A 112,725-nucleotide genomic window follows, 5' to 3' on the forward strand; every position below is an offset into this window, starting at 1 on the left:
TCGTGGAGTCGCCAGTCGAGGAGTTGAGAGTAGACGCTCGCCGCGTGCAGCACCCGATCGAGCGGCCAGTCCTGATTGCGCTTGATGCTCGTCCTGCGCCACGCGATCGGCACCAGCGGCGACCGCCGCGAGTCGTAATCCGGGCGGAACAAGTCTTCGCTGAGGATGCGGAAGTTCACCAGTTGATGGACGGACTCGTGGTAGATGTTCTCGGCCAGCAGACGAGGCGATCCTTCGGCGGCGACCGTGAGCGGAGGGATATGACGGTCCGCCATGTCGGAGACGAATGCCATCAGCGGGAGATCCGGGAGGCTGCAGGAAGTGAGCAGTGGCTCGGACGACCCATCATCAGCCGGCTCCACCCAGCCGAACGTCGTGATGAAGGTTCGAACGAGTTCGAGTGCCTGAGCACGCATTCCGATGATCTCGAGCGCCGCGCGAAGCGTCTCCAGCCGTCCCGACGTGTCGCCCACGATGCGGTGTCCTCTCAAGCCGACCTTCGCGCAGGTATCTGGGGCAGGCGGATTGAGCCAGTAGAACTCGTGACCATTCACCACCAGAGGGCTGACCGCGAACTCGTCGCTCGAGAACCGCTCGCGCCCGATCAGACGGTTGTGGATTGCAATCGGAAGCAGTCCGGCTGGGGTGGACGCCACGCTCGCCGATCGAAGACCCAACCGGATCGCGGCCTCCCGCGACGACACCACGGGCGCCTGCGCGGTGACGTCGAGCCGTAATTGCAACCCGCTCATCGCAGCGCCTCCGGAAGTCGGGCGCGCGTCCCGGTGTCCGAGTATCGGTAATCGTGCATGGTCTCGAGTTTCTCGATCAGCCGCATGTCTCCAGGCACGAGCTCGTGCACGCGAGCCAGTAGCACCTCAAGCTTCTCGAGCTCATCCATCTCGCCGGGAACCAGCTCGTCGAGGCGTGAGCGCAGGCGCACGAGTTTGGTGTAGCCGGTGAGGAGATTGCTGGAGACCCGAATCGAGCTGGGCACCACTCGCGCGATGCGTTCGAGGCGTTCTTCGGGGCCGATCGAAGGGTCGGGCAGTTGGTCGAGCAGTCTGGTCGAGAGTGCTCTCAACCGTGCGTACACCTCCGGGTACTGGAACTCGAAGGGCGGGATGTAGTCGTCCTTCGCGAAGTGAAAAGTGCGGGTCGATTCGGTCGGTGTCTGCATAGTGCGCTCCGGGTACCTCATCGGGGATGAGAACAGCGTGGCGCTCCCATCCCCGATGGATGCCTCTAGAAGACCTCCGGGATGGTGTGGTCGAGGCGGCGAGTGAAACGGTCCACCTTCGCCACCGCCTCGGGGGACTCCGAGTTGTCGACGATCTCGTTGGGTTCTGTCATGACGTTCCTCCTCGTTCCGATCAAGGCCATCTCGATCGGCGACCCGACCGTAGCACACACATCTAGCGCATGGCATATCAATGCATGCGTTGCATGGCGTTGGATACCCTAGCTGCGAAAAACTAGGATGGAGCAGTGACGCTTCAACTCCACGACCTCACCCTTCGCGGCTTCGCCTCCGACAACTACGCGGGCGTGCACCCCGAGATCCTCGATGCCATCGCCGCGGCCAACAACGGCCACCAGATCGCGTACGGCGAGGACGTTTACACCGCCCGCCTGCACGAGGTCTTCGCCGACCACTTCGGCGAGGGGGTCCAGGTCTTCCCGGTCTTCAACGGCACCGGCGCGAACGTCGTCGGGCTGCAGTCGATGCTTCCCCGCTGGGGCGCTGTGATCTGCGCCAAGACGGCTCACATCAACACCGACGAGGCGGGGGCGCCCGAGAAGGTGGCCGGCATCAAGCTACTCACCGTCGAGACGCCGGACGGCAAGCTCACCCCCGAGCTGATCGACCGCGAGGCGTGGGGGTGGGGCGACGAGCACCGCGCACAGCCGCTGGTCGTCTCGATCACGCAGACCACCGAGCTCGGTACCGCGTACACGGTCGAGGAGATCCGCGCGATCGCCGACCACGCGCACAAGCACGGCATGAAGCTGCACATGGACGGGTCCCGCATCTCGAACGCGGCGGCCACGCTCGGGCTGCCGCTGCGGGCGTTCACCACCGACGCCGGCGTCGACGTGCTCAGCTTCGGCGGCACCAAGAACGGCATGCTCTACGGCGAGGCCGTCGTCGTGCTGAACCCGCAGGCCTCGGAGGGGCTGATCTACCTCCGCAAGCTCAACATGCAGCTCGCGTCCAAGATGCGCTTCATCTCGGCGCAGCTCATCGCGCTGCTGACCGACGACCTGTACCTGCGGTCGGCCGGCCACGCCAACGCGATGGCGACCCGCCTGCGGACCGCGCTCGAGGCGGGCATCGCCGACGGCAGCATCCAGGGCGTCGGCTTCAGCCAGGCGACGCAGGCCAACGGGGTCTTCGCGACCCTGCCGACCGGTGTCGCGGACCGGCTGCGCTCGCACTTCCGGTTCTACGACTGGGATGCGGCCAACAACGAGGTGCGCTGGATGTGCTCGTTCGACACCACCGAAGAGGACATCGACGCGTTCGTCGCCGCCCTCAAGCAGGAACTCGCCGCCGCGTAACCACTGACCCCTCTTTTTGGGGTCGGACCGGGGTACAAAAATGTCCTCCATTCGACCTACGCGATGCGACGTTTTCGTGTAGTCTCAGAGGTGCCCCGGAGGAACCCGAATATCCATCCGGAGTAACCCCGAACGTATGCCGGGCCGTGAGAAGAACCCTAGTCTTCTCGCAGCCCGGCATCGTGGTTTAACGGCGAGCGCTCAGCCGAAGGTCACGGCCCCGAGGTGCAGCTGCCGTGCGGTCTGCTCTGCGTTCCACGAGTGGAACGCGATGATGTCGCCGCCGTGTGGCGCTGTCGTCAACGAGTTGTGGCCCGGGCCCCGCAGGTCGCCGCCGCTGCGCAGCAGGGCCGGCTGATCGACGTGCGCCCACGGGCCGAGCGGGTGCGGCGCCACCGCGACGCCGACCGCGTAGCCGGGTCCGGTCCACGCGCCGCCGGAGTACGTCAGCCAGAAGCGGCCGTCGCGGGCCACGACCGCAGGACCCTCGAGCGTGTGCCAGTCGAAGCGGCGGCCGTGGATGTCGCGGTCGCGCTCGTAGAGCTGCCAGTCGGCGTTCGGCGCGAGAGCGGGGACGACGGGACCGGCGAGCGCCGTCATGCCCGCGTCGAGCGGGGCGACGGCGAGGTGCGTGCCCGGCCGCTCATGGTCGAGCACGTCGCGCGCGAAGAAGAGGTAGCGGCTCCCGTCCACGTCCTGAAAGGGATGTGCGTCGATCGCGAACACCTCGTCGGGCGTCAGGTCGACCCCGACGTCCTCGAACGGACCGGTCGGAGCGTCGCTGCACGCGACCCGGATGTGGTGGCCCTCGATGCCCCTGCCGACCGAGTAGTACATCCAGTAGGTGCCGCCGGCCTCCGCGACCTCGGGCGCCCAGTAGTCCTCGCCGAACGCGGCCGGCAGCCGCCCGAGGACTGGCCCTGCGCTCTCCCAGCGCTCCATATCGCGCGAGACCAGCGCTTCGAAGACGCGGTCGCCGTCGCTCCGGGGGTGGGTGCCGTAGGCGACGTACCCGCCGTCGGCCAGCCGGAGGACGAAGGGGTCGGCGAAGTAGCCGTCCCAGACGGGACCCCAGTGCCGGGTCACGCGCACGGCCGGGGTCATGGGGAGAGCTCCGGCAGGCCGTTGTGCCACGCCACCGGGACCGCGTGCATGCCGCGATAGGCGAACGCCTCGTCCCAGGAGTGGAACAGCATCCAGTCCTTCCCCTGGACGGTGATGAGCTCTTCGCCGCCCGGGCCGAGGTAGCGGCCGCCGGATGCCTCCGTCGAGATCAGGGGCTTCTTCGCCTTCGTGTACGGGCCGAGCAGGCTCTTCGCCGTGGCGGCGCCGGTGGCGTACGAGGAGTTGCTGTAGTCGTTGGCCGAGTAGAGGAGCACGTACTCGTCGTCGTGCCGCACGATGACCGGCGCTTCGACGAGGTGTCCTTCCCACGATTCGGTCTGCTTGATCAGCCGAGTGGGCTCGCCGCTCAGCGATGCTCCATCGGCCGAGAGGGGCTGCGCGGAGATCCAGGTGTCGTAGCCGCAGCAGTTGCCGTCGTTCTTCCAGACCAGATAGCGCTGGCCGTCGGCGTCGGCCGTGACGCTCGCGTCGATCGCTCCGCCCTCGTCCACCGGGCAGACCAGCGGCTTGTCGGCCGTCGAGGTGAACGGGCCCTCCGGCTTGTCCGCGAACGCGACGCCGATGCACTGGTAGCGGCTGGCGGCGTCCGACGCGGTGAAGTAGAGCGCGAACCGGCCGTCCGCGAGCTCCGCCGGTCCGGGCGCCCAGGTCTTGCCGGGCAGCGCCCACGACGGGAGTTCGGGCAGCGCGTCCTGGTCGCTGACCTTCCAGCTCTTCATGTCGGTCGTGGTCGCGACCTGTACGTTCGCCGCCGGGGTGTTCGTGGCGTACGCGTACACGCGGTCGCCCACGACCAGCGCTCCGGGATCGGGGAAGTCGCTGTCGATCTGGAACGGTGCGACCGCAGGCGACGACGAGGAGGCTTCGGGCGACGGCCCCGCCGAGCAGCCCACGAGACCGGCGGCGAGGGCAACTGCGGCGCCGGCCGCGAGGGCGGCCCGGCGGACCGTCATCCCTTGACCCCGCTGGTGGCGACGCTCTCCACGATCTGCTTCTGCGCGAAGAAGAACAGGATGAGCACCGGCACGGATGCGATCACGGCGCCCGCCATGACGATGGCGTAGTGCGTCGAGTACGCGCCCTGCAGCTGGGACAGACCGGGCTGCAGCGTCAGATTCTCCGGGCTGAGCAGCACGTAGACCGGCCAGAGGAAGTCGTTCCAGTTGGCGAGGAAGCTCAGCACCGCCAGCGTCGCGAGCGCCGGCCGCGCCAGGGGGATAACGATCTGCAGGAAGATGCGGAAGTCGCCGGCGCCGTCGATACGCGCCGCCTCCTCGATCTCCGCCGGGAGGCCGACGAAGAACTGCCGCAGGAAGAACACGCCGAACGCGCTCGCGGCCCCCGGGATGGTGATCGCCCAGATGGTGTCGAGCCAGCCGAGGTTCTGCACGATGAGGTAGTTCGGGATCAGGAAGATCACCGGCGGGACGAGCAGCGTCGCGACGATCAGCCCGAAGACGATCCGCTTGCCCCAGAACTCCAGTCGGGCCAGCGCGTAGGCGGCCATGGACGCGGTCACCAGGATGATCACCGTCTGCAGCGCCGCCGCGGCGAGGCTGTTCAGGAACCAGCGGAACACCGGCTGCTGGCCGCTCGCCAGGGTGGCGTACGCCTCCATCGAGAACGGGTTCGGCAGCGCGTTGTACGGGTTGCGGATGGCGTCGCCGTCGGTCTTGAACGACGTCAGCAGGATCCACAGCAGCGGCAGGATCACGACCAGCGCGATCACGATCAGCGCCGCATAGAGCACGCTCTTCCGGAGCGCCGCCTGAGTGGTCGGCTTGCGACGCGCCGGGACGGCCCGGCCGGCGGCGTTGTCGGAGCCTGTCGTGCCGGCCCCGGTGGTGCTTGCGTCGTTCTGGGGAGCGGTCGTCGTCATGAGGCGCTCTTCTCTGCCCGCTCCCGCTGGAGGCGGAAGTTGACGATGCTGATGATCGCGAGGAAGACGAAGAGCACGTAGCTCATCGCGGACGCCGCGGCCATGTTGTTCTGCGAGAGGCCCTGGTCGGCGATGTACATGATCGCCGTGCGCGTCTGGTTGCCCGGTCCGCCCTTGGTAAGCAGGAAGGACTGACCGAACATGTTGGCGCTGGCCAGGATGGTGATGGTGACCACGAAGGTCATGACCGGACGGAGCCCGGGCAGCGTCACGCTGAAGAACTGACGCACGGCGCCCGCGCCGTCGAGCGCGGCCGCTTCGTAGAGATCGGCGCTGATGCCCTTGAGCCCGGCGAGGATGATCACGGTGTTGAACCCCATCGTCCACCACACGGTGACGCCGACGAGGCTCACCCACGCCCACGGCACATCCACCGTCCACGGGATGTTGTCGGGCAGGCCGATCATCCCGAGCAGATGGTTCAGGATCCCGGACTGGGTGTCCAGGAGGTACTTCCAGATCACGCCGATGACGGCGACGCCCAGCACGTAGGGCGCGAAGAAGATGCCGCGGAAGAACGAACCCGCACGGATCCTCTGGTTGAGCAGCACGGCGACCAGGAGCGGGATGATCAGCAGGAAGGGGACGCTGCAGACCGTGAAGATGAGGGTGGCCAGCATCGACTGCCAGAAGTCGCCGGAGGTGGCGCTCCCCGGCGTGAAGAGGTCGATGTAGTTCTGGAGGCCGATGAACTTCTGGTTGACCCGGAACGGGCTCCAGTTGGTGAGGCTGATCCACAGGCCGAAGACGGCCGGGGCGAGCACGAACACGACGAACAGCACCAGGAAGGGTGCGAGGAAGAGGTACGCGACGCCGGTGCGACGCGGCGCACCCGGCCGCCGGCCGGTCTTCCGGCCGGAACGGGACGGGCGTGGCGCCCCGGTCTCCCGGGGCGCCACGATCGATGCGGTCTCAGTCACCGTACTTCTCTTTGTTCTGCTTCAGCAGCGTGTTGGCCTTGGCGACCGCGTCGTCCAGCGCCTGCTTCGGCTCCTTCTTGCCGGTCACGGCCTCGTTCACCGCGGTGGTGATGGTGGCCTCCACCGTCGTGATGCCCGCCGCGATCGGCTCGTAGTGGGCGTAGGGCAGCTCGTCGAGGAACGGCTTGAGGTTCGGGTAGTCCTGCACCAGCTTCGGGTCGTTGCGCACCGAGTTCTTGGCGGGGAGTTCACCGGTCTTGGGCCAGTCGGCCGAGTTGTCGTTCATCCACTTGACGAACGTCGCCGCGGCGGCGGTCTTGTTCTTGTCCTGACCCTTGTTGTTCATGAACATCCAGTGGGTGGACGAGGACCACACGGCCTTCTGGTCGCCGATCTGCGGGACGGCCGTGGCCTGCCACTGCAGCTTGTCGAACGCCGTGTTCGTGGTCTGCCAGACGCCGTTCCAGTTGAACGCCGTCTTGCCGGCGATGAGGGCGTTGATGTTGCCGTCCTGCGCCACGTCGGCCGGGCTGTAGCCCTTCTTGATCAGGTCGGTCATCCACGTCAGCGCCTTGACGCCGGCCTCGGAGTTGAAGGTCGCCTTGGTCGCGCCCTTGTCGAACAGGTCGCCGCCGTACTGCCACAGCAGGCTCTCGAACTCGAAGGTTCCGGTGAAGACGTAGCCGTCGACCCACTCACCCTGGACGCCCGCGGCCTTCAGCTTGTCGAGCGCTGCGAGGTACCCCGCCTTGTCGGTCGGGATGGTGTCGACGCCCGCCGACTTCAGCACGTCCTTGTTGACGTACAGACCGAGCGGGGTGACGCTCCACGGCACCGCGTACTGCGCGTTGTTGTACTTGCCCGCGTCGAGTAGGCCCTCCGGGAAGTCGCTCGCCTTGTAGCCGAGGGACTTCACGATGTCGTCCGCCTTGAGCACGAGGCCCTGCGCGGCGTACGTGGCGATGTCGTCGCCGTGGCCGACCGCGACGTCCGGGCCCTTTCCGGCCTTGACGGCGAGCGGCATCTTGCGGGCGATGTCGGCCCACTCCATCGGGACGTCCTTGACGACGATGTTCTTGTGCTCCGAGTTGAACTTGTCGATCAGCTTCGGCACCAGCACGGGGGCGGCGCCGCCCGTCCAGCCGTTCCAGAAGCTGATGTTGACCTTCGGGCCGGTGTAGTCGCCGGAGGCGACCTGGGCTCCCCCGGAACCGGCGCTGCTTCCGCAGGCGGTCAGCGCGAGCCCGAGGCCCGCCGTCACCGCCACGGCGATCGCGCGTGCCGCGAATCGCTTCTTCATGTGATCTCTCCCTTGAGTGAGCCGTTCACGCGGTCGTGATGCTGCTGCCTGTGCGTGATCGGGGGTGCTTGAGCCGTACACTCGGCATGTCTGGCGAATTTACAGCGCTGGATATCCGCTGTCAACCCGGTGCAGACCGGGACGGGCGGTGCGTTGTAGAGTGACCCGACGGACACGGCGTCCGCGGAGGCGAAAGGGGACGGTCTGATGGCGGTCAGGCTCCAGGACGTGGCAGAGCACGCCGGCGTCTCGATGAAGACCGTCTCGAACGTCGTCCGCAACTACCCCCACGTCAGCCCCCAGATGCGCGAGAAGGTGCAGCGGGCGATCGACGAGCTCGGCTACCGGCCGAACATCATGGGACGCCGCCTGGCGACCGGCCGCACGGGCCTTCTCGCACTCGCCTTCGCCGACGTCACGCTGCCGTACTTCGCCGAGCTCGCGCGGGTCGTCGCCGACGAAGCGGAGCGGCGCGGCTACCGCGTCCTGCTCGAGCAGACCGAGGGCACGATCGAGGGCGAGCGGGCCGTCGTGTCGGCCGGGGAGTCGGGCCTGGTGGACGGCATGATCTTCCAGCCGAGCGTCATGAACTCGGCCGAGCTCGCGCAGACCCGCACCGACATCCCGCTCGTCGTCCTCGGCGAGAACGCGGCGCCGCTCACGCTCGACCGCATCATGATCGACAACGTGGAAGCGGCCCGCGTCGCCACGGAGCACCTGATCGCGAACGGGCGCCGCCGCATCGCCTTCGCCGGCCACGAGAGCAGCCGCCCGACGCGCACCTCCAAGCTGCGCATCGCGGGCTACCAGCAGGCGCTGGAGGACGCGGGGCTCACCCCGGACCCGGAGCTGCTGATCCCCAGCGTCTCCGTCTCCGCGGGGAACGCGGTGCGCGCCGTGGGCGCCGCGATCGACCGCGGCCTCCGCTTCGACGGGCTGGTCTGCCGCGACGACCTCGCGGCGATCGGCGCCCTGCGCGCCCTGCAGGAACGCGACTTCCACGTGCCGGAGGACGTCGCGATCACGGGATGGGACAACACTCCGATGACGGCGGTCACCTACCCGTCGCTGACGACGATCGCGCCGGACATGCGCGGGCTCGCGTCGCGCGCGGTGGAGATGCTGCTGGAGCGGGTCTCCGGCTTCGACGGGATGGGACGGCACGAACTCGCCCCGTTCTCCCTCGTCGCCCGCGAGAGCGCGCCCGGCCGGAGCTGAGCAGCGGAAGCGACTTTACAGCGCTGCACGGATCGTGCATGCTAAGGGGATGCTCACCCAGGAACACCCCGTCGGCGCGGCCACCGCGCAGGACGGCCGCTACCCCCGGCCGCAGCTCGTCCGGGCCGGCTGGCTCGACCTGTCCGGTCCCTGGACCTTCGCGTTCGACGACGACGACCGCGGCCGGAGCGAGCACTGGGAGTCGGCCGGCCCGCTGGCGAACGTCATCCAGGTGCCCTTCCCGTTCGAGTCGGAGGCGTCCGGCGTCGGCGACACGGGCTTCCATCCGGTGGTCTGGTACCAGCGCACCGTGCTGCGCGACGAGGTGCCGGCCGGTGAGCGCATCCTCCTGAACCTCGGCGCCGTCGACCACGCCTGCGAGGTGTGGGTGGACGGCCGCTCGGCCGGAACGCACGAGGGCGGCTCGACGCCCTTCTCGCTCGACATCACCGAGCTCGTGGGCGACACCGACTTCTCGATCACCGTGCGCGCGGAGGACGACCCGGCCGACGTCGCCCAGCCGCGCGGCAAGCAGGACTGGCGGCACCATCCGCACTCGATCTGGTATCACCGGACGACCGGCATCTGGCAGCCGGTGTGGATCGAGGCCGCGCCACAGGCCCGCATCGAACAGCTCCACTGGGCGGTCGACGTTCCCGCCGGCGAGGTGACGGCGCAGCTCCGGCTGAGCCGTCCGGCCCCCGCGGGCGCGACCGTGCGCATCTCGGTCGCTCTGGACTCCGATCCTCTCGCCTCGGTCGAGGTCGGCGTCTCGGGCCGCGAGGTCGAGATCCCGTTCCGCATCCACCGGCAGAGCAACGGCCAGGCGTACGAAGAACTCCTCTGGTCCCCCGCGCACCCGACCCTGCTCGACGCGACCGTCGTGCTGCAGGCGCCGGAGGCCATCGCCGACGTGGTGAGCTCCTACTTCGGCCTCCGCTCGGCCGCCGTCGAGGGCGGACGGTTCCTGCTCAACGACCGGCCCTTCTACGTGCGGTCCGTGCTGAACCAGGGCTACTGGCCGGGTTCGCACTCCGCGGCGCCCAGCGCCGACGCCCTGCGCGCCGAAGCGCAGCTCATCCTCGATCTCGGGTTCAACGCGACGCGCCTGCACCAGAAGTACGAGGACCCGCGCTTCCTGTTCTGGGCCGACAAGCTCGGGCTGCTGGTCTGGGGCGAGGCGCCGGCCGCGTACGCGTTCAGCCCGGAGGCCGTGCGTCGGAGCGTGGCCGAATGGTCCGCCATCCTCGACCGCGACCGGTCGCATCCCTCGATCGTCACCTGGGTGCCGCTCAACGAGAGCTGGGGCGTGCAGCACCTCGCGCACGACCCGCGCATGGTGTCGTACGCGAAGGCGCTCGTGCACCTGACGAAGACGGTCGACCCGACCCGTCCAGTGATCTCGAACGACGGCTGGGAGCACGCGGAGTCCGACATCCTGTCGATCCACGACTACGACCACGACGCCGCACGTGTGGCGGAGCGGTACGCGACGCGCGAGGGCATCCTGGAGGCGACGTTCACGCTTCCGGGTCGCCGGCTCATCGTCGACGCGGCCCAGCGCACGGACGCGCCGCTGATGCTGACCGAGTTCGGCGGCATCTCGTACACCGAGTACGGCCCGGAGGATGCCTGGGGGTACTCCACCGCGACGAGCCAGGAGGACCTGGTGGAGCGCCTTCGGGCGTTGGTCGGCGCCGTACGGGCCGCTGCGCCCCTGGCGGGCTACTGCTACACGCAGCTGGCCGACACCGGTCAGGAGACCAACGGCCTGGTGTTCGAAGACCGCCGCCCGAAGGCGCCGATCGAGCAGCTGCGCGCGATCTTCGGCGCGTGAGCCGGCCGGCCGCCCCTCAGCTGGGCGACCAGTAGGAGTACCCGGACGCCCGGCGGAAGCCGAGCGCCGCGTACAGCGCGTGAGCCGGCGCGTTCCCGGCGACGACCTGAAGCCAGAGCGCGATGACCCCGTGCGCGGACGCGGCGTGGGCCAGCGTGCGGGCGAGGTCGCGGGCGAGTCCGCGGCGGCGAGCCTCGGGCCGCGTCGCGACGGCGTAGAGGCCTCCCCACTCCCCCACGACGGCCAGTCGCGCGACGGCGTCCGGTGCCGAGGGGTCGCCGTGTGATGTGTAGAGCGCCGGGCCGCCCGTGAGGATGCGCAGGGCCACCTCCCGGTCGGCGGTGCCGCCGCGGCTGTCCACCGACCACCACGTGCCGAGCCACGCGTCGCTCGGGGAGTCGGCCAACCGCACATCGGCCGCCTCAGCCCAGCCGTCGGCGACCCCGGCGCGATCGGCCACCAGGATGTCGGTGACCGAGTGCTCCCGGTAGCCGCGAGCGGCCAGCACCCCCGGCAGCGGGGCCGGCGACGCGGGGCTTGTCTGGAACACCGCCGGGAGCGAGCGGGCGGCGTACCACCGCTCCGCGTCCGCGACGGCGGCCGCCACATCCTCCACCTCACCCGACGTCAGCACCGAGTTGGCGCGGTTGGTGACACCGGCGGACGCGCGCAGCATCCAGCCCTGCAGTGGCTCGCGTTCGAGGGCCGGCCAGCCGCGGTCGGCGAGACGGTCGAGGGCGGCGGGGTCGGGGAGTTCCACCTGTCGACGGTAGCGGACTCGGCGTACCGTGCGTCCTATGACCGACACCGACACCCGAGGCCCCACCGGCGAGGGGCTGACCGACGCGGAGGTGGCCGGCCTCAGCGCGAAGACGGTCGCCCACGTCGTCCACTACCGCCGGAAGACGTACGTGACGAAGCCGTCGGAGGGCTACGCCCTGCTCAAGCGCGTGCGGACGATCCTCCGCGACGGGACGACGGACCTCGTCCCCCTGGTCCACCGCGACGGGTTCGTCTGGCTGGCCGTCGGCCCCAGCATCCCGATCGCGATCGACGAGATCGAGACCGACCCGGGCCACTCCGAGCAGCACACCCTCAAGCGTCTCGGCCTCGACTGACCTCGGGCCGCCGAAACGAGTGGTCCCGACACGCCGTCATGCGGTCGGGCATGACGGCGAGTCGGGACCGGTCGGTGGGCCGGGTCAGGCTCCGGAGGCGGCGGCCAGCTCGAGTTCGGGCTTGGCCGGTTTCGGCTTCACGGCGGCGGGTTTGACCACGACCGGCTTGGGGGCGGGGCTCTCCGCCGTCGCGGCGGGGGTGAGCGCCGGGAAGGTCGGGATGGGCGCGGTCTCGGCCGGTCCGGCGGTCGTGGCGAACTCCTTCAGCCACGGCAGCAGGTCGGGGCCGAGGTCTTCGCGGGCGACCGCCATCTGCACGATGGCCTTGAGGTAGTCGAGCCGGTCGCCGGTGTCGTAGCGACGCCCACGGAAGATGACGCCGTGCACGCCACCGGTCCATGCCGGCGCGGTCGCGAGGCCCTGCAACGCATCGGTCAGCTGGATCTCGCCGCCCTTGCCCGGCTCCGTCTTCTCCAGGATGTCGAAGATCTCCGGCCGCAGCACGTACCGTCCGATCACGGCGTAGTTCGACGGCGCGTTCTCCCGGCTCGGCTTCTCGACCAGACCGGTGATGCGCACCACGTCGTCGTCGTCCGTCTCGACCACCGCGGCGGCGCCGTAGAGGTGGATGGACTCCGGCGGCACCTCCATCAGCGCGACGACCGTGGTGTTCAGCGCGTGCTGCACCTCCAGCATCCGGGACAGCAGCGGGTCGCGGGCGTCGATGATGTCGTCGCCGAGCAGCACCGCGAACGGCTCGTGCCCGATGTGCATCTTGGCGCGGAGGACGGCGTGGCCGAGCCCCTTCGGGTCGCCCTGCCGCACGTAGTGCATGTCGGCGAGGGAGGTCGAGTAGCTGACCTTGAGGAGCTTGTCCCGGTCGCCCTTCTTCTCCAGCGCGTCCTCCAGCTCCGCGTTGCGGTCGAAGTGGTTCTCGAGCGCGTTCTTGTTGCGGCCGGTCACCAGCAGCACGTCATGGAGACCCGAGGTGACGGCCTCCTCGACGACGTACTGGATGGCCGGCTTGTCGACGACCGGAAGCATCTCCTTCGGCATCGCCTTGGTGGCGGGCAGGAAACGAGTGCCGAGTCCCGCCGCGGGGATCACGGCTTTCGTCACGTAGCTGGTCATGTTCTCCTCCTGGAGTTCGGCGGTCGGCGGATCAGAGAGCGGGCGCGAGCGCGGCGAGGTCGTCCGCGAGCGGAGCGCCCTCGGGGAGCGTGCCCATGGCGTAGACGCTCCAGCCCGCCCGGTTCCACGCGGAGGCGTCGAGGCAGTTGCGGCCGTCGATGACGGAACGGCCGCGCACGATGGCGGCGAGCGCCGTCGGGTCCGCCGTGGTGAACTCGTCCCATTCGGTGAGCACGACCGTCAGGTCGGCGCCGGTGAGCGCCTCCTCCATCGAGTCGGCGTAGCCGAGGGTCGGGAACAGCCGCTGCGCGGTCTCGCGGGCCTGCGGGTCGTAGACCACGACCTGCGCGCCGCGCAGATGCAGGGCGGCCGCGACGTTGAGCGCGGGCGAGTCGCGCACGTCGTCCGTGTGCGGCTTGAACGCGGCGCCGAGGACGCCGATCCGGCGGTTGAGCACCGAGCCGCCGAGCGCCTTCAGCGCCAGGTCGATGACCCGCTGGCGACGGCCCATGTTGATCTCGTCCACCTGCTGGAGCAGGCCGACCGCGCCGTGCGCGCCGAGCTCGTTCGAGCGGTGCATGAGCGCGCGGATGTCCTTCGGGAGGCAGCCGCCGCCGAAGCCGAGGCCGGCGTTGAGGAACTGGCGCCCGATGCGCTTGTCGTGCCCGAGCGCGTCGGCCAGGAGGGACACGTCCGCCCCCGCTGCGTCGCAGACCTCGGCGATCGCGTTGATGAACGAGATCTTGGTCGCGAGGAACGCGTTCGCGCTGACCTTGACGAGCTCGGCGGTCGGCAGGTCGGCGACGAGCACCGGGGATCCCTCGGCGATCGGCTTCTCGTAGATGCGGCGGAGGGTGGCCTCCGCCTGGGCCGACGTGCCGCCGAACACGAGGCGGTCGGGCGACAGCGTGTCCTCGACCGCCTTGCCCTCGCGCAGGAACTCGGGGTTCCAGACGAGCTCGACGCCGATCCCGGCCGGCACTGCATCCGCGACGATCGCGCGGAGTCGGGCGCCGGTGCCGACCGGGACGGTGGACTTGCCGACGATCAGGCCGTCGTGCGTCAGGTTCTCGGCGATCCCCCGGGCCGCCGCCTCCACGTAGGAGAGGTTCGCGGCGAAGGATCCGGACTGCTGCGGGGTGCCGACGCAGATGAAGTGGACGTCGGAGACGGCGACCGCCTCGGCCAGGTCGGTGGTGAACGTCAGCCGGCCGGCGGCGACGTTGCGGCGGATGAGCTCGGGGAGGCCCGGCTCGAAGAAGGGCGCGCGGCCCTCTTTCAGCTCCTCCACCTTGCGGGGGTCGGTGTCGACGCCGACGACGTCGAAGCCGAGCTCGGCCATGGCGGCCGCGTGGGTGGCCCCGAGGTAACCGGTGCCGATGACGCTGATGCGGGGAGCGGGCTGGTCCTTGGTCTTCTTGGGAGCGGTCATGATGATCGTCCTTTCTGTGCGGTCGGAGTTCAGGGAGCGGGGGTGAGGGCGAAGTCGTCCTCCGGGCGGGTGAGGCCCGTGATGAACGCGGAGAGGGAGTCCGCCCGGGAGTCGATGCGCCAGTCGTTGGTGGCGCGGACGCCCTCCACGTAGCTGGTCACCGCCAGGTTGAACCAGGAGAAGCCGATGATGTCGTCGTTCTCGGGCTTCGCGAGGGCTTCGAAGAAGGAGTTGATCCAGGCCGCCTTGTGCCCTTCGGTCTCCGACGCCCCGATCTCGGCCAGCATGATCGGTTTCTTCGTGATCGACCGCAGCTTGTCCAGGCTGGCCTTGAACGTGTAGTCGAAAGTGAAGTTGTTGTCCGCCTTGTACGGCGGGCGCAGGTACCCCGACAGTCCCACCCAGTCGACGTACTCATCGCCCGGGTAGAGCGATTCCAGGAACCCCGGCGCCTTGTGCGTGGCCGGCAGGTTGTTGACGATGTTCGGCGCCCAGACCCACATGACGAGGTTGTTGGCGCCCTCCGCCTGGAAGATGTCGTGCACGTGGCGCCACATGGTCACGTAGTCGCCCACGTTGTTGCCGTTGATGGAGTTGCCCTTGCCGTCGGTCTCCGCCCACGGGTACCAGACGCCGTTCATCTCGTGGTCGAGACGGATGGCGAGAGGAAGGCCGGTCGCCACGATGTCCTTCGCGTACTGGTGGAGGTAGGAGTCGAAGTCACCGCGGATGATGTTGGGCAACGAGTAGGCGGGTGCGTCCACCACGTCGTTCCCGGCGTCGATCGGGCGGGACTCCCAGGTCATCATCGGGAGCTGCCCGTGCTGCCAGGCGCGGGTGACCGCGTTGGCGCGGAAGTTCTCGTCCCAGCCGCTGAAGTAGCCGACCACGTTGGGCGACACCCCGACCTTCGTGCTCGTGGCGTCGAAGGTGGCCCAGTTGAACGGAGCCTGCTCGGTGTACATGCCGAAGTAGCGCTTCGACGGGTTCACGAGGTCGGCGCGGGCCGGCGCCGTGATCGGAGCGGCCCCGGTGCCGGAGCCGGAACCCGAGCCGCCGCCCGAGCCGCCCGAGCCGCCCTTCGTGGTGGTGCCGGCCGCCGAGGCCGACGAACCGGCGCCGCCCTTGGCCTGCGCGGCCGAGAGCTGCGCCTGCACGCTGGCCAGCTTCCCCTCCGTCGCCGCCGCCTTCTGCTGAGCGACGGCGAGCTGCTTGGCGGCCGACGCCTGCGCGGCGAGGGACGCCTGCTCCATCGCGGTGAGCTTGCCCTTCTGCGAGGCGATGGTCTCGGTGGCGCGGTCGAGGTTCTTCTTGAGCTCGACGTTCTGGGCCGCGAACGGGGTGACAGCGACGGCCGCCTGGTCGACGGCCTTCCGCAGCGGCGCCCCGGTCGGCGAGACCCAGACGTAGGCCGAGATGCCGACGAGCACGGCCGTCAGGACGATGGCGGCTGCGGCGGTCGCCTGCGAGCGGGATTTGGATTCGGACCACCAGGCGGCGGTCTTGGAGGGGGCGGTCTGGCTAGACAAGGAAGAGAGCCTCCAGGGTCAGGATCGCGATTCCGATCAGGTACGGGATGGCCGCGTAGGGGTTGAGGCGGCGGCGGTTGGTCTTCGTGGTCTTGGGTGCGGGAGCGGCGACGGCTGCGGCCTTCGCCTCGGCGCGCGTGGCGAGCTGGGTGCGGGTGGCGAGCGCGGTCGCAGTGGTCACGCCGCCGACGGAGTCGGGGAGGACGGGCGACTGGTGCCCGGACGGACCTGTGGCCGTGGCGTGCTGGGCGATCTCCTCTTCGGAGCTGATCTCGCCGGGACCGCCGGCGTAGGCACCGGCGCGGGTGCCCCATCCACTCGCGTGCGCCATCCGGAAGAACCCGATCAGGCGGATCGGCATCAGGAAGAAGGTCGACACGATGATGAAGATCGGCAGGCGGAAGAAGTCGCTCGGCTTCTCGGACAGGTGCCGGATCTGGCGGATCGACATGCTGATCACGGACGACGCGACCATCAGGGCGACGACGGTCAGGATGCCGCCCTCGATCCCGTAGGACTTCAGGAAGCCTTCGTAGAAGTTGTAGCCGCCGCCGGTGATGGACCGGTAGATCCAGCCGCCGATGACACCCGCCAGCATGAACGGCAGGATGATGTCCATCACGAAGAAGAACGCGAGAACCGGGGCGTGGCCGAGCATCCACGGCAGCATCCGGAGCGTGTTGTACTGGCTGCCGCGCGCCCAGCGCAGCTGCTGCTTGAAGAGCTTCTTCACCCTCAGCGGGGCGTCCGTGTAGACGAGGCTCGTGTGCTGGTAGACGGTGCGGTAGCCCTCCTTGAGCGTGAGGTTCGTCAGCGTCCGGTCGTCCGAGACCTCGAGGAAGACGCCGAGGAATTTCTCGGTCATGAACTTGTCCATGACGCGCATCAGGATCGAGCGGCGGAAGGCGATGGTCCGGCCCGGGAGGCAGCCGATCTGGCCGACGACGCTCTGCGCGGGCATCGAGTATAGCGCGCGGGAGTTCTCCAGCCAGTCGGCCCAGCGGGTGATCCAGCTGCGGGTCGGCTCCAGGATGCGCTGCTTCGTGGTGACGCCGCCGACGCGCTCGTCGGCGAAGGGCTTCACGAGTTCCGCGAGGGTGCCCTCGGTCCAGATCGTGTCGGAGTCGACCAGGACGGTGATCTCGCCGGTCGACATCTTCGTTCCGATCATCACGGCGTTGCGCTTGCCCGGGATGGGCGTGTGGACCCAGCGCACCAGGGGCGCGAACTCCTCGCACACCTCGGCGAGCTCGGGGTTGGGGGCGCCGTTGATGACGACGATGATCTCGCCCGGCTTTTGCTCGACCATCCGGCCGAGCACGTCGCGGAACAGGTCGAGCGGCTCGTCCACCACGGGCACGACGACGCTGGTCGTGCCGTGGAACTCGCCGGTGTACGCCCGGTAGCGGCGGGACATCAGGACCTTGACGATCCAGATGACCCAGATCAGGGCGGAGTAGATGGCGAAGAGATAGAACTCGGGATGCCCGCCGAGCATGTGGCGGATCTGCAACAGGAAGATGAACACGGCGGGACCTCTCACAGGTGGGTTGTCGTGGGGGCGGCATCCGCAGCGCTGGGGATCTGGTCGAGTTCGGGTGGAGACAGTTCTACGTGGGGGTACGGGTGACCCGCAAGTGGGGCACATGGCGGACATCACGGCGTGTCGGATCGTCCCCCGGTGGGCCGTGTCCGCAGAGGTGCGGACACGTTCAGGAGAGCGTCCCAGCTGCCGCTTGCGCGCGTTCCTTCACGAGGGAATGGCCGATGGGAGGACAGATCGTCACCTGGGGAGCTCCTGTGACCGCGCGCATCCGCCGCGCCCGGGATGCCTCGATTCTGTACCCCACCCGGGGGTCCGGCCGTACGCCCGCGAATGTTACGAACTTTTACACCGGCGACACATCCCGTTCACACAGCCCGGGCGGGAATACCGCGCCGCCCCATGCGTTTACATGGTTATAGCTCGGCAATGGAGCCGTCATTTTTTCTCACCGATCACGCACCACCGAGGAGACCCCTGTGACCCTGGCCGACACCACGACGCACGGCGCCGACACCTCCGCGCCCCTGCTGCCCGCGCTCGCCGAGCGCTGGAGCCCCCGCGCCTTCGACCCCACCGCCGACGTCGAGGAGACCGCGCTGCGCTCGGCCCTCGAGGCGGCGCGCTGGTCGCCGTCCGCCAACAACTCGCAGCCGTGGCGCTTCATCGTCGCCCGGCGCGGCACCGGCGCCTTCGATACCATCGTGCAGAACCTCGCCGGCTTCAACCAGGTCTGGGCCGGCTCCGCCGCCGTCCTGGTCGTCGCCCTCGCCGAGACGGTCGACGAGGAGGGCCGCGAGCGCCGCTGGGCCACCTACGACCTGGGGCAGGCCGTCGCGCACCTCACCATCCAGGCCCACCACGACGGTCTGCACGCCCACCAGATGGGCGGCTTCGACGGAGCCGCGCTGCGTGAGGCCTTCGAGATCGGCGACCGCTTCGAGCCGGTCTCGATCACCGCGCTCGGCGTGCTCGGCGACGCGGACGCGCTGCCGGAGCCGCTTCGCGAGCGCGAGAGCGCGCCGCGCACTCGGCACGCGCTGGAGCGGATCGTCCGCGTCCACGACTGATCGTCCCGCGAAAAAAGGGGAGGGGTCCGCGACCGAATCGGTCGCGGACCCCTCCCTTTTGCGTATCCCGACGGCGTGTCTCCTGCCGCCTCCTCCGTTTTGGCACGCCGGGCGTGCTGAGCGAAACGGAGGAGTCCCCGGTCGGACACGCCGGGAAACGACAGAAAGGGAGGAGATCCAGGCCGCAGGGCAGCCGGATCTCCTCCCTTTTTGCGAGGTGGATCAGGGACGCACGAGCGTCTTGATCGCGCGCCGCTCATCCATCGCCGCGTACGCCTCGGCGATGTCGGTCAGCGGGACCTCGAGGTCGAACACCTTGCCCGGCTCGATCGCGCCGGACCAGACATCCTGCAGCAGCTCCTCGACGTAATTGCGCACGGGTGCGACACCGCCGTTGACGCCGATGTTGCTCTGGAACAGCGGGCGGACGGGCAGCTCGGGGCCGCCGTTCGGCACGCCCACGTAGCCGACCATGCCGCCCGGACGGGCGGAGCGGATGGCCTGGTCCATGGACTCCTTCGTACCGACGGCCTCCAGGACGCAGTCCGCGCCGATGCCGTCCAGCAGCTCCTTGACCGCGGCCACACCGGCGTCGCCGCGCTCGGCGACGATGTCGGTCGCGCCGAACTCGCGCGCGAGCGCCTGCCGGCTCTCGTGGCGCGACATGGCGATGATGCGGGAGGCGCCGAGGCGGGCGGAGGCGAGGACCGCGCAGAGCCCGACGGCGCCGTCGCCCACGACGACGACCGTGCTGCCCTCGGTGACCCCGGCCGAGACCGCGGCGTGGTGGCCGGTGCCCATCACATCCGACAGGGTCAGCAGGCTCGGGATGAGCTCCGCGCTCGGATACTCCGGCGTCGCGACGAGGGAGCCGTCGGCGTGCGGCACGCGGACGCGCTCGCCCTGACCGCCGTCGGCGAAGCCGCCGATGCGGTCCTTCGACCCCCACCAGCCGCCGTGCAGGCAGGAGGTGCTGACGCCGTTCTTGCAGTTCACGCACGTCATGTCGCAGTCGTAGAACGGCGCGATGACGAAGTCGCCGGGCTTGATGGTGCGGACGTTCTCGCCGACCTCTTCGACGACGCCGACGAACTCGTGGCCGATCCGGTGCGGCTCGTTGGTCGGCGTCACGCCGCGGTAGGGCCACAGGTCGCTGCCGCAGACGCAGGCGGCGACCACGCGGACGACGGCGTCGAGGCCGTCGGCGTTCGGACCGGTGTACAGGGTGGGATCGGGGACTTCTTCGAGGCGCACATCGCGCTCCCCGTGGATGACAGCAGCACGCATGCTCCGAGCCTACGCGCACGAGGGGCGCCGCCCGATCCGGACGGCGCCCCTGTGGATGACGCTCTTCGTGCAGAGGACTACTCGCGCACGGCCTCCACCGTGAGGTGGTCGGCGTCGCGGTCGAGGTCGACCCGCACGAGGTCGCCGTCGCGCACCTCGCCGGCGAGCAGCGCGGTCGCGAGACGGTCCTCGATCTCGCGCTGCATCAGGCGCCGCAGCGGGCGCGCGCCGTAGATCGGGTCGTAGCCGCGCTCGGCGAGCCAGGCCCGCGCGTCCGGCGTCACCGCCAGCTCCAGCCGCCGCTCGGACAGCCGCGCCATCAGCCGGTCGATGCCGAGCTCGACGATCTCGCCCAGCTCCTCCTGGCTCAGCGCCGAGAACACGACGATGTCGTCGAGGCGGTTCACGAACTCCGGCTTGAACGCCTGGCGGACCATCTGCAGCACCGCCTCCTCCTTCTCGGTCTCGTTCAGCGTCGGGTCGACGAGGAACTGGCTGCCGAGGTTCGAGGTGAGGATGAGGATCGCGTTGCGGAAGTCGACCGTTCGGCCCTGGCCGTCGGTCAGGCGACCGTCGTCGAGCACCTGCAGCAGCACGTCGAACACCTCGGGGTGCGCCTTCTCGACCTCGTCGAGGAGGATCACCGAGTACGGCCGACGCCGCACGGCCTCGGTCAGCTGGCCGCCCTGCTCGTAACCGACGTAGCCGGGAGGCGCGCCCACGAGCCGCGAGACGGAGAACTTCTCGCCGTACTCGCTCATGTCGATGCGGACCATGGCCTTCTCGTCGTCGAACAGGAACGCGGCGAGCGCCTTGGCCAGCTCGGTCTTGCCGACGCCGGTCGGGCCGAGGAACAGGAAGGATCCGGTCGGGCGTCCGGGGTCGGAGATGCCGGCCCGGCTGCGGCGGACAGCATCCGCCACCGCCTGCACGGCCTTCTTCTGGCCGATGATCCGGCGGCCCAGCTCGTATTCGAGGTGCAGCAGCTTCTCGGTCTCGCCCTGGGTGAGCCGGTCGACGGGGATGCCCGTCCACGCGGCCACGACCGCGGCGATGTCGTCGGCGGTGACCTGCTCGTTCACCATGCGCGGGTGGTCGTGCTCGGCCGCCTCCGCCTCGGCGAGCTCGCGCTCGATGCCGGGGATGGTCTCGTACTCGATGCGGGACGCCTCCTGGTAGCGGCCGTCGCGCAGCGCGAGGTCGCGCTTCGTCTTGGCCTCCTCCAGCTGCGACCGCAGCTCGCCGACCCGGTTGAGCGACGCCTTCTCGGCGCGCCAGCGGGCCTGCAGCTCCTCGAGCTCGCGCTCCTGCTCGGCCAGCCGCTGGCGCAGCTGCTCCAGTCGCTCCTTGCTGGCGTCGTCCTTCTCCTTCTTGAGCGCGAACTCCTCCAGCTTCATCCGCTCCACCTGACGCTGGAGGGTGTCGATCTCGACCGGGGCCGAGTCGATCTCCATCTTCAGCCGGGACGCGGCCTCGTCGATCAGGTCGATCGCCTTGTCGGGCAGCTGGCGGGCGGTGATGTAGCGGTTCGAGAGGGAGGCTGCGGCGACGAGCGCCGAGTCCTCGATCGTGACGCCGTGGTGCGCCTCGTACCGGCCCTTGAGCCCGCGGAGGATGGCGACGGTGTCCTCGACCGACGGCTCGCCGACGTAGACCTGCTGGAAGCGGCGCTCGAGCGCGGCGTCCTTCTCGATGAACTCGCGGTACTCGTTGAGCGTGGTCGCGCCGATGAGGCGCAGCTCGCCGCGCGCGAGCATGGGCTTCAGCATGTTGGAGGCCGCGACGGACCCCTCGCCGCCGCCGGCGCCCATCAGGATGTGGAGCTCGTCCACGAACGTGATGATCTGACCCTCGGCGTCGTTGATCTCCTTGAGGACGGCCTTCAGCCGCTCCTCGAACTGGCCGCGGTACATCGCGCCCGCGACGAGCGCGGACAGGTCGAGCGCGACCAGCTGCTTCCCCTTGAGCGAGTCGGCAACGTCCCCCGCGACGATGCGCTGGGCGAGGCCTTCGACGACCGCCGTCTTGCCGACGCCGGGCTCGCCGATGAGCACGGGGTTGTTCTTGGTGCGGCGGGTCAGCACCTGGCTGACGCGCCGGATCTCGGCATCCCGCCCGATGACCGGGTCGAGCTTGCCGCTCTTGGCGATCTCCGTGAGGTTCACGCCGTACTGTTCGAGTGCGCTCTTCGCCTCCTCCTGCGTGGAGGGCGCACCCTGCATGTTCGCCATGTGGTTCCTCTCCCATTTCTCTGTGGGCAAACTTGAGTCTACTAAGCTCAACTTTGCAATGCGAGGGATTGTTCCCACATCGGCTCACTTTTTCGGCGGTAGCCTGAGCGCATGGTGGATCCGGCTGACCTGCGCGTCGTCCTGATGGACAGCGCGACGGCGGCGACCCTGGCGCAGGTGCTGCCGCTGCTGCTCCTGACGCTGATGGTGGAGTTCCGGCGGGTGGAGCTGCATCACCGCGGCAACCTCGTCCTGACGCGGGTGCTGCTCGGCCTGTTCTTCGTCGCGTTCGGCGTGGTGGAGACGGCGTTCGTGCTGTCGATCGACGGGACCCTCATCCCGTTCAGCGTCAGCGATCTGCTCGCGGGCCTCGCGATCTTCGGCCTACTCGCCCTTCTCTTCTTCCTCTCATTCCTCGACACCCCGTCGCCGCGGAGACCCGGGCACGAGGACAAGCCGTAGCCCGCGTGCAGAGGCCTAGGCGCGAGTGGCGGGGTCGCGGTCGTCGACGTTCGGCGGCGCGGCGGCGTCGAGGTCGGCGGGGAGCTCGAAGGGGCGGCGCGAGTAGTACTCGCGGGCCTTGCGGTAGAAGAGCAGGATCGGGACGATGCCGACGACGATCAGGCCCAGGCCGAGGACGTTCACAACGATCGCGTCGTCCTGGAAGTTCTGCACGATCCCGAGCACGAACATGACGCCCATGAATATCGCACCGACCGCGGGCCACAGTCCGATGAAGATGAAGTTCCTCACCGATTTGAGGAGCACCTTGCGGTAGGCGACCACCACGGCGACGCCCGCCAGCGTGTAGTAGAAGGCGATCTGGATGCCGATCGACAGGATGGCGTTCGACATGATGTCGCCGACGGTGCTGCCGAGCAGGTTGGCGCCGAGGAACAGCACGATAGAGACCCCGACGACGATCAGTGTCGCGAACGCCGGGGTGCGCCAGCGGCGGTGGATGCTGCCGAAGACCTTCGGGATGGTGTGGTCGCGGCCCATCGCGAACAGCGTGCGCGTGACCTGGATGAGCGTGGTCTCCAGGGTGGCGATGGTGGACAGCGCGACGGCGATCACCAGGATCTTGCCGCCGATGCCCGGCCACACCGCGTCGCCGAGCACGGAGAGCACGTTGGCGCTGTTGTCCTCGATGGTCTTCGCGGGCAGGATGACCATGGTCGCGATCGTGAAGACCTCGAACAGCAGGAAGACGATGATCACGCCGATGATGCCCGCCGACCCGGCGTTCTTGTGGCCGTCCTTGGTCTCCTCGTTCAGGTTGGCCGCCACATCCCAGCCCCAGAAGTAGAAGGCGGCGATCAGCGCGGCCGAGACGAACACGCCCTGGCCGGTGAGGTGCTGGAACCCCAGCCAGTCCCACGAGAACGAGGGGCCTGCGTGCGTCGAGGTGGCGGCGCGCACGATCATGAGCACCGCGAAGACGATCAGGATGCCGACCTCGATCACCGACATGATCCACTGCGCGCGGGCGGTGACGTGCACGCCGAAGAGGACGCACGCGGCCATCACGAGGAACCAGAGGGCGCCCACGCCGGTGATCAGCGGGACGTTGTTCGCCTGTTCCGGGGCGAACAGCGTGACGGTCATCGCGCCCGCCGGGAGAGCTCCGGCGACCATGAAGATCGTGGCGGAGATGACGAGCGCCCAGCCCGACAGGAAGCCGAGGATCGGGTGCAGCGCTCGGGCGACCCACGAGTACGCGGCGCCCGCGTTGACGTCGAGCCGACCTAGGTAGAGGAACGCCCACGCGATCCCGAGCATCGGGATGCCGCACCACAGCAGTGCTGCCGGGGCGCCGAGGGCGGCGGCGCCGACGAGGGTCGCGGTGGTCGCCGCGATCGAGTACGCGGGCGCGCTGCCCGCGACCGCCATGACGATGGAGCCGGCGGCGCTGACGCCGTCCGCCTTCAGTGCGTGGTTCTCCGCTGTCGGGTGCTCGGCGCCGCGCGGGGCGTCCGGCCGGGAACTGGTCTGCGTCATGGCTCTCCCTGGGCTTCGTGGGTCGCGGGTGCGGCGGAGCTCGGGCGCACCTCGGTGTAGCGACAGGGGGACGTTAGCAACATCCGCGGTTGAGGACAAGCGTGTTTCGACGGATTCGGTTGCCTGATTGCTGAAACACTGTCGAAAAACGTTGCGAATCCTCTCATCTGCGACGGAAGAAGTCGCCGGGCCATCGGAAACCCCTGTCCTCCACCCCTCGATCGGGTCGCTTGATCCGATGCCCTTCCGATGCCTAGGGTTGCCCATGCCCGAGGAGCACGAACCCGCGCCCGACGAACCGCCGGCGCGCCGGCGGATCTCCCGTCGTGCGCTCATCGGCGGTGCGATCGGCGTCGTGGCCGTGGCCGCCGTGGGCGGTGGCGGCGCGTTCGTGCTGCCGCGCCTGCTCAAGGGCGCCGAGGACGGCCTGCTGGTCCCCGAGCTGGTCAAGCGGGCCGGCTTCACGGTCGCCCACCGCGGCGGGTCGAGGGACTGGCCGGAGATGTCGCTCGAGGCCTACCGCAACTCCGTCGCCCTCGGCGTGAACGCCCTCGAGATGTCGCTGGCCCGCACGTCGGACGGCGTGTGGTTCGGTCTCCACGACGCCACCCTCGACCGCACCTCCGGCACGTCCGGCTTCGTCGCCGCCGACCACACCTGGAAGGAGGTGCAGCGGTACCGCATCACCGCCGCCGGGACGGATCGCCCCGGCCAGGCGCCGCAGCCGTACCTCCGCTTCGAGGACCTGGTGGCGGCGTACGGCACGACGCACACGATCTTCGTCGACCCGAAAGTCGTGCCGACGGAGCACCTGGGCGAGTTGTTCACGCTGATGGCGAAGGTGGAGAACCCCACCCGCACGTTCGTCGCCAAGGGCTACTGCACCGCACAGGCCTGGCCGGTGGATGCGCGGGCACGCGGCTACCAGACCTGGGGCTACTATTACGGCGCCGAGCTGGCGGCCGACCCCGAGCTGTACGCGAAGACCCAGGCACGCTGGACGTGGCTCGGCCTCGACTACCAGGGCGGCGAGCCGGCCTGGGCGCAGTTCACGGCGAGCGGCAAACCGGTGCTGGCGCACATCGTGCCGACGCGCGCCGCGGCCGACACCGCGCTGCGGCTGGGGGCGAACGGACTGGTGGTGTCGGGGGTGCAGGAGGTGCTGAAGCGGGACTAGCGGCTCACCCCGCCTTGCGCGACGCCGTCACCGTGAACTTCGGGTTGCGTGCGATCTGGCGCGTCGGCCCGACCGCGCGTTCGAGCGCCGGCCGGTAGCCGAGGTGCGAGTTCCAGACGGTCCAGAGCTCGCCGCCCGGGGAGAGGACGCGGCCCGCGTCGGCGAACATCCGGTGCGCGATGCCGGTGTGCACCGCGCCTCCGATGTGGAACGGCGGGTTGAGCACCACGAGGTCGGCCGAGGCGTCGGGTTGAGAGGCGAGGCCATCGTCCCGCACGACGGTCACCCGGCCGGCGACGCCGTTCGCGGCAGCCGTGGCGGACGCGGACGCGACGGCGGCGGCGGACTGATCGGTCGCGATCACACGCAGGTCCGGGCGGGCGACGGCGAGCGCCGAGGCCAGCACGCCGGTGCCGCAGCCGAGGTCGATCGCGGTGCGGGCGTCCGGGACCGCTCGGTCGAGCACGCTCAGCAGGAGCCTCGTCCCGATGTCCACGGCCGTCCCCGCGAAGGCGGCGCCGTGGGCGCACACCCACAGTCCGGTGTCCGGGTCCCGCAGCCGTTCGGGCCAGCGGTCCAGCACGGTGGCGGCGGCGGGATGGGGCTCCCGCGCGGTCAGCACGCGCGCCTTCTGCCGGGCGAGCGACGCCTCCACCGACCCGAACACCTCCGCGAGGACGCCGTTCATCGCGGTGGTCATGTGCTTCAGCATGCCGCCCGCGTAGACGACGACGCCCGCCGGCGCGTGCTCGGCGATCAGTGTCGCGATCTCGGCGAGGGCATCGAGGCTCCGGGGAAGCCGCAGGAGCACGACGCCGGCGCCGCGCACGAGGGACCCGTCCAGGCCGTGGTGCGCGTAGGTGCCCGCGAGGGACAGCGCGGCGGCGTTGGCGTCGAGCGCACGCTCGCCGGTCAGCGGGTCCTGGTGGACGCGGATGTCGCGCGCACCGCGCGACGCGGCCGCCAGCGTCAGTGCGCCGTAGGCGTCGCCGATGACGACCAGTCCGGTCTGCAGGACGGCGTCACCGGCGAGGTCGGCGAGCAGCCGGTCGGCCGCGTCGGAGGCGAACAGGTTCGGCGCCTCCACGTCGGGCCACCGCCGCAGCCGCTCATACTCGAACACGCAGTCCATCCAAGCAGAGCGGCCGCGGGCGGCGCGCGCCGGGTCAGGCCGAGACCAGCTCCTCCTTCTCGGAGAAGTCCATGGTCGGCGGCGTGCGACGGAAACCGCGGGTCAGGACGGCGAGGTAGATGACGCCCAGCAACATCCACGAGAGGCCGACGATGAACGTGGTGAGGGTGAGCGAGGTCCACAGCCAGACGGTCAGCACGAAGCCGATCGCGGGCAGGACGCCGTAGCGGAACCACTCCCCGCCGCTCGGCCGCTCGCGGCCGCCCTTCGGGAAGAGGTGGTGGCGGATGACCGACAGGTTCACCATCGAGAACGCCGCCAGCGCGCCGAACGAGATCATCGTCGCCGCCTGCTCGAGCGTCAGCACGAGGGCGAGCAGCGACACCACCGACACGGCGGCCGCCGCCACCCATGGCGTGCGGAAGCGCGGGTGGAGGGTGGCGAAGATCCGGGGAAGCACACCGTCGCGGCCCATCGAGTAGATGATGCGGGACACGCTCACCTGGGTCGTCATCCCGGACCCGAAGGCGCCGACGACGTAGATCGCGACGAAGAAGGAGGTCAGGAACGTGCCGCCCACCTTCGCCATGAGCTCGACGCCGGCGGAGTCCAGGTTCGCGAAGTCCTTCCACGACGGGTAGACGAGGGCGCCGAGCCACGACACCACGATGAAGATCGCGCCGCCGATCAGCGTCGTCAGCACGATGGCGCGAGGGATGTCGCGCTTCGGGTTCTTCGCCTCCTCCGACAGCGTCGACACCGCATCGAAGCCGAGGAACGACAGCGCGAGGACAGCGGCGCCCGCGAAGATCGGACCGAGGCCGCCGGGGCCCGGCAGGAACGGCTCGATCAGGTTCGGGGTCTCCGACGACGGGTTGGTGACGAGCTCCTTGATGGCCAGCACCGCGAACACGACGACCAGGAGGACCGACAGGGCCACGATCGCGACGTTCAGCTTGTTGACGAGCGTGATGCCCAGGACGTTGAACACGAGCACGAGGAGCAGCGACGCGAGCGCGAACACCCAGCCCGGCACATCCGGGAACTGCGTGTTCAGGTAGATGCCGATCAGCAGGAAGTTGATCATCGGCAGGAACAGGTAGTCGAGCATCAGCGTCCAGCCGGTCAGGAAGCCGATGTGGCCGCCGAACGTCTGCTGCGTGTACGTGTACGCCGATCCGGACACCGGGAACGCGCGCGCCATCGCGCCGTAGCTCAGTGCCGTGAACAGCATCGCGACCAGCGCGACGACGTAGGCGGACGGGAGGTGGTTATCGGTCGTCTGGGTGACGATGCCGTAGGTCGTGAAGACGGTCACCGGCGCGAGGTAGGTGAGACCGAAGAGGATGAGGGCGGTCGGGCCGAGCGCCCTCTTGAGCCGCGGCTGGGTGGGCGGCAGGTCGGTGGTGGTCATGGGGGTGGTGCTGCCTCTCTCTCGAGTGGTGCAGGGGTTGTGTGGGGGTGTATCAGCTCCGTACGGTGGCCGCGCGGCGGATGCCGGCGACCCAGGTTCCGAGCACGCGGACGGATCGCAGGTCGTGCGGGTCCACGTGGCGCGGGTCGGTGTCGAGCCAGACCAGGTCCGGGGACGAACCCGGACGCAGCTCGCCGCGGGCGGTGCGGGCGAAGGCCTGGTAGGCGACGCCGGAGGAGTAGGCCTCCAGCGCGTCGGTGAGCGGGATGCGCTCGGCGGGGGTCCATCCGGCCTCCGGCTCGCGGGCGTCGGTCTGACGCGTGACGGCCGTCGCGACGCCCGGGCGCCAGTCGGCGCTGCTGACCGGCCAGTCGCTCCCGAAGGAGACGCTGGCCGATTCGAGCAGGGTGCGGATGGGGTACTGCAGTCGTTCGCGCGCGGCGCCGAGCCGCGGGATGGTCAGGTCGAGCATCATCGGGTCGAGCTGGGCCCACAGCGGCTCGAAGTTCGCAATGACGCCGAGGCGTTCGAAGCGGGGCAGGTCGACGGGGTCGACGACCTGCACGTGCGCGATCACCGGGCGTCGGTCGCGGGCGCCGTTGACGCTCTGCACCTCCTCGAAGACGTCGAGCGCGGTGCGGGCGGCTGCGTCGCCGATAGCGTGCAGGTGGAGCTGGAAGCCGAGCCTGTCGAAGGTGACGGCCGCGGCGGCGAGCTCGCGGGCGTCCCAGTTGGGGAGTCCGCGGTCGCCGGGGGTGTCCGTGTAGTCGGCGAGCATCGCGGCGGTGTGGTTCTCGATCACGCCGTCGACGAAGACCTTCACGGTTCCGGCGGTGAGCAGCGGGTCTCCCAACTCCTCGACGCGGCGGCGCGACTCCACGAACGCCGGCACCTGATCGCGCCAGGTGAGCGGGTCGGCGCGGAGGGCCAGGTTGACGCGGGTGGAGAGGACGCCGCGGATCGACGCCTCCAGGTACGCCTCGACCTCGGCGGGCTCGACCCAGGCGTCCTGAACCCAGGCGATGCCGAGGTCGGCGTACTCGGCGGTCGCGAGGCGCAGAGCCTCCACGCGCTCCTCGTGCGTCCGCCCGGGCTCGGCGGGGATCAACAGGTCGACCGCTCCCGGCTCCTGGAGAATGCCGAGCGGGGCGCCGTCCTCGCGGCGCGGGATGCGACCCAGAGCGGGCTCGGGCGTGCTCGCGTCGATCCCGGCGCGGCGGAGGGCTTCGGAGTTGCACCAGACCGTGTGGTAGTCCCACGCCCGCAGGACCACGGGGCGGTCCGGCACGGCCTCGTCCAGCCAGCGCGCGTCGAACATCCCCTCGGGGGCGAGGGTGGCGTCGTAGCTGCCGCCGTAGATCCACTCCCGCTCGGGATGCGCGTCCGCCCACTCCTTCACGCACGCGACGATCTCGGCGACCGAGGTGCACGCACGCACCTGCGGGCCGAGCTTCTCGAGACCGCCCTGCACCGGATGCGCGTGACCGTCTCCGAACGCGGGGGCCAGCACGCCGCCCAGCAGGTCGACCGTCTCGTCGGCACGGCCGCGGAGCGCCAGGGCCTGGTCGCCGACGGCGACGACGCGACCGTCCTCGAGCGCTGCGGCGGTGTGCTCGGCGGCGTCGGCGCGGTAGCTCCCGAGGATCGTGCCGTTGGTGAAGACGGTGAGGGTCATGCGGCCTTCCTATCGCTCCATTGTTTCCGATAAATGAACGGCGTTCTTTTATTTCGTCAGATACTAGGGTGTGATCGAGCCGGAGGGGAAGAGCATGGCCGAGATCGATCGCCCGGCGCGTCGGGTGGGGCGCCCGCGGACGACGGTCCTCACCCGCGACCTCATCGCGCATGCGGCCCTGCGGCTGCTGGACGAGTCCGGCGCCGACGGCTTCACCATGGCGCGGCTCGCCCAGGCCCTGCGCGTGCGGCCCAGCGCCCTCTACAACCACGTCGAGGGCAAGGAGGACGTCATCGCGGCGGTGCGCGAGCTCGTCTCCGACCGCATCGACGTCAGCGCGTTCGAGACCGAACCGTGGGATGCGGCGATGCTCGCCTGGGCGCGGTCGTACCGTGTGGCCTTCGCCGCGCATCCCCCGACCATCGCGCTGCTGGCGACCCTGCCGCTCACCGGTGCGTTGCGCACGATGCGCATGTACGACGTGGTCGTCGCGGCGATGGTGCGCGCGGGCTGGCCGGAGGGCGACGTGCTGCCGACGCTGGTCGCGGTCGAGTCGTTCATCCTCGGCTCGGCGCTCGACGCGATCGCGCCCGCCGACATGTTCGACCCCAGCGGAGCCGAGGACGAGGTGCCCGCGTTCGCGTCCGCGTATCGCGCGCGGTCGGCGGCGCTCGGGGAGGCGGCGCCGGCGGATGCGGCGTTCGAGACCGGGCTCGCGGCACTCCTCGACGGGCTGCGCGTGCGGTTCGCCCAGGTGGCGGGCTAGATCCAGCCCTTCCGCTTGAAGATGAGGTAGAGACCGACCCCCAGCAGGAGCATCAGCAGCAGCGCGAACGGGTAGCCGAGCGCCCAATGCAGCTCCGGCATGATGCGGAAGTTCATGCCGTAGATCGTGCCCACCAGCGTCGGCGTGAACAGGATCGCGGCCCATCCCGAGATCTTCTTCACCTCGTCGTTCTGCTGCTGCCCGACGAGCGTGGTGTGCACCGTGAGGGCGTTCTGCAGGATCTGGCGGAAGCCGTCGGCGCGCTCGGTGACCCGGATGACGTGGTCCTCGATATCGCGGAAGGCGTTCCGCAGTTCCTCGTCCTCCTCGTGTACGAGCAGGCCCTCGCGAAGGCCGCGGACCACATCCCGCAGCGGGTCGACGGCGCGCTGGAAGTGCATGACCTCGGTGGACAGCTCGAAGATGCGGCGGGAGACGCCGCGGTCGCCGGAGAACAACTGGTCCTCGATCTCGTCGATGTCGTCCTCGAGCCCGGCGACCACCGGGGAGTACTCGTCGACGATCTCGTCCAGGATGCCGTACAGCGCCGCGATCGGACCGTGCGCGAGCAGGGCGGCGTCGCCCTCCAGCCGGTGCCGGACCTTGGCGAGGTCGGGGGTCTCGAAGTGGCGGACGGTGATCACGAAGTCTTCGCCGAGGAAGAGGTGGACCTCGCCGAACTCGACCTTCTCGGTCTCGTCGACGTAGTCGGCCGGACGCAGCACGACGAACAGCATGGAGCCGTACTTCTCGATCTTGGAGCGCTGATGGCCGGCCAGGGCGTCCTCGACGGCGAGCGGCGGGAGGTCGAACTCCTTGGCCACGGCGCCGAGCTCATCCCTCGTAGGGCGGTAGAGCCCGATCCACGCGAAGCCGCCGCGGTCGCGGACCGTCTCGCTGGTCTCCTCCAGCGACGGCGGCTCGGTGCGGCGCCCATCCACGTACACCGCGTTGTCGACGATCATGCGCATCCTTCCCGCAGCCACCGTACGCTGCAGCGCCGCTGTTTCCCGATTTCGCCGCCGTAGACTGACCGGGATGTCCACCCTGACCTGGCTCGCCGCCGCACTCGTGGCCGTCGGCGCCTACCCGGCGTACCGGTTCGTGCGGCGGTCGTGGCGGTTCCGGGCGACGGCGACCGTGGTCGCTGTCGTCACGGCGCAGGTGCTCGGGCTCGCGGTCGTGCTGCTGGGCGTGGTGCTGCTCCCCCGTCCGGACCTCGTCGGGGTCGGATGGTTCGCTCTCCTGCTCGCCGCGACCGTCGTGCCGCTCGCGCTCGGCGATGCGGTCCAGTCGGCCGGCCGTCGGCCGGCGCGGGTCGCGGTCGCGGTGGTCGCGGGCGCCCTCGCCGCCGGGGTCATCGGTGTCGCCGCGGTGCCCGCGTTCGCGCAGCCGGTGGTCGCCGGCCGCGCCATCCCGGTCACCGAGAAGACCCTGGCCGACGGATACCAGCTGGCGGTCAGCATCCCGCCCACGGCGTCCGGCTTCCAGGCACGCGCGGCCCACCTGTTCGTGCCGCCGGGCTGGCTGCGCGATCCGTCCGGCACGCGCCCGGTGGTCGAGATGATGATGGGCCAGCCGGGGAGCCCCACCCTGGGCGCGACGCTGGATGCGCTGCACAGCCTCGGCGATGACCGTCTCGACCAGGCTCCGTTCGTGCTCGTCGTCGACCAGCTCGGCGCCATCGACGAGAACCCGCCGTGCGCGGACGTGCCCGGCAGTTCGCTGGCCACGTACCTGCAGAAGGACGTGCCCGCCTGGATCGACGCGAACCTCCCGGCGTCGCGCGACCGCGCGGACCGGGTGATCGCCGGGTTCTCGCACGGCGGCGAGTGCGCGGCCTACCTGGGTGCGGAGTTCCCGCAGTCGTGGGGCGCGGTCATCGACATCTCCGGGCCGGACAAGCCGGGCGAGTACCGGCCCACCCTGACCCGCACGAAGTACTTCGGCGGCTCGCAGACCGCGTACGAGGAGACCTGGCCGGCCAACGTGCTCGCGTCGCGCGATTACCCGGAGCCGATGGTCGGCATCTTCGTCGCGGGCGAGCAGGACGCGCACTTCCGGCCGCAGGTGGAGGACACGGCGACCGCGGCCGAGGACGCGGGCTGGACGGTGACGTACTGGGCTGTTCCCGGCGCGGGGCACTCCAGCCCCACGCTGACCAAAGGCCTGGCCACCGGGTACAACCAGCTGATCGGCGCGTGGGTGCAGACCGGCGCGACGAGCGCGGGCGAGCGGTTCCTGTGCACCGCCGACCAGACGCCGCGGTCGTGCGGGCTGACGCAGGCGGCGGCGGTCGGCGGGACGGTCGCGATCGTCGACCTGTCCGCGCTCGCGGTGTTCCTGATGGTCGCGCTGTCGCTGTTCTTCGCGCGCCGCGGCGTTGCGCTGCGCCGCGCGCGGCCGTCGCTCGACGACTGACCGCGGCTCCTCCCTGCGGGCATTCGGCACGAATGCGCGTTATTCGTGCCGAATCGTGCGCATTCGGCACGAATCGTCGGGCGGCTCAGCGGCCGGCATTCGTCACGAATCTGCGATTCGTGCCGAATGTGCGCAATCGGTCACGAATAACGCACATTCGGCACGAATGCTCGTGCGGCTAGGCGGCAGCGACGGCGTCGCGGGACGCGACGAACGCGTCCACGCAGCGCCGGATCTCCTCCTCGGTGTGCGCCGCCGACAGCTGCACGCGGATGCGTGCTCGGCCCTTCGGCACCACCGGATACGAGAACGCGGTGACGTACACGCCCTGCCGCTGCATCTCATCCGCGATCCGGGCCGTGAGCGCCGCGTCTCCGAACATGACCGGCACGATGGGGTGCGCGCCCGGCAGCAGGTCGAAGCCGGCCTCGGTCATCAGCCGGCGGAACAGCTCGGCGTTGGCGACGAGCTGTGCCCGGAGGTGGTCCGACTGCTCCAGCAGGTCGAGCGCGGCGAGCGTCCCGGCGACGATGGACGGCGCGAGCGTGTTCGAGAACAGGTAGGGCCGGGCGCGCTGGCGCAGCAGGTCCACGATCTCGCGGCGGCTCGAGACATAGCCGCCGGAGGCGCCGCCGAGCGCCTTGCCGAAGGTGCCCGTGTAGATGTCCACCCGGTCCGCGACCCCGCAGAACTCGGGCGTCCCGCGGCCGTGCTCGCCGAGGAAGCCCACCGCGTGCGAGTCGTCGACGAAGACCAGCGCGCCGAACTCGTCGGCGAGGTCGCAGATCTCGGCGAGCGGCGCGATGTAGCCGTCCATCGAGAACACGCCGTCGGTCACGATCATCGTGAACCGGGCGCCCGCGTCCTTCGCCGCCTGCAGCTGCGCGCGCAGGTCGTCCATGTCCCGGTTCTTGTACCGGTAGCGCTGTGCCTTCGACAGGCGGATGCCGTCGATGATCGACGCGTGGTTCAGCTCGTCGGAGACGATCGCATCCTCCGCCGAGAACAGCGTCTCGAACACACCGCCGTTCGCGTCGAAGCAGGACGAGAACAGGATGGTCGCCTCCGTGCCGAGGAACCCGGACACCCGCCGCTCGAGCTCGAGGTGCTGCTCCTGCGTGCCGCAGATGAACCGCACCGACGCCATCCCGTAGCCCCAGTCGTCGAGCGCGGTCTTGGCCGCGTCGCGCAGGGCGGGGTGGTCGGCCAGGCCGAGGTAGTTGTTGGCGCAGAAGTTCAGCACCTCCTGCCCGTCGGCCGTGATCAGCGCCGACTGCGGACCGTGGATGCTGCGCTCGCGCTTGGTGAGCCCGGCCTCCTCGATCTCCGCCAGCTGCCCGGCGATGTGCTCCTTGAAGCTCCCGTACATCTCAGACCTCCGTCCAGTCGAGGATGACCTTGCCGCCACCGGCCGAGGCCGCTGCAGCGAACCCCTTCTCCCAGTCGCGCGCCGCGAACCGGTCGGACACGATCGACGCGATCGCGTCGTGCAGCTCGGTCGACGTCTGCAGCATCGCGCCCATCGCGTTCCACGTCTCGAACATCTCGCGGCCGTAGATGCCCTTCAACGTCAGCATGTGCGTGACGACGATCCCCCAGTCGACCGCGATCGGCTTCGCCGGGAGGCCGAGCATGGCGATCCGGCCGCCGTGGTTCATGTTCTCGATCATCGAGGGCAGCGCGGTGGGCGCGCCGCTCATCTCGAAGCCGACGTCGAAGCCCTCGCGCATCCCGAGCGCCTTCTGCGCCTCGTGGATGTCGTGCTTCGAGACGTCCACCGTGAAGTCGGCGCCCATCCCCTTCGCCAGTTCGAGCCGCTGCGCGCTGACGTCGGTGCCGACGATGAAGCGCGCGCCGACGTGGCGGGCGACCGCGATCGCCATGAGACCGATGGGGCCGCATCCGGTGACCAGGACGTCCTCGCCGACGACCGGGAAGGCGAGCGCGGTGTGGACGGCGTTGCCCAGCGGGTCGAAGAGCGCGCCGACCTCGGGCTCGATCGCGCTGTGGTGCACCCAGACGTTGGTCGCGGGGAGCACCAGCTGCTCGGCGAACGCGCCGTCGCGCTGCACGCCGACGCCCTGGGTGCGGATGCACATCTGGCGGCGCCCGGCGCGGCAGTTGCGGCAGGTGCCGCAGACGATGTGACCCTCGCCCGAGACCTTGTCGCCGACGGCGACGTCGCGGACCAGCGGGCCGACCTCGACGACCTCGCCGAAGAACTCGTGGCCGGGGATGAGCGGGGACTTCACGGCCGACGCCGCCCAGTCGTCCCAGCGCTGGATGTGCAGGTCGGTGCCGCAGATGCCGGTGCGCAGGACGCGGATCCGGACATCCTCCGGGCCCATCTCGGGCTCGGGCACGTCGACCAGTTCGAGACCCGGTGCGGCCTCGCTCTTGAACAGGGCTCTCATCGTCGCTTCCTCGTGGGAGTCGGTGTGCTTCATCGCGCGGCCGCCACGTCTTGTGGACGAGGATGCGGCCGACATAGAGCCTACCTGCGCGTCGCTCGCTAGAGTGCGGCTATGAAGCGCGCGCTGATCGTGATCGACCTGCAGAACGAGTACGTCACCGGCAACCTGAAGATCTGCTTCCCGGATCTGATGACGTCCATCCCGAACATCGAGGTGGCCTGGGATGCCGCCGACGATCACGGCGTGCCCGTCGTCGTGGTGCAGCACCTCGAGGACGAGGGTGCGCCGGTGTTCGCCCGCGGCTCGGACGGTGCGGCGCTTCACGCGTCGATCGCCGACCGGACGCCCGCGCACCTAGTCACCAAGGGCAGTGTGTCGGCCTTCCCCGGCACCGACCTGGAGCAGTGGCTGCGTGCGAACGACGTGGACACGCTCACCATCGCGGGCTACATGACGCAGCACTGCTGCGCGGGCACGGCGCGGGATGCGGCCGAGCTGGGCTTCACGGTCGAGTTCCTGTCGGATGCGACGGGGACGCTCGACCTCGTGAACGAGGCCGGCGCGATCTCGGCGGACGCGCTCCACCGCTCGGTCCTCGTGACCATGCAGTCGGAGTTCGCGGCGGTCGCGACCACCGAGGAGTGGACGCTCGCGGCCGAGGCCGGCGACGCGCTCCCGGTGTCGAACCTGTGGGACAGCACCGGTCACTCCCGGCTGCCGGAGAAGCACGCGGAGCTGCACAAGCTGATGCGCGAGGTGCGAGCGGGCATCGACCGCGACATCGCGGCCGAGGAGGCCCACAACCTCGAGAACACCCTCTACGTGGGCCAGGGCGTCTCCTCCCACCTCTGATCCACCACGCGAAGGGCAGGTAGTTGCGCGCCGATACGGCGTGTCGACCGCAACTACCTGCCCTTCGCTTGCGGGGGAAGGCGGGGAGGGGTCAGCGGTCGAGGGGGCGCCAGACCACGAGGGAGGTGCTGCGGCGCGTGCGGGTGCCGGCGCGCAGGGGCACGACCTCGCCCTCGGAGCCGGCCGCGAAGACGCGGCGGCCCGGGCGGTTGAGCAGTTCGTCCGCCAGGGCGCTCTCGAGCTCCCGGACGCGGCCGCGCAGCTCGCCGACCTGGTCCTCCAGCTCGATGATGCGCCGGATGCCCTCGAGGCTGACGCCCTCGGAGCCGAGGCGCGCGATCTCCTGCAGCTTGGCGATGTCGCGCATCGAGTAGCGGCGCGACTTGCCGGCGGTCCGGCTGGGGCTGACGAGTCCGAGCCGGTCGTACTGGCGGAGCGTCTGCGGGTGCATGCCCGCGAGCTCCGCCGCGATCGAGATCACGAAGACCTGGCTGTTCTCGTCCATCGTCAGCTCCGGGCCTTGGCCAGGATGTCGTCGCGCGGGTTCTCCTGCGGGAGCGACGCCGCGAACTCCTCGAGCTTCTCCTTCGCCTCACCGGAGAGGTGCGACGGGACCGCTATCTGGACGACCGCGAGCAGGTCGCCGGTGCCCTTGCTGGTCTCGACGCCACGGCCCTTCACGCGCAGCACGCGGCCGCTCGGGGTGCCGGGGGCGACGCGCAGCTTGACGGGGTCTCCGCCGAGGGTCGGGACCTCGATGGTCGCGCCGAGCGCGGCCTCCGCGAAGGTGACCGGGACGGTGACGCGCAGGTTGAGGCCGTCGCGCTCGAACACCGGGTGCTTGCGCACGGTCACGGTGAGGACGATGTCCCCCGCCTCGCCGCCATCCGGCGACGGCTGGCCCTTGCCGCGCAGCTTGATCTTCTGGCCGTCCGCGACGCCGGCGGGGATCTTGACCTTGATCGGCTTGCCGTCGGACGCCTGCAGGGTGATCGTCTCGCCGCGCGTGGCGGTGACGAAGTCGATGGTGGTGTGGGCGGTCACGTCGCGACCGCGGGTCGGGCCGCCGTAGCCCTGGAAGCCGCCGCTCGTCTGCCCGAACCGGCCGTTGCCGAACAGGCCGCCGAAGACGTCGTCGAACCCGCCGCCGCCCTGCTGGAACGTGTAGCGCTGGTTGCCGCCCTGGCCGAACATCCCGCCGAAGACGTCGTCGAAGCCGCCTCCCGCGCCACCGCCGCCGGGCGCGGTGAACCGGGCGCCCGATCCCATCGCGCGGATCTGGTCGTACTCCTTGCGCTCCTCGGGATCGCTGAGCACCGAGTAGGCCTCGCTGATCTCCTTGAACTTGGCCTCCGCGGCGGCGTCGCCGGGGTTGGAGTCGGGGTGGTACTTGCGGGCGAGCTTGCGGTAGGTCTTCTTGAGGTCCGCTTCGCTGACGTCCTTGGAGACGCCGAGCACCTTGTAGAAGTCCTTGTCGAACCAGTCCTGGCTAGCCACGGGCGCCTCCTCTCAGGTCTTGATGGTGTTCGATCGCGCCGCCGGAGCGGCGGGACTCGATGTCCCGCCGCTCCGTCGTGCGTGTGTGCCGGATCAGGCCGGCACCGAGACGACGACCTTCGCCACCCGCACGGTGGTGGAGCCCAGCCGGTAGCCGGTCTCCACGACCTCGGCGACGGTGTCCGCCGTCACGCCGGGGGTGGGCTGCTGGAAGATCGCCTCGTGGATCTGCGGGTCGAAGGGATCGCCCTTCTCGCCGTAGGGGGTGAGGCCGAGACGCTCGACCGCGGTGCGGAGCTTCGCGGCGATGGTCGAGAACGCGCTGCCCTCGCCCAGGTCGCCGTGCTTCTCCGCGCGCTCGAGGTCGTCGAGCACCGGGATGAGGCCCTTGACGGCATCCCCCACGGCCCGCTCGCGCTCGATCTCGCGGTTCGCCTCGGTGCGCTTGCGGTAGTTCGCGTACTCGGCGGTGACCCGCTGGAGGTCGGCGAGACGTTCGGCCGCGACCTGCTCCGCAGTGGTCTGGCCGGAGAGGATGTCGAGGTCGTCATCGCTCAGGATGCTCTCCTCGCCCTCCCCCTCGGCCGGCCCGACGTCGACGAGCTCCTCGTGAGAGAGGTCGTTCTCGCCGGCGTCGGCCTGCTCACCCTCGGGCTGCCGGACCTTCCCGGTCTCGGGGTCGATCCTCCGCTTGTCCCGGATGATCGGATCCTCGCGTTCCGGCTCCTGCGAGCCGCCGTTCTGGTCCGACATGGTTACTTCTTCTCCTCGTCGTCGACGACCTCGGCGTCGATGACGTCCTCGTCGTCGGAGGACGACTCGCCCTGCGGCGCCTCACCGGCGTCGCCGGCCGGAGCCTCGGAGGCCTGCGCCGACGAGTAGATCGCCTCGCCCAGCTTGCCCTGGCTCGCGTTGAGCTTGTCGAACGCGGCCTTGACCGCGTCGTCGTCGTCGCCCGCGAGAGCGGTCTTGACGCCGTCGACGTCGCCCTGGACCTCGTTCTTGACGTCCTCGGGGAGCTTGTCCTCGTTGTCCTTGATCAGCTTCTCGATCGAGTAGACGAGTTGCTCGGCCTGGTTGCGGGTCTCGGCGGACTCGCGGCGCTTCTTGTCCTCCGCCGCGTGCTCCTCGGCCTCGCGCACCATGCGGTCGATGTCGTCCTTCGGCAGGCTGGACCCGCCGGTGATCGTCATCGACTGCTCCTTACCGGTGCCCTTGTCCTTCGCGGACACGTGCACGATGCCGTTGGCGTCGATGTCGAAGGTGACCTCGATCTGCGGGATGCCGCGGGGGGCCGGGGCGATGCCGGTCAGCTCGAAGGTGCCGAGCGGCTTGTTGTCGCGGGTGAACTCGCGCTCGCCCTGGAAGACCTGGATCGCGACGGACGGCTGGTTGTCGTCGGCCGTGGTGAAGGTCTCGCTGCGCTTGGTCGGGATGGCCGTGTTGCGCTCGATGAGCTTGGTCATGATCCCGCCCTTGGTCTCGATGCCGAGGGACAGCGGGGTGACGTCGATGAGGAGGACGTCCTTGCGCTCACCCTTGAGGACACCGGCCTGCAGGGCGGCGCCGACGGCGACGACCTCGTCCGGGTTCACGCCCTTGTTGGGCTCCTTGCCGCCGGTCTCCTGCTTCACGAGCTCGGACACGGCCGGCATGCGGGTGGAACCGCCCACGAGCACGACGTGCGCGATGTCGGACACCTTGATGCCGGCCTCGCGGATGACGTCCTGGAACGGCTTCTTGGTGCGGTCGAGGAGGTCGCTGGTCATCTGCTCGAACTGGGCGCGGGTCAGCGTCTCGTCGAGGTTGGCCGGGCCGTTCTCGGTGAGCGACAGGTAGGGCAGCTGGATGCTGGTCGACATGCTCGACGACAGCTCCTTCTTGGCCTGCTCCGCCGCCTCCTTCAGACGCTGGAGGGCGATCTTGTCCTTCGAGACGTCGACGCCGGTCGAGTCCTTGAAGCGCTTGATCAGCCACTCGACGATGCGCTGGTCCCAGTCGTCGCCGCCGAGGCGGTTGTCACCGGCGGTCGCACGGACCTGGATGGTCGAGAAGTCGTCGTCCTTGCCCACCTCGAGGAGGGAGACGTCGAAGGTTCCGCCGCCGAGGTCGAAGACGAGGATGAGCTCGTCCTCCTTGCCCTTGTCGAGGCCGTACGCGAGTGCGGCCGCGGTGGGCTCGTTGATGATGCGGAGCACGTTGAGGCCCGCGATCTCGCCGGCCTCCTTGGTGGCCTGACGCTCAGCGTCGTTGAAGTACGCCGGGACGGTGATGACCGCGTCGGTGACGGTGTCGCCGAGGTACTGCTCGGCGTCGCGCTTCAGCTTCTGCAGGATGCGCGCCGAGATCTCCTGGGCGGTGTACTTCTTGCCGTCGATCTCGGTGGTCCAGGTGGTGCCCATGTGGCGCTTGACCGACGAGATCGTGCGGTCGACGTTGGTGACCGCCTGGCGCTTCGCGGTCTCGCCGACGAGGACCTCGCCGTCCTTGGTGAAGGCGACCACCGACGGGGTGGTGCGGAAGCCCTCCGCGTTCGCGATGACCGTGGGCTCGCCGCCCTCGAGGACCGCGACGACGGAGTTGGTCGTTCCGAGGTCGATACCTACTGCACGTGACATGTGTGCTTCTCTCCTTTGTTGCTGGCTTATGGCCGTGAAAGTCTGGGGTCAAGACTTGAGCCTCGACGACTCAAGACTGTCATCCGGGATGGATGCTGTCAAGAGGGTCGGACGCAAACTTGAGTACACTTGACTCAACTTTGAGGAGACGCTCGGTATTCCCCGATCACCCCGCCAGCGTGCCCTCCGCCGCCGCGTTCGCGACGGGGTCGGGCAGGCGGCGCATCCGGAACGCGTTGCCGACGCCGATGAGGCCCGCGAGCACGGGGACGAGCAGCGCCACCTGGAGCGAGATGGGCCGCGCCTCGGTGTTGATGCGGACCACCTCCTCCCGGATCGCCGGCGGCTCGGTGGCCAGCAGCTCGGCCAGCTTCGCGTTCGACATGACCTCCGCGTCCGACTCGAGCGTCGACGAGATCTGCGCTTTGTCGTCCGGGGGCAGCACGGTGCTGGCGTCGGTCTTCGCCTGGAACGTGAAGGCGAGCGTCGCGAGCATGATCGCGCCGGCGAACGCCAGGCCGAACGAGAGCCCGAACGACCCGGCGGCGGAGTTGACCCCCGCGGCCTCACTGACCCGCTCGTCCGAGATGGGCGACAGCGTGTAGTTGTTCAGCTGCGACACGAGCAGGCCGAGGCCCGAACCCGCGATGATCAGCGGGATGGTGAGGTACCAGCCCGACGTGGCGATCGGCACGAGCGGGATGATGACGGCGACCCCGACCACCGTCAGCGAGAATCCCCACAGGATGAGGTTCGCCGGCCGCTGCTTGAGGCGCCGCCCCGCGATCAGCGCGACCGCGAACATGCTGAGCGACAGGGGCGCGATCGAGAGCCCGGAGAAGAGGGCGTTGTACTCGAGCACCATCTGCAGATAGATCGGCAGCGCGATCATCGTGCCGCCCAGCGCGATCTGCTGCAGCAGCTGACCGGACACCCCGGATTGGAAGAGCTTCGACCGGAACAGGCCGGGGTCGAGCAGCGTCGGCTTCCCGCGCCGCGAGCGCGACCGCAGCCAGATGGTCAGCGAGCCCAGCCCGGCGACGCCGACGAGGATGATGAGCAGCACCCGCTCGCCGCCCTCCTGCCAGACGAGGATGCCGGTGACGATGCCGCCCATCCCGATCACCGACAGCAGCGCGCCGACCAGGTCGATGGACCGCTCGCCGGTGTACTTCACGTCCTTGACGAGCCCGATGCCGGACAGGACCACTGCGATGATCGCGGCCTCCAGCAGGAACCCGACCCGCCAGGAGAGGAAGGTGGTGATGAAGCCGCCGAGCAGCGGGCCGACGGCGGCCGCGATCGCCGCCGACGCTCCGACGAGCGCATAGACGCGCTTCTGCTGGGCGCCCTCGAAGTTGCCGTGGATCAGCGACTGCATCGCCGGCAGCAGGAGCGAGGCGCCGATCCCGCCGATGACGGCCCAGAAGATGATGATGGCCGTCAGGTTCTGCGCCAGCGTCATCGCGATCGCTCCGACGGCGTAGCCGAGCAGACCCAGCACATAGGCCAGCTTGCGGCCGATCAGGTCGCCGGTCTTGCCGCCGATCAGGATGAACGCCGCCGACACCAGCGCCTCCAGCGCGATCGCGCTCTGCACGCCGCTGACCGTCGTGTGCAGATCGTGGACCACGGCCGAGATGGACACGTTCATCAACGATGTGTCGACGACGAGGACGAACATCGCCATGGCCAGCAGAATCGCCAGGCGACCGTTGAACTTCACGGGCGCCACCGGCGCGGTCGATGCATCGGCCATGGCGTCCACCTTTCGTCGGCCGTCCCCCTCACGGGTAGGGAAGCACATGGACCGGCGGTTGGGACCTCCCGATTCACACCGCTCGCACAAACGCCGTCGCTAGCGTCGGGAACATGGATCCGGACCCGCACGCCGCCCCGCTGCTGTCGTCGCGCGCCATCGAGGCGCTGCAGAACATCGACCCCGCGACGCTGAGCGAGGTCCAGGCGTTCCGGGACGACTTCGCGCGGTTCATCATGCCGTACAAGTTCGGCATCGACGAGATCTCGACCAAGGTGAGCATCCTGCGGGAGGAGTTCGCCGAGCTGCACGACTACAACCCGATCGAGCACATCTCGAGCCGGCTCAAGTCTCCGGAGAGCATCGAGCAGAAGGTCATCCGCAAGAACTGCGAGCCCAGCTTCGAGGTGATCCGGCAGGAGATCACCGACATCGCCGGTATCCGGATCGTGTGCAGCTTCACCTCCGACGTGTACCGCGTCTTCGACCTGCTGACCGCGCAGGAGGACGTCCGCACGCTGCGGGTGAAGGACTACATCGCGCACCCCAAGCCCAACGGATACAAGAGCCTGCACGTCATCGTCGAGGTGCCCGTCTTCCTCAGCGAGGGCCCGGTGCTGGTGCCGGTCGAGATCCAGCTGCGGACGGTCGCCATGGACTTCTGGGCCAGCCTCGAGCACAAGATCTACTACAAGTACGACGGTGAGGTGCCGGAGGCGCTGCTCCGCGACCTGACCGCGGCGGCGACCACGGCCAGCCAGCTCGACGTGACGATGGAGGACCTGCACCGGCAGGTGCGCGGCGACGACCGCGGGACCGTGTACAGCCTGCCGGCGTCGATCTAGCGCGCGGCGTCCGAGTCGTTCACCTGCCGTTGGCGCGGCGGCCCTACAGTGTCCCCATGGCCACCGATTCCCCCGGTCGCGCGGCGGGCGACGACGCCCTGGTGACGACCGCGAGCCCTCTCTTCGCCGACAGCGACACCGACCGGCGCATCCCCGCCCGCTGGGTGGTGTCGTGGGCCCTGTGGGACTGGGGAGGCGCGGCCTTCAACGCGGTCATCACCACGTTCGTCTTCACCGTCTATCTGACCAGCAGCCTGTTCGTCGACCCGGCGATCGTGTCGGCGAAGAACGCCGAGTCCGGCACCTCCGGACCGGCGCACACCGCGTACGACGCGGCGGTCGCGGTGCTGTCGAGCGGGCTGGCGTGGGGCGTCGGCATCGCGGGGATCATCGTCGCCCTGATCGCCCCCGTGCTGGGCCAGCGGACGGACGGCTCCGGCCGCCGCAAGCTGTGGCTCGGCGTGAACACCGGCGTGGTCGTCGTGGTCACCGCGCTGATGTTCTTCGTCGTGGGCGAGCCGGCGTACTTCCTGCTCGGCGTCGCGCTCGTGGCGATCGGGACGGTGTTCTACGAGATCGCGACCGTCAACTACAACGCGATGCTCGTGCAGGTGTCGACCCCGAAGACGGTGGGACGCGTCAGCGGCTTCGGCTGGGGCGCCGGCTACCTGGGCGGCATCGTTCTGCTGCTCATCGTGTACTTCGGGATGGTGACGGGCGACGGCGGTCTGCTGCACGTCCCGACGGAGGCCGGGCTCAACATCCGCTTCGTCGCGCTGGTCGCCGCGCTCTGGACGCTGGTGTTCTCGCTCCCCGTGCTGTTCGTGGTGCCGGAGATCCCGCCGAACGCGCGGACGCCGCGGGTCGGATTCTTCGCGTCCTACGCCGTGCTCGTGCGCGACATCGGCCGGCTGTGGAAGGAGAGCCGCAACACCGTGCTCTTCCTGATCGCGTCTGCGCTGTTCCGAGACGGGCTGGTGGGCGTGTTCACGTTCGGCGGCATCCTGGCGCAGGGGACGTTCGGGTTCACCGGCGGCCAGGTGATCATCTTCGCGATCGCCGCGAACGTGGTGGCGGGCGTCTCCACGCTGCTATCCGGGCGGCTCGACGACCGGTTCGGGCCGAAGGCGGTCATCGTCACGTCGCTCGTCGGGCTGATCGTCGCGGGGCTCGCCGTGTTCTTCACGCACGATCTGGGGGCCGCGGCGTTCTGGGTCGGCGGACTGGTGCTGTGCCTGTTCGTCGGGCCGGCGCAGTCGGCGAGCCGGACGTTCCTCGCCCGGGTCACGCCTGCCGGTCGCGAGGGCGAGGTGTTCGGGCTGTACGCGACGACCGGCCGCGCGGTGTCGTTCCTCGCGCCGACTCTGTTCGCCCTCTTCGTCGCGGTGGGCGGCGCGCAGTACTGGGGCATCCTGGCGATCGTGCTCGTCCTGGCCATCGGCCTCGCGCTGCTGCTCCCCGTGCGCGCCCCGCGCCGCGCGTCCTGACACTGCATCTACTGGTCCCGACACGCCGTTACGGCGGTGCGCATAACGGCGTGTTGGGACCAGTAGATGGAAATCAGTCGGCGGGCTCGTCGGGCGGGGGGTCGGGGGCGGGGCGGGGCCAGGCGCGGACGAAGCGGTCGAAGAGCTCGGCGAAGGTGCGCGCCTCCTCCGGGGTGAAGGCCGCGAGCGCGGTCTCGACGGCGGAGCGGCGGTGGCTGCGCAGCTCCTCGAGCAGCGCGCGGCCGGCGGTCGTCAGCTGGATGAGCGCGCGGCGGGCATCGGACGGGTCGGGGATGCGTCGCACCAGCCCGCGCTCCACCCCCTCCTGCACGAGGCGGCTCGCACGGGGCTGATCCACACCGATCGCGGCGGCCACCCCGCTGACGGACAGGCTGCGGCCGTCCGCGTCGGCGGACTCCAGCGCCTCGAGCATGCGGACGCGCGCGATGCGCCCGAGCGATCCGTCGCGACCACGGCGGCCGGGACCGGAGCGCGCGGAGTCCCCGAAGGGCATTCCGCCCGGCTGTCCGGCTTCGCCGCCCGGGCCGCCCGCGGCGCCCGGAGCCCAGGGGCCGCCGAACGGGCCGGCCCAGTGCCCGCCGTGGTGACCATGGGAGTGGCCGTGCGGCATTCCCTCGCCCCACGGCGGCCGACGCCGGGACTGGTCGCGCCGCACCGCGAGCAGTGCGTGCTCGATCATCGCGACGATGTCCGCTTCTGGCGGAATCCCCGATTCGTCTTGACGTCCCGTGCTCATGCATGTAACTATACATTTACTTGTAACAGTACATGCAAACGAAAGGAGAGCCCCGATGGCGAACATCGACGACTCCACACAGACGCCGCCCGGATACTGGTTCGGCGTGATCGAAGGCCGGCTGCACCAGCGGATGCGGGACGCACTGGCCGATCAGGGACTGCGCCGCGGAAGCTGGCGCATCCTCCACACCCTGGCCGACGGACCCGCCACGGCCGACGAGCTTGCCGAGCGCCTGCCGCACGGTGACGAGCAGCGCGGGCACGGCCAGGGCCGCCGCGACGGTTACGCCCGCGGCCGCGGCTATGGCTTCCGCTACGGATGGCGGAGCCAGGAGCCGCGCGACGAGCGCGTCCCCGGCGCCGAGGGCCACGAGGGTCAGCACCCGCAGGGCGCGCGCCCCGATCACCGCGACGGCGAGCACCACGAGCACCACGAGCACCACGAGCACCACGAGCACCACGGCGACCATCACCACGGCGAGCACCATGGCGACCACGGCTTCGAGCGCGCCTTCGAGCGCGGCTACGCCCGCGGGTTCGACCGCGGCGTCGGCTTCGGCGCGACGCGGTTCGGCCACCCCGCGGGTCCCTTCCCCGGCGGACGCGGCTACGGCCCCTTCCCCGGCGGGCACGGCTACGGCCCCTGGGCCGCCGACGTCGGCCGTCCAGCGCGTCCGTTCAGCGGCCATCGTCACGGCGGTCCCGGCGACCGCGGCGCCCGCCGCGCGCACCGCATCCACCGCACCCTCGCCGACTTCGTCGAGCGCGGCTGGGTCTGGTTCGACGGCGACCGCGCCACCCTGACCGATGAGGGACGCGCCGCTCACGACCGCGCGATCGAGCGGGTCCAGGAGGTGCGCGCCCAGCTCGCCGACGGCATCTCCGAGAGCGACTACGCGACCGCGATGACCACGCTCGAGGCGATGGCGCGCAACCTCGGGTGGCGCCCGTCGTCCGAGACGTCCGGCGAGGGCGCCGCGCCCGACCCCGCCTAGGATGGACGCATGACGCCACCCCGCGAAGAGGTCGTGCTGCTCGCCGAGGACGGCACGCCGATCGGCACGGCGGACAAGGCGACGGTGCACACGACGGACACGCCGCTGCACCTCGCCTTCTCCTGCCACCTCTTCGACGGGGAGGGCCGCATCCTGGTCACACGTCGCGCCCTCGGCAAGGCGACGTGGCCCGGGGTGTGGACCAATTCCTTCTGCGGACACCCGGGCCCCGGCGAGGCGTTCGAGGACGCCGTGCGCCGGCGTGCGGCCGACGAGCTGGGCGCCGAGATCGACAACCTCACACCGGTCCTGCCCGACTTCCGGTACCGCGCCGTCGACGCGGCCGGGATCGTCGAGTACGAAGTGTGCCCGGTCTACACCGCGACCATCGTCGGGGAGCTCGACCCGTCGCCCGATGAGGTCGCGGAGTGGACGTGGGCCGACCCGCGCACGCTGCTCACCGCGGTGGAGGCGACACCATGGGCGTTCAGCCCCTGGCTGACCCTGCAACTGCCCGCCCTCTATGCGGACGACAGCCTCGAAGCTTCAGGTCAGCTGTGAGCGCTGCTCATATTTTCCACCTGTGTAATTGACTGTGGATAACTCGTCCGCGCGTATGCCCTGAGGTGAATGCAGCGCGACCTGTCAATGCGCCCAGACCCGGTCGACCGAGAGCGTCGGGACGAAGGCGTGCTGCGGGTCGCGCGGGTCCGGCCACTCAGGGAAGTCGAAGACCGCCAGCATGAGCTGGAGCGGATACCGAGGCGGGTCGTCCAGCATCCGCACCACCCGGCCGTCGACGCGGAAGGTCGCCTCCTCGCCGTCCCAGCTCGCCTCGTACGCATGCGGCTCGGTGACGTCGATGAGCAGCGGAAGGCGCTCGAAGTCCTCCGCGAGCGCCGGGTCGCGGAAGCGGTGGAAGCCCATCCCCACGTCGGCCGAGTCGTCGCGCACGTCCCGGCCGAACACCTCCATCACGCAGAGCTCGCCGCTGCGCTCCGGCTCATCCTCGAAGCCGACGAGCCAGAGCGACGCCATCGATCGGGGGCTGAGGTACAGGGAGGCGCGCATCCCGACCGTGCCGTGGTCGATCAGGCAGCCGCGGAACTCCTCCTGCTCCTCGCGGACCCGGAGGCCGTCGCGGTACGGCTGCTGTCCGACCGCCGAGCCGACGGGGCCCGAGAAGTTGCCGGTCTGCATTCCCGAGACCCGCAGCGGCGGGCGGTGGTCGTCGCCGCACCACAGCCCCTGGTCCGGTGGGATGCTCAGCTCCAGGTGCGAGTCGTGGATCAGGTACGTCGCGCGCGTCCCGGCGAGCGAACTCCACGCGGGCAGGTAGTGCGGAAGCCACACCGATCGGTCCAGCGCCGGGTCGTCGAAGTCGTCGAACACGCCGGCCCTCCCCTCATCCGGTGCGGGTGGCGTCGATGTGCTGTTCGAGCCACCAGGTGCGGCCCTCGTCGTCGGAGACCCAACCGTCCCACTCGAACGAGTCCTCGGTGATGTTGGAGAAGTTCCAGCGGATCGGCCGGCCGTCGGTCTGCGTGCCGTCCTGCCGGATCCCGTCGCGCCGGTGCGGGGTGGCGACCAGCGTGCAGAAGTCGCCGCTGGCCGCGCCGAACCAGCTGACGCGCCAGGCGCCGAGGGCGGAGTCGTACACGCGGATGGTGGTGCCGCGGCCCTTCACGCCCTCGGGGTCGGCGTCGTCGCGGATGACGAGGACGTCCTGCACGGCGCGGCCGCCGAGCGTGTACGCGAAGATCCAGTGGTTGACCGACTCGGTCCACACCTGGGTCGTCTCGTCGAACAGCCGCACGTCGGCGCTCCAGCTGCCGACGAGGCGGCCGAAGAGCTGCATCCGCTGCGGATTGTGCTCCATCGGGCCCGAGCTGATCAGGGCCCGTGCGAACGCCGCGTCGGTGGTCTCGCTCATGGTCCCTGCTCTCTACTCAGGCGGTCAGGATGTGGTCAGGACGAGCGTCCCGCCTCGGTGGTGGAGACGTCGGTGCGATGGAAGTTGAGGTACGAACGCGATGCCGTCGGGCCGCGCTGGCCCTGGTAGCGCGAGGAGTACTCCGCCGATCCGTACGGCTTCTCGGCCGCGGAGGACAGGCGGAAGAAGCACATCTGCCCGATCTTCATGCCCGGCCACAGCTTGATCGGGAGCGTCGCGACGTTGCTCAGCTCCAGCGTGACGTGACCCGAGAAGCCCGGGTCGATGAAGCCGGCGGTGGAGTGGGTGAGCAGCCCCAGCCGGCCGAGCGAGCTCTTGCCCTCGAGCCGCGCAGCGACGTCGTCGGGAAGGCTCACGAGCTCGAAGGTCGACCCGAGCACGAACTCACCGGGGTGCAGGATGAACGGCTGGTCCGCATCCACCTCGACGAACCGCGTCAGCTCCGGCTGGTCTTCCGCCGGGTCGATGAACGGGTACTTGTGGTTGTCGAACAGCCGGAAGAAGCGGTCGAGGCGCACGTCGACGCTCGACGGCTGGACCATCTCGGGCTCGAACGGCTCCAGGGCGATGCGCCCCGAGCCCAGCTCGGCCTTGATGTCGCGATCGGAGAGAAGCACGAGGCCAGCCTATCGGGGCGGGTTGCCCGCTGCAGCCGTTCGCGTCCAGTAGCCTCCCGTTCGTGGATCTGCGCCGCTTCCTCACCGCCGTCGCCCTGCCGTTCCGCAGCGCGCTGACCTCCCGTCGCGGCCGATGGTGGCTGTTCGGTGTCGTCACGGTGGCCGGCTGGCTGGCGCTGGCGGGGTGGATGGCGTGGTCCGACGACCCGGGCGACGACGTGGCGCTGTGGACCATGCTGCTGATCTGCGGTGTCGTCGGCCTCGGTCAGGGGCTGGCCCTCCTGCCGCTCGGCACCGATACCCGGACGCGCAAGCGCGGCAAGAAGAAGGAGGCGGACGGGACCTGGCTGCTGCGGTGGTGGCAGGTGCTCCTCCTGGCCGTGGCGCACATCCTGGTCGTCACCGTGCTCGCGCTCACGCTGGTGGAGCCGGTGGGCTACGACGACATCCAGCTGGGCGTCATCTTCATGGTGCTGTTCCTCGGGACGATCGGGTGGCTGCTGGTGCCGCTGGTTCTGTTCGTCGCGATCGTCGTCGTGGCGTTGGTCGTCGGCCTGATCGTCACCGGCGTAGTGCGGATCGTCGTGGCGGCACGGTCACCACGATCGGCTGCACTGTCCCGGGCGCGCGGTGTCGCGTCCGGGATCGCGATGGTCGGCGGCGGCGTCGCGGTCGGCGCGCTGATCGCGGCGATCCCGTTCGTGTCGAGCGGACACGGCGGGAAGGGCGCGGCGGTGGCGGCGGCGGTCGTGCTGCTGCTCCAGGCGGTCGGCGTGCTGCCGTCGCCGGACGCGTGGTGGTATCTGCTGCTCCGCCTCGGCTATCTCGTCGGCATCCTCGCCGTCGTACAGTACCTGACGTTCCGGTTCTGGGGTCCCCGCATCTGGTCGGACGAGCCGGTGACCGCCGACTCCACGTCCTGACTCAGGAGGTGGACGGCCGCCACGGCTCGGCGGCGTGCGACATCCACACCGCGGTGGGTTCGAGCGCGCGGATCAGCCGCTGCCCCTCGGTCTGTGGGTCGTCGAGTTCCGCGCCCCAGACGGCGGAGTCGCCGGCGATGACGACCAGCCCCTCGTCGGTCTCGACGACCACGATCTGCGAGCCACGGGTGTGCCCCGGCGCGGGCATCAGCCGGATGCCGGGCGCGAGGACGACCTCGCCGTCCTCCGGCACGTACTGCAGCTCGACGCCCTCCGGGTCGACCCACTCGCGGATCGTGTAGTCCTCGGCGTGCCGGCCGTCCTCGAGCTCCTGCCGCTGCACGTGGATGGGCGTCCCCGCGAAGAGGTGGTTGCCGCCCGCGTGGTCGAAGTGCAGGTGCGTGTTGACGACCGCGTCGACGCTCGCGGGGTCCAGACCCCACTCGCCGACCGGCTTCAGCCGCGGATCCATGTCCTCGACCATCGAGTGCAGGGCGGTCAGCCCGGTGTCGACGAGGATGCGGCCGCCGGGGTGGTCGATGACGTGGATGTAGACGGGCAGGTCGACGCCGGCGAGGTCGCCGATGTGGACGGGCGTGACGGTGATGCTCATGGTGTCCTCTCGTGCAGCGGACGTACGGTCAGGGTCTGCTCCGCCCGGCCCACGGCTCCCTGCTCGTCGAGCAGCGCCGTGCTCGTGAGCCCTTGCCCGGCCGGTCCGAAGACGACCGTGGTGTCGAGCCCGACCCAGGACCCGGCGGGGCGGCGGAACAGGTGGATGGTCAGGTCGAGGTTCGGGAACATCCACTCCTGCGGCGAACGGCGGACCGCGACGCCGTTGGCCGTGTCCACGAGGGCGATGTAGGCGGCGTCGGGACTCGTCGGCTCGCCGGCCACCAGTTCCCGTTCGGTCCGCAGCCAGGCGGTCGCGCGTCCCGCACGCGGCGGCTCCTCGGCCCTCATCTCGAGCGAGGCGACGTAGCCGCCGGGCCAGGTGTCCGTCATGGCCCAGCGGTGATCGGGGCCGGGCAGCGTCGGGGCGTCCTCGGCCCCGCCGGCCACCGCGCTCGTGTCGCCGGTCATCGTGTACCAGGCGCGGGCGAGCACGGTCCGCCTGCCGCGGATGGTTACCGTCGCCTCGATCAACTCGATGGTCCGGCCCGGCCGGATGGTCTCGACGTGCACGTCGCAGACGTCCGCGTCGAGGAAGCCGAGGATGTCGAAGCTGATCCGGGAGAGCACCAGGTCGGTGGGCTCGTCGCGGGCCGCGCGGTACCGGTCGATCGCGTGCACGATCAGGCCGCCGAGCGGGCTGAAGTGGATCTCCGACTCCTTCCACGCGCCGCCGGCGTCGGCCGTCGGACGGTAACGGTGGTCGTCGATCCGCTCGAAGTAGGAGGACATCAGCCTCACCCTACTTGTTGCCCGCGGGGTCCATCCGTGCGAGATCGAGGTTCAGCTGCAGGACGTTCACGGTGGGCTCGCCGAGGTAGCCGAGGTCACGCTGCTGGACATGCCGGTCCACCAGCTGCCGCACCTCCTCCGCGCTGATCCCGCGGGCCTTGGCCACGGCATCCACCTGGAGCAGTGCGTAGGCGGGCGAGATGTGCGGGTCGAGGCCGGAGCCGGACGCGGTCAGCGCGTCGGCGGGGATGCTGCTGCCGCTGACGCCGTCCGTCTTCTCGATCAGCGCCTTCCGCTCCTTGACCGCTTTCAGCAGGTCGGGGTTGTTCGGGCCGAGGTTGCTGCCGCTGGACGCCCCGCCGTCGTAGCCGTCGCCGGCCGCCGAGGGCCGCGACTGGAACCACTGCGGCAGCGGGTTGCCCTTCTTGTCGGTGAAGGACTGGCCGATCAGGGCCGATCCGACCGGCTTGCCGCCGGATTCGACGATCGATCCGTTGGACTGGTTCGGGAAGGCGAGCTGCCCGATCCCGGTCACGACCAGCGGGTAGCCGATCCCGAGCACGGCGGTGAGGATGAGCAGGGCCCGCAGGCCGACCCAGTACTGGCGGCCCGTTCCCCGTGTCGAGGCGTTCATGTGCGTAGCGTTCCTTGTCTCAGAATCCGGGGATCAGGCTGACCAGGAGGTCGATCAGCTTGATGCCGATGAAGGGGGCGATGATTCCGCCCAGGCCGTAGATCAGCAGGTTGCTGCGCAGCAGGGCCGAGGCCGAGGTGGCCCGGTAGCGGACGCCGCGCAGGGCGAGCGGGATCAGGATGACGATGATGATCGCGTTGAAGATCACCGCCGAGAGGATCGCCGACGACGGCGAGTGCAGCTGCATGATGTTGAGCGCCTGGAGCCCGGGGAATACGCCCACGAACATCGCCGGGATGATCGCGAAGTACTTCGCGACGTCGTTGGCGATCGAGAAGGTGGTCAGGGCGCCGCGGGTGATGAGCAACTGCTTGCCGATGCGGACGATGTCGATCAGCTTGGTCGGGTCGGAGTCGAGGTCGACCATGTTGCCGGCCTCCTTCGCCGCCGACGTGCCGGTGTTCATCGCCACGCCGACGTCCGCCTGCGCGAGCGCGGGAGCGTCGTTCGTGCCGTCGCCGGTCATCGCGACGAGGTTGCCGCCCTCCTGCTCCTTGCGGATCAGCGCGAGTTTGTCCTCCGGCGTCGCCTCGGCGAGGAAGTCGTCGACCCCCGCCTCGGCCGCGATCGCCTTCGCGGTGACCGGGTTGTCGCCGGTGATCATGACGGTCCGGATGCCCATCCGGCGCATGTCGGCGAAGCGCTCGGTGAGGCCGGCCTTGACGATGTCCTTCAGGTAGATGACGCCGAGGATGGTCGCGTCGCCGCTGGCATTCCGGCTCGCGACCGCGAGCGGCGTCCCGCCCTGCTCGGCGATGCGCTGCACCTTCTCATCGAGGTCGCTGAGGACCGACGACGGGATGCGCGTGCTCTCCCCCGCCCAGGCGACCACCATCGACGCGGCCCCCTTGCGGACCTGCGATCCGTCGGCGAAGTCGACGCCGCTCATCCGGGTCTGCGCGGTGAACGGCACCACCTCGCCGGCGAGCTCGCCCTCGTGGATGAAGCCGAGCTGAGCGGCGAGCGCCACCACCGAGGACCCCTCGGGGGTGGGGTCGCTGAGGGAGGCGAGCGCGGCCGCCTCCCTCAGCTTCGCCGGATCGACGCCCTCGACGGGGGTGAAGTCCGCCGCCTGCCGGTTGCCGTAGGTGATGGTGCCGGTCTTATCCAGGAGCAGCGTGGTCACATCCCCGGCGGCCTCCACCGCACGGCCCGACATGGCGAGCACGTTGTGCTGCACCAGGCGGTCCATGCCGGCGATGCCGATGGCCGACAGCAGTGCGCCGATCGTCGTCGGGATGAGGCAGACCAGCAGAGCGATGAGCACCGTGACGCTGGGAGCGGCGTTCGCGAACCCGGCCGTCGGGCCGAGCACGAGCACCACGACGACGAAGACGATGGTCAGCGCGGCCAGGAGGATGTTGAGCGCGATCTCGTTCGGCGTCTTCTGCCGCGCGGCGCCCTCGACCAGGGCGATCATCCGGTCGACGAACGTCTCGCCCGGCTTGCTCGTGATGCGCACGACGATGCGGTCGGAGAGCACGCGCGTGCCGCCGGTGACGGCGCTTCGGTCGCCGCCGGACTCGCGGACGACCGGGGCCGACTCGCCGGTGATGGCCGACTCGTCCACCGAGGCGATGCCCCAGACGATGTCGCCGTCGCCGGGGATGAGCTCCCCGGCCGAGACGACGACCACGTCCCCGAGCCGGAGCTCGGCCGACGGAACCTCGGTGGTGGTGGATCCGGTGGCCGACGGGTCGCGCTTCGCGTCGTATCCCGTCACCCGGTTGGCGACGGTCGTGGTGCGCGTCTTGCGCAGGCTGGCCGCCTGCGCCTTGCCGCGTCCCTCGGCGACGGACTCGGCCAGGGTGGCGAACAGCACGGTCAGCCAGAGCCAGACGGCGATGGCCCACGTGAAGGCGATCGTGGTGGTGCTTCCGCCCGAGGTCTGCGGGCCCAGGATCGGCTCCGCGATCGCCAGCACCGTGGTCAGCGCGGCGCCGACCTCCACGATGAACATGACCGGGTTGTGCCACATGTCGCGGGGATCGAGCTTGTGGAACGCACCGGGCAGGCCGGCGATGAGCTGGCGGCCGTTGAAGGCGCCCTTGGGCGCGCGATCGGAAGGCACGCGTTCGGAGATGGTGGACATGATCAGGACAGCCCTTCCGCCAGGGGACCCAGCGCGAGAACGGGGAAATAGGTGAGTGCGGCGACGACGACGACCACGCCGACGACGAGGGTGACGAACAGGGGTCGGTGGGTCGGGAGCGTCCCGGCCGTCGCGGGCACCTTGTCCTGAGCGGCCAGGGAGCCAGCCAGCGCGAGCACGAACACGATCGGCAGGAACCGGCCGAGGAACATTGCGGTGCCGAGCGCCGCGTTCAGCCACGGCGTGTTCGCGGTGAGTCCCGCGAACGCCGAGCCGTTGTTGTTCGCCGCGGATGTGAACGCGTACAGCACCTCGGAGAAGCCGTGCTGACCCGGGTTCCAGATCGAGACCTTCTCGATGTTGTCCCGGATCGCGGGGATCGCGAAGCTGAGGCCCGTGCCGAGCAGCACGAGGGTCGGGGTGATCAGGATGTAGAGGCTGGCGAGCTTGATCTCGCGCGCGCCGATCTTCTTGCCCAGGTATTCGGGCGTGCGCCCCACCATGAGGCCGGCCAGGAACACCGCGATGATCGCGACGATCAGGATGCCGTAGAGGCCCGCGCCGATGCCGCCGGGTGCGACTTCGCCGGTCATCATGTTCAGCATCGTCATCATCCCGCCCAGCGGCGTGAAGCTGTCGTGCATCGAGTCCACGGCGCCGGTCGACGTGAGCGTGCTGGTGGTGCCGAACAGGGTGGACCCGAGGATGCCGAAGCGCTGCTCCTTGCCCTCGAGCGCGCCGCCCGCCGCCTGGGTCGCCGTGCCGGCGCCCTGCAGCTCGAACAGCGTGAGGGCGACGAGCGAGATGACGAAGATCGTCGCCATCGCGCCGAGCACGGCGTAGCCCTGCCGATTGTCGCCGACCATCCGGCCGAACGTGCGCGGGAGCGAGAACGGGATGAGCAGCATCAGGAAGATCTCGAGGAGGTTCGTCCACGCGGTCGGGTTCTCGAAGGGGTGCGCCGAGTTGGCGTTGAAGAAGCCGCCGCCGTTGTTGCCGAGGAGCTTGATCGCCTCCTGCGACGCCACCGGTCCGCCCGGGATCGTCGCCGTGCCGCCGGTCAGCGTGCTCACGTGGGTGAACCCGTTGACGTTCTGGATGACCCCGCCGACGATCAGGATGATCGCGAACACCACCGAGAGCGGCAGCAGGATGCGCAGGGTGGCTCGAGTGAGGTCCACCCAGAAGTTGCCGATCGCCCCCGAGCGGTGCGCCGCGAACCCGCGCACCAGCGCCACCGCGACCGCGAGGCCGACGGCGGCCGAGAGGAAGTTCTGCACCGCCAGTCCCGCCACCTGGACCGTGTAGCCCATGGTGACCTCGGGTGAGTAGGACTGCCAGTTGGTGTTCGTCACGAATGAGATCGCCGTGTTGAACGACAGCCCCTCCGGCACCGCGGGCAGGCCCAGCGAGTACGGCAGGATCGCCTGCGCCCGCTGCAGCGCGTAGACCAGCAGCACGCCGAGGATCGAGAACGCGAGCACGCTGCGCAGGTACACCGGCCAGCTCTGACCGAGCCCCGGCTCCACGCCGATGACGCGGTAGAAGCCGCGTTCGACCCGGAGGTCGCGGCGGCTGGTGAAGGTGGCGGCCATGTAGTCGCCGAGCGGCCGGTAGACGACCGCGAGCATGAGGACGAGCGTGGCGAGCATCGCCACGAAGAGCCAGGCTGTATTTGTCGAATCCGGCATCGCTAGAACCGCTCCGGCTTCAGCAGGGCGTACACGAGGTACGCGATCGAGGCGACGGCGAGCGCCGCCGCGAGCAGGTCGAAGAAGATCACAGCTTCTCCACCCCTCGGCCGACGAGGGCGACGATCACGCCGAGCGCGATGATCCCCACGACGCAGATCAGGTCCAACACGGAAGGTCTCCATCCGGGCCGGCTCTCTGCCGGCTCCAGGGACCGATACAAGTCGCTCGGGGAGACCGTCCGGCCGGTCCTAACGGGATCCATACGGGTCCGGCGGGAGTCCTAACGGTTTCTCCTCACGGTGGGCCGGGCGGTCAGGTGAATCGCCGGGACAGGCCGATGCCCCCACGTCCGGGACGTGAGGGCATCGGCTGGTCGGGGTGGAGCGAGCCGCTGGACTCAGCCGCCGTACTCGACGACCGTCTCCGGACCCTGGTGGGTGGGCGTGACCGCGTTGCCGGTGTCGTTGACGACGTGGTCGATCGTTCCTGCCTTGTTCAGGGACACGGTGCTCAGGTTGTGCAGCCTCACGCCCGGTGCGTCCGGGACCTCGAACGCGTGGGAGGCGTGGAGGGTCGGCTCGACGTTCGTGTAGATGTAGCTTCCGGCGCCCCACAGCTCGTGGGTGGTCACCGAGTCCGCCACCTTGTAGGCGGCGTAGCCGAGCGTCCCGTCGTGCTGCCAGGCGGCCTGGTTCGGCGCGTCGTACGGCAGCTCGTTCTGGAAGAACACCGTCCGGCCGTTCTCGCCGTTCCAGATCACGTTGTACTTCTGGAAGTGCTCCACGAACAGGCCGGTGGCGGTGACGTCGTCACCGTTGACCACGAGCCCGGTGTCGGACGTGTTCTGCGTCCAGCCCACGCCGGCGCCGTGGTCGGCGCGCCAGAGCCACAGGTCGTCGAGGAGGACGTGGTCGCTGTCCACCTGGACGCCGACCGTCGCCTTGCCTGCGTGCGGGCCGCCCACGCGCAGGAACACGTCCTGCAGCGAGATCGGGTCCGCGGCGCTGGAGCCGCCCTGGCCGCGCTGGTGCTTCGTGCCAACCTGCACCAGGACGTCGGAGTTCACGGGACCGGCGTCGACCGTGATTCCGGCGACATCCACCCCCGGCACATCGTCGATCACGAGCGGGGTCGATCCGTTCTCCGCGGTCAGCGTTGCGAGGCCCAGCCCGAGCACGACCGTGCCGGCCCGCTTGACCTGGATCGAGCGGTCGATCGAGTAGACCCCGGGCGTCAGCAGGAGGTTCTTGCCTCCGGCGAGCGCCGCGTTGATGCGGGCGATGGAGTCGCCCGGCTTCGCCACGAAGAAGCCGGACAGCGGGATGGTCCGCCCGGCCGTGCCTGTCGAGGACCAGCTCACGCCCGCGCTGTCGGTCGTCGCGGGAGGCACGACGACCGACAGGCCGTCCGCGCCCTGGACGAGGTACGGCTTCTCACGCGATGCCGGGGTGGTCGGCAGCGTCGTGTACGGCGGGGTCGGGAAGCTCTGCGCCGGAGCGCCCTGCACACCGGAGAAGACCTGGTTCCAGACCGCATTCGACCAGCCGCCGATGCTGCTGTTGCGCGTGTAGAACTGCTGCTGGCTGCCGTTCACGATGGTCGCCGAGACCTTGGAGTCGGCGAGGAATCCCCCGCTCGCGTACTGCGGGCCGGCCGTGCAGTAGTCCATGAGCGACATCCCGCCGCCCGTGATGTCCATCCGGCGCATCGGGGCGGCCTGCGACACCGCCCAGAACTCGGTGTTCGTCTGACACCCCGAACCGCCCGCGACAGCGATGTGGAGGTTCGAGATCGACCGCCAGAAGTTGTCCAGAGCGATGCAGCCGCTGCCGTCGGTGAAGCACCGGTTGTAGACGTCGACGGATCCGTTGATCGTCACGTCGTCGGGCGACGCGCCGAGCCCGGCGACTTCGGTGTAGTAGCCGACCTGGAAGCGCAACGGGTTCGCCGGCGTTCCGTAGGTGCCGGGCGCGAAGAGGAGCGCGTAGCGCGCAGTGCCCATCTCGCTGTCGACCTGCTGGGCGGCGATCGCGTCGACCTTCGACTGGATGGCGGACTGCGGCATGTGCGGCGTGAACACGATCACATTGGGGCCGAGATCGGTGCTCGATGAGGGCGGCGGGGCGGCGGCCGCCCCCTGGGCCGAGGCGAAGATGCTCAGCAGGACGGCCAGGGCGGCGGCAGCCGCTCCGAACTGACGACGGGACGCACGCGTCCGGCGTGGATGTGGTGACGACAGTGACACCGATGGACCTTCTTCCGCGTTGAAGAACGAACGCGGCGCCCGGGGGCCGATGTCGATCGCGGTCGCGACGGGCGCCGGTTACTGTCTGGTAAGTAACGTCTGAACCATAGGGCGCGGGGCGGCGCTCTGTACAGATGCGGCGGCCTCGCCTGCGGCACGAAGGCGCGGAAACCGAACGCGCTTGTCCACGAAGGACGGGTTTGGCCCGGGACGGATCAGCAGGTAGTCTGGGCCGCAGCCTCACATCCCAGTGATTCACTGGGATTCCGGGCCGCGCGAGTGTAGTTCAATGGTAGAACCTCAGCTTCCCAAGCTGATAGCGCGGGTTCGATTCCCGTCACTCGCTCCAGTCATGCTCGCCGAGACCAGCACCTCGGCAGAACCGCCTCCCCACAGATAGGCTCGTCGCCGACAGCTTCGCCACCGCCTGCTCGGGGAAGGACCACTGCCATGCTGGACGGCGCCGCACACCTCCGTGTCCGCCCGCGGGTGTGGATCGGATTGGCGATCTGGCTCGGCTACCTCATCCTGGTCGTCCTCGTGCAGCTCGCGTCCGGCATCCCCTACACCGCGTGGGGGGACAGCGCAGGCAACCTCTTCTTCGGCGCCGGACTGTCGCTGATCGTGGCATCCGTCGCCCTCGCGATCACGACGAGCCTGCTCGGCTGGTGGCGGCCGGCGCTGTTCGAGGCAGAGAGGAGCCGCCACCGGTGGCCGATCCTCGTCCCGATCCTCATGGCGCTGCTCGCGGTCGTGAGCCTTCTGCTGACGGACTGGTCGGCGGTCGACCTGCCCTTCTTCGCCGCCGCCGTGGTGCTGCTGCTGGTCGGCTTCACGGAGGAGCTGACCGCGCGCGGGCTCCTGCTCGTCGGACTCCGCAGCCGCCTCGGCGAGGGCTGGGTGTGGTTCCTCACGTCCCTGCTGTTCGGCCTGATGCACGGGGTAAACATCCTGCTCGGCCAGGACGTGTTCGCGACCGTCATCCAGATCGTCTTCGCGTTCACGGCCGGCACGGTGTTCTACATCGTGCGCCGGGTGACGGGCACCCTGATCTGGGCGATGGTCCTCCACGCCGTCTGGGACTTCTCGCAATTCCTCGTAGGCTACGGCGACCCGTCCCCGTACGCGCCCATCGTGAACGTCTTCGTCCCCGTCATCGGCGTCCTCGCGCTCGTGGCGGTCCCGTTCGTTCTCCGGGGAGCCGATATCAAGCCGTCACACCCCGTGCCCGCCCGGGCCTAGACGCGCTGAGCTCGCGTGGGTTACCGTGCCCGCATCACGCGACCGGGGGAGGTCTCATGACGGAGCACGACGTGCCACTCGGGAACGCGCCGAAGATCGGGACGGAGATCCACCTGGTCCGGTGGAACCGCTGGCTGCTCTTCCAACCCTGACCGGAGGTCACCGGTGACACTGGACCCGGGAACGCCCGTCGCACTGCAGGCGCACGCATCCGTCACCCTCGCCGACTTCGTGAACGTCGACGGCGACGGGAAGACGAACGTCATCGGCGGTGGCCTGCGCGCGCTCCCGCTCGACAGCCGTGGGTACTCCGCACCGTTCGGGGTGCTGGCATCGATCGCCCTGCCGGAGGAGCCGGACCATTCCGTGATCGTCGAGCTCGTGCTCACCGGCCCGCACGGTGAGACCGTCCGGCTCGCGGACGAGACGGGACGCAGCACCGAGATCCGAGTCACGCAGCAGGCCACGTTCACGTCGTCGCCGCACCACGTCGTCCTCCGCGCGCACGCGTTCCCTGCCACGCACGTGATCGCCGTCAGCTTCCCCGGTGGTCTCCGGTTCCTGCCGGGCTGCGACTACCGGTGGCAGGTGGAGCTGGACGGGCTCCCGATCCTCGGTTACGCGTTCTGCAGCCTGGCCTGAATCAGCGCGGGAGGGCGGTTCCTCCGTGGTGCACCCCGTGGTCAGTGCCGACGGCGGGTCCGCGTGACGACGCGCGCCATGACGCCCAGCCCCAGCAGCAGGGCGGCGAGGACGGCGAAGGGCCACGCGTCCGATCCGGTGTCGGAGAGGACGGCCGCCTCCGGGTCGAACGTGTTCGTCACCGCGATGTCGACGGCGATACCGTCTCCGACGGTGACGGTCCCGACAGCATCGTCCCCGCTGTTGGGCGTGATGGTGGTCGACGACGCCCCGCCGGTCCCGGTCTCGGTAAGGCGGCACTCCGCCCCCGTCGGGAGGTCGTCGTAGGTCGCCGTCAAGGCGGGACGCGCGAGCGTGCGCTCGGGGCCGCCCGGGATGGAGACGGCCGCCGGCATCCCGTCGACGTCGGCGGTGCAGCTGAGACTCACGACGAACGGGCCGGATGCGTCGGCAGCCCCTGCGCCGGCGAGCGACTTCGTGACCGCGATCGAACCGACGTCGAACGTGTTCACGGCGGTGAGCGTCGCCGTCTGCCCGGCCACGATGGTCACCTCCTCCGCGGGCGCACCATTCTCGTCGAGGATCGCTGCCTCGGTCGCTCCCGCCGTCGCGGTCTCCCGGAGGACGCAGGTGGCTCCCGCCGGAAGCGGCGCGTAGTCCGCCGCGTAGCCACCGGCGGCGTCCAAGGTTCGCGTCGCACCGCCGGGGATGCCGACGGGAGCGGGGATGCCGTCGACGAGACGCAGACAGGTCAGCGTCACGGTGAAGGGACCGGCCCCGTAGAGGTCGGCGCCCGGTCCCTGCCGGAGCTTGTCGACGTGGATCCCGCCCGCGAGGAACGTGTTGGTCGCGGTGACGGTGACCGTGGTTCCGCTTCCGATCGTGACCTCCCCCGGGTCGACGGCGGACGAGTCGGCCCCGCCCGTCCCGGGCTCGGTCACGTCGCAGACGGATCCGGCGGCGATGTCGTCGATGGTGGTCTCCAGCGGCCGGTCGCCGCCGAGGATCACGGTGCCGTCCCAGCTCGTGCGGCTGCCGGACGCGTCGTCGAGCGTGCAGGTCACCTGGAGGAGGAACGGCCCGGCACCGAAGTCGGCCGCGCCGGCGCCGTCCAGCGACTTGATCAGGTGCAGCGAACCGACGCCGAAGCTGTTCGCGAGTGCGACGCTGTTGGTCGGGTCGCCTCCGGCGTCGGGCGTCAGAACGACGGTGGTCGCCGTGCCGGCGGTCGGCCCCGCGGTGCCGTCCGCCGTCGTGGTGGTGACCGTGGTGCTCTCGGCGCCCTTGTCGTCGGTCTCGGTCACGAGGCACGAAGCGCCGGCCGGGAGGCCGGTCAGCACCAGCGAGCCGCCGTCGGGGAGGTCCGCGGTCATCGGAGTGCCCGGGCCGTATCCGGTCGCGTAGACCGGATCGCCGAGGAAGGTGCAGTCGACCGTGACGGTGAACGGGCCGTAGGCGATCGGGGTGCCGTCCTGATCCTGTGCCGCCGAGTCGACGGTCTTGGTCACGACGAGCCCGGCCAGGTCGTACCGGTTGGTGACGCTGATCACCGGGACCGGGTCGGTCCCGGTCCCGACGGTGACCGTCGTCGACGAGGTCGAGGTCTGACCCGCGTCGTCCTCGACGAAGGTGCACTCGGCTCCCCAGGGCAGCCCGTCGACCGTCACCGGCGTACCGGGCGTGAGGGTCACCGGGATCGGATCCAACGGGACACCGGCCGAGACGCACTGGAGGGTGCCGGTGAACGTGGCCGGCGCATACGCCGCGCCGTCGCCGGTCACGTCCTTCTCGATGCTGACCGGGCCGGTCGCGAGCTCGACGCCGACCTTGTTGCCTTCGGTCTGGGCGGTGACAGTGGGCGTTCCGGCGATCTCCACCCGGCCGGCGACGCCGACGGTGTTCCAGGCGATCGGGTCGTCGCTGTTCGCCGGCGGCACAGCGGGCGAGCGCGTCGTGACGTCGATCGCGATCGACCCGCCCGGGGCGAGGGTGGGCGCGAACGCGACGACGAACTTGAGCCCGGTCACGGTGGTCGGGTCCGCTGTGCCGTCCCAGACGGTCCAAGCCCCGGGCGGACAGGCGACGCCCGTCGTGGCGAGGTCGTCGACACAGGGTGCGGCGTCGGTGGTGAAGTACTGGGTCAGAGTCGCCCCGGCCGGAGCGGACGCGAGGGAGGCGTCACCCGTCCAGGTCGGCCGGAACTCGGAACCGCGCGGAAGCGGGGTCAGCACGCCGGTGTCGCCCGGAGTCGGCAGCTTGTCGATCGCGACCATGCGGTCCATCGGCAGGGTGCCGGTGTTGATGAGGTTGAGCCGCCAGATCTCGGTGCCGCCGGGCTTGGTGATGGGGACGCACGGCCCGGCGTAGAAGCCGTCGGCGTCGGCCACGCACGTGGGTACGGCGGGATTCGTCGCGTCCACGCCGAGCTCGGTGTCGGTCGCGCGGACCGTCTTGATGCCGCGCAGGGCGCCCGCGGTCTGCACGGTCACGGTGGTGTCCGTCGAACAGGCGCCGGTCGCCGGGTCGAGCGTCCCTCCGCACGCGTCGAACGGCCGGTCGCCGGTCACGTCGAGGGTGTTGGTCACCGCCGTCCCGGCCGGAAGCCCGGTGCGGAACATGAGCGCGACGGTGATGGTGTAGGTCTGCCCGACTTCGAGCACGGTCCCCGGGGGGAACGTGAACTGGATCTGCCCGCCCGCCTGGGTCACGGTCGCGGTCACCTGGTCCGGGTCGGTCGGCATCGCCGGGCCGCTGGCCGGGGACGGGGCCGCTCCGTCGAGAGCGTAGCCGTACGGAGACGAGCCGGGAGCGGCGAACGGGTCGAACACGAGCAGCGGGCCGTCGGCGTCGCTCGGGATGACGTCGGTGATGACCGGGTCGGTCACGGCGATGGCTCCGGTGTTCGTCACGGTGAGCGTGTACGGGATGATCGTGCCCGGCTGCTGCACGCCGCTGGGGGACTTCGTCACATCGACCGAGCTGACGGCGTGCAGGTACTGCACCGTGGCGGTGGTGGAATCGGTGGCCGTGAACGGCGCGCCACCGGCATCGAACGTGCCCTCCGCGAGCGCGTCCACGGTGTCCGTGAACGTCCCGGCCGCGGTCTCACCCGGCGCCGGAGCGTTCCCGGAGAGGTCGCTGGGCACGGCGCCGCCCGAGCGCAGGTCGGCGCGCCGTTGCGCGCTGAGTTCGACGACCTGAAGCGGGGCGGGCTGGAACAGCGCCCCGTCGACCTCGGTGAAGGTGTACCGGATGCCCTCGACCTGGTCCGCCGTCACCCCGGCGGGCAGCGGCGCGGCGTTGGCGTCGGCCTCGGTCTGCCGCACACCGAGGATCCAGGTGCCTCCGTCGGCTTCGCATCCCGCCGTGGGATCGGCGAAGGTGCGGCCGGTGCAGACGTCGATCTGGACCCGGTCGATCGGCGCGGTCAGCACGAGCGGGGAGGCGAAGCCCCGATAGTCGAAGGCGTTCCAGAAGGTGCCGGATTCGTCGGTCAGGGTGAGACGCCGCGCGCGGATCGTGCCGCCCGGCTCACCGGAGAGAGTGACGGTGACCGGGCTGTCGTCCGGCTCGGTCTGCTGGGCGGGAGTGATGGTCTTGCCCGAGTCGACCGTCAGGGTCCCGTCCGCCAGCTCCATCGACGCCGCCGCGTCGGTCGTCGGGGTCCCGCCGGGCGCGCCGCCCTCATCGCTCACCGACGCCTGGGCGACATTCGGGACGGGCGAATCCGCGGCTGCCGTCACGGGGTCCCCTGTCGAGCGCAGGGTTGCGCGGAGCCGGGTGACGAACACGACCGTCGAGCCCTCCCCCGCCTCGATGCGCCCGGTGTGGACGACACGGATCGACACCACGTCCGCCAGCTGTGCGGCGGTGAGCGCGAGAGCCTCGGCGATCGTGTAGCCGGTCGTCACTCCACCCGACGTGGTCAGTTGAACGGTCGACGATGTCGCGCCGGTGGGCACGCTGATCCCGTCGATCCGGACCAGGTCGAAGGCGTCGAAGGGCGTGCTCGCCGAGCCCGGTGCCGGGTCGCTGATGGTCACGTTGTCCACGCTCGCAGCCGTCGTGTTGGTCCCGACGAGGGTCACTCTGCCCGACGGGTACAGCGTGGGATCGACGCCCTGCTGCGGTACGCCGAGCGGTCCGCCCTCCCACGCCTTCGTCAGCGTGACATTCAGAGGCACGTCCAGCAGTCGCACGATGTCGGACGCGGTGTCGGTGACGGTCGAGCCGTCGATCGAGGACGTCCCGGTCGCGCGGGAGGTGTTCTCGATCTCCCCCGCCGTGCCCGTGTTGTAGAGCCGCGTCCCGATGACCGGGTCGGGTGTCGTGACGGGAGAGCGGACGTCGTCGCGCAGCTGGAAGGTGAGGGTGATCGCCCGGTCGTTGCCGCTGGAGCGTGCGACGCCGGACCCGACCGGAGGCGCGGTCGGGTCTCCGGCGGAGGCCGCTGCCCGGTCGGGGCTCTCGGCGAACGTCAGCCGCACCCCCACCGTGGAGGCACGCTCGGCCGCCGTCAGGGTGAGTCCGGGGAACGCGCCGATGCACGCCGCCGGGCACGGGTCGTTCGTCGCGTCGACCCAGCCGGTTCCGTCGTAGAGCTGCACGGAGGTGATCTGGTCGTACTTCAGGTGCGGATCCTGCGCGGCGGAGATCGCCGGGATGCCGACGAGGTCGAACGCGTTGAACACCGAATGGGACAGAGCCGTCGTCTCCGGGTCGGCGGGGTCGGAGATCACCATCGAGGAGAAGTTGGCGCGGCCGCCGGTCGACCAGTTCAGCGTCGCCGTCGTCTGCGCCTCGCTGCGCGCGGTCAGCACCTTGGGCGCAGCCCAGGACTTGTCGATGAAGTCGTCGCCGCCGGGCAGGCCGCCGGCGACCAGGTCGACCGTCGGGCAGGGCGACGGGATCGTCGAACTCGCCGACTCGCCGCCCGTGCCGGTCGCGGAGGACGCGGCGCAGTTCTCGATGGTCTCGTCCGTGCCTGCGGCCGGGCCGGTGCCGTCGCGGAGCTGGTCGCGCAGCGACATCGTCACGTTCGGCTGCACCGTGGTGCCCGGTGGGGCACCGTCCGGGAAGGTGTAGGTGAAACGGAGTCCCTGCACGTCGAGTCCCGCCGGGATATCGGCCGAGAAGACGGTCGGTCCGGCGATGTCGACGGCCCCGGGGAGGTCGACCCATTCGGCGCCGTCCCAGTACTGCACCGTCATCGTGGCTCCGGCGGGCACGGCCGTCTGTGTGATCGCGGTCGCGTCGAAGTGGTTCCACCAGTCGGTCAGCGCCGGCGGGTCACCGGGCGGGTCCTGCACGACGATGGTGTTCGCGTCCACCGTCGACTGCGGGAACGGCGCCGTGGTGGCGGGCAGCTGCATGGTCACGAACTCCCCGGGCGACGAGGCGATCTCGTTCGGGCTGATCACCTTGCCGATCGTGGTGTCCAGCCGGGTGGTGTAGATCGTCAGGTCGGCGGAGGCGTCGTCGGAGCCGGTCGTTCCCTGCGCGGAGGTGCCGGTGACGGTCTGCGTGTTGGTCAGGGTGAGCTGGTCGGCGGTGATCGACTCCTCCGTGCCGAGGATGAAGGGGATGCTCGCGCTCGCCCCGGGCGGCATCGATCCGGTGAACGTCACCTCGAAGCGCGCCACGTCCTTGGTCGGGTCCGGATCGGGGATGGACGCAGGGTCACCGGAGGTGAGGACCTCGTCCGTGCCGTCCGCGTAGAAGTAGTGGACGCTGACTCCGGTGGCGCCGTCCGGCGGCGTGATGTCGCCCCATCCGCTGAACGAGGTCCCCGCCGGGAAGGCACCCGTGCCCGACGGTTCGCTGAAGGTCAGCTCGGTCAACGGCACGGCGCTCTGGTTCGTGCCGCCGAGCGTCACGGTGGTGGAGTCGCCCGCCACGATCGGGCTCGGGCTGAACGATTTGGTCGCACCGACCGTGACGACGCTCGACTGGATGGTGTAGTCCGCGCTGCCGCCGCCGGTGGCGGTATCCGTGCCATGGGTCACTTCGCTCTGCACGGTGTTGGCGACCACCTCCGCGCTAGTCAGCTCGGTGACGTTCTGCCGCTGCGCGAGATTCACCTGCACCGACCCGCTCGCCCCGGCGGGAATCGGCTCCCCGGCCGAGCTGGTGAACGTGAAGCGCAGGCCGAAGACCTCGTCGGCCGGCGGGGGTGAGGGCAGCTCGGCGGTCGGTCCCGGCGAGCCGAGCACCCACTGCGTGCCGTCCCAGACGTCCACCTGCACCTGGTCGGCGGGCGCCGGGAAGGTGACGGCGCCCAGGGAGGTCACCTGGAGATGGTCGAACGGGTTCGGCGACGCGGTCGGATCGGCGGGGTCCGTCAGGACGAGACTGTCGACGCCCGCGTTGGAGGTGTTCGTTCCCGTGAGGGTCAGCGTCGTGGGCGTCCCCGGGTCCGCCGGCGCCCCGGTCGGATCGAACGACTTGGTGGCCGTCGTCGCGAGGTCGAGCGGGACCTGCGGAGTGACGCTCGCGGTCGAGTCGGCCGGGGCGATCTGGTTCGAGGCGGTCAGCTCTCCGGTGTTCGGCACGGGGACGCCGCTCGCCTCGAAGGGCAGGTCGTCGCGAGCACGGACCGTGATCGTGACCACTCCCGTCGCGGACGCCGGAAGTCCGATCGCGCCCGGTGGATCGTCGAGCGGCGAGTCGAACACGACCGTGACATCCGGGCCCGAGACCACGGGAGTCTGAGCGGACAGGCCCGGGCCGACCGTGACATCGACCACCTCGAACTCGGCGGGGATGGAATCCGTGAGCGTCGCGTTGGTGCATCCGGTGCCGACGTCGACCGCCGAACATCCCACCTCGAGCGTGTACGTGAAGGTCTCTCCAGGCCCCACGGTACTGACCGAGGCGGTCTTCGTCAGCGAGAGCTGGCTCGGCCCCTCCGCGGCGGCGGAGGTCGCGGCCAGTGGAACCATCGCAACCACCAGGAGCCCCGCGAGCGCAGCGGAGGCCCAGCGGGAAACCCCCGATCGTCGTCCCCGACTCGTCACCATGCGTCTGACCCCCCGCCCTCGACCCCGTCGAAGCAGCCGATGCCCGGGAGTCAAGCAAGAGGGCGCTGCGGCGTATAGCCCCTATTTCGTCATTCGGGCTGCGTTCGGCGAGACGCCTTCTCGGCGGTCAGCTGAAGATGGACCACTCGGCCCGGTCGAGGATCATCGGCCGGCCTTGGGCGATCACCTGCCAGGTCTTGTCGTCGCGCCCGCTGTACTGGGCGACGATGGTCGTGTACTTCCAATCGCCGGCCACGCGGTTCCAGCGGACCAGCGAGATGATCTGCCCATTGCGCAGATAAGGGACGGGCCACACGTCATCCGGGTGCGGTTCGTGCTCTGCAGCTGCATGTCTGCTCACGACATTCCCTCCCTAGGTCTCATCGGAGTGAGCGAGTTGCTCGGGCTCGCCGGTCGCCGCGAGGATCGCTTCCTCCGTGCGGCGCTCACGACGGTCGGGCCGGTCGACCGCGTACAGATAGATCGCGTCGAGCGCGCCCAGGGTGTTGGAGAGCAGGAGGGTCACGAACCACGGCTTGCTCCCGTTGCACGCGGCGCGCCAGAGCGATGCCCCCTTCCAGGCGAGGCTCCAGATGACGGCTGCGCCGATCATCGCCCGGCCACCAGGTGGGAGTTCGCGGAATGACGTCAGCCCCTGAGTCTGCTTCTTCGATGCCATGAAGCCAGCGAAGCGGTTTCCGAGGGCCGAGCGAAGGGTCGAAGGTCCTCCTACGTCACCTTCCCCGTGCTCGCGCTGCCGGGGGGCGTTGCCGCCTGGCGCCCGCGACGGTCCAGTTGCAGGACGGCGGCCTGGGTACGGCGTTCGAGCCCGAGCTTGGCGAGGAGCGAGCTGACGTAGTTCTTCACGGTCTTCTCCGCGAGCCCCAGCCGGTCGCCGATCTGTCGGTTGGTGAGGCCGTCGGCGATGAGTGCGAGCACCTGGCGTTCACGAAGGCCGAGCGAGGCGAATCGCGGATCGTCCGCAGGCTCCCGGAGCCGCGACGAGACCTGCGCGGCGAGACGTGGATCGATGAGTTTCTTTCCGCGAGCGGCGGCACGGATGTCGTCGAGCAACGAGCTGCCGCGGATGTCCTTGACGACGTACCCGTCCGCTCCCGCGATCACCGCGGCACGCAAGGCGTCCTCGTCGTCGTACGCGGTCAGCATCAGACAACGGATCCCGGGTTCGTCCTGTTTGATCCGCCGGCAGACGTCGATGCCACTGCCGTCGGGCAGCCGCACATCGAGCACGGCCACGTCGGGCCGGACCGCCAGGATGCGCGCCCGTGCCTGCGCCGCCGTCGCCGCTTCACCGACGACCTCCAGGTCGCCCTGACCGTCGATCAACGCCACGAGGCCTCGGCGGACGATCTCGTGGTCGTCGGCCAGGAACACGCGGACCGGCACCGCCGTCATGCAGCGCCGCCCGTCGCCAGGGCAGGGACACGCAGCGACAACCGCGTCCCATCGGAGCCCGAGTCCACCGTCAGCACGCCGCCCCTGCGCCTCGCCCGGGCCTCGAGGTTGCCGAGCCCGCTGCGGCGGTCCGTGTCCCCGATGCCATGGCCGTCGTCCGTGATCGTGGCGCAGATCTCGTCGGCCGACGCCGCCACCGACACAGAGGCCGATGTCGCTCCTGCGTGACGAACAACGTTGGTCAGACCTTCGCGAACGAAGGCGGCGATGTCGTCGGCGAGCCCGGGCTCGGAGACGACGTCGACAGGGCCGGAGAACGACACCGTCACCGCCGCGGGCAGAGCCGCTCCCACCTCGCGGGAGATGTCGAGTACGCGGTGGCGCAGGCTGTCGTCGTCCTCCGGGTGAGAGAGGGCGAATACAGCCGTGCGGATCTCGGCGATCGCCTGGTCGATGGCCGCGACCGCGCCGGCCACCCGCTCGGCGAGCGAATCGGGGCCGAGCATGGATTCCACACTCTGCAACTCCAGACCGGCGCCGAACAGCTGCTGGATCACGTGGTCGTGGAGGTCTCGCGCGATGCGCGCCCGCTCTTCCAGCAGGGCGGCGCGCTGCCGATCGGCGCGTGCGGCGGCGAGTTCCAGGGCCAGCGACGCCTGCCGGGCGAGCCCGGTCGCGCGCTCCAACTCGAAGGCGGTGAAGCCGGGAGAACGCGCCTCGCGCACTGCCATCAGCGCCGCGGGCCGGTCGCCGGGCAACGAGAAGGGGGCCAGAAGACCGGGCCCGGGCGCCCAGTCGGCCGGCTCCGCCGGCGGCGGAAGAGCGTCGAGCCGCACCGGCTGTGATCCTTCGAGCGCACTCCGCACCTGGTCCAGCGCGATCGCGGCCTCGGCCACGGCGTGGTCGCCCTCCGCCTGCGACATCACGCGAGCAGCGGGCTCCTCTGGAGTGAGCTCCATCACGAACGCGGTGCGCGCTCTCAGGAGATCCGCGACGCGGACGATGAGCTCCTGAAGGGCGTCCGTCGACTCCCCGCCGAGCACCGATGCGGTCATGTCGGCCGCGGCCGCCGTCCACGCCTGCCGTGCGGAGGACTCCGCGTAGAGCCGGGCGTTGTCGATCGCGAAGCCGGCCGTCGCGGCGAGCGCCTTCACGAGTTGCTCGTCGTCCACGCTGAAGCCGCCGGACTCCGGGTCCGTGAGGTACAGGTTCCCGTAGACGGTGTCCCGGACGGTGATCGGCACCCCGAGAAACGCTGTCATCTGCGGGTGACCGGCGGGGAATCCAACAGACCGCGGGTCCCCGGCGATGGAGTCGATGCGGATGGGCCGCGGATCGTCGATCAGAGCGCCGAGGAGACCGTGCCCTTCCGGCAGATGGCCGATGCGGTCCACGTCGGTCTGCGGCATGCCGACGTGGATGAACTGTTCGAGCCCTCCCGCTTCGGCGATCACGCCGAGGGCCCCGTAGTGCGCACCCACCAGGTCGACAGCGGCCTCGACGATCGTGCGCAGCACCGTCGGCAGGTCGAGGTGCGAGACCACCGCCCGGTTGGCGCGGACCAGGGTTCGCAGGCGGCCCTGGGTCTGCAGCACCCGGTTGGCCTGCTCCACCAGCTGTGCGAGGGCGTCGTCCAACTCCGCCCGCGGTGCATCCGGGAACGTGATCGGCTCATCGCCCGGCATCCGCATCCACCCCCTCTCGGGCCCGGATTCTAGCGCCGGAGGCCCCCCACGGGACCTAGGACCCTTCGCTGCTCACGTCCCGCCGGTGAGACTGCGGACGGAGGTGCTGATGAACATCCGGGAGTACGTGGTCGGCGTCGACGGATCGGTGCCTGCGCGAGCAGCGATCCGCTGGGCGATCTCGAACGCGCGCGAGCGAGGCGCCACCGTGACGCTCGTCCACGTCGCAGACGACGAGTGGGGAGCCGTCGGCACCCGCCTGATCGGCGAAGCGGATGCGGGCGGACGTGAACTGCTCGACCGTGAGCTCGGCGGCGCTCTCCCGACCGCCGCCGGCGACGTGCCCATCGTGGCGGAGCTCCGCACCGGCAGCCCGATGGTGCTCCTGGCGTCGTACAGCAGGCCGGACAGCATGCTCGTGGTGGGGACGCACAAGACCGGCTTCCACTACGGTCGCGCGTTCGGGTCGCGCAGCCTCCAGCTCGTCAACCTCGCCACGGGGCCGGTGGCGATCATCCCGGAGACCGAGTCCCGGCTGCGCCACGGCGTCGTGGTCGGCGTCGACGACACGCCCGCAGGTGGCGCCGCGGTCGATCTCGCCGCCGACCTCGCGTGCGACCATCACTGCGAACTGGTCGCCGTCCGTTCCTCCACGGCGACCCACCGCTTCGACCCGGACCGGGACGACGAGCTGCGCGACTGGCAGGTGAGACGCGACGACGACGCCCGCCGGCTCCTCGTCGAAGCGGTCGCCCGGGCGCGAGCGCGTCAGCCGGGCATCACCATCCGAAGCAGGGTCATCCGCCGGCCGCCGGGAACCGCGCTCAACGAGGTCGCGCGCGCCGCGGAGCTGCTGATCATCGGAGACTCGCGCCGAGACAAGCCCCAGCAAGGTGGTCTGGGCTCGGTGGCCTACGACGTCCTGCTCAACGTCTCCTCACCGACCATCGTCGTCCATGCGCCGGAGACGGAGCCGTCGTCGCGCGAGGCCTCCGCAGCGCACGAAACCCAGGGAGAGAGCCATGTCGCCCGATGAGCCAGTACAGGAGTTGAGTCGCGACGAGTGCCGGGAACTGCTGAAACGCGGAGAGCTGGGTCGCCTCGCTACCGCAGCCGGAGGGGAATCGGACATCTTCCCTGTCAACTACTACTCCGACGGCGACCGCATCCTCATCCGCACCGCCCCGGGAACCAAGCTCCTGGAACTGACCGTGCACAGCGCCGTCGCCTTCGAGACCGACGGCTACACCGACGACGAGGCGTGGAGCGTCGTCGTCCACGGCCGGGCTCGCCAGCTCGACAGCCAGGCGGAGGTCGACGAAGCGGACCAGGCGCCCCTCCGGCCGTGGATCCCCACGCTGAAGTACCGCTACGTCCACATCGACATCGACGCGCTCAGCGGCCGGCGCTTCCTGCGGCTCCCCGAGCCGGAGCGGTGATTCAGCGCAGCACCGGCATGCGGAGTTCGGTCGCGATGGTGCGCCCCCAGGCGGTCGCGCGCTCCAGTTCGCCCGAGACGAGGGCGCTCTCCTTGTCGACCAGAAAGCTCTGCTTCTGCAGGAACCGGCGGGAACCCAGCCCGCGCATCCGCTTCTCGATCCGCGACGCCGCCGAGCCCGTGAACAGCTCGGTCATATCCGCCCTCGTATCGAACGCGGCGAAGCGCGGCGCGACCCGGCCGCAGGTCTCCAGCCACTCCCGCACCCCGATGCCCTCGGCATCCGGCTCCAGCGTCAGATGACGGGCGGGATCGTCCGCCCATTTCCCCGCCTCGGCCCGGGTCGACGGGCGAGGGAGACCGTGGACATGCGTCGGCGCTCCGATGATGAGGAGGTCCGCGTCGACGATCGACTCCGGGGCGTCCTTGACGGGGAGGATCGTCACGGACGCAGTCGGTCTCAGCCCGTCGGCGATCGCCTCGGCGATCCGCCGCGTGCTGCCGAACATGGACTCGTAGATGATGGTCGCTTTCGCGACTGGCGCCGTCTCGTTCATGCGACGACTCTCGTGCTGACACTCGCCGAGGCACAGGGCCGAAGGTCACAGCATGCGGGCGGGACCTTCGGCACTACGGCGCCCCTGCCGCGCACGAGACGCTGAGCGAATCGGAACTGAGGACGGAGCACGCCATGAACTACAGCATCATGGTCGCCGTGGACGGCGAGCCGGAACACCGCGCGGCCCTGGACTGGGCGGCGGCCCGTGCGGCGCGCGACGGCGCGCGCCTCGAGCTGGTGCACGTGATCGACCGCTCCTGGAACGAGAGCGGGGAACAACCGGGGCGGCTCCTCGAACTCGCCGCGAAGTCGCTGCTCGCCGCCGAAGTCCGCATCGCCGCGCATCATGCCCGGACGGTCGCGGACCGCGCGGCATCGGCCGCCGGTCGATCGGGCGTCCAGACCGTCGTGCCGGACATCGACATCGGCACCCGCGTCCTGTTCGGCCACGTCGGTCACGAACTGGCGTCCGCCTCGGACGACGCCGATCTGCTCGTCATGGGCACGCCCTCGCAGGCGGAACGCGGGCACGCGTTCGCGAGCTCCATCGCGGTTCGCGTCGCGGCCGTCGCGGAATGCACGGTGGTCGCGGTGCCTCACGACTGGGAGGGCGAGGGCCGCGGCGTGGTGGTCGGTGCGGACGGCGAGCGCACGACCGAGGCGGCCGTCGCCTTCGCGGCGGATGAAGCCGCGCTCCTCGGGGAGCCTCTGACCGTCGTCTGCGCCGGATACCTCGCCAACCCGCTGCTCGCCGGGTTCGTGCCCGAGATGTCGCTGGGCGACCGGCGGGAGCGGGTCGCCGAGGACGCGGCGCAGGCGGCCAGGGCGCTGCATCCGGAGCTGACCGTGTCCGCGGACACGGTGGAGACGTCGCCTGCCCGGGGGATCGTCGCGGAGGCGGACGGTTCCCGGTTGCTGGTCATCGGCACGCACGACCGCCGGGGTGTGCAGCGCATGATGCTCGGCTCGGTCGGCCACGATGTCCTGCTGAACGCGCTCACCCCCGTGGCGGTGGTGCGCAACCGCGTGCCCGTGGCTGCCCGCCCGGCCGAACGGTGACGCGAGGCGCCATGTCGCCGCTCATCCGCCGAGGAACACCGCTCTACGCGTAGGCGGGCCTGCCCACGGCGATCGTCTCGCCGTACTCCGGGACGCGTGCGGACCAGCCGAGCGCACGCTCCACCCGCAACCGCAGCTGGTCCGCGGCCGCGGGCTCGCCATGCGTCAGATACACCGACCGCGGTGCGGAGCGCGCCGTCCGCATCCAGTCCAGGAGCTGACCCGCGTCGGCGTGAGCCGAAAGCATGTCGAGGGTGTGGACCTGCGCCCGGATCGGCACGTCCTTCCCGTGGATGCGCAGCACCCTCTCTCCGCGCTGCAGCGCAGCGCCCCGCGTGCCGCCCGCCTGGAAGCCGGTCAGCACGATCGCATTTCTCGGGTCGCCGCCGTAGGCGTCGATGTGGTGGAGGATGCGTCCGCCCTCGAGCATCCCGCTGGCCGAGATTATCACCGCCGGGCCGCCGCGCAGGTTCAGGAGCTTCGACTCGTCGACGGTGCGGACGAGTGTCGCCAGACGATACATCTCCGCGAACTCGTCCGGCCCGATCCTGTGCTCCTCCGGGTGCCGGGCGTAGATCACGGACGCGTCGACCGCCATCGGACTGTTGAGGAAGACGGGGACGTCCGGGATCCTTCCGCGGCGCCGGAGCCGGCTGAGGTGCAGGAGGAGCGTTTCGGCGCGCCCGACGGCGAACGCCGGCAGCAGCACGACACCGCCTCTGCGGCACACGTCGGTGACGATCCGGCCCAGCAGCTCCTCCGCATCCACGTGGGGATGTTCACGATCGCCGTACGTCGACTCGGAGACGAGGACATCCGTGTCCTCCAAGGGCGCGGGCGGCCGCATGAGGGGATCGTCGACGCGCCCGAGATCGCCGGTGAAGTGGATGCGGCCGTCGCGCGTGCGGACCAGCACCTGGGCGGCTCCCAGGATGTGACCGGCCGGCGCGAACCGCACAGTCACGTCCCCCACCGTCACATCGTGCCCGAAAGGATGCGAGTCGAATCGCTCCAGCGCCGCCCGCGCATCCTCCTCCCTATAGAGGGGAAGGGGCGGCGAATGGCGGGAGGTGTGGTGGCGATCCCGGAACGCCGCCTGCTCCTCCAGCAGCCGTCCGCTGTCGGGCAGGATCAGCCCACTGAGCTCCGTGGTCCCCGTCGTCGCGTGAATCCGACCGTCGAACCCGTCCCGGACCAGGGCGGGGAGGTAACCGGTGTGGTCCAGATGCGCATGGCTCACGACCACGGCGTCCACCGAGGAGGGTTCGACCGGGAACGGCCGCCAGTTGCGCTCGCGGAGCTGTTTGTACCCCTGGAACAGGCCGCAGTCGATGAGGATCCGCGCGGAATCGGTCTCGAGCAGGTAGCGCGACCCCGTCACCGTGTCGGTCGCGCCGAGGAAGCGGAGCGACGTGGTCACGACGCGGCGACCGCCCGGCGACGGAACAGGCCGAGCGCGAGCAGCACCAGGCCCACCTCGGCGAGTCCCACCAAGAAGTAGGCCGCCTGGAGCGGGCTGAACGGGATGAACATCATCTGCACGAAGATCCAGATCAGCAGCCCGAACGCCGCGACAGCAGCGGCGAACGGAGCCGCCGCAGCCTCCCGACCGGTGAGGATCGAGGCCAGGATGTGCGTTCCGCCGACGACGACGGCCAGGATGATGCCCGGGACGATGTACGACGTGAACGGGCTCCCGCCGAGGTAGGAGCGATCCGGTGCGACTCCACCGGCGTCCGAGGCGGTGACGGCCGCGACGATGAGCGCGAGGCCGCCCGCGACGGCGGTCACGCCGACGGCTCCGGTGACCACGGTGAGCGTGATGCGTGTCCAGCGTTTCATGGCTCCTCCGAACTCCTGGCCCCAGGATGCCGGGCTGATTCGATCGCCCGCAGGGCCGAAAGGCCCGCGGGCGTCGGTGCGCCGACGCTGCGGGACCTTCGGCCCGACAGCGGCGGCGAAGCGCGACCGAGACTGGCGGCAGACCGAAAGGAGCCCGTCCATGCGTGCAGCCGTCGTGAGCCGGTACCGTCAGTCGCTCACCCTCGAGAACCGTCCCATCCCGTCGCCCGGGCCCGGCCAGGTCCTGGTGCGCTTGGAGGCGTGCGGCCTCTGCCACACCGACATCCACGCGATCGACGGCGACTGGCCCGTCAAGCCCGGCCTGCCGTTCGTTCCCGGCCACGAGGGCGTCGGGATCGTCGAACGCCTGGGCGACGGGGTGACGACCCGCGAGGTCGGCCAGCGGGTCGCCCTGCCCTGGCTGGGCTACGCCTGCGGCGAGTGCCGCTACTGCATCGACGGGCGCGAGAACCTCTGCGAGCGGCAGCACAACACGGGGTACTCCGTGGACGGCGGATACGCCGAGTACGCGCTCGCGGACGCCCGCTTCGCGTCCCCGGTGCCGGACGGCGTGAGCCCGGTCGAGGCGGCGCCGCTCACCTGCGCCGGAGTCACCACCTACGCGGCGGTGAAGAACGCCCACGTCGTCCCGGGTGAACGCGTGGCGGTGTTCGGCATCGGCGGACTCGGTCACCTCGCCGTGCAGTATGCACGGCTGGTCGGCGCGCAGGTCGTCGCCGTCGACATCACGGAGGAGAAGCTCGACCTGGCCGTGGAGCTCGGAGCCGACCACGCCGTCAACGCCGCCGAGGTGGATCCGGCGGAGGCGATCCAGCATCTCGGCGGCGCCGACGTCGCCATCGTCCTGGCGGTCGCCCCCACGGTCTTCGACCAGGCGTTCCGGTCCCTGAATAGAGGCGGACGACTCGTGCTCGTCTCGCTGCCCGCCGACGGAACCCTGACCGTCCCGGTCTTCGACACGGTGCTCAAGGGCATCTCGGTCATCGGCTCCATCGTGGGCACGCGCCAGGATCTTGCCGAGGTGTTCGCCCTCCATGCCGCCGGGCGGACGCGCGTGGTCGCGGCGAGTCGTGATCTCGCCGACGTCAACGACGCCGTTGCCGAGGTGCTGGCCGGGGAGGTACCCGCCCGGCTGGTGTTCACATACGATGCCGCGCTGCCCAGCGAGCGGCCCTCGGAGACGGCGGCGGAGTCGTCCGCGGGATGACGGCTCCAGGGCGAAACGACTCGCCTTCGCGTGCCGCGCACCTGCTCACCCGTTACTGGCTGGTGGCGCTGACGCTCGCTGTCAGCGTGCTCTCGGCGTCGCTGGCGTCGGCCGGCGCTTCGACCGCGGCTGCGTGGTCGGCGGGCGCGTTCACCCTTCTCGTCGCCGCCGGTTATACCGTCCGCATGGTCCGGACGCTCAGGGCCGGCGGTCTCGGCGTGGACCTGCTGGCGGTCGTGGCGATCGTCGCCACCGTGCTCGTCGGCGAATTCGCCGCTGCGCTCATCGTGGTGCTGATGCTGGCCGGCGGCGAGGCGCTGGAGGACTACGCCAACCGTCGGGCCCGCCGCGAACTGGACTCCCTGCTCCGACGCGACCCGCGATCCGCCCATCGCTACGGTGAGGACGGTTCTGCCGTGGAGGATGTGCCCATCGACGCGGTCCGGGTCGGCGACGTCCTTCTCGTGCGGCCCGCCGAGGTCGTCCCGGTCGACGCCGTGCTCCTCGATGCGCGCGCCGCCTTCGACATGTCCTCGATCACGGGCGAGAGCCTTCCCGCCGACAAGGAGAAGGGTGACGACGTCCCGAGCGGAAGCGTCAACGGCACGGCAGCAGTACGCGTCCGCGCGGCGCGAGTCGCCGCCGACAGCCAGTACCAGCAGATCGTCGCGCTCGTCGCTCAGGCGTCCCGCACGAAGGCCCGCGTCGTCCGGATCGCCGACCGCTTCGCTGTGCCGTTCACGCTGTCCTCGCTCCTGCTGGGCGGCGTCGCCTGGTTCGTCAGCGGCGATCCGGTGCGCTTCGCGGAGGTGCTGGTGCTCGCGTCCCCCTGCCCGCTCATCATCGCCGCGCCCGTCGCGTTCATCGGCGGCATGAGCCGCGCGGCGAAAGCGGGGATCATCGTCCGCGACGGCGGCGTCCTCGAAAGGCTCGCCGACGCCAAGACCGTCGTGTTCGACAAGACCGGTACCTTGACGACCGGGCGCCCCGTCCTTCGGGAGATCCGGCCGGCCGAGGGGTTCGCGGCCGATGACCTGCTCGCCCTCGCGGCGAGCGCCGAGCAGTACTCGTCTCACGTCCTCGCCGCATCCATCGTCGCCGCCGCCACGGATCGCTCGCTCCGGCTGAGCCGAGCCGCGTCCGCCGACGAGCGCGCGACCGACGGCGTCGTCGCACGCATCGGCGCGCACACCGTCGCCGTGGGGAAGTTCTCCTTCATCCGAGCGCTCGCGCCGGACACACGTCGCGAGCGCATCTCGCCGGGCGAGCTCGCCGTGTACGTCTCGGTCGACGGCGCCTACGCGGGCGCGCTGATCGAGCGCGACCCTCCCCGCGAGAACGCCACCGAGATGCTGCGTGATCTGGCTGCACTCGGCACCACGAACGTCGAGCTGCTGACCGGCGACGCGCAGGAGACCGCCGCCGGAATCGCCGACGAACTCGGCATCGCCCGCTACCGGGCCGAGTGCCTTCCGGCGGACAAAGTCGCGCGCGTGGCGTCGATCACCGAGCGACCGGTGGCGATGGTGGGCGACGGCGTCAACGACGCCCCCGTGCTCGCCAGCGCGGACGTCGGGATCGCGATGGGCGCGAAAGGCGCCACCGCGGCGAGCGAGTCCGCGGACGTCGTGATCCTGGTGGACGACATCGGCAAGGTCGTCGAGGCCATCTCCATCGCCCGGCGCACGGTCGCCGTGGCGCTTCAGAGCATCTGGCTCGGCATCGCGGCGTCGATCCTCCTCATGTGCATCGCGGCCTTCGGTGTCATCCCGGCGGTCGTCGGAGCCCTGCTTCAAGAGGTCGTCGACCTCGCGACGATCCTCGCCGCACTTCGCGCCGCCGCTACGCCGCGAAGCGACCAAAGACCCTATGGACGCCCCGAGCTCTCCGGGATGGTGGAAACGCGAGAACCCTGACCTCATGCGGCGCACTCGCGCTGCTCACCCGGCCGGTCAGGGGAGCCGTCGCGTTCCGGGCGACGGCAGGCCCGCGCCGATCTCGGGGGAGGCGGCGCGGGCCGGCTCTCTTGTCCTGCGCTCCTCCGGCAGGCACCTCCGCCGTGGTGGTATTCGGCCGGAACCTGTACGGGTTCGCATCCCCTCCCGGGAATGCCCACGCTCGCCCACGGTTGTCGCGAGGGTGACGACCAGACTGATGATCATCGTTGGAAGCGTCCGCGAGGGACGTGTCGGCCTTCCGATCGCCGAGTGGGTGCGGCAGGAGGCGGAGAAGACGGGATGGTTCGAGATCGACTTCGTCGACCTCCGGGAGCTGGCCCTGCCGTTCATGGACGAGCCGAACCATCCGCGGCTGAAGCAGTACACCAAGCCGCACACGATCGCCTGGAGCAAACGCGTGGAGGCGGCGGAGGCGTTCATCTTCGTGACGCCGGAGTACAACTACAGCTATTCGCCCGCGCTCAAGAACGCGCTCGACTACCTGAGCGGCGAATGGTGGCGCAAGCCGGTCGGCTTCGTCAGCTACGGCGGCGTGTCGAGCGGCACCCGCGGCGTGGTCGGGCTGCTCGCGACGACCACGGGGCTCGGCCTGGTGCGGGTCGGCGCGAACGTGGAGCTGACGTTCGGCGGCAAGCTGGTCGTTGACGGTGTGTTCCACCCGGAGGCGAAGGAGCAGGCCATCCTCGCGCACGAGCTGGAGGAGCTGGACACGCTCGCCCACGCCCTCGCGCCCGTCCGGGCCGGCGCCGACACCTGACTCAAGATTCGCATCGCACCGTCGCGCGGCGGGACACTACCCTGCTGCCATGAGCACAGCCCGCCCGCTCAACCGCTTTCGGCTGCGGAGGGCCGTCGGCCGCGATCCGAGCGAGTCGCGGAGTGCGAGCCCTCTGGAACTGCTGTACGACCTCACCCTGGTCGTCGCCTTCTCCCAGGCCGCCGACCAGCTGACGAAGTACCTGGCCGCTGGACATTTCGGGACCGCGCTCGGTGGCTTCTCCTTCATCATCATCAGCATCTGCTGGGCGTGGACCAGCTATTCGTGGTTCGCCTCGGCGTTCGACACCGACGACTGGCTCCACCGGGTGCTGACGATGGTGCAGATGGTCGGCGTGCTGATCCTCGCGCTCCGGGATCCCGGAAGTGTTCTCCTCGATCGACGCCGGCCAGGGGGTGGACTTCCGCATCGTCGCCGTCGGCTACGTGATCATGCGGGTGGCGATGATCTTCATGTGGCTGCGGGTGGCGCGGGTCGACCCCGTGAACCGTCGCACGGCGCTGCTCTATGTCGTCTTCACCGCAGGCGCCCAGGTGGGATGGGTGATCCTCGCGTGGGTGGAGCCCGCCGACATGGTGCTCCTCAGCGCACTGATCGTCCTCCTCTGGGCGATAGAGCTGTGCGGTCCCATCGTCTCCACCTGGGATTCGTCCGCCAGCGCCGATACCTGGCACGGCACCCCGTGGAACGCCGAGCACATCGCCGATCGCTACGGCCTGCTCGTCATCATCACGCTCGGCGAGGCGCTGCTGGGAACCATCGCAGCGGTGGCCGCGGTCGTCGCGAAGGTCGGCTGGTCCGGAGAGGCGGTGCTGATCGTCATCGCCGGGGTCGGACTGACATTCGGGCTCTGGTGGACGTACTTCATCTTCCCGTCGGCCACCGTGCTCGCGCGGCACCGCAACCGGAAGTGGGCGTGGTCGTACGGGCACATCGCGCTGTTCGGCGCGATCGTCGCTGTGGGAGCCGGCCTCCATCTCGCCGCCTACGCGGCCGAAGGCGAGTCCTCGCTCGGCACGGTGGGGATCGTGCTCGCGGTGGCGATCCCGGTCCTGGTGTTCTGCCTCGTGTACTTCGCCCTCTGGTCGGTGCTCTTCCGCGCCGTCGACCCGTTCCACGTGATGCTCGCGCTCGGGATGGTGGCGTTCCTCGTGCTGGCGGTCCTCTGCGCCTGGGCGGGCCTCAGTCTCGGTTGGTGCCTGCTCATCGTCATGCTGTCCCCGGCCGTCGTCGCCGTCGGATACGAAACGGGAGGCTACCGGCACGTGGAGGCGGACGTCTCTCGCGAAGGCGAGGTGCAGCGCCAGACGGCGGACTGAAACCCGCCGAACGAACTCAGGCGAGGAACGCCGCCACCCGCTCCGGCCAGGTGTCGGCCTCCGCCGCGTTCTCGGCAACCACCAGCTGGGAGTCCGTCAGCAGCTCGTGAAGGCGCTCGGCGGTCGAGAGCGGGTGCCCGGGGTCGCCTGCCCAGGGCAGCAGCAGCACCGGCATCCGCAGGGCGGCGAGGGCAGCCGGCTCCGGCAGGTCCGAGAGGGCCGCGCCGCGCAGCACGGTCGCGGCGGTCTCCGGTCGCAGCTGGGTCTGCAGGCCGACGCCGCGCTCCTCCAGCACCGGCGGCAGCGGGATGGGCGACGACGCCATCCACTCGGTCAGCGCGTCCCAGCCCTTCTCGTCGATGAGGTCGGCCATCTGCCGGTACACGGCGGCCTGACCGGCGCGGGTCTCCCACGCGGTCGGCGGAAGCGCGAGCACGAGCCGGCGGAACCGCTCGGGATGCCGCACGGCGGCGGTCAGGATGGTGCCGGTGCCCATGCTGACGCCCACCGCATCCACGGGTTCGTCCGCTCCGACGGCGTCGAGCAGGGCGATCAGGTCGTCGGCCAGCACCGGCCAGCGGTAGCGCTCGGGGTCGTCCGACCCGGGGGATCCGCCGTGACCGGCCGCGTCGTAGCGGACCAGCCGGTGGCCGCGGGAGGCCAGGCCGCGCACGTCGAGGATCGACAGGTCGGCGTCCCGCCCGGCGGTCAGGCCGTGCGCCTGCACGACGATGGGCCCGGTCCCGTCGACCTCGTAGGCGAGGGTGGCGCCGGGGCGGGCGAGGGTCTGATCGGTCACGGCGTCCTCACGATGCTCACGGGGTGGGCCAGCGGCCGCGAGAGCGGCGCGGTCGCCATGCTAACCCCGCGGGCGCCAGTGTGCGCTGCCGCACCAGCCACACCGCGTCGCGACCGAAGGACTCGAGCAGCAGCGCCAGCGCCACCCCGACGGCTCCAGCGGCGACCGGCCCGGGCGCCCCGGACACCGCGAGGGCGAGGGCGATGCCCGCGACGGCGGTGACCACTTTGCGCCAGTAGCGATACGGCAGGCGCGCGCGGAACCACGGCAGCATCCACCCCACCGCGACGAAGGCGTAGCGCAGCAGGCCGATCGTGAGCACCCAGAGGCCCAGGTCGCGGGCGACGTAGGCGCTCAGCACGAGCAGCAGGAAGGCGTCGACCTCCATGTCGAACCGCGCCCCGAGTTCGCTGGTGGAGTGCGTGCGGCGAGCGACCCAGCCGTCGACCGCGTCGAGGGCGAGGGCGGGCACGGTCAGGCCGACGAGCAGAGGCACCGGGATCGGGGCGAGGAACGAGGCGACGACCAGGCCCGTGATCAGGCCGACCAGCGTCGAGCGCAACGAGGTGACCGCGTTGGCCAGGCCGAAGCGCACCGCGCCGCGGCGGCGGAGGCCGCGCATCAGCAGGAGGGTGGTGACGATGAGGTAGGCGGCGGCGATGAGCCAGGCCGTCAGCGGCACAGCGGACACCCCGCCGGCGGCGAGGGCGGCGAGGGGCAGGACCAGGATTCCCCACAGCGCCGCCCATCCGATCGCTTCGCGTTGAACCGTTCTCACATCCACCTCGTGTTCCTGGAGAGCACCTTCTCGCGTTAACACGCGACCGGTGCACCGAAGGTTCACGGGAGGTCCGCAGATGCACGAGGCGACGGCGTTCTGGGTCGAGCGGCCGGGTGCCGGCGCGCTCCGCCCGGTCGCGCTCGCCGCCCCGGGAGACGGCGACGTGCTCGTCCGCACCCTGCACACCGGCATCAGCCGCGGAACCGAGACGACGGTGTTCAACGGTCGTGTGCCCTCGAGCGAGTACGAGAGGATGCGCGCACCGTTCCAGGAGGGCGCGTTCCCCGGACCGGTGAAGTACGGCTACCTCAACGTCGGCGTGGTCGAGCAGGGGCCATCCGCCTTGGTCGGCCGCGTCGTCTTCACCCTCTACCCGCACCAGTCGGCGTTCGTCGTCGGCGCCGACGACGTCGTCCCCGTCCCGGAGGGTGTCCCGGCCCGCCGCGCCGTGCTCGCGGGCGCCGTCGAGACGGCGGTCAACGTGCTGTGGGATGCGGCTCCGCTGGTCGGAGACAGGATCACCGTCGTAGGGGCGGGGATGATCGGCTGCTGCATCGCGCGTCTCGCGTCGGGCATCCCCGGGGCGGAGGTCGTGCTCGTGGATGTGGATCCCGCCAAGGCCGCCGTGGCCGCCCGGCTCGGGGTCGCCTTCGCCACGCCGGGCGACGCCCCGCACGGACGTGACCTGGTGATCGACGCGAGCGCTTCGGAGGCCGGGTTGCAGCTCGCCCTCGAAACCGTCGTGACCGAGGGCGAGGTGATCGAGGCGGGATGGTTCGGCGACCGGCCGGCGACGCTGTCCCTGGGGGCCGATTTCCACTCCCGCCGCCTCAGCATCCGGTCGAGCCAGGTGGGCGCCGTCGCACCGCACCGCCGGGGGTCCCGCACCACTCGCGACCGGCTCGCGCTGGCGCTCGAGCTCTTACGCGACCCGGCGTTCGACGCCCTCCTCACCGGCTCGTCGTCCTGGCGGGAGCTGCCGGAGGTGATGGCGCGGCTCGCAGAGGGACCCAGCGGGGAGCTCTGCCACACGATCGATTGGAGCGACGCCTGATGCCGTACACCGTCACCGTCCGCGACCACCTGATGGTCGCCCACAGCTTCCGCGGCGAGGTCTTCGGCCCTGCGCAACGGCTGCACGGCGCGACGTTCGTGGTCGACGCCTCATTCGGCGCCGACGAGCTGGATGCGGACGGGGTCGTCGTCGACATCGGCCGCGCCTCCGCCGCGCTGGCCGACATCACCGGGGCGCTCACCTACCGCAATCTCGACGAGGATCCGGACTTCGCGGGCGTCAACACGACCACCGAGGTGCTCTGCAAGGCCATCGCCGACCGGTTGGCCGAACGCGCAGACGAACTCGGAGGCGCGCTCACCTCGATCACCGTCACTCTGCACGAGTCGCACATCGCGTGGGCGAGCTATTCGAGGTCGTTGTGAGCACCGTGTTCTTCGCCGTCCCCGACACCGTCGACGACCCGGAGCGGGTCAGCGGGGGGAACGTCTACGACCGTCGGCTGGTCGACGGGCTGGAGGCGTCCGGGTGGGAGGTGCGGATGCTGCCGGTGCCGGAGCGCACCGGCGCGCTCCGGCGGACGCTCGCCGGCATCCCGGACGATGCTGTCGCGCTGGTCGACGGCCTCCTCGTCGCCCGCGAGACGGGCACGGTCGCTGCCGAGGCCCGGCGCCTGCGGTGCGCGATCCTCACCCACATGATCGACGGGGAGTTCGGCGACGCCGAACACGCCGACTACCGCGCCGCCCGCCAGGTCATCGCCACGAGCGGGTGGACCCGTGGCGAACTGATCGCGCAGGATGCCGCGGAACCGAACGCGATCACAGTCGCGCATCCCGGCACCGACGAAGGCCTGCTGAGTGCGCCGTCGCCCTCGGGGGGCCGGCTGCTCTGCGTGGGCGCGGTCGCCCCGCACAAAGGCCAGGACCTGCTGGTGGAGGCCCTGAGCGCGTTCTCGGGCCGCCCCGACTGGACCTGCACCGTCGCGGGTTCGCTGACGACGGATCCCGGGTTCGTGGCCGCTCTGCGGGCGCGCATCGACGCGGCCGGCCTCGCCGACCGGGTCGTCCTCACCGGGGTGCTCGGCGGCGACGCCCTCGCGGAGGCGTACGCGCGCGCCGACCTGGTGGTCCAGCCCTCGCGTCTCGAGAGTTACGGGATGGCCGTGGCGGACGCGCTCGCGCACGGCATCCCGGTGCTGGCCACGGAGGTGGGCGGCCTACCGGAGGCGATCGGCGTGAACGATGCGGCCATGATCGTGCCGCCGGGCGACCCCTGGGCGATCCGGGTCGTGCTCCAGCGGTGGTGGGCGAGCGCCGAACTCCGCCGCGCCCTTCAGGAGGCAGCGCTCCGCGCCCGGGGAGCGCGCCACACCTGGCCGTCGGCGGTGGAGGCGGTTACGGCGGCGCTGCGACGCGCGGAGACCGCGGACTCCGATCCGGCCGGAGCGACGAGGGCGGCGGCCTGGTGAGCGACGTCATCCAGGTCAGCCCCGACTGGCTCGCCCTGCGCGAGGCGGAGGATGCCCGCGCTCGCTCGCTCGACCTTGCGCGCGCCCTGCCGGACATCCTGCCCGCCGGGCCGCTCACCGTGCATGACCTGGGGAGCGGGACCGGGTCGATGATGCGCTGGCTGGCGCCGCTGCTGCCCGGTCCCCAGACCTGGATGCTGCACGACTGGAACGCGACCCTGACGGCCCGGGCGTTCGAGGGGCCGCGTCCGCGCGACCTGCACGGCGCACCGGTCGCCATCCGCACCCGCGTCGACGAGCTCGACCGGCTCGATGCCGAAGCGCTGACGGGCGCGTCGCTGGTCACCGCCTCCGCGCTTCTGGATGTTCTGACGGCGGACGAGGCGCATGCGATCGTGGACGCCTGCGTCGCCGCGGGCGCGCCCGCGCTGCTCGCGCTGAGCGTCACCGGAGACGTCGACCTGCGCCCGTGGGACGCGAGGGACCGTCGCGTCGCGGAGGCGTTCAACGCGCACCAGCGGCGATCGGTGCAGGGCCGTGGCCTTCTCGGCCGATACGGCGCACCGATCGTCCACGGACTGTTCCGGCTCGCCGGATGGAACGTCCGCACGGCGCTGACCACCTGGCGGCTCTCGGACGCCGAACCGCAGTTGCTGAACGAGTGGTTCGACGGCTGGCTCGGCGCGGCGGAGGAGCAGTCGCCGGAGCTGGCGGCCCGGATCGCGGGCTACGGCGAGCTGCGCATGTCCCAAGCCCGACGCGGCGAGCTCTCGGCCGTCGTCTACCACCGGGATGTGCTGGCATGGCCGCGATGACCGCCGTCCGACGGCGTCCGATGCTGGGCCGGATTCTGCGCTCCCGTCGGGTCAGTGTCATCGCCCGCCTCCTTGTGGGCGGGGCGGTGCTGGTCGCGGTCGTCCTCCGCGTCGGCGGCGCCCCCTTCCTGCACGGCCTCGCCAGCGTCGACGCGACGACCGTCATCGTGGCGATTGTCCTCTGCGCGGTGGCGACGGCGGCAGCCGCGTGGCGGTGGCGGCTGATCGCCGTCCGGCTGGGGGCCGAACTGCGATGGGGCACCGCGGTCGGGATGTACTACCGGTCCCAGTTCGTGAACAGCGTCCTTCCGGGTGGGGTCGTCGGGGATGTCCAGCGCGCCGTGGACCACGGGCGCAGCACCGACCGTCTGGGCGCCGCGGCCCGCGCCGTTGCTGTGGAGCGCACCGCCGGCCAGGCGGTCCAGCTCGCGGTCACGCTCGTGGTGCTGGTGCTGGTCGGACCGCGGTTCGCCGGGTGGCTGCTTCCGGTGATCGGTATCGGCCTGACCGCAGCCGCGGTGGGGATCGCCGTCACCGCTCTGGCCAGCTCCCGGGTGCGGGGCGTGCTACGTCACGAGGCCGCGGAGCTGCGGGCCGGGCTGGGCTCGCCCGCCACCGCGATCCAGGTCGTGGCGGCCTCCCTCGTGGTCGTCGCGTGTCACGTCGCCACGTTCGCCGTCTCCGTTGTCGCGGTCGGCGCTGGCGCCCGGCCCGCACAGCTGCTCGTCCTCGCGCTCGTGGTGCTGCTCGCCACATCCTTCCCGCTCTCCGTCGGCGGCTGGGGGCCGCGCGAGGGCGTCGCCGGCTGGGCCTTCGCCGTCGCCGGGTTCGGCGCCGCCACCGGTGTGTCGGCAGCCACCGTCTTCGGGGTGCTGGCCGTCGTCTCCGTGCTGCCCGGCGTGCTCGTCTTCCGGGTCGCTCCGGCGGTCGCCTCCCTTCTCACCCGCTTCGTCGCGTCCCTCGGCTCCGGGAGGAACCATGATCGACACCCCCTACGTCACCCTCAGCTGCGCGGTCTCGCTCGACGGGTACCTCGACACCGCCGGGCCGCCGCGGCTGGCGCTCTCGAACCCGGCGGACTTCGACCGGGTGGATGAGGTCCGCTCCCGCAGCGACGTCATCCTGGTCGGGGCGCACACCGTCCGGCTGGACAACCCGCGCCTGCTGGTGCGGGACCGCGACCGGCAGCGCAGGCGCACGGAGGCGGGGCTCGGAGGCTCGCCCTGGAAGGCGACGGTCACCGCGAGCGGCGACCTCGACCCGCACGCCGCGTTCTTCACCGAGGGCGACACGGCGAAGCTGGTCTACTGCCCGCGTGACGAGGCCCCACGCATCCGCCGGCGACTGGGGCGGGCGGCCGAGGTCGTCCCGCTCGGCCGGACGGTGCGCATGCGCGACCTGCTCGCGGACCTCGGCGCGCGCGGTGCCGGAAGAGTGATGGTCGAGGGCGGCGGGAAGACGCTGACGCAGTTCCTCGCGGACGACCTCGTCGACGAGCTCCACCTCGCCGTCGCGCCGCTGTTCGTCGGCGACCGCCGGGCGCCGCGTTTCGTCGGAGACGCCGACTTCCCGTGGACGGCCGACAACCGCGCACGGCTGGTGGACGCCCATCCCATCGGGGATGTGGTGCTGCTGCGGTACGCCCTGTCGGCGCGGTTCGAGGCAATCGAGCTTCATCCCCTCGAATACGGCCGGGTGATGCGCTCGTGACCGCCTCCCGCGTCCGTCCCGTCCGTTCGGCGCTTGCGACCACGGCGGCCATCGTTGTGCTGTTCGCCGCAGCGACGGCACCGGGCGTGATCGCTTCCGGGTCTGTGCTGGCGCTGGTCCGTATCCCGCTCGTCAGCGTGCTCGCTCTGGCCGCGCTCGCGTTCGTCCCGTGGCGCTCGCTGCGGCGGATCCTCGCCGCCGTCGTCGCCCTCGTGCTGGTCGCGGCGACCGTCAGCGCCGCTCTGGACCGTGTCTTCACCGCGACGGTCGGGCGCCCCTTCGACCCGGTGTCGGGCTGGACCGAGCTGGTCGACGGCTACGGCGTGGTGCAGGACTCGGCCGGCACCGTCGGCGCGCTGCTCCTGCTCCTCCTCGTCGCCGTGCTCACAGTGGGCGCGGTCCTCGCCGTCACGGCCTCGCTGCTCCGGCTCGCGCAGCTACTCGCCCGCCGTCGCCGCGCCACGGCCCTCGGCGCAGCGGCAGTGACGGCGGGATGGCTCGTCGTCGCCCTGGTCGGAGCCCAGCTCGTACCGGGCCAGCCGGTCGCGGCGGCCGACCCGCTCCCGACCGCCGCGGCGCGCGTCGCCCAGGTGGAGGCCGCCGGCCGCGACCAGGCGATCTTCGCGCGGGAGGCCACCACCGATCCGTACGCGGGCCTCCCCGCTTCGCAGCTCCTCACCGGGCTCCGCGGCAAGGACGTCATCGTCGCCTTCGTCGAGAGCTACGGCCAGGTCGCGGTCCAGGGCACCTCGTTCTCCCCCGGGGTGGACACCGTGCTGCGGAACGGGAACGCGCAGCTCGCCGCGCGCGGCTACAGCGAGCGCAGCGCGTTCCTCGACTCCCCCACCTTCGGCGGCGTCAGCTGGCTCGCACACTCCACGCTCCAGACCGGCCTGTGGATCGACAGCCAGCAGAAGTACGACCAGATCACCTCGGGTGATCGCTTCACCCTGGCCACCGCCTTCCGGAAGGCCGGCTGGGACACCGTCAGCGACGTCCCGTCCGACACCAAGCCGTGGCCCGTCGGCACGGACTTCTACCGGTTCGGGAAACAGCTCAACGCGAAGAACGTCGGCTACCAGGGACCGACGTTCAGCTACGCCCGCGTCCCCGACCAGTACACCTTGGCGCACTTCGACCGGACCGTGCTCGAGGAGCCCCACGCACCGGTCATGGCGGAGATCGACCTCGTCTCGTCGCACACGCCCTGGACCCCGCTCCCGAAGCTCGTCCCGTGGAATGCGGTCGGCGACGGCTCCGTCTACGATCCGCAGCCGGCAGAAGGTCTCAGCCCCGGCGTCGTCTGGCAGGACCCCGCGCACGTGCAGCAGCTCTACGGCCAGTCGGTGCAGTACTCCCTCGGCTCGCTGTTCTCCTTCCTCACCGAGACCCACGACCCGAACCTGGTCCTCGTCGTGCTCGGCGACCACCAGCCCGCCACAGTCGTCAGCGGCGAGGGCGCGAATCACGAGGTACCCGTCAGCGTCATCGCGAAGGACCCTGCGGTGATGGAGCGGATCGCCTCCTGGAAGTGGGAGCCGGGGATGCTGCCGTCGCCCTCCGCGCCCGTCTGGCGAATGGATGCGTTTCGCAACCGCTTCCTGGACGCCTTCGGCGGGTGACGGCGTTCACGGCTCGGACGGGAACGACCGCCGGGCCACCAGCACGATCACCAAGCCGACGAACACGAGCGCCGCACCTGCGTAGGGCAGCCACCCGGCGCCGGGGCCGGCGAGCACCGCTGCGCCGATCGCCGCGCCTCCGCCGATCCCGACGTTCGCCGTCGAGTTGACGAGCGCGCCGACCACCTCCGGGGTCGCGCCGCGGGTGCGGATGGCGGCGGTCTGGAACACGGACGCCATGCCCCCGAAGGCGGCGCCCCAGAACGCCGCCGCGGCGAGCGTCCCGCCGAGCGCGGGGAAGACGAGCCCCACCGCGACCAAGGCCAGGGTCAGGACGCTCAGCAGCACCAGCACCACGAACCGCGGCCGCCGGTCGAGCATTGAGCCGGCGAACCAGGTCCCGAGCAGCCCGACCGCGCCGAGCCCCAGCAGCACCGGGCCGATCCCGGCCTCCGGCAGCTCGGCGCCGAGCAGCAGCACCGAGACGAACGTGTAGACCGTGAACTGCCCCAGGTAGACGACGGCGTTCGCGGTGGACACGATCCCGAGCCGCACGCGACGCGCTCCGACGCCCGCGCCGGTGTGCTCCCTCCCACCGCCGGGGACCGCCGGAAGCAGCACGAGCACGAACACCACCGTGAGCGCGCACACGCCCGCCAGCACTCCGAATGCGGCGCGCCAGCCGACCGCGTTTCCCAGCGACGTCGAGAGCGGCACACCGAGCACGAATCCCGCCGCCGCACCCGCCGTGACGATGGCGAGCGCCCGCCCGGTGAACGCCGGCCGGACCAGCCGCGAGGCGTAGCCGATGCTGACCGAGAAGAACAGGGCGTGGGCGACCCCGCCGAAGGCGCGCCCGGCCGCCAGCACGCCGAAGTTCGGCGCAACGGCGACGAGCGCGTTGCTGATGGTGTAGCCCACGATCGTGGACGTCAGCAGTCCCTTGCGCGACACCCGGGCGGTGGACAGGGTCAACGGCACCGCGAGGACGGCCACCATGAACGCGTACACCGTCACCAGCAGCCCGGTCACCGAGTCGGTGACCCCGATATCGCGCCCGACCGCGGGAAGCACTCCGACGGGCAGCATCTCGGTGGTGACCGCGAGGAACGTGGCGACGGTCAGCGCGACGAGTCCGCCGGCGGCCTGGCGGAGGGTCCCGGGATCCCAGGCAGCGGCGGGCATGAGCCGATGCTAGCGGCCGGTGAACCTTTCCCGCTGCCGCATCGTGTTCCCCATGACGCCTTCGCCGGGTGGAGGCGCGAAGTGGAAGCGGGTAGAGAAATGAGCGACAGCCGTCAGGGCACCCTCGGCCTCCCCTGGGTCATGCGCATCCTGAGCGCGATCCTCCTCGCGGCGGCGGGCGGGATCCACCTGTTCCTGGTCTTCGACGGGGTCGGCGGGATCCTCGGGGTGTTCTTCATCCTCAACGCGATCGCAGGCATCGTGCTCGCCATCGGGATGCTGGTCACACGCGGCCGGCTCCTGCAGGCGGTCACCCTGCTCGGCCTGCTGTTCCTGATCGCGAGCCTCGCCGCCCTGCTGCTCGCCCTGACGGTCGGGCTCTTCGGCATCACCGAGTCGTGGTCGTACACGCTCGTGCCCGAGACGGTGATCGTGGAGTCCATCGGCATCGTGGTGCTGGCGATCGCGTCGGCGATGGTGCTGCGGACGCGGGCGGTGCGGACGGTTTCGTAAGGCTGCTGCGGCGCGCGGGCCATCGCGCAGAGTCGGAGGCGAGCGTAGGGTGCCCGGGTGAGCATTCCTCGGCACCGTCCGCGATGTCCATCACCAGCCACGACGTCCTCCCTCGTCGGACCGGCGGTTGAGGTAGATGACGGCCGCCCATGCACAGACCGCGAGAAACAGGAACCCGAAGGCGAGGAGACCGGAGAACCAGTTCGAGCGGGTCAGCCACGTAACAGCGTCAACGACGAACAAGAGCGTGTACACGACGGCGAGAACCAGCGCCCAGCCACGATTACCGCCAGTGGGTCTCACCCACCATGGGTACTTCATGACCCGCCGACGGGAGCAGACCCCGCCGACCTGGGATCATCGGCGAGCTGCCGCTGTAACTGCTCGATGCTCCGCAACTGCCGGCGCGAGTTGATCGGGTACCAGATCGCCAGCGCCAGGAAGAGTACGAGCGCGGCGTCCCAGAAGATGACGCGCGAGCCGTCGGTGACGATGAGGTAGACCGCCAAGAGCGAGAACAGGCCGAACTCCAGCGGGCCCAACCAACGCAGCAGTCTCGCCTGCCGACGTCGTCTCTCCAGCAACGGCATCCACTCATCGGCAGAAGCGCCGTGAGGAAGCTCGCCCTTCTTGACGGCGTTCGTCACGGTCTGCGCCATCGACGTTCCGTCGGACTGCCGTCGCTGCCGAGCGACGAACAGCGCCATGACAGCACCGAACAGAAGACCGCCGACCACAGCGGCGATGACACTTGTCCAACCAAGCCGCTGGATCCCGATGCTGACGTTTACGACGAACGTCCCGACACCGAAGAACAGACCCATCAGAACACCGACGACCCACACCGGCTGCCGATTCAACCACTCTCGCAACGCGCACCCCGCTCACACGCCCAGGGGCACCTGCTTCGTCGAGGCGCCAAGGAGCAGACAACACCGGTACTGAGCAAACGTCAACTATCTCGTGGCTCTCGCGGCGTCTGCGGTCTCACACGCCAGGTGAGGATCGGGTCTGCTACGTTTCGACCCCGGGGGGTAGGTCGATGCGACGGCTGACATTCGGGATGGTGCTTGCGGCTGTCGCCGTCAGCGTGTCGGGATGCGTCGGGTCGGCGACGCCGTTCGATCAGGCGCGCACCTCCGACGACGCGGTGCCACCGGTCGCGGTGAAGTACATCGAGAACGCCGACGTGGACTCCTCCCGGTACCAGGGCGACGCCGACGGTCACGCGCTGTACCTGCTCCGGGGTACCGGAGAGATGAAGATCTGCCTTGTCTACACCGACGGAACGGCCGACGGGTCGTCGGCCACCTGCAGCGGAGGCGGCTGGGTGAAGTTCTCCCCCGCCGACGGCGCGGAGTTCGTAGTGCAGCTGTCCGGATTCGGCGACGAGCCCGGCCCGGGTGAAGTCCAGGTCTCCCCGTGGGTGCGGCAGACCCGGCACGGGCGGGACGAGTAAAGCGTCCACCTGAAGGCCTCCTGCACACCCACTTCCAAGCGTCTCAGAACCGCTTGTTCCCTTCGCGCCGCGCGTCTACCGTCCTCGTCCGAGCTCGCGTCCCCCCGCGGGCTGCGATGGAAGAGGTACCGATGTCGTTACTGAAGAAGCTGATCGTCACCGCTGCGGCGGCGACCCTCGGGGCGTTCGCGCTCGCCGTTCCCGCGCAGGCGGACACCGTCTCCGTATCGCCTCCCGGCGCGAACGACTGGTCGTGCGTGCCGTCCGCGGCGCACCCGTACCCGGTCATCCTGGTGCCCGGCACGTTCGAGAGCATGGCCAAGAACTGGGCGACTATGTCGCCGACCCTCAAGCAGGCGGGCTACTGCGTCTACGCGTTGGACTACGGCGAGTACAACGGCGTCGCCGCCTCCGGCCCGATCGCCCAGTCCGCACAGCAGCTGGCGCCCTTCGTGGACGCGGTGCTCGCCTCCACGAAGGCCTCGCAGGTCGACATCGTCGGGCACAGCCAGGGCGGGATGATGCCGCGCTACTACCTGGGCTTCCTCGGCGGCGCCAAGAAGGTGCACCAGCTGATCGGCATCGCGCCCTCCAACCACGGCACCCGCGGCGTCATCGTCCCGGGTCCGGACGGCCTCCCCGCGCTGACGAGCGCCGACCCGAACGCGTGCCCGGCGTGCGCCGACCAGACGGCCGGCTCCCCCTTCCTCCAGAAGCTGAACTCGATCGGCGACACCGTGAAGGGCCCGAGCTACACCGTCATCTCGACCACGCACGACGAGGTGGTCACGCCCTACCAAAGCCAGGCGCTGGCCGGCTCGGCGTCGCAGGTGACGAACCTCGTCATCCAGGACAAATGCCCCGCCGACCCGATCGAGCACGACCAGACCCCGAACGATCCGGTGGTGCAGCAGCTCGTGCTCCAGGCGCTGAGCGTGCCGAACGGTCCCGCCAACCCGGCGTACCAGCCGAGCTGCGTCTAGCGGCGGGAGCGGCCTCGAGCGCGGAATCGGTTCCGGCGCTTTCAAAAACCTTCGGAATCCTTGGTCGGCACGCCTGAATACAAAGCTTTTCGTCGTGCGGCGGATCGTCTACGATTTGCTCACCGACGAAGGAGCCCCGAGTGCCCGAACTGCCCGCTATCCGGTTGACGCAGCTGACCAAGCTCTTCGGCTCGGTCTCGGCCGTGGACCACCTGGATCTGGAGATCGCCGCGGGCGAGTTCTTCTCGATGCTGGGCCCGTCCGGGTCCGGCAAGACGACGGTGCTCCGCTGCATCGCAGGATTCGAGCAGCCGACCTCGGGCACGATCGAGCTGTTCGGGCAGGATGTGACGGACAAGCCCGCCGCCTCCCGCCCGGTGAACACCGTCTTCCAGGACTACGCGCTGTTCCCGCACATGAACGTCCTCGACAACGTCGCCTACGGGCTGCGCGTGCGGGGCGTCGCCCGGGCCGAGCGGCGGCGGCGCGCGATGGATGCGCTCGCCTCCGTCCGCCTCGAGGGCTTCGCCACCCGCAAGCCCTCCCAGCTCTCGGGCGGCCAGCGGCAGCGGGTGGCCCTCGCGCGGGCGACGGTGGTGCAGCCCAAGGCGCTGCTGCTCGACGAGCCGCTCGGCGCCCTCGACCTCAAGCTGCGGCAGCAGATGCAGGTCGAGCTCAAGCAGCTGCAGCACGAGCTCGGCATCGCGTTCGTCTTCGTCACTCACGATCAGGATGAGGCGCTGACCCTGTCCGACCGCATCGCCGTGTTCAACAACGGACGGATCGAGCAGCTGGGAACACCGCGTGAGCTCTACGAGCACCCGGTCTCCCGCTTCGTCGCGGACTTCGTCGGCACCTCGAACCTGTTCGACCGGGAGCACGCGCAGTCGGTGCTGCGCCGGGACGGGGAGTTCTCGATCCGGCCCGAGAAGCTGACGCTGAGCACTGTCCCCGACTCCTCGGGCTCCCCCACGGCCAGCGGCACGCTCGTCGAGTCGGTCTACGCGGGCAACAGCATCCGCCGCGTCGTCGATCTGGATGCCGGACCGCGCATCTCGGTGCTGGAGCACAACGACCGCACGCACCGCGATGAGCTCGACCGCGGCACCCGGGTGCACGTGTCGTGGAACGACGACGACCTCCGGGAGCTGGCCGGCGCCGAACCCGGCACCGCACACGTACCTCGCAGCAGAGGTGAAAAAGAGAGGCAGGAATCATGATCCGTGCAACACAGCGCGTCCTGCGCCCGGCTGCCGCGCTGGCGGCCGCATCCGCGGCCCTCCTGGTGCTGGCCGCGTGCTCCAGCGGCGGCTCGAGTGGAGGCGGTACCGCGTCCGTACCGAACGTCCCGATGGCGAAGAAGCTCGGCGCCAACGAGGGACAGCTGAACATCATCGTCTGGGCGGGTTACGCCGAGGATGGCAGCAACGACCCGAGCGTCGACTGGGTCACGCCGTTCGAGAAGCAGACGGGCTGCCAGGTCAACGCCAAGGTCGCCGGCACCTCCGACGAGATGGTGCAGCTGATGCGCACCGGCGGCTACGACGGCGTCTCGGCCTCCGGCGACGCCACGCTCCGCCTCGTCTACGGCGGCCAGGTCGCCCCGGTGAACACCAAGCTGGTGCCGAACTACGCGACGATCTCGGACTTCCTCAAGAAGAAGGCCTGGAACTCGGTCGACGGGCAGATGTACGGCATCCCGCACGGCTGGGGAGCGAACGTGCTGATGTACAACAAGGCCACCGTCACCCCCGCGCCGGACTCGTGGTCGGCCGTGTTCGATGACGCGTCGAAGTACGCCGGCAAGGTCACCGCGTACGACTCCCCGATCTACATCGCCGACGCCGCCCTCTACCTGATGGAGCACGACAAGTCGCTTGGGATCAAGGACCCGTACTCGCTCACCGAGAAGCAGCTGGATGCCGCCGTCGACCTGCTGAAGAAGCAGAAGGCGAACATCGGGGAGTACTGGTCCGACTACACCAAGTCCGTACAGTCGTTCGAGTCGGGTAGCAGCGAGGTCGGCACGTCGTGGCAGGTCATCGCCAACCTCATCCAGAGCGACGGCAAGGTGCAGGTCGGCACCACCGTGCCCAAGGAGGGGTCGACCGGGTGGTCGGACACGTGGATGATCTCGTCCAAGGCGAAGCACCCGAACTGCATGTACCAGTGGATGAACTGGATCACGTCCCCGAAGACGAACGCGCAGGTCGCCGAGTGGTTCGGCGAGGCTCCCGCCCAGACCAAGGCCTGCGAGGAGACCACCGACCCGAACTTCTGCACCACCTACCACGCGACCGACGCCGACTACGCGTCCAAGATCCACTACTGGACCACGCCGCAGAAGAAGTGCGTGGACGGCAGCGGGACGAACTGCACCGCCTACAGCGAGTGGGTCAACAAGTGGCAGGAGATCAAGGGATGAGGGCTCGCCTGGGCCTCGTGCTCGGGCCGCCGCTCCTCTGGCTCGTCGTCATCTACCTCGGCTCGATCGCCGTCCTGCTGGTCTCCTCCTTCTGGACGGTGGACGGGTTCACGGGTGCCGTGGTCCCGGCGTTCACGCTGGAGAACTACGCGACGCTCTTCACGGATCCCCTCTACGGCACCGTCGCGCTTCGGACGCTCCTGGTGTCGCTCGGGGTGACGCTGATCGACGCCGTGGTCGCCTTCCCGATCGCGCTGTACATCGCGAAGGTGGCCAAGCCGAGCCGGCGGGCGCTCTACCTGGTGGCGGTCACGACTCCCCTGTGGGCGAGCTACCTCGTGAAGGCCTACGCCTGGCGCATCCTCGTGGAGCCCGGCGGGCCCATCGCGGTGGCGACCGGCGGGTACACCCCGGGCTTCGGGCTTCCGGCGACGATCATGACGCTGGCCTACCTGTGGCTGCCGTACATGATCATCCCCGTCTACGCCGGTTTCGACCGGGTGCCGGACTCGCTGTTCGAGGCGAGCTACGACCTGGGCGCGTCCACCTGGCGGACGATCCGGACGGTCGCGTTCCCGCTGGTGTTCCCGGCGATCGTGGCCGGCTCGATCTTCACCTTCGCGCTGAGCTTCGGCGACTACATCGCGGTGGGGATCGTGGGCGGTAAGACGCAGCTGCTCGCCAACCTGATCTACGGGCAGCTCGTCACCGCGAACAACCAGCCGCTGGCCGCGGCGCTGTCCGTCATCCCGCTCGTCGCGGTCGTGCTGTACCTGCTCGCGGTCCGCCGCACCGGCGCATTGGAGAACGTGTGAAGCTCTTGTCGACGCCGGCCCGGATCATCACCGGGGTCTGCATGCTGCTCGGCCTCGTGATCCTGTACGTGCCGCTGCTGCTGATCGTGCTCAACTCGTTCAACAGCTCCCGGACGTTCTCGTTCCCCCCTCCCGGCTTCACGCTGCAGTGGTGGGAGGACGCGTTCCACTCGCGCGGCGCGGCGGATGCGCTGGCCACGTCGGTGCTCTGCGGCCTGTGCGCGGCGGGCATCGCCCTGGTGCTCGGGACGATGGCCGCGTTCGCGGTGCAGCGCTTCCGGTTCTTCGGGCGGCAGAGCATCAACTTTCTGGTGGTCCTGCCCATCACGCTGCCCGGCATCGTGACGGGAATCGCGCTCGCGTCGACGTTCACCACGGTCCTCGGGCCGCTCGGCGTGACCCTGGGGATCGCCACGGTCATCATCGGCCACGCCACCTTCTGCATCGTGATCGTCTACAACAACGTGCAGGCGCGGCTGCGTCGGATGGGCAGCTCGCTCGAGGAGGCGTCCGCCGACCTCGGGGCGCGCGGCTGGCAGACGTTCCTCTGGGTGACGCTGCCACAGGTGCGCGGCGCCCTCGCGGCCGGCGTACTGCTCGCCTTCGCACTGAGCTTCGACGAGATCGTGGTGACGACCTTCACGGCGGGACCTGCGGTTCAGACGCTCCCGATCTGGATCTTCCAGAACCTCTTCCGGCCGAATCAGGCGCCCGTGGTGAATGTGGTCGCGGCCGTGCTGACGATCCTCGCGATCATCCCGGTGTGGCTGTCGCAGCGGCTGGCGGGGGACTCGGTCACGAGCCGGGTGTGATCGGCGCGGGACGCGCGAACAGGTTCACCACGTTGCCGTCCGGGTCGCGCACGAGCGCGGAGCGGTTGCCCCAGGGCATCGTGGTCGGCGGCAGCACGACGTCCGACTCGTCGACGCCCAGCCGCTCGAACTCGGCGTCGACGTCGCCGACCTCGAACTCGATAATGACCGAACGGTTCGTCGAGGGGCCGACGGCGTCGCCAAGCATGGCGACGGTCGCGGTGCTCGCGATGGCGAGGGTCGCACCCTCACCCGCGAACTGGGCGAACACCGGCGCCGGCCTCTCTGCGGCCCGACCGGTGACGCGCTCGTAGAACGCGGCGAGGCGGTCGACGTCTTGGGTGACGATGCGGATGGATGCGAACGACATGACGATCTCCTGACTGAGGGTGCGCCGACGTTCGGCGACCTCAGCAGCCTGCCGGGGTAACGCGACACCGTCCTGTCGGTGTTTCGGCGGATCGTCAGCGCAGCTCGTCGACGACCGGGCGCAGGGTGCCGAACGGGATATCCAGGTCCTCGCGGCGGAGCACGCGTCGCGGCGGCCGCTCGTCCGTCAGTTCGAGGGAGACGATGCGGTCGCCGCGGAACGCGCGGACGCCGTCGCGCAGGCGGCACCAGCCGATGAGGTACCAGGTGTCGCCCTTCACGATCGAGCCGAGCGGTTCGACGTCGCGTGTGCTCGCGTCGCCTGCGCGGTCGCGGTAGGCGAGCCGGATGACGCGGTCCGAGCGGAGGGACGCGGCCAGCCCCGGGACGACCGGCGGCCGCTCCTCGTCGGGCTCGAGCAGGTGGACGCGGGAGGCCGCGACGGTCGCGCGCCGCGCCTCCTCGTCGGGCATGACGGCCAGGATCTTCCGCATGGCGGTCGTCGCGGCCGACTCGAACGGGCCGCGCCGCAGGCGCCCCAGGCCGATCAGCAGCGCCAGGGCCTCGTCGGCGGTGAAGCTCGCGGGAGGCAGCGTGGCCGAGGCGTCGAGGGTGTACCCGCCGGTGCGGCCGTTCTCCGCCCAGATCGGCACGCCCGCCTCCTGCAGGGCCGTGAGGTCGCGCTCGATGGTCCGGGTGGACACGGCGAACCGTTCGGCGAGCCAGCGCGCGCTGCGGGGCCGGGGCGCGACGCCGCGCAGCTCCTCGACGAGGGCGTACAGGCGATCCGTCCGGTTCACGTCTCCATCATGTCCACGACCGCCGACGCCGTCACGCCGCCGACCGCTCCGGAATCGCGCGGCGGCGCAGTGCCGCATCCACGATCGGGGGCGTGTTGTACTCCTGGTCCATCCGGCCGACGCCGGTTCCGGGCGGGACGATCTCGTCGATGCGGTCGAGGAGGTCGTCGGTGAGCTCGACGTCGGCGGCGGCGAGGAGGTCGTCCAGCTGCTCCGGGGTGCGCGGGCCGATCAGTGCGGCGGTCACGCCGGGGTGCGCGATCACGAAGGCGAGCGCGAGGTGCGTGAGCGGGATGCCGGCCTCCTCGGCGAGCGGGATGAACCGCTCCACAGCGTCGATGCGGCGCTCGTCGCGCAGGGCGGCGAACAGCTGCGTGCGGCGGAGGTCGCTCTCCTGGCCGCGGCGGACACGGCCCGTCAGCATCCCGCTCGCCAGCGGGCTCCAGATCACGGTGCCCATGCCGTACTTCTGCGCCATCGGCAGCACCTCGCGCTCGATGCCGCGGTCGAGGAGCGAGTAGTGCGGCTGCTCGACGCGGAACCGCTCCAATCCGCGACGCTCGGCGACCCACTGCGCCTCCACGATCTCCGAGGCGGGCATGTCGGACGACCCGATCGCGCGGACCTTCCCGCTGCGCACGAGGTCCGTCAGGGCCGACAGAGTCTCCTCGATGTCGGTCGCGGGGTCGGGGCGGTGCATCTGGTACAGGTCGAGGTGGTCGGTCTGCAGGCGGCGCAGCGAGTTCTCGACGGCGGTCATGATCCAGCGGCGCGACCCGCCGCGGTGGTTCGGGTCCTCTCCGATGGGACGCGCGAACTTCGACGCCAGGACGACGTCGTCGCGCCGTCCCTTGAGGGCGCGGCCCACCATCTCCTCGGAGTCGCCGTAGGCGTCGGCGGTGTCGACCAGGTTGATGCCGGCGTCGAGGGCGCGGCCCATCATCCTGTCGACCTCGTCCTGGTCGCTGTTGCCGAACGAGCTGAACATCATCGCGCCGAGCGCGAAGGGCGAGACGTGGATGCCGGTGCGGCCGAGCGGGCGGTACTTCATGTCGTTCTCCATTCGGTGCTCACGCTTCGGACACGGTAGGCTCGACTAAGCGGAACACTCGTCCGCAACTATACGGAACATTGTTCCGTTTGTCACGGACTTCGCTGTGGGAGGAAAGACATGAGCGCCGAACAGGCCACCTCCGCCCCCCGGCGCAAGCGGGCGGACGCCCAGCGCAACACCGAAGCAGTCCTCGAGGCCGCGAAATCGGCGTTCGCCGAGCTCGGCGTCGACGCCCCCATGCGCGAGATCGGCGCCCGCGCCGGCGTGGGGGTCGGAACGATCTACCGTAACTACCCCCAGCGTTCGGACCTCATCATCGCGGTCTTCCGCCGAGAGCTGGATGCCACGGCCGCCGAGGCGGAACGACTCGGCACCGAGTACCCGCCGGCGGAGGCGCTGCGCCGTTGGGCCGAGAGCCTGGGACGCTTCGTGGCGACCAAGCGCGGCTTCGCCAGCGCGCTGCACTCCGGCGACCCGGCCTACGCGCCGTTGCCCGGGCAGTTCCTCGGCGTGCTCGCCCCGAAAGTGCAGCGGATCCTCGACGCAGGCGCCGCGGACGGCTCCATCCGTCCCGACGTCAAGGCCGAAGACCTCATCCACGCCTTGAGCCGCCTCGCCGACGACCACGCCGGCGAGGCCGACGGCCGGGCAGGCCGGATGATCGGGATCCTGCTGGACGGGCTGATCACGCCGTCCGCTCGCTGAGCCCGTCCCTCACGGCGCCGACGACGCCCGCCACGAGGATCAGCACCCCGACACCGACCACCGTGAAGCCCATCCACAGACCCGAGTAGTCCGCCACGATCGCGTGCTGCGTGTACTGCGCATACACGTGGACCGGCAGGGTTGGCATGGGCTGCGGGCGTTGGGCGTACTGCTCGGCCGCGGTATTCGCAGCCTGGATCCACGCGACGCCCGCGATGACCGCCAGCGAGCCGAGCACGACCAGCCACGCAAGGTACGGTCGTCGACGTCGGTCCGCATCCCCAGGCTCACGCATGGGGAGACCCTAGCGGGCGCGGTCCTCTCGCCGCCAGAGTCCCGCGTCGACGTGCTCACGGCCCAGGCCCAGGCCGATGAACCGCGCGGCGAGCGGCCGGATGAGCGGCGACAGCACCCGCAGCATCCGCAGCGCCCAGCGCGGAGCGATCCGGTGCCCTCGCCGCTGCTTCGCGATCGCGTTCTGGCCGATCCGTTGCAGCCGCTGCATCGTCGCGACGGGCTTCTCGCGCCGCTTCTGCACCGCGGCCAGCGTCTCGGACGGCGCGAAGCCGAAGCGCAGGTCGCCGCTGACCGCGTTGGCGAGGGCGACGGCATCCTGGATCGCGTAGTTCACGCCGACGCCGAACATCGGCGACATGGCGTGCGCCGCATCCCCGATCGCGATGAAGCCCGGACGCCACCAGCGCGGGAGGCGGTTGATGTGCACCGACAGCAGCTTGACCTGGTCCCAGTCGGTGAGAGTGCCCACGACCGGCCGCAGGAGCGGCGCGGCGCCGACGATCCGCGCGCGCAGGTCGGCGAGCCCTGCCGAGCGCAGTTCGTCGTACCCGCCCTTCCGGATCACCATGCCCGACTGGTAGTTCGTCCCGCGGTCGATGGTCAGCACCATGCCCTCGGACGAGAGGTAGGCCAGGGTCGGCGGGGGCGGGTCGGCCGGCGTCGGCAGGTCGAACCAGAGCACGTCGATCGGCGACCCGGATTCGTCCGGCACGAAGCCCGCGGCATCCCGCAGCACCGAGCTGCGTCCGTCGGCGGCGACGGTCAGCGTCGCCCGGAACGCGAGCTCGCCCTCGGGCCCGGTCGCCCGCAGGCCGCGGACCGCACCTCCTTCGACGATCAGGCCGATCGCCTCGGTGCTCATGCGCAGGTCGAAACCCGGGAACGCCGCGGCCTCGTCGGCGAGGAAGTTCAAGAAGTCCCACTGGGGCGCGAGAACGAGGAAGTCGTTCGGCTTCGGCAGCGTGCGGAAATCCACCAGGGTCAGGCGCTGCCCGTCGACGACCGCATCCAGGCTCGGGATGCGGTTGACCGGCAGCCGTAGGAAGCGCTCACGCAGCCCCAGTTCGCCGAGAAGGCCGATGGTGGCCGGATGGATGGTGTCGCCACGGAAGTCGCGGAAGAAGTCGGCATGCTTCTCGAGCACGGTCACGCGCAGACCGGTGCGGGCCAGCAGGTATCCCAGCACCATCCCCGCCGGGCCGCCACCCGCGATGACGCAGTCGCGTTCGATCGTCGTGGTCACATCCACCTCCGCAGGCCTTATGACCAGAATGGTGCCATGACGAGCGCGCGTGTGACCGGGGTCAGCCGAGACGGGGAGCACCGGTTCTCCAAGAGCGCGGAGGACGAGATCACGCTCGTCGCCGGGCTCGGGGTGGAGGGGGACGCGCATTTCGGCGAGACCGTCCAGCACCTGTCCCGCGTTCGGCGGGACCCGACGCAGCCGAACCTGCGGCAGGTCCACCTCATCCACTCGGAGCTGTTCGACGAGGTGACGGCCGATGTGCAGCCGGGGCAGCTCGGCGAGAACGTCACCACCGCGGGTCTCGCCCTCCTCGACCTGCCGCGCGGCACGCGGTTGCGTCTCGGCGCGGACGCGGTCATCGAGCTGACCGGACTGCGGAATCCGTGCGTGCAGATCGACCGCTTCCGGCCGGGGCTGCTGAAGGAGGTCGTCGGCACCGACGCCGCCGGGGAGGTCGTCCGGAAGGCCGGGGTCATGGCCGTGGTTCTGGCCGGCGGGGTCGTGAAGCCGGGCGATGCGATCGAGGTGACGCTCCCGGAGGAGCCGTTCGAGGCACTGGCGCCGGTCTGACCTCCTGGGCTCGGGTCAGGCGACGGGCCCCTGGGCGAGCGTGACGTCGGCCGTGTGCGCGGATCCTTCGGCGTCCGTCCACGAGACGCTGACCGTCTGGCCTGGCTTCAGCGCACCGAGGGCGCTGGTGAGGTCCTGTGCGGAGCCGATCGTCGTTCCGCCGAGGGCGGTGATCGTGTCGCCCGCCGTCAGACCGGCCGCGGCCGCCGGGCGGCCGTCGATGACGCCGGAGACGGCCGCACCCGCGGTGGCCGTGCCCGTCGCGCCGTACGCGTAACCGTATCCCGCAGCGGACTCGTCGGCCGCGGACGCGACCTCGATCCCGAGGAACGCCGGGTACCCGATGGTCACCGTCGCCGACGCCTGGCCGGACTCGATCTGCGCGGCGATGGCGAGCGCATCCTCGATGGGGATGGCGTAGCCCGCGGTCGTCGCGCCGCCCGATGCGGCGGCAGTGTCGATGCCGATCACCTCGTCCTGGGCATCGAAGAGCGGGCCGCCGGAGTCGCCGGCCTGGATGTCGGCGTCGGTCTGGATGAGTCCGTGCAGCGTCTCGGACGCCGCCGTCTGCTCGGCCTGCGTAGTGATGGTCTGCTCCAGTGCCGTCACCGTCCCCGGCGAGGCCGAGGGCGTGCCGCCGGTTCCGCCCGCGTTGCCGACGCCGGTCACCGCCTCGCCGACCGCGGTGTCGCCCGCGGTGTCGAGGTGCGCGGTCTGGAGGCCGGACGCACCGGTCAGCTGCAGGACCGCGACGTCGTCCGTCGCGTCGGTGCCGACGACGCTCGCCGTGTAGACCGCGCCGGTGGAGACGACGGTGACGCTGATGCTGGTCGCACCCTCCACGACGTGGTTGTTCGTCAGGATCTCGCCGCTGGACGTGAGCACGATGCCGGTGCCCGCGCTCTCCGCCTGGTCGTAGGTCAGCTGGGAGGTGATGTCCACGACGCCGATCTCCTGCGCGGCGGTGGCGGAGCCGAGGGTGCTCGTCGCGGTGGAGCCGGAGGACGACCCGCCGGACCCGTAGCCGGACCCGTATCCTCCACGGCCCAACGCGGTGTGGATGTCAGGAGACGCGCTCGCCGACGCGACGGCCGAGGTGCCGGCGGCGGAGGCGGACACCGCCACCCCGAAGGCCGACCCGGCGACGACCGTCGCCGCGACGGCTGCGGACAGGCCGATGCGGAGGCGGCGGCGGTTCGTGGTGGCGTTCATGGTGGTCCTCTCGCTGGGGTGGATGAGGACAGCACACCGCGGGCGGGTCGGAGGCAGGCAGGCAGGGCTTATGCCTCAGCCGTGAGAAGGCCAGAGATTCCTATGAGGATTCCGAGCGATTGCTTGGAGCGGTTCGCTCACACGACGTTGCCTCGGCGCAGCGGCACCGGGTCGAGCCGCACCCACACCACGCTGACCAGGCCCCCGACCAGGTCGACGGCGATGGACGCGGTGCGGCGGCCGTCGCGGGAGAGGAGCAGGCCGGGGCTGCCGTTCACCGGCCGCTCGGCCACCTCGAGGCCCTGCTGCGCGCCGAGACCGTGCGCGAGGAGGAGGGATGCGTCCTCCACTCCGCGCACCACGCGCACCTTCGCGTGCTCGGGCTCGCCGGAGTCGACGACCACCGAGACGTCCGGGGCGAGCAGCGCGCGCACTCGGCGCAGGTCGCGGGCCGACGCGGCGGTGCGCAGCGCGGCGACGGCGCGGCGCCCGGACCGCAGCTGCGGCAGCCAGCGGGTGTCGGACATCAGTGCGTGACCGCCGCCTGGGCGTCCAGCCACTGCTCGAATGTGGTCGGGAACACCTCCGCGTCCGGCCCCGGCAGCAGCTCGCGGTCGGTCAGGTGTGCGCCGAAGTAGCGCGCGTCGTGGTCTGCGACGACCCGGCGCTCGTCACCCCGCTCTGCGAGGCCGCGCTCGATGAGCTCGGTGAGCAGGAACTCCTCCGGTCCGCTCACCTCGAGCACGCCGTCCAGCGGGTCGTGCGCGGCCGTGCGCGCGACGGCGGTCGCGACGTCCTCCGCGGCGATCGGCTTGATGGACACGGGCGCGAGCCGCACGATGTCGCCGTCGGTCCCGGCATCGGCGATGGACTTCACGAACTCGAAGAACTGGGTCGCGTGCACCAGCGAGAACGGGATGCCGGACTCCCGGATCAGCTGCTCCTGCGCGACCTTCGCCCTCATGTAGCCGCTGTCCGTCATCCGCTCGGTGCCGACCACCGAGAGGGCGACGTGGTGACGAATGCCCGCCTTCCGCTCGGCGGTGAGCAGCGTGTTGGTGGAGGTGACGAAGAAGTCCATCACGGCCTTCTCCTCGAAAGACGGGGAGTTGGACACGTCGACGACGACGTCCGCGCCGGCGAGCGCCGCATCCACTCCCTCCCCCGTGAGCGTGTTCACGCCCGAGTTCGGCGAGGCGGCGAGCGCCTCGTGTCCGTGGGCGGTCAGCTTCGCGACCACCTTGGATCCGATCAGTCCGGTTCCGCCGATGACGACGATCTTCATGTCCCTGTCTCCTTGGCTCTGGTGAGGTCGGCCCGATCGGCCGTCCACGAGCTAGGACAGGGCACGGCCCGCGGATGTGACACCCGTGTCACAGACCGCGCCGCCGTCCGGTCTGAGTCTGCGCCGGGACACCCCGGCCTCGTAACCCCCACCGAGAGGCAACCCATGGCTCGCTGGATCACCGCGCCTCAGCGCACGGTCTTGGCGGTGGCAGTGCTCGCCACCTTCATCGCCTTCCTCGACGGCAGCGTCGTCAACGTCGCGCTGCCGGCGATCGGCCGAGACCTCGGCGGCGGACTGGCCGCACAGCAGTGGGTGGTGGATGCGTACCTGCTCACCCTGGGTTCGGTGATCCTGCTCGCCGGGTCGCTGTCCGACCTGTTCGGGCGCCGCCGGGTGCTGTTCTGGGGGCTGGTCGGGTTCGCCGTCGCGTCCGCGCTCTGTGCGCTGGCGCCGACCGCGGGTGTGCTGATCGTCGCGCGCGGGGCGCAGGGCGTCGCCGGGGCGCTGCTCGTGCCGAGCTCGCTCGCGCTCATCCTGAGCGGCTTCACGGGCTCGGCGCAGAGCCGGGCCATCGGCACCTGGACCGCGATCACGTCGCTCGCGAGCATCGCCGGCCCGGTAGTCGGGGGTGTGCTGGTCGACACGCTCTCCTGGCGGTGGGTGTTCGGCATCAACCTGCTGCCCATCGCGGTCGCGCTGCTGCTGCTCCGCGGGCTGCCCGCCGACCCCGTGCGTGCGGCCGGGGCACGCATCGACTGGTTCGGTGCCGCGCTCGGTGTCGTCGGGCTGGGGCTGCCGGTCTTCGCCCTGATCGAGCATCCGCGGTTCGGATGGGATTCTCCCGTCATCGTCGGAGCGCTCGCCGTCGGCGGGCTCGCCCTGGCTGCCTTCGTCGTCTGGGAGCGGCGGACCGCGCAGCCGATGCTGCCGCTCGGCATCTTCCGCGCACGCGACTTCTCGGTCGGCAACGTCGCCACCGCGTTCATCTACGGCGGCGTGGCCGTCGGTACCTTCGCGCTCGCGCTGTTCCTCCAGCAGGGCGCCGGCTATTCGGCGACGCTCGCCGGGTTCGCGATGGTGCCGTCGAGCGTCCTGCTGATCGCGCTCTCCGCGTTCTTCGGGCGGCTCGGCGGGAGGGTCGGGCCCCGACTTCTCATGACGGTGGGTCCGCTCGTCGCGGCGGCCGGGTTCCTGCTCATGCTGCGGATCGGCGACCAGGCCGACTACGTCACCGAGGTGCTGCCCGCGGTCGCCGTGTTCGGCCTCGGGATGTCGATCACGGTGGCGCCGCTCACCGCCACGATCCTGGGCGCCGTCGACTCCGCGCGAGCCGGGATCGCGTCGGCGGTCAACAACGCCGTGTCGCGGGTCGCGGGGCTCGTCGCCGTCGCGCTGGCCGGATCGGCCGGCGGCGCGATGTCGGCGGCGACCGGGTTCCACGAGCTCGCCGGGGCGGCCGCGGTCGCGCTGATCGCGGGAGGGATCGTGTCCGGGATCGGCATCCGGAACCCCGAGGCAGGCGACACTACGACGACGTTGTCACAAAGCCACACGCTGTCCGGTCATAGCGGGTGAGCCCGCGGAGGGACCGCGGGCCGGAACGGAGAACCTGATGAGGATCGTCGTCGTCGGAGGCACCGGCCTGGTCGGCCGCCGCGTCGTGGAACTGCTGCGCGAGCGGGGGCACGACGCTGTCGCCGCCTCCCCCTCCACCGGCGTGGACACGGTCACCGGCGCCGGCCTCGCGGAGGCGCTGCACGGCGCCGACGTAGTGGTGGACACCCCGAACGCGCCGTCGTTCGAGGACGGACCCGTGCTGGAGTTCTTCGAGCGCTCGACCGGAAACCTGGTCGCAGCCGAGAAGGCCGCGGGCGTGCGCCACCATGTCGTCCTCTCGATCGTCGGCGCCGACCGGCTGCCCGACATCGGGTACATGCGGGCGAAGGTCGCGCAGGAGCGGATCGTGCGTGAGAGCGGCATCCCGTTCACCATCGTGCGCGCCACGCAGTTCTTCGAGTTCATCGGGGCACTGGCCGACGGCGCCACGCAGGGCGACACGGCCGTGCTGTCGGACGCGCTGATGCAGCCGATCGCCGCGGCGGACGTCTCGACCGCGCTGGCCGAGGCCGCCCTCGCCGAACCCGTCGATAGCGTCATCGAGCTGGCCGGACCGGAGCAGCTTCGCCTCGACGACCTCGCCCGCCGCCTGCTCGCCGCCCACGGCGATCACCGCACGGTCGTCACCGACCCCGCAGCCGGATACTTCGGCGGCACTGTCGACGACCGCTCCCTCGTGCCCGGCAACGACCCCCGCGTGACCGACCAGCGCTTCGGGAGCACGACGTACTCCCGCTGGCTGGAGGGTGCTCGCTAGCATTCGGCCATGCCCGGGGAGACAGCGCAGACAGACGACCTGACCGCCGCAGCGGAGACGTTCGCGGCGGTCCGGTCGCGCCTGTTCGGAATCGCCTACCGGATGCTCGGCACCGTGGCCGACGCCGAGGACATCGTCCAGGACACCTGGGAGCGCTGGCAGGGCACCGACCGGTCGGCCGTTCGCGAGCCCGCCGCCTTCCTGGCGACCACGGCCACGCGGCTCGCGATCAACCAGGCGCAGTCGGCGCGCGTACGCCGCGAGACCTACATCGGCCCGTGGCTGCCGGAGCCGGTCGATACGAGCGCCGATCCGCTGCTGGGCGCCGAGCGGGGCGAGGCACTGGAGTTCGCGGTGCTCGTCCTGCTCGAGTCGCTGTCGCCGACCGAGCGCGCGGCGTACGTGCTGAGGGAGGCGTTCGACTACCCGTACGCGCAGATCGCGGACATCATCCAGGGCTCCGAAGCGTCAGCGCGGCAACTCGTCAGCCGGGCCCGCAAGCACCTCGCCGAGCAGCGGCACGTCCGCGAAGCTGGTCTGCAGGAGCAGCGCCGAATGCTGGAGGCGTTCCTCGAGGCGGCGCAATCCGGCGACATCGCGGAGCTGGAGCGCATCTTCACCGCCGACATCGTCAGCTACTCCGATGGCGGCGGGCTGGCACGCGCGTCCCGCATCCCCGTCTTCACCCGCGAGACGGTCGCCAAGTACGTGCACGCCTTCCACACCCGGTTCTGGGACGGGACCGTCCACCTCGTCGAAGCGAACGGCGGACCTGCGGCGGTGCTGGTGCGCGACGGCGCCGTGGTCGCCTTCATCACGCTCGACGTGACGACCGACGGCATCCGCCGGCTGCAGTGGGTGCTCAACCCCGAGAAGCTCGAGCGCCTGCCCGTCCCCGCGTGACCTGTCACAGATCGGGACGCTGTCTTGTCTTAGCTCATGAAGGAATCGAGCTGAGACAGGGAGGCTGTGATGCGCCGGATCCTGGTGGTCGGCGGCGGATACGCCGGTTTCTACACCGCATGGAAGCTGGAGAAGAAGCTCCGGCGTGACGAGGCCGAGATCGTGGTGATCGACCCTCGGCCGTACATGACGTACCAGCCGTTCCTGCCGGAGGTCGCGGCCGGGTCGATCGAGGCGCGGCATGCGGCCATCCCGCTGCGCAGCCACCTCAAGCGCGCGCGACTCATCCACGCCGCGGTCACGCGCATCGCCCACGCATCCAGGACGGTGTCGGTGCAGCCGGTCGACGGCGAGCCGTTCGAGCTGGGCTACGACATCCTCGTGGTCACGGCCGGCGCGGTGACCCGCACCTTCCCCATCCCGGGCGTCGTCGAGAACGCGATCGGGATGAAGCACGTGGAGGAGGCGGTCGCCATCCGGGACCGGCTGCTCGATGCGTTCGACCGGGCGGCCGTACTGCCTCCGGGACCCGAGCGGTCGCGGCTGCTCACCGTCGCGTTCGTCGGCGGCGGCTTCTCGGGCGTCGAGGGCTTCGGCGAGACGCTGTCGCTCGCGACCGAATTGCTGAAGTCGTATCCCGAGCTGCGGTTCTCCGACTTGTCGTTCCACCTGGTCGAGGCGCGCGACCGCATCCTGCCCGAGGTGACCGACGGGCCGGGACGCTGGGTGGTTCGGTCGCTGGAACAGCGCGGGGCGCGCATCCACCTCGGTGCGCAGCTGGTGTCGGCCGATGGCGGCCATCTGGTGCTGTCGACCGGCGAGGAGTTCGACGCGCACACGATCGTCTGGACGGCCGGCAACGGCGCGAACCCGGTGGTCGCGAACAACACCGACCTGCCGGTGACGGCACGGGGCTCGGTCACTGTGCGCGCCGACCTGCGCGTCGCGACGCCCGACGGGGTCGTCCCGGACGCGTGGGCCGCGGGCGACGACGCCGCCGTGCCGGACCTCGCCTCGCCCATCGAGGGCGCGATCACGGTCCCCAACGCACAGCACGCGGTGCGGCAGGCGAAGCGCCTCGCGAAGAACATCGTCGCGACGCTGCGCGGCGAGCAGCCGAAGGACTACGTGCACCACAGCCTCGGGGTCGTCGCGACGCTGGGCCTCGGCACGGGGATCTTCCAGTGGCGCGGCATCGTCATCACCGGATTCCTCGCGTGGGTGATGCACCGCGGCTACCACGTGCTCGCCATCCCGACCTGGGAGCGCAAGGTGCGCGTGCTGCTGGTCTGGGCGAGCGCCGTGGTGTTCGGCCGCGACATCGTCTCCCTGCTGTCGGTGCAGCATCCACGCCGCGCGTTCGCCGGCGGAGACCCGACCGACCGCGAGCTCGCGGGGAGCCTCTGATGCCCGTCGATCGCAGGGTCCGACCATCCGTCACCGCGCACCTGTCCCGGCTCGTGTCGCGAACCTCGGCCGGCCGCCGCACCGCCGCGCTCCGCGACGAGCTCAGGATGCGGCGAGCGCCGCTCCACTGGACCAACCTCTTCGGCGTGGTCGCCATCGCCTGCGTGGTGGTGCTGTTCGTGACCGGGTTCATCCTGATGTTCGCGTACGCGCCGTCGAGCGAGCGGGTGACCTACGACGGGCCGTACCTGCCCCTGGCGGGCGCGGAGATGTCGAAGGCGCTGCGGTCGACGCTCGCGATCTCGTTCGAGCTGCCGGGCGGCCTGCTGGTACGGCAGGCGCACCACTGGGCGGCGCTGCTGCTTCCGGCCGCCCTCATCCTGCAGCTCGCCGTGACGTTCTTCACCGGTGCGTTCCGGCGGCCGCGGCGGGTCTCCTGGCTGCTGCTGTTCGGGCTGCTGATCACGGCGCTCGCGGGCGGCTGGAGCGGCTATGCCCTGCCCGACGACATGCTGTCCGGCACCGGCCTGCGGATCGTCGAGGGGATCGTGCTCGGCATCCCCGTCGTCGGCACCTGGCTGTCGGCGCTGCTGTTCGGCGGCGAGTTCCCGGGGCGGATCATCGAGAACCTGTACCCGATCCACGTGGCCGTCGTCCCGGCGCTGCTTGTGGTGCTGATCGCCGCGCGGGCGCGCAGCGCGTACGTGAGCGGGCCGGTGCAGTTCGCCGGGCCGGGCCGCACGGAGGATCGCGTGGTCGGGCTGCCGGTGTGGCCGAACGTGGCCGTGCGGGTGGGCGGCTTGTTCGCCATCGTCATCGGCGGTCTGCTGCTGGTCGCCGCGACCGTGACCATCAGCCCGGTCTGGCTGTACGGGCCGTCGTCGCCCGGTGACGCCTCCGCGGGCAGCCAGCCGGACTGGTACACGGGGTTCCTCGACGGGGCCCTGCGCCTCGTCCCGCCCGGTTGGGAGGTGGAGTGGCTGGGGCGCACCTGGACGCTCGCCGTCCTGGTCCCGCTCGCCGTCGTCGGGCTGTTCCTCCTCGCGGTGGCCATCTACCCGTTCGTCGAGGAGTGGGTGACCGGCGACCACCGCGAGCACCGCATCCTGGACCGGCCGCGCAACGAGCCGACCCGCACCGGCCTTGGTGTCGGCGCGCTCGTCTTCTACGGTGCCCTGTGGGGAGCCGGGAGCGCGGACGTGGTGGCCACGCACTTCCACGTCACGGTCGAGTCGGTCGTCGCCCTGTACCAGGGGATCGTGGTCGCGGGCCCGATCATCGCCTTCTTGCTGACCCGGCGCATCTGCCTGGCGCTGCAGAAGCGCGACCGCGACATCCTGCTGCACGGCTACGAGACCGGGCGGATCGTCCGGCTGCCCGGCGGCGAGTACGTCGAGGTGCACGCCCGGGTGGATGCAGCGGAGCGTTACCGCCTGGCAGGCCCGGCCGCCATTCGGGCGGAACCGGCGCATCCGGCTGAGGACGGGCGGCTCCGGCTCGGTGATCGGGTGCGCGCGGCCCTCGCGCGGGCCTTCTTCGAGGACAGGCTGCAACCCGTGGACGACGGCGACCCCGGTGGAGGACGAACGGATGAGGCGATCGAGCGCGGCGAGCCGTCGCGGCAGGCGGGCGCGGCGTGACGCGGGGGCGGAGCGGGCGGTCGCCGTCAGCGACGCCTACAAAGCGGACGACCCGATCGCGCTCGCGAGGCTGCTCGCCTCGGACGTGTGCGTCGTCGTCGACACCGGCGGGGTAGCCGGTGCCGCTCAGGGCCCGGCGATCGGCACGACGGCCGCGCTGACGCTGCTCCGCGTCGCGCTGGGTGCCCCGCGTGGCCTGCGCTTCGACGTCCGCTCGGTCAATGGACGCCCGGGGTTGCTCGCCACCCGGGGCGGGCGGCCCGTGGCCGTCCTCGCGTTCGACGGCGCCATCGACGGGATCGAGCACATCTGGGTCGTCACGAACCCGACGAAGCTCGAGCACTGGTCCTAGCCGGGATCGGACCACGACGGCAAGCCTTGTCACGAATCACCCCGCTGTGCGGTCATCGCTGTAGCGCCAGGTCGGCGCCCCACGATCCGAAGGGACACCACCATGACCGATCAGAAGCCCACCGTCGTGCTCGTGCACGGCGCGTTCGCCGACTCCAGCAGCTGGAACGGCGTCATCGAGCGCCTGCGGGCGCAGTCCGCCTCCGTCGTCGCCGCCGCGAACCCGCTCCGGAGCCTGTCCGGCGACGCCGCCTACGTGCGCGACGTCGTCGCGAGCGTCGGCGGGCCGGTCCTTCTCGTCGGCCATTCCTACGGCGGGATGGTCATCACCGAGGCGGGCGCGAAGAACGACGCCGTGGTCGGCCTCGTCTATGTCGACGCGTTCGTGCCCGACCACGGCCAGAGCGCGCTGGATCTGTCCGGCGAGTTCCCCGGCAGCACCCTCGGCGACGCGCTCGCCTCCTACCCCCTCGCCGACGGCGGCGTGGACCTGGCGATCCGGCCCGATGCCTTCCACCACCAGTTCGCCGCCGACGTCGACGACCGCACGGCGGCCCTCATGGCCGTGACGCAGCGCCCGGTCGCGCAGGCGGCACTCGCGGCGGGCCTCCCGACGGACACGCCGGCGTGGAAGACCGTGCCCAGCTGGTGCGTATTCAGCGACGCCGACCTCAACATCCCGGTGGCCGAACACCGCGCCGGCGCCGAGCGGGCCGGCGCCCGCGGCGTGCGCGAGGTGCGCGGCGGATCCCACGCGCTGAGCGTGTCACAGCCGGGTCCGGTCGCCGACACCATCCTGGAGGCGCTCACGGCTCTCGGGTGAACTGAGCGCACCGCGCGCACTGACGCCGGCCCGGCGGATTCCCAGCCGAGCCCGCCGCGCGGCCGGTAGGGTGGAGGCATCAAGGGGAGTACTCCCGCCTAGCAGTGAGTCCGTCATTACGGATGCGCCATCGCATCCCGGGCCGCTGGTCCCGCAGCCGAGTCGATCGGCCGGGGCGGAGGAGACCTTGGCGAGTCGCTACGCCTATCCCCTTGGAGTCCCGGTGCAGGTCACCCCGCTCATCTGGATCATCACGATCGCCGTCACGATCGCGTTCTTCGTCTACGAGTTCTTCGCGCACGTCCGCAAGCCGCACGAGCCGACCATCGGCGAGTCGGCGCGCTGGTCCGCGTTCTACATCGGCCTCGCGCTGCTGTTCGGCGTGGGCGTCGGCCTGGTCTCGGGCTGGAACTACGGCGGCGAGTACTTCGCCGGCTACCTCACCGAGAAGGTGCTGTCGGTCGACAACCTGTTCGTCTTCTTGCTGCTGATGTCCGCCTTCGCGGTGCCGAAGGCGTATCAGCAGAAGGTGCTGATGATCGGCATCATCATCGCCCTCGTGCTGCGCGGCATCTTCATCGCGGTCGGTGCGACGCTGATCGAGAACTACTCGTGGATCTTCTACCTCTTCGGCGCGCTGCTGCTGTTCCTGGCCTGGCGCCAGGCGTTCGCGAGCCACGACTCGGACCCGTCCGACAACCGCGCCATGCGCTTCCTCCGCCGGCACCTCCCGATGACCGACGAGTACCACCGCGACCGGCTCACCGTGAAGAAGGACGGCCGCCGCTTCGTCACCCCGATGCTGCTCACGATCGTCGCGATCAGCCTGATCGACGTCGTCTTCGCGGTGGACTCCATCCCGGCCATCTACGGCCTGACCAGCGAGGCGTACATCGTGTTCACCGCGAACGCGTTCGCGCTGATGGGTCTCCGCCAGCTGTTCTTCCTCATCGGCGGGCTGCTCGAGCGGCTGGTCTACCTGTCGCAGGGCCTCGCGGTCATCCTCGCCTTCATCGGCGTGAAGCTCGTCTTCCACGCGCTGCACGTCAACGAGCTGCCGTTCATCAACGGTGGCGAGCCGGTGAAGTGGATCCCGGAGATCCCGATCTGGTTCTCGCTGACGTTCATCGGCCTGGTGATCGCCGTCGCCGCGGTGCTCAGCCTGCGGAAGACGCGGAAGGCGACGGAGGTACGCGACGCACCGGACGGACGCGACGACCGGGAGACCGGCTCACTGACCGACGCCCGCACCACCGACTGACCCACCACCGTCCCGCCGGGCCAGCTGCTCCCGCACGCGCGGGAGCAGCATCGCCACGGCCTCGTCGATGACCGCGTCCACGCGCTCCGGCGCCAGCCGGCCCGCGACCACGAGCGCGCCGATCCCTTCGAGCGTCCCCGCCAGGACGTACGGCATGG

The 112,725-nt window shown here is 70.4% G+C and carries 107 protein-coding genes, 1 tRNA gene and 1 pseudogene (2 of these 109 running past the window's edge); 50 read left to right on the forward strand and 59 right to left on the reverse strand.

All coding sequences use genetic code 11. The features are described from left to right. Both AB0P25_RS05595 and AB0P25_RS05600 read right to left on the reverse strand, forming a co-directional pair. Window positions 1-752: the 5' portion of an HEXXH motif-containing putative peptide modification protein gene (locus AB0P25_RS05595; RefSeq protein ID WP_363805902.1), read on the reverse strand. 217 nt of this gene lie to the left of the window's left edge; the window shows 752 of its 969 coding nt (coding positions 1-752); it begins with the start codon at window positions 750-752; the stop codon falls past the left edge of the window. Beyond that, window positions 749-1,180 (reverse strand): hypothetical protein, encoded by a 432-nt coding sequence (locus AB0P25_RS05600; protein WP_363805903.1) that lies wholly within the window; start codon window positions 1,178-1,180, stop codon window positions 749-751. The genes AB0P25_RS05595 and AB0P25_RS05600 overlap by 4 nt, the downstream gene beginning before the upstream one ends. Window positions 1,181-1,488: 308 nt before the next feature. Here AB0P25_RS05600 and AB0P25_RS05605 point away from each other — a divergent pair, with 308 nt between their 5' ends. After that, window positions 1,489-2,562, forward strand: coding sequence for a low specificity L-threonine aldolase (locus AB0P25_RS05605; protein ID WP_363805905.1), 1,074 nt, complete (start codon window positions 1,489-1,491; stop codon window positions 2,560-2,562). 201 nt (window positions 2,563-2,763) lie between these two features. Here AB0P25_RS05605 and AB0P25_RS05610 read toward each other — a convergent pair whose 3' ends face one another. The 5 genes from AB0P25_RS05610 to AB0P25_RS05630 are packed head-to-tail and all read right to left on the reverse strand — an operon-like array spanning window position 2,764 to window position 7,846. Then, the gene (locus AB0P25_RS05610; RefSeq protein ID WP_363805906.1) at window positions 2,764-3,666 is read right to left on the reverse strand and encodes a glycoside hydrolase family 43 protein; all 903 of its coding nucleotides are present in this window, start codon (window positions 3,664-3,666) and stop codon (window positions 2,764-2,766) included. Further along, complete coding sequence (locus tag AB0P25_RS05615) at window positions 3,663-4,640, reverse strand: glycoside hydrolase family 43 protein (RefSeq protein WP_363805907.1); 978 nt, start codon at window positions 4,638-4,640, stop codon at window positions 3,663-3,665. Before AB0P25_RS05615 ends, AB0P25_RS05610 begins: the two co-directional genes overlap by 4 nt. Then, window positions 4,637-5,566 carry a carbohydrate ABC transporter permease gene (locus tag AB0P25_RS05620; protein WP_363805909.1) on the reverse strand — a complete coding sequence of 310 codons (930 nt, stop codon included), beginning with the start codon at window positions 5,564-5,566 and terminating at the stop codon, window positions 4,637-4,639. Before AB0P25_RS05620 ends, AB0P25_RS05615 begins: the two co-directional genes overlap by 4 nt. Further along, the gene (locus AB0P25_RS05625) at window positions 5,563-6,546 is read right to left on the reverse strand and encodes a sugar ABC transporter permease (protein ID WP_363805910.1); all 984 of its coding nucleotides are present in this window, start codon (window positions 6,544-6,546) and stop codon (window positions 5,563-5,565) included. Before AB0P25_RS05625 ends, AB0P25_RS05620 begins: the two co-directional genes overlap by 4 nt. Then, window positions 6,539-7,846, reverse strand: a complete 1,308-nt coding sequence (locus AB0P25_RS05630; RefSeq protein WP_363805912.1) for an ABC transporter substrate-binding protein — start codon at window positions 7,844-7,846, stop codon at window positions 6,539-6,541. The genes AB0P25_RS05625 and AB0P25_RS05630 overlap by 8 nt, the downstream gene beginning before the upstream one ends. 207 nt (window positions 7,847-8,053) lie before the next feature. Here AB0P25_RS05630 and AB0P25_RS05635 point away from each other — a divergent pair, with 207 nt between their 5' ends. After that, window positions 8,054-9,064 (forward strand): LacI family DNA-binding transcriptional regulator, encoded by a 1,011-nt coding sequence (locus AB0P25_RS05635; RefSeq protein ID WP_363805913.1) that lies wholly within the window; start codon window positions 8,054-8,056, stop codon window positions 9,062-9,064. Window positions 9,065-9,113: 49 nt separating this feature from the next. Continuing rightward, entirely contained in the window at window positions 9,114-10,901 is a 1,788-nt protein-coding gene (locus AB0P25_RS05640) for a sugar-binding domain-containing protein (protein WP_363805914.1), read from the forward strand. 16 nt (window positions 10,902-10,917) lie between these two features. On the opposite strand, the gene AB0P25_RS05645 is transcribed toward AB0P25_RS05640, so the two are convergent. Then, a complete protein-coding gene (locus AB0P25_RS05645; protein WP_363805916.1) occupies window positions 10,918-11,661 on the reverse strand; it encodes a GNAT family N-acetyltransferase in 744 nt (247 codons plus the stop codon). A gap of 37 nt (window positions 11,662-11,698) precedes the next feature. Between AB0P25_RS05645 and AB0P25_RS05650 the strand changes: the two genes are divergently transcribed. Next, entirely contained in the window at window positions 11,699-12,019 is a 321-nt protein-coding gene (locus AB0P25_RS05650; protein WP_363805918.1) for a hypothetical protein, read from the forward strand. 84 nt (window positions 12,020-12,103) lie between these two features. Here AB0P25_RS05650 and galU read toward each other — a convergent pair whose 3' ends face one another. From galU to AB0P25_RS05670, 4 genes are read right to left on the reverse strand one after another with little or no spacing between them, the layout of a single operon-like run. After that, on the reverse strand, window positions 12,104-13,150 hold the full coding sequence (galU, locus tag AB0P25_RS05655) for a UTP--glucose-1-phosphate uridylyltransferase GalU (RefSeq protein WP_363805920.1): 1,047 nt from the start codon (window positions 13,148-13,150) through the stop codon (window positions 12,104-12,106). A 31-nt stretch (window positions 13,151-13,181) separates the two neighbouring features. Continuing rightward, window positions 13,182-14,582 (reverse strand): UDP-glucose/GDP-mannose dehydrogenase family protein, encoded by a 1,401-nt coding sequence (locus tag AB0P25_RS05660; RefSeq protein WP_363805921.1) that lies wholly within the window; start codon window positions 14,580-14,582, stop codon window positions 13,182-13,184. A 29-nt stretch (window positions 14,583-14,611) separates the two neighbouring features. Further along, window positions 14,612-16,111: a glycosyl hydrolase gene (locus tag AB0P25_RS05665; RefSeq protein ID WP_363805922.1), complete on the reverse strand. Its 1,500-nt coding sequence runs from the start codon at window positions 16,109-16,111 to the stop codon at window positions 14,612-14,614. Continuing rightward, entirely contained in the window at window positions 16,104-17,639 is a 1,536-nt protein-coding gene (locus AB0P25_RS05670; protein WP_363806246.1) for a glycosyltransferase family 2 protein, read from the reverse strand. The genes AB0P25_RS05665 and AB0P25_RS05670 overlap by 8 nt, the downstream gene beginning before the upstream one ends. A 494-nt stretch (window positions 17,640-18,133) precedes the next feature. Between AB0P25_RS05670 and AB0P25_RS05675 the strand changes: the two genes are divergently transcribed. After that, window positions 18,134-18,724: a nitroreductase family protein gene (locus AB0P25_RS05675; protein ID WP_363805923.1), complete on the forward strand. Its 591-nt coding sequence runs from the start codon at window positions 18,134-18,136 to the stop codon at window positions 18,722-18,724. 222 nt (window positions 18,725-18,946) lie between these two features. On the opposite strand, the gene AB0P25_RS05680 is transcribed toward AB0P25_RS05675, so the two are convergent. Together AB0P25_RS05680 and AB0P25_RS05685 are read right to left on the reverse strand one after the other, a co-directional pair. Continuing rightward, entirely contained in the window at window positions 18,947-20,011 is a 1,065-nt protein-coding gene (locus AB0P25_RS05680) for a zinc-dependent alcohol dehydrogenase family protein (RefSeq protein ID WP_363805925.1), read from the reverse strand. 77 nt (window positions 20,012-20,088) lie between these two features. Then, complete coding sequence (locus AB0P25_RS05685) at window positions 20,089-22,242, reverse strand: AAA family ATPase (protein ID WP_363805926.1); 2,154 nt, start codon at window positions 22,240-22,242, stop codon at window positions 20,089-20,091. Window positions 22,243-22,353: 111 nt separating this feature from the next. Between AB0P25_RS05685 and AB0P25_RS05690 the strand changes: the two genes are divergently transcribed. Next, window positions 22,354-22,704, forward strand: coding sequence for a hypothetical protein (locus AB0P25_RS05690; RefSeq protein WP_363805927.1), 351 nt, complete (start codon window positions 22,354-22,356; stop codon window positions 22,702-22,704). Window positions 22,705-22,719: 15 nt separating this feature from the next. On the opposite strand, the gene AB0P25_RS05695 is transcribed toward AB0P25_RS05690, so the two are convergent. Then, on the reverse strand, window positions 22,720-24,243 hold the full coding sequence (locus tag AB0P25_RS05695) for an APC family permease (protein ID WP_363805929.1): 1,524 nt from the start codon (window positions 24,241-24,243) through the stop codon (window positions 22,720-22,722). A 265-nt stretch (window positions 24,244-24,508) separates the two neighbouring features. Between AB0P25_RS05695 and AB0P25_RS05700 the strand changes: the two genes are divergently transcribed. Then, window positions 24,509-25,420, forward strand: a complete 912-nt coding sequence (locus AB0P25_RS05700; protein WP_363805930.1) for a glycerophosphodiester phosphodiesterase family protein — start codon at window positions 24,509-24,511, stop codon at window positions 25,418-25,420. A gap of 4 nt (window positions 25,421-25,424) precedes the next feature. Here AB0P25_RS05700 and AB0P25_RS05705 read toward each other — a convergent pair whose 3' ends face one another. Genes AB0P25_RS05705 through AB0P25_RS05715 form a run of 3 tightly spaced genes read right to left on the reverse strand, consistent with a single transcriptional unit; the run spans window position 25,425 to window position 29,641 of the window. After that, on the reverse strand, window positions 25,425-26,552 hold the full coding sequence (locus AB0P25_RS05705; RefSeq protein ID WP_363805931.1) for a methyltransferase: 1,128 nt from the start codon (window positions 26,550-26,552) through the stop codon (window positions 25,425-25,427). A gap of 34 nt (window positions 26,553-26,586) precedes the next feature. Then, window positions 26,587-27,966 carry an APC family permease gene (locus tag AB0P25_RS05710; protein WP_363805932.1) on the reverse strand — a complete coding sequence of 460 codons (1,380 nt, stop codon included), beginning with the start codon at window positions 27,964-27,966 and terminating at the stop codon, window positions 26,587-26,589. A 52-nt stretch (window positions 27,967-28,018) separates the two neighbouring features. Next, complete coding sequence (locus AB0P25_RS05715; protein WP_363805934.1) at window positions 28,019-29,641, reverse strand: amidohydrolase; 1,623 nt, start codon at window positions 29,639-29,641, stop codon at window positions 28,019-28,021. A 94-nt stretch (window positions 29,642-29,735) separates the two neighbouring features. On the opposite strand from AB0P25_RS05715, the gene AB0P25_RS05720 reads away from it, so the two are divergent. Beyond that, on the forward strand, window positions 29,736-30,407 hold the full coding sequence (locus AB0P25_RS05720; protein ID WP_363805936.1) for a TetR/AcrR family transcriptional regulator C-terminal domain-containing protein: 672 nt from the start codon (window positions 29,736-29,738) through the stop codon (window positions 30,405-30,407). On the opposite strand, the gene corA is transcribed toward AB0P25_RS05720, so the two are convergent. Continuing rightward, the gene (corA, locus tag AB0P25_RS05725; protein WP_363805937.1) at window positions 30,404-31,372 is read right to left on the reverse strand and encodes a magnesium/cobalt transporter CorA; all 969 of its coding nucleotides are present in this window, start codon (window positions 31,370-31,372) and stop codon (window positions 30,404-30,406) included. The genes AB0P25_RS05720 and corA overlap by 4 nt on opposite strands. 73 nt (window positions 31,373-31,445) lie before the next feature. Between corA and AB0P25_RS05730 the strand changes: the two genes are divergently transcribed. After that, window positions 31,446-32,828 (forward strand): alpha/beta hydrolase-fold protein, encoded by a 1,383-nt coding sequence (locus AB0P25_RS05730; RefSeq protein ID WP_363805938.1) that lies wholly within the window; start codon window positions 31,446-31,448, stop codon window positions 32,826-32,828. Window positions 32,829-33,006: 178 nt separating this feature from the next. Here the strand turns inward: AB0P25_RS05730 and AB0P25_RS05735 are convergent, their stop codons facing one another. After that, a complete protein-coding gene (locus AB0P25_RS05735; protein WP_363805940.1) occupies window positions 33,007-34,197 on the reverse strand; it encodes a glycine C-acetyltransferase in 1,191 nt (396 codons plus the stop codon). Window position 34,198: 1 nt separating this feature from the next. Further along, a complete protein-coding gene (gene tdh / locus AB0P25_RS05740) occupies window positions 34,199-35,242 on the reverse strand; it encodes an L-threonine 3-dehydrogenase (protein ID WP_363805941.1) in 1,044 nt (347 codons plus the stop codon). Window positions 35,243-35,353: 111 nt separating this feature from the next. On the opposite strand from tdh, the gene AB0P25_RS05745 reads away from it, so the two are divergent. After that, the gene (locus tag AB0P25_RS05745; protein WP_363805943.1) at window positions 35,354-36,094 is read left to right on the forward strand and encodes a cysteine hydrolase family protein; all 741 of its coding nucleotides are present in this window, start codon (window positions 35,354-35,356) and stop codon (window positions 36,092-36,094) included. 91 nt (window positions 36,095-36,185) lie between these two features. On the opposite strand, the gene AB0P25_RS05750 is transcribed toward AB0P25_RS05745, so the two are convergent. From AB0P25_RS05750 to AB0P25_RS05770, 5 genes are all read right to left on the reverse strand, one after another. Then, a complete protein-coding gene (locus AB0P25_RS05750) occupies window positions 36,186-36,599 on the reverse strand; it encodes a MerR family transcriptional regulator (RefSeq protein ID WP_363805944.1) in 414 nt (137 codons plus the stop codon). A gap of 2 nt (window positions 36,600-36,601) precedes the next feature. Continuing rightward, a complete protein-coding gene (locus tag AB0P25_RS05755) occupies window positions 36,602-37,591 on the reverse strand; it encodes a DnaJ C-terminal domain-containing protein (RefSeq protein WP_363805945.1) in 990 nt (329 codons plus the stop codon). Between the two features lie 93 nt (window positions 37,592-37,684). Next, window positions 37,685-38,344 carry a nucleotide exchange factor GrpE gene (locus tag AB0P25_RS05760; RefSeq protein ID WP_363805947.1) on the reverse strand — a complete coding sequence of 220 codons (660 nt, stop codon included), beginning with the start codon at window positions 38,342-38,344 and terminating at the stop codon, window positions 37,685-37,687. 2 nt (window positions 38,345-38,346) lie between these two features. Then, a complete protein-coding gene (dnaK, locus tag AB0P25_RS05765) occupies window positions 38,347-40,209 on the reverse strand; it encodes a molecular chaperone DnaK (RefSeq protein WP_363805948.1) in 1,863 nt (620 codons plus the stop codon). 166 nt (window positions 40,210-40,375) lie between these two features. Continuing rightward, window positions 40,376-41,968 (reverse strand): MFS transporter, encoded by a 1,593-nt coding sequence (locus AB0P25_RS05770; protein ID WP_363805949.1) that lies wholly within the window; start codon window positions 41,966-41,968, stop codon window positions 40,376-40,378. Between the two features lie 113 nt (window positions 41,969-42,081). Here AB0P25_RS05770 and AB0P25_RS05775 point away from each other — a divergent pair, with 113 nt between their 5' ends. After that, the gene (locus tag AB0P25_RS05775; RefSeq protein ID WP_363805950.1) at window positions 42,082-42,813 is read left to right on the forward strand and encodes a GTP pyrophosphokinase family protein; all 732 of its coding nucleotides are present in this window, start codon (window positions 42,082-42,084) and stop codon (window positions 42,811-42,813) included. Between the two features lie 56 nt (window positions 42,814-42,869). Next, window positions 42,870-44,300 (forward strand): MFS transporter, encoded by a 1,431-nt coding sequence (locus AB0P25_RS05780; RefSeq protein WP_363805951.1) that lies wholly within the window; start codon window positions 42,870-42,872, stop codon window positions 44,298-44,300. Window positions 44,301-44,373: 73 nt separating this feature from the next. On the opposite strand, the gene AB0P25_RS05785 is transcribed toward AB0P25_RS05780, so the two are convergent. Beyond that, window positions 44,374-45,057, reverse strand: coding sequence for a MarR family winged helix-turn-helix transcriptional regulator (locus AB0P25_RS05785; protein ID WP_363805952.1), 684 nt, complete (start codon window positions 45,055-45,057; stop codon window positions 44,374-44,376). A gap of 55 nt (window positions 45,058-45,112) precedes the next feature. On the opposite strand from AB0P25_RS05785, the gene AB0P25_RS05790 reads away from it, so the two are divergent. Both AB0P25_RS05790 and idi read left to right on the forward strand, forming a co-directional pair. Continuing rightward, entirely contained in the window at window positions 45,113-46,054 is a 942-nt protein-coding gene (locus AB0P25_RS05790; RefSeq protein WP_363805954.1) for a MarR family winged helix-turn-helix transcriptional regulator, read from the forward strand. A gap of 9 nt (window positions 46,055-46,063) precedes the next feature. Then, entirely contained in the window at window positions 46,064-46,615 is a 552-nt protein-coding gene (gene idi, locus AB0P25_RS05795) for an isopentenyl-diphosphate Delta-isomerase (RefSeq protein WP_363805956.1), read from the forward strand. A gap of 84 nt (window positions 46,616-46,699) precedes the next feature. On the opposite strand, the gene AB0P25_RS05800 is transcribed toward idi, so the two are convergent. The 3 genes from AB0P25_RS05800 to dcd are packed head-to-tail and all read right to left on the reverse strand — an operon-like array spanning window position 46,700 to window position 48,625. Further along, window positions 46,700-47,446 (reverse strand): glycoside hydrolase family 16 protein, encoded by a 747-nt coding sequence (locus tag AB0P25_RS05800; protein WP_363805958.1) that lies wholly within the window; start codon window positions 47,444-47,446, stop codon window positions 46,700-46,702. Window positions 47,447-47,459: 13 nt separating this feature from the next. Next, window positions 47,460-47,987 (reverse strand): hypothetical protein, encoded by a 528-nt coding sequence (locus AB0P25_RS05805; protein ID WP_363805959.1) that lies wholly within the window; start codon window positions 47,985-47,987, stop codon window positions 47,460-47,462. Between the two features lie 35 nt (window positions 47,988-48,022). Further along, window positions 48,023-48,625, reverse strand: a complete 603-nt coding sequence (gene dcd, locus AB0P25_RS05810) for a dCTP deaminase (protein WP_064110137.1) — start codon at window positions 48,623-48,625, stop codon at window positions 48,023-48,025. Window positions 48,626-48,687: 62 nt separating this feature from the next. Here dcd and AB0P25_RS05815 point away from each other — a divergent pair, with 62 nt between their 5' ends. Next, window positions 48,688-49,548 (forward strand): hypothetical protein, encoded by an 861-nt coding sequence (locus tag AB0P25_RS05815; protein ID WP_363805961.1) that lies wholly within the window; start codon window positions 48,688-48,690, stop codon window positions 49,546-49,548. 1 nt (window position 49,549) lies between these two features. On the opposite strand, the gene AB0P25_RS05820 is transcribed toward AB0P25_RS05815, so the two are convergent. The 7 genes from AB0P25_RS05820 to AB0P25_RS05850 form a co-directional block, all read right to left on the reverse strand. Next, window positions 49,550-50,161, reverse strand: a complete 612-nt coding sequence (locus AB0P25_RS05820; protein ID WP_363805963.1) for an MBL fold metallo-hydrolase — start codon at window positions 50,159-50,161, stop codon at window positions 49,550-49,552. Continuing rightward, a complete protein-coding gene (locus AB0P25_RS05825) occupies window positions 50,158-50,952 on the reverse strand; it encodes a thioesterase family protein (protein WP_363805964.1) in 795 nt (264 codons plus the stop codon). Before AB0P25_RS05825 ends, AB0P25_RS05820 begins: the two co-directional genes overlap by 4 nt. Before the next feature lie 10 nt (window positions 50,953-50,962). After that, window positions 50,963-51,586 carry a potassium-transporting ATPase subunit KdpC gene (gene kdpC / locus AB0P25_RS05830; RefSeq protein ID WP_363805965.1) on the reverse strand — a complete coding sequence of 208 codons (624 nt, stop codon included), beginning with the start codon at window positions 51,584-51,586 and terminating at the stop codon, window positions 50,963-50,965. 19 nt (window positions 51,587-51,605) lie between these two features. Beyond that, window positions 51,606-53,717, reverse strand: coding sequence for a potassium-transporting ATPase subunit KdpB (gene kdpB, locus AB0P25_RS05835; protein WP_363805966.1), 2,112 nt, complete (start codon window positions 53,715-53,717; stop codon window positions 51,606-51,608). A 23-nt stretch (window positions 53,718-53,740) separates the two neighbouring features. Further along, a complete protein-coding gene (kdpA, locus tag AB0P25_RS05840) occupies window positions 53,741-55,429 on the reverse strand; it encodes a potassium-transporting ATPase subunit KdpA (protein ID WP_363805967.1) in 1,689 nt (562 codons plus the stop codon). A gap of 2 nt (window positions 55,430-55,431) precedes the next feature. Beyond that, window positions 55,432-55,521: a K(+)-transporting ATPase subunit F gene (gene kdpF / locus AB0P25_RS05845; protein WP_363805968.1), complete on the reverse strand. Its 90-nt coding sequence runs from the start codon at window positions 55,519-55,521 to the stop codon at window positions 55,432-55,434. Between the two features lie 308 nt (window positions 55,522-55,829). Then, a complete protein-coding gene (locus tag AB0P25_RS05850; protein WP_363805969.1) occupies window positions 55,830-57,677 on the reverse strand; it encodes an adenylyl cyclase in 1,848 nt (615 codons plus the stop codon). 275 nt (window positions 57,678-57,952) lie between these two features. Between AB0P25_RS05850 and AB0P25_RS05855 the strand changes: the two genes are divergently transcribed. The 3 genes from AB0P25_RS05855 (at window position 57,953) to AB0P25_RS05865 (ending at window position 59,561) form a co-directional block, all read left to right on the forward strand. Beyond that, window positions 57,953-58,026 (forward strand) — tRNA-Gly (locus tag AB0P25_RS05855). 101 nt (window positions 58,027-58,127) lie between these two features. Next, on the forward strand, window positions 58,128-58,919 hold the full coding sequence (locus tag AB0P25_RS05860) for a CPBP family intramembrane glutamic endopeptidase (protein WP_363805970.1): 792 nt from the start codon (window positions 58,128-58,130) through the stop codon (window positions 58,917-58,919). A gap of 165 nt (window positions 58,920-59,084) precedes the next feature. Then, window positions 59,085-59,561 carry a hypothetical protein gene (locus AB0P25_RS05865; protein WP_363805971.1) on the forward strand — a complete coding sequence of 159 codons (477 nt, stop codon included), beginning with the start codon at window positions 59,085-59,087 and terminating at the stop codon, window positions 59,559-59,561. Between the two features lie 41 nt (window positions 59,562-59,602). Here the strand turns inward: AB0P25_RS05865 and AB0P25_RS05870 are convergent, their stop codons facing one another. The 5 genes from AB0P25_RS05870 to AB0P25_RS05890 form a co-directional block, all read right to left on the reverse strand. Further along, window positions 59,603-66,502 (reverse strand): DUF5979 domain-containing protein, encoded by a 6,900-nt coding sequence (locus tag AB0P25_RS05870; RefSeq protein ID WP_363805972.1) that lies wholly within the window; start codon window positions 66,500-66,502, stop codon window positions 59,603-59,605. Between the two features lie 205 nt (window positions 66,503-66,707). Continuing rightward, window positions 66,708-66,941, reverse strand: a complete 234-nt coding sequence (locus AB0P25_RS05875; RefSeq protein ID WP_363805973.1) for a hypothetical protein — start codon at window positions 66,939-66,941, stop codon at window positions 66,708-66,710. Between the two features lie 12 nt (window positions 66,942-66,953). Continuing rightward, a complete protein-coding gene (locus AB0P25_RS05880; protein ID WP_363805974.1) occupies window positions 66,954-67,259 on the reverse strand; it encodes a DUF5652 family protein in 306 nt (101 codons plus the stop codon). Between the two features lie 50 nt (window positions 67,260-67,309). Continuing rightward, window positions 67,310-67,996 (reverse strand): response regulator transcription factor, encoded by a 687-nt coding sequence (locus AB0P25_RS05885; protein WP_363805975.1) that lies wholly within the window; start codon window positions 67,994-67,996, stop codon window positions 67,310-67,312. Then, window positions 67,993-69,687, reverse strand: a complete 1,695-nt coding sequence (locus AB0P25_RS05890) for a GAF domain-containing protein (protein WP_363805976.1) — start codon at window positions 69,685-69,687, stop codon at window positions 67,993-67,995. Before AB0P25_RS05890 ends, AB0P25_RS05885 begins: the two co-directional genes overlap by 4 nt. A gap of 79 nt (window positions 69,688-69,766) precedes the next feature. On the opposite strand from AB0P25_RS05890, the gene AB0P25_RS05895 reads away from it, so the two are divergent. Both AB0P25_RS05895 and AB0P25_RS05900 read left to right on the forward strand, forming a co-directional pair. Beyond that, window positions 69,767-70,717: a universal stress protein gene (locus AB0P25_RS05895; protein ID WP_363805977.1), complete on the forward strand. Its 951-nt coding sequence runs from the start codon at window positions 69,767-69,769 to the stop codon at window positions 70,715-70,717. Beyond that, a complete protein-coding gene (locus AB0P25_RS05900) occupies window positions 70,704-71,120 on the forward strand; it encodes a pyridoxamine 5'-phosphate oxidase family protein (RefSeq protein WP_363805978.1) in 417 nt (138 codons plus the stop codon). The genes AB0P25_RS05895 and AB0P25_RS05900 overlap by 14 nt, the downstream gene beginning before the upstream one ends. A 1-nt stretch (window position 71,121) precedes the next feature. Here the strand turns inward: AB0P25_RS05900 and AB0P25_RS05905 are convergent, their stop codons facing one another. Further along, entirely contained in the window at window positions 71,122-71,676 is a 555-nt protein-coding gene (locus tag AB0P25_RS05905; protein WP_363805979.1) for a flavodoxin family protein, read from the reverse strand. A gap of 134 nt (window positions 71,677-71,810) precedes the next feature. On the opposite strand from AB0P25_RS05905, the gene AB0P25_RS05910 reads away from it, so the two are divergent. Next, window positions 71,811-72,737, forward strand: coding sequence for a universal stress protein (locus AB0P25_RS05910; protein WP_363805980.1), 927 nt, complete (start codon window positions 71,811-71,813; stop codon window positions 72,735-72,737). A gap of 43 nt (window positions 72,738-72,780) precedes the next feature. On the opposite strand, the gene AB0P25_RS05915 is transcribed toward AB0P25_RS05910, so the two are convergent. Together AB0P25_RS05915 and AB0P25_RS05920 are read right to left on the reverse strand one after the other, a co-directional pair. Next, complete coding sequence (locus AB0P25_RS05915; protein ID WP_363805981.1) at window positions 72,781-74,157, reverse strand: MBL fold metallo-hydrolase; 1,377 nt, start codon at window positions 74,155-74,157, stop codon at window positions 72,781-72,783. Then, complete coding sequence (locus AB0P25_RS05920; RefSeq protein ID WP_363805982.1) at window positions 74,154-74,579, reverse strand: hypothetical protein; 426 nt, start codon at window positions 74,577-74,579, stop codon at window positions 74,154-74,156. Before AB0P25_RS05920 ends, AB0P25_RS05915 begins: the two co-directional genes overlap by 4 nt. A gap of 160 nt (window positions 74,580-74,739) precedes the next feature. On the opposite strand from AB0P25_RS05920, the gene AB0P25_RS05925 reads away from it, so the two are divergent. The 5 genes and pseudogenes from AB0P25_RS05925 (at window position 74,740) to AB0P25_RS05945 (ending at window position 79,862) form a co-directional block, all read left to right on the forward strand. After that, complete coding sequence (locus AB0P25_RS05925; RefSeq protein WP_363805983.1) at window positions 74,740-75,807, forward strand: zinc-dependent alcohol dehydrogenase; 1,068 nt, start codon at window positions 74,740-74,742, stop codon at window positions 75,805-75,807. Beyond that, the gene (locus tag AB0P25_RS05930; protein ID WP_363805985.1) at window positions 75,804-77,723 is read left to right on the forward strand and encodes a heavy metal translocating P-type ATPase; all 1,920 of its coding nucleotides are present in this window, start codon (window positions 75,804-75,806) and stop codon (window positions 77,721-77,723) included. The genes AB0P25_RS05925 and AB0P25_RS05930 overlap by 4 nt, the downstream gene beginning before the upstream one ends. 223 nt (window positions 77,724-77,946) lie before the next feature. Beyond that, window positions 77,947-78,522 carry an NAD(P)H-dependent oxidoreductase gene (locus AB0P25_RS05935; RefSeq protein ID WP_363805986.1) on the forward strand — a complete coding sequence of 192 codons (576 nt, stop codon included), beginning with the start codon at window positions 77,947-77,949 and terminating at the stop codon, window positions 78,520-78,522. A gap of 49 nt (window positions 78,523-78,571) precedes the next feature. Next, window positions 78,572-78,835 (forward strand): annotated as a pseudogene (locus AB0P25_RS05940) (low temperature requirement protein A); the annotation flags it as partial. A 73-nt stretch (window positions 78,836-78,908) separates the two neighbouring features. Beyond that, window positions 78,909-79,862, forward strand: coding sequence for a low temperature requirement protein A (locus tag AB0P25_RS05945; RefSeq protein ID WP_363805987.1), 954 nt, complete (start codon window positions 78,909-78,911; stop codon window positions 79,860-79,862). 16 nt (window positions 79,863-79,878) lie between these two features. Here AB0P25_RS05945 and AB0P25_RS05950 read toward each other — a convergent pair whose 3' ends face one another. Both AB0P25_RS05950 and AB0P25_RS05955 read right to left on the reverse strand, forming a co-directional pair. Further along, a complete protein-coding gene (locus AB0P25_RS05950; protein ID WP_363805989.1) occupies window positions 79,879-80,661 on the reverse strand; it encodes an alpha/beta fold hydrolase in 783 nt (260 codons plus the stop codon). Between the two features lie 16 nt (window positions 80,662-80,677). Further along, a complete protein-coding gene (locus AB0P25_RS05955; protein WP_363805990.1) occupies window positions 80,678-81,439 on the reverse strand; it encodes a CDP-alcohol phosphatidyltransferase family protein in 762 nt (253 codons plus the stop codon). 49 nt (window positions 81,440-81,488) lie between these two features. Between AB0P25_RS05955 and AB0P25_RS05960 the strand changes: the two genes are divergently transcribed. The 7 genes from AB0P25_RS05960 to AB0P25_RS05990 are packed head-to-tail and all read left to right on the forward strand — an operon-like array spanning window position 81,489 to window position 88,075. Beyond that, window positions 81,489-82,496, forward strand: a complete 1,008-nt coding sequence (locus AB0P25_RS05960) for a zinc-binding alcohol dehydrogenase (protein WP_363805992.1) — start codon at window positions 81,489-81,491, stop codon at window positions 82,494-82,496. Further along, window positions 82,496-82,882: a 6-carboxytetrahydropterin synthase gene (locus tag AB0P25_RS05965; protein ID WP_363805993.1), complete on the forward strand. Its 387-nt coding sequence runs from the start codon at window positions 82,496-82,498 to the stop codon at window positions 82,880-82,882. The genes AB0P25_RS05960 and AB0P25_RS05965 overlap by 1 nt, the downstream gene beginning before the upstream one ends. After that, window positions 82,879-83,928, forward strand: a complete 1,050-nt coding sequence (locus AB0P25_RS05970) for a glycosyltransferase family 4 protein (RefSeq protein ID WP_363805995.1) — start codon at window positions 82,879-82,881, stop codon at window positions 83,926-83,928. The genes AB0P25_RS05965 and AB0P25_RS05970 overlap by 4 nt, the downstream gene beginning before the upstream one ends. Continuing rightward, window positions 83,925-84,743 (forward strand): SAM-dependent methyltransferase, encoded by an 819-nt coding sequence (locus AB0P25_RS05975; protein ID WP_363805996.1) that lies wholly within the window; start codon window positions 83,925-83,927, stop codon window positions 84,741-84,743. Before AB0P25_RS05970 ends, AB0P25_RS05975 begins: the two co-directional genes overlap by 4 nt. Continuing rightward, entirely contained in the window at window positions 84,731-85,840 is a 1,110-nt protein-coding gene (locus AB0P25_RS05980) for a lysylphosphatidylglycerol synthase domain-containing protein (protein WP_363805997.1), read from the forward strand. The genes AB0P25_RS05975 and AB0P25_RS05980 overlap by 13 nt, the downstream gene beginning before the upstream one ends. Next, window positions 85,722-86,453, forward strand: coding sequence for a dihydrofolate reductase family protein (locus AB0P25_RS05985; RefSeq protein WP_363805998.1), 732 nt, complete (start codon window positions 85,722-85,724; stop codon window positions 86,451-86,453). Before AB0P25_RS05980 ends, AB0P25_RS05985 begins: the two co-directional genes overlap by 119 nt. After that, a complete protein-coding gene (locus AB0P25_RS05990) occupies window positions 86,450-88,075 on the forward strand; it encodes a CDP-alcohol phosphatidyltransferase (protein WP_363805999.1) in 1,626 nt (541 codons plus the stop codon). Before AB0P25_RS05985 ends, AB0P25_RS05990 begins: the two co-directional genes overlap by 4 nt. Before the next feature lie 6 nt (window positions 88,076-88,081). Here the strand turns inward: AB0P25_RS05990 and AB0P25_RS05995 are convergent, their stop codons facing one another. Next, entirely contained in the window at window positions 88,082-89,260 is a 1,179-nt protein-coding gene (locus tag AB0P25_RS05995) for an MFS transporter (protein ID WP_363806001.1), read from the reverse strand. 99 nt (window positions 89,261-89,359) lie between these two features. On the opposite strand from AB0P25_RS05995, the gene AB0P25_RS06000 reads away from it, so the two are divergent. Then, window positions 89,360-89,773, forward strand: a complete 414-nt coding sequence (locus AB0P25_RS06000; RefSeq protein WP_363806002.1) for a hypothetical protein — start codon at window positions 89,360-89,362, stop codon at window positions 89,771-89,773. Window positions 89,774-89,863: 90 nt separating this feature from the next. Here AB0P25_RS06000 and AB0P25_RS06005 read toward each other — a convergent pair whose 3' ends face one another. Both AB0P25_RS06005 and AB0P25_RS06010 read right to left on the reverse strand, forming a co-directional pair. Next, window positions 89,864-90,076 (reverse strand): hypothetical protein, encoded by a 213-nt coding sequence (locus AB0P25_RS06005; protein ID WP_363806004.1) that lies wholly within the window; start codon window positions 90,074-90,076, stop codon window positions 89,864-89,866. A gap of 14 nt (window positions 90,077-90,090) precedes the next feature. Then, the gene (locus AB0P25_RS06010; protein WP_363806005.1) at window positions 90,091-90,597 is read right to left on the reverse strand and encodes a hypothetical protein; all 507 of its coding nucleotides are present in this window, start codon (window positions 90,595-90,597) and stop codon (window positions 90,091-90,093) included. Window positions 90,598-90,815: 218 nt separating this feature from the next. Here AB0P25_RS06010 and AB0P25_RS06015 point away from each other — a divergent pair, with 218 nt between their 5' ends. The 6 genes from AB0P25_RS06015 (at window position 90,816) to AB0P25_RS06040 (ending at window position 96,267) form a co-directional block, all read left to right on the forward strand. Next, window positions 90,816-91,232, forward strand: a complete 417-nt coding sequence (locus AB0P25_RS06015; RefSeq protein WP_363806006.1) for a hypothetical protein — start codon at window positions 90,816-90,818, stop codon at window positions 91,230-91,232. Window positions 91,233-91,363: 131 nt separating this feature from the next. Continuing rightward, window positions 91,364-92,215 (forward strand): alpha/beta fold hydrolase, encoded by an 852-nt coding sequence (locus AB0P25_RS06020; RefSeq protein ID WP_363806008.1) that lies wholly within the window; start codon window positions 91,364-91,366, stop codon window positions 92,213-92,215. 140 nt (window positions 92,216-92,355) lie between these two features. Then, window positions 92,356-93,435, forward strand: coding sequence for an ABC transporter ATP-binding protein (locus tag AB0P25_RS06025; protein WP_363806009.1), 1,080 nt, complete (start codon window positions 92,356-92,358; stop codon window positions 93,433-93,435). After that, window positions 93,432-94,640, forward strand: a complete 1,209-nt coding sequence (locus AB0P25_RS06030; RefSeq protein ID WP_363806010.1) for an ABC transporter substrate-binding protein — start codon at window positions 93,432-93,434, stop codon at window positions 94,638-94,640. Before AB0P25_RS06025 ends, AB0P25_RS06030 begins: the two co-directional genes overlap by 4 nt. Continuing rightward, a complete protein-coding gene (locus AB0P25_RS06035) occupies window positions 94,637-95,455 on the forward strand; it encodes an ABC transporter permease (RefSeq protein ID WP_363806011.1) in 819 nt (272 codons plus the stop codon). The genes AB0P25_RS06030 and AB0P25_RS06035 overlap by 4 nt, the downstream gene beginning before the upstream one ends. Next, on the forward strand, window positions 95,452-96,267 hold the full coding sequence (locus AB0P25_RS06040) for an ABC transporter permease (RefSeq protein ID WP_363806012.1): 816 nt from the start codon (window positions 95,452-95,454) through the stop codon (window positions 96,265-96,267). The genes AB0P25_RS06035 and AB0P25_RS06040 overlap by 4 nt, the downstream gene beginning before the upstream one ends. On the opposite strand, the gene AB0P25_RS06045 is transcribed toward AB0P25_RS06040, so the two are convergent. The 3 genes from AB0P25_RS06045 to AB0P25_RS06055 form a co-directional block, all read right to left on the reverse strand. Next, window positions 96,251-96,637 carry a VOC family protein gene (locus AB0P25_RS06045; RefSeq protein WP_363806013.1) on the reverse strand — a complete coding sequence of 129 codons (387 nt, stop codon included), beginning with the start codon at window positions 96,635-96,637 and terminating at the stop codon, window positions 96,251-96,253. The two genes, AB0P25_RS06040 and AB0P25_RS06045, sit on opposite strands and share 17 nt — an antisense overlap. Window positions 96,638-96,731: 94 nt before the next feature. Beyond that, window positions 96,732-97,436 (reverse strand): YafY family protein, encoded by a 705-nt coding sequence (locus AB0P25_RS06050; RefSeq protein ID WP_363806015.1) that lies wholly within the window; start codon window positions 97,434-97,436, stop codon window positions 96,732-96,734. Window positions 97,437-97,467: 31 nt separating this feature from the next. After that, window positions 97,468-98,487: an aldo/keto reductase gene (locus tag AB0P25_RS06055; protein WP_363806017.1), complete on the reverse strand. Its 1,020-nt coding sequence runs from the start codon at window positions 98,485-98,487 to the stop codon at window positions 97,468-97,470. Window positions 98,488-98,607: 120 nt separating this feature from the next. Between AB0P25_RS06055 and AB0P25_RS06060 the strand changes: the two genes are divergently transcribed. Further along, window positions 98,608-99,195 (forward strand): TetR/AcrR family transcriptional regulator, encoded by a 588-nt coding sequence (locus AB0P25_RS06060; RefSeq protein ID WP_363806018.1) that lies wholly within the window; start codon window positions 98,608-98,610, stop codon window positions 99,193-99,195. Here AB0P25_RS06060 and AB0P25_RS06065 read toward each other — a convergent pair. Together AB0P25_RS06065 and AB0P25_RS06070 are read right to left on the reverse strand one after the other, a co-directional pair. Continuing rightward, window positions 99,176-99,490 carry a hypothetical protein gene (locus AB0P25_RS06065; RefSeq protein WP_363806020.1) on the reverse strand — a complete coding sequence of 105 codons (315 nt, stop codon included), beginning with the start codon at window positions 99,488-99,490 and terminating at the stop codon, window positions 99,176-99,178. The two genes, AB0P25_RS06060 and AB0P25_RS06065, sit on opposite strands and share 20 nt — an antisense overlap. A 9-nt stretch (window positions 99,491-99,499) precedes the next feature. Next, a complete protein-coding gene (locus tag AB0P25_RS06070; protein ID WP_363806021.1) occupies window positions 99,500-100,735 on the reverse strand; it encodes an FAD-dependent oxidoreductase in 1,236 nt (411 codons plus the stop codon). Between the two features lie 36 nt (window positions 100,736-100,771). Between AB0P25_RS06070 and AB0P25_RS06075 the strand changes: the two genes are divergently transcribed. Then, window positions 100,772-101,308 (forward strand): MOSC domain-containing protein, encoded by a 537-nt coding sequence (locus AB0P25_RS06075; protein WP_363806022.1) that lies wholly within the window; start codon window positions 100,772-100,774, stop codon window positions 101,306-101,308. A 15-nt stretch (window positions 101,309-101,323) separates the two neighbouring features. On the opposite strand, the gene AB0P25_RS06080 is transcribed toward AB0P25_RS06075, so the two are convergent. The 3 genes from AB0P25_RS06080 to AB0P25_RS06090 form a co-directional block, all read right to left on the reverse strand. After that, window positions 101,324-102,520 (reverse strand): trypsin-like peptidase domain-containing protein, encoded by a 1,197-nt coding sequence (locus AB0P25_RS06080; RefSeq protein ID WP_363806023.1) that lies wholly within the window; start codon window positions 102,518-102,520, stop codon window positions 101,324-101,326. Between the two features lie 137 nt (window positions 102,521-102,657). Then, window positions 102,658-103,047 (reverse strand): hypothetical protein, encoded by a 390-nt coding sequence (locus AB0P25_RS06085; protein ID WP_363806024.1) that lies wholly within the window; start codon window positions 103,045-103,047, stop codon window positions 102,658-102,660. Further along, the gene (locus tag AB0P25_RS06090; protein WP_363806026.1) at window positions 103,047-103,805 is read right to left on the reverse strand and encodes an SDR family oxidoreductase; all 759 of its coding nucleotides are present in this window, start codon (window positions 103,803-103,805) and stop codon (window positions 103,047-103,049) included. The genes AB0P25_RS06085 and AB0P25_RS06090 overlap by 1 nt, the downstream gene beginning before the upstream one ends. A 165-nt stretch (window positions 103,806-103,970) precedes the next feature. On the opposite strand from AB0P25_RS06090, the gene AB0P25_RS06095 reads away from it, so the two are divergent. From AB0P25_RS06095 to AB0P25_RS06130, 8 genes are all read left to right on the forward strand, one after another. Further along, on the forward strand, window positions 103,971-105,383 hold the full coding sequence (locus AB0P25_RS06095) for a DHA2 family efflux MFS transporter permease subunit (RefSeq protein WP_363806027.1): 1,413 nt from the start codon (window positions 103,971-103,973) through the stop codon (window positions 105,381-105,383). Between the two features lie 37 nt (window positions 105,384-105,420). Continuing rightward, window positions 105,421-106,182 carry an SDR family oxidoreductase gene (locus AB0P25_RS06100; protein ID WP_363806029.1) on the forward strand — a complete coding sequence of 254 codons (762 nt, stop codon included), beginning with the start codon at window positions 105,421-105,423 and terminating at the stop codon, window positions 106,180-106,182. Window positions 106,183-106,191: 9 nt separating this feature from the next. After that, window positions 106,192-107,085 carry an RNA polymerase sigma-70 factor gene (locus tag AB0P25_RS06105; RefSeq protein WP_363806030.1) on the forward strand — a complete coding sequence of 298 codons (894 nt, stop codon included), beginning with the start codon at window positions 106,192-106,194 and terminating at the stop codon, window positions 107,083-107,085. 69 nt (window positions 107,086-107,154) lie between these two features. Then, window positions 107,155-108,492 (forward strand): NAD(P)/FAD-dependent oxidoreductase, encoded by a 1,338-nt coding sequence (locus tag AB0P25_RS06110; RefSeq protein ID WP_363806032.1) that lies wholly within the window; start codon window positions 107,155-107,157, stop codon window positions 108,490-108,492. Further along, window positions 108,492-110,132 (forward strand): cytochrome b N-terminal domain-containing protein, encoded by a 1,641-nt coding sequence (locus tag AB0P25_RS06115; RefSeq protein ID WP_363806033.1) that lies wholly within the window; start codon window positions 108,492-108,494, stop codon window positions 110,130-110,132. Before AB0P25_RS06110 ends, AB0P25_RS06115 begins: the two co-directional genes overlap by 1 nt. Next, entirely contained in the window at window positions 110,083-110,484 is a 402-nt protein-coding gene (locus tag AB0P25_RS06120) for a hypothetical protein (RefSeq protein WP_363806034.1), read from the forward strand. The genes AB0P25_RS06115 and AB0P25_RS06120 overlap by 50 nt, the downstream gene beginning before the upstream one ends. 102 nt (window positions 110,485-110,586) lie before the next feature. After that, on the forward strand, window positions 110,587-111,306 hold the full coding sequence (locus AB0P25_RS06125) for an alpha/beta hydrolase (protein WP_363806036.1): 720 nt from the start codon (window positions 110,587-110,589) through the stop codon (window positions 111,304-111,306). A 223-nt stretch (window positions 111,307-111,529) separates the two neighbouring features. Further along, window positions 111,530-112,567, forward strand: a complete 1,038-nt coding sequence (locus AB0P25_RS06130) for a TerC family protein (RefSeq protein WP_363806037.1) — start codon at window positions 111,530-111,532, stop codon at window positions 112,565-112,567. Here AB0P25_RS06130 and AB0P25_RS06135 read toward each other — a convergent pair. Then, window positions 112,538-112,725, reverse strand: partial view of a TetR/AcrR family transcriptional regulator gene (locus tag AB0P25_RS06135; RefSeq protein ID WP_363806038.1) — the end only. The gene runs 424 nt beyond the window's last position; 188 of the gene's 612 nt are visible here — the last part of the coding sequence; its start codon lies off the right edge, out of view — the gene reads right to left on this strand; its stop codon occupies window positions 112,538-112,540. The genes AB0P25_RS06130 and AB0P25_RS06135 overlap by 30 nt on opposite strands.

It is taken from the genome of Leifsonia sp. NPDC077715, from assembly GCF_040686855.1.
GTDB lineage: Bacteria > Actinomycetota > Actinomycetes > Actinomycetales > Microbacteriaceae > Leifsonia.

Coding starts and splice junctions, on each gene's coding strand:
- AB0P25_RS05600 (WP_363805903.1), bottom strand. CDS start 1,180: ATGCAGACACCGACCGAATCGACCCGCACTTTTCACTTCGCGAAGGAC.
- AB0P25_RS05610 (WP_363805906.1), bottom strand. CDS start 3,666: ATGACCCCGGCCGTGCGCGTGACCCGGCACTGGGGTCCCGTCTGGGAC.
- AB0P25_RS05615 (WP_363805907.1), bottom strand. CDS start 4,640: ATGACGGTCCGCCGGGCCGCCCTCGCGGCCGGCGCCGCAGTTGCCCTC.
- AB0P25_RS05620 (WP_363805909.1), bottom strand. CDS start 5,566: ATGACGACGACCGCTCCCCAGAACGACGCAAGCACCACCGGGGCCGGC.
- AB0P25_RS05630 (WP_363805912.1), bottom strand. CDS start 7,846: ATGAAGAAGCGATTCGCGGCACGCGCGATCGCCGTGGCGGTGACGGCG.
- AB0P25_RS05635 (WP_363805913.1), top strand. CDS start 8,054: ATGGCGGTCAGGCTCCAGGACGTGGCAGAGCACGCCGGCGTCTCGATG.
- AB0P25_RS05640 (WP_363805914.1), top strand. CDS start 9,114: ATGCTCACCCAGGAACACCCCGTCGGCGCGGCCACCGCGCAGGACGGC.
- AB0P25_RS05650 (WP_363805918.1), top strand. CDS start 11,699: ATGACCGACACCGACACCCGAGGCCCCACCGGCGAGGGGCTGACCGAC.
- galU (WP_363805920.1), bottom strand. CDS start 13,150: ATGACCAGCTACGTGACGAAAGCCGTGATCCCCGCGGCGGGACTCGGC.
- AB0P25_RS05660 (WP_363805921.1), bottom strand. CDS start 14,582: ATGACCGCTCCCAAGAAGACCAAGGACCAGCCCGCTCCCCGCATCAGC.
- AB0P25_RS05680 (WP_363805925.1), bottom strand. CDS start 20,011: ATGCGTGCTGCTGTCATCCACGGGGAGCGCGATGTGCGCCTCGAAGAA.
- AB0P25_RS05685 (WP_363805926.1), bottom strand. CDS start 22,242: ATGGCGAACATGCAGGGTGCGCCCTCCACGCAGGAGGAGGCGAAGAGC.
- AB0P25_RS05690 (WP_363805927.1), top strand. CDS start 22,354: ATGGTGGATCCGGCTGACCTGCGCGTCGTCCTGATGGACAGCGCGACG.
- AB0P25_RS05695 (WP_363805929.1), bottom strand. CDS start 24,243: ATGACGCAGACCAGTTCCCGGCCGGACGCCCCGCGCGGCGCCGAGCAC.
- AB0P25_RS05700 (WP_363805930.1), top strand. CDS start 24,509: ATGCCCGAGGAGCACGAACCCGCGCCCGACGAACCGCCGGCGCGCCGG.
- AB0P25_RS05705 (WP_363805931.1), bottom strand. CDS start 26,552: ATGGACTGCGTGTTCGAGTATGAGCGGCTGCGGCGGTGGCCCGACGTG.
- AB0P25_RS05710 (WP_363805932.1), bottom strand. CDS start 27,966: ATGACCACCACCGACCTGCCGCCCACCCAGCCGCGGCTCAAGAGGGCG.
- AB0P25_RS05715 (WP_363805934.1), bottom strand. CDS start 29,641: ATGACCCTCACCGTCTTCACCAACGGCACGATCCTCGGGAGCTACCGC.
- AB0P25_RS05720 (WP_363805936.1), top strand. CDS start 29,736: ATGGCCGAGATCGATCGCCCGGCGCGTCGGGTGGGGCGCCCGCGGACG.
- corA (WP_363805937.1), bottom strand. CDS start 31,372: ATGATCGTCGACAACGCGGTGTACGTGGATGGGCGCCGCACCGAGCCG.
- AB0P25_RS05730 (WP_363805938.1), top strand. CDS start 31,446: ATGTCCACCCTGACCTGGCTCGCCGCCGCACTCGTGGCCGTCGGCGCC.
- AB0P25_RS05735 (WP_363805940.1), bottom strand. CDS start 34,197: ATGTACGGGAGCTTCAAGGAGCACATCGCCGGGCAGCTGGCGGAGATC.
- tdh (WP_363805941.1), bottom strand. CDS start 35,242: ATGAGAGCCCTGTTCAAGAGCGAGGCCGCACCGGGTCTCGAACTGGTC.
- AB0P25_RS05745 (WP_363805943.1), top strand. CDS start 35,354: ATGAAGCGCGCGCTGATCGTGATCGACCTGCAGAACGAGTACGTCACC.
- AB0P25_RS05750 (WP_363805944.1), bottom strand. CDS start 36,599: ATGGACGAGAACAGCCAGGTCTTCGTGATCTCGATCGCGGCGGAGCTC.
- AB0P25_RS05760 (WP_363805947.1), bottom strand. CDS start 38,344: ATGTCGGACCAGAACGGCGGCTCGCAGGAGCCGGAACGCGAGGATCCG.
- dnaK (WP_363805948.1), bottom strand. CDS start 40,209: ATGTCACGTGCAGTAGGTATCGACCTCGGAACGACCAACTCCGTCGTC.
- AB0P25_RS05770 (WP_363805949.1), bottom strand. CDS start 41,968: ATGGCCGATGCATCGACCGCGCCGGTGGCGCCCGTGAAGTTCAACGGT.
- AB0P25_RS05775 (WP_363805950.1), top strand. CDS start 42,082: ATGGATCCGGACCCGCACGCCGCCCCGCTGCTGTCGTCGCGCGCCATC.
- AB0P25_RS05780 (WP_363805951.1), top strand. CDS start 42,870: ATGGCCACCGATTCCCCCGGTCGCGCGGCGGGCGACGACGCCCTGGTG.
- AB0P25_RS05785 (WP_363805952.1), bottom strand. CDS start 45,057: ATGAGCACGGGACGTCAAGACGAATCGGGGATTCCGCCAGAAGCGGAC.
- AB0P25_RS05790 (WP_363805954.1), top strand. CDS start 45,113: ATGGCGAACATCGACGACTCCACACAGACGCCGCCCGGATACTGGTTC.
- idi (WP_363805956.1), top strand. CDS start 46,064: ATGACGCCACCCCGCGAAGAGGTCGTGCTGCTCGCCGAGGACGGCACG.
- AB0P25_RS05805 (WP_363805959.1), bottom strand. CDS start 47,987: ATGAGCGAGACCACCGACGCGGCGTTCGCACGGGCCCTGATCAGCTCG.
- AB0P25_RS05820 (WP_363805963.1), bottom strand. CDS start 50,161: ATGAGCATCACCGTCACGCCCGTCCACATCGGCGACCTCGCCGGCGTC.
- AB0P25_RS05825 (WP_363805964.1), bottom strand. CDS start 50,952: ATGTCCTCCTACTTCGAGCGGATCGACGACCACCGTTACCGTCCGACG.
- kdpC (WP_363805965.1), bottom strand. CDS start 51,586: ATGAACGCCTCGACACGGGGAACGGGCCGCCAGTACTGGGTCGGCCTG.
- kdpA (WP_363805967.1), bottom strand. CDS start 55,429: ATGCCGGATTCGACAAATACAGCCTGGCTCTTCGTGGCGATGCTCGCC.
- AB0P25_RS05860 (WP_363805970.1), top strand. CDS start 58,128: ATGCTGGACGGCGCCGCACACCTCCGTGTCCGCCCGCGGGTGTGGATC.
- AB0P25_RS05870 (WP_363805972.1), bottom strand. CDS start 66,502: ATGGTTCCACTGGCCGCGACCTCCGCCGCCGCGGAGGGGCCGAGCCAG.
- AB0P25_RS05880 (WP_363805974.1), bottom strand. CDS start 67,259: ATGGCATCGAAGAAGCAGACTCAGGGGCTGACGTCATTCCGCGAACTC.
- AB0P25_RS05885 (WP_363805975.1), bottom strand. CDS start 67,996: ATGACGGCGGTGCCGGTCCGCGTGTTCCTGGCCGACGACCACGAGATC.
- AB0P25_RS05890 (WP_363805976.1), bottom strand. CDS start 69,687: ATGCGGATGCCGGGCGATGAGCCGATCACGTTCCCGGATGCACCGCGG.
- AB0P25_RS05900 (WP_363805978.1), top strand. CDS start 70,704: ATGTCGCCCGATGAGCCAGTACAGGAGTTGAGTCGCGACGAGTGCCGG.
- AB0P25_RS05905 (WP_363805979.1), bottom strand. CDS start 71,676: ATGAACGAGACGGCGCCAGTCGCGAAAGCGACCATCATCTACGAGTCC.
- AB0P25_RS05910 (WP_363805980.1), top strand. CDS start 71,811: ATGAACTACAGCATCATGGTCGCCGTGGACGGCGAGCCGGAACACCGC.
- AB0P25_RS05920 (WP_363805982.1), bottom strand. CDS start 74,579: ATGAAACGCTGGACACGCATCACGCTCACCGTGGTCACCGGAGCCGTC.
- AB0P25_RS05925 (WP_363805983.1), top strand. CDS start 74,740: ATGCGTGCAGCCGTCGTGAGCCGGTACCGTCAGTCGCTCACCCTCGAG.
- AB0P25_RS05930 (WP_363805985.1), top strand. CDS start 75,804: ATGACGGCTCCAGGGCGAAACGACTCGCCTTCGCGTGCCGCGCACCTG.
- AB0P25_RS05965 (WP_363805993.1), top strand. CDS start 82,496: ATGCCGTACACCGTCACCGTCCGCGACCACCTGATGGTCGCCCACAGC.
- AB0P25_RS05980 (WP_363805997.1), top strand. CDS start 84,731: ATGGCCGCGATGACCGCCGTCCGACGGCGTCCGATGCTGGGCCGGATT.
- AB0P25_RS05985 (WP_363805998.1), top strand. CDS start 85,722: ATGATCGACACCCCCTACGTCACCCTCAGCTGCGCGGTCTCGCTCGAC.
- AB0P25_RS05995 (WP_363806001.1), bottom strand. CDS start 89,260: ATGCCCGCCGCTGCCTGGGATCCCGGGACCCTCCGCCAGGCCGCCGGC.
- AB0P25_RS06000 (WP_363806002.1), top strand. CDS start 89,360: ATGAGCGACAGCCGTCAGGGCACCCTCGGCCTCCCCTGGGTCATGCGC.
- AB0P25_RS06010 (WP_363806005.1), bottom strand. CDS start 90,597: ATGGGTCTGTTCTTCGGTGTCGGGACGTTCGTCGTAAACGTCAGCATC.
- AB0P25_RS06015 (WP_363806006.1), top strand. CDS start 90,816: ATGCGACGGCTGACATTCGGGATGGTGCTTGCGGCTGTCGCCGTCAGC.
- AB0P25_RS06020 (WP_363806008.1), top strand. CDS start 91,364: ATGTCGTTACTGAAGAAGCTGATCGTCACCGCTGCGGCGGCGACCCTC.
- AB0P25_RS06030 (WP_363806010.1), top strand. CDS start 93,432: ATGATCCGTGCAACACAGCGCGTCCTGCGCCCGGCTGCCGCGCTGGCG.
- AB0P25_RS06035 (WP_363806011.1), top strand. CDS start 94,637: ATGAGGGCTCGCCTGGGCCTCGTGCTCGGGCCGCCGCTCCTCTGGCTC.
- AB0P25_RS06045 (WP_363806013.1), bottom strand. CDS start 96,637: ATGTCGTTCGCATCCATCCGCATCGTCACCCAAGACGTCGACCGCCTC.
- AB0P25_RS06055 (WP_363806017.1), bottom strand. CDS start 98,487: ATGAAGTACCGCCCGCTCGGCCGCACCGGCATCCACGTCTCGCCCTTC.
- AB0P25_RS06060 (WP_363806018.1), top strand. CDS start 98,608: ATGAGCGCCGAACAGGCCACCTCCGCCCCCCGGCGCAAGCGGGCGGAC.
- AB0P25_RS06065 (WP_363806020.1), bottom strand. CDS start 99,490: ATGCGTGAGCCTGGGGATGCGGACCGACGTCGACGACCGTACCTTGCG.
- AB0P25_RS06075 (WP_363806022.1), top strand. CDS start 100,772: ATGACGAGCGCGCGTGTGACCGGGGTCAGCCGAGACGGGGAGCACCGG.
- AB0P25_RS06080 (WP_363806023.1), bottom strand. CDS start 102,520: ATGAACGCCACCACGAACCGCCGCCGCCTCCGCATCGGCCTGTCCGCA.
- AB0P25_RS06085 (WP_363806024.1), bottom strand. CDS start 103,047: ATGTCCGACACCCGCTGGCTGCCGCAGCTGCGGTCCGGGCGCCGCGCC.
- AB0P25_RS06090 (WP_363806026.1), bottom strand. CDS start 103,805: ATGAAGATCGTCGTCATCGGCGGAACCGGACTGATCGGATCCAAGGTG.
- AB0P25_RS06095 (WP_363806027.1), top strand. CDS start 103,971: ATGGCTCGCTGGATCACCGCGCCTCAGCGCACGGTCTTGGCGGTGGCA.
- AB0P25_RS06100 (WP_363806029.1), top strand. CDS start 105,421: ATGAGGATCGTCGTCGTCGGAGGCACCGGCCTGGTCGGCCGCCGCGTC.
- AB0P25_RS06105 (WP_363806030.1), top strand. CDS start 106,192: ATGCCCGGGGAGACAGCGCAGACAGACGACCTGACCGCCGCAGCGGAG.
- AB0P25_RS06110 (WP_363806032.1), top strand. CDS start 107,155: ATGCGCCGGATCCTGGTGGTCGGCGGCGGATACGCCGGTTTCTACACC.
- AB0P25_RS06115 (WP_363806033.1), top strand. CDS start 108,492: ATGCCCGTCGATCGCAGGGTCCGACCATCCGTCACCGCGCACCTGTCC.
- AB0P25_RS06120 (WP_363806034.1), top strand. CDS start 110,083: ATGAGGCGATCGAGCGCGGCGAGCCGTCGCGGCAGGCGGGCGCGGCGT.
- AB0P25_RS06125 (WP_363806036.1), top strand. CDS start 110,587: ATGACCGATCAGAAGCCCACCGTCGTGCTCGTGCACGGCGCGTTCGCC.